The sequence below is a fragment of the Rhodococcus sp. IEGM 1351 genome (assembly GCF_030056875.1).
Lineage (GTDB): Bacteria > Actinomycetota > Actinomycetes > Mycobacteriales > Mycobacteriaceae > Rhodococcus_F > Rhodococcus_F opacus.
In genome coordinates this window covers 1-110,538 of sequence record NZ_JASHKU010000017.1, presented here as the reverse complement: position 1 = coordinate 110,538, position 110,538 = coordinate 1, and the positions used below count along the sequence as shown (strand labels likewise).

At 68.5% G+C, this 110,538-nt stretch carries 107 protein-coding genes; 56 read left to right on the top strand and 51 right to left on the bottom strand.

The features are described 5' to 3' along the window. Positions 1–57 precede the first annotated feature (57 nt). The 4 genes from QM806_RS27095 to QM806_RS27080 all read right to left on the bottom strand — a co-directional run bounded on the left by QM806_RS27095 (position 58) and on the right by QM806_RS27080 (position 3,895). Positions 58–1,326, bottom strand: a complete 1,269-nt coding sequence (locus tag QM806_RS27095) for an MFS transporter (RefSeq protein ID WP_283293363.1) — start codon at positions 1,324–1,326, stop codon at positions 58–60. A 34-nt stretch (positions 1,327–1,360) separates the two neighbouring features. After that, positions 1,361–1,804 (bottom strand): MarR family winged helix-turn-helix transcriptional regulator, encoded by a 444-nt coding sequence (locus QM806_RS27090; RefSeq protein ID WP_005571724.1) that lies wholly within the window; start codon positions 1,802–1,804, stop codon positions 1,361–1,363. A 91-nt stretch (positions 1,805–1,895) separates the two neighbouring features. Next, positions 1,896–2,351, bottom strand: a complete 456-nt coding sequence (locus tag QM806_RS27085; RefSeq protein WP_005571725.1) for an SRPBCC family protein — start codon at positions 2,349–2,351, stop codon at positions 1,896–1,898. Continuing rightward, positions 2,348–3,895 (bottom strand): flavin-containing monooxygenase, encoded by a 1,548-nt coding sequence (locus QM806_RS27080; RefSeq protein WP_283293362.1) that lies wholly within the window; start codon positions 3,893–3,895, stop codon positions 2,348–2,350. The genes QM806_RS27085 and QM806_RS27080 overlap by 4 nt, the downstream gene beginning before the upstream one ends. 85 nt (positions 3,896–3,980) lie before the next feature. Between QM806_RS27080 and QM806_RS27075 the strand changes: the two genes are divergently transcribed. Together QM806_RS27075 and QM806_RS27070 are read left to right on the top strand one after the other, a co-directional pair. Further along, positions 3,981–4,139, top strand: coding sequence for a hypothetical protein (locus tag QM806_RS27075; RefSeq protein ID WP_183102199.1), 159 nt, complete (start codon positions 3,981–3,983; stop codon positions 4,137–4,139). Between the two features lie 16 nt (positions 4,140–4,155). Continuing rightward, the gene (locus QM806_RS27070; RefSeq protein ID WP_005571728.1) at positions 4,156–4,650 is read left to right on the top strand and encodes a DnaJ family domain-containing protein; all 495 of its coding nucleotides are present in this window, start codon (positions 4,156–4,158) and stop codon (positions 4,648–4,650) included. Positions 4,651–4,654: 4 nt separating this feature from the next. On the opposite strand, the gene QM806_RS27065 is transcribed toward QM806_RS27070, so the two are convergent. After that, positions 4,655–5,923: a benzoate/H(+) symporter BenE family transporter gene (locus QM806_RS27065; RefSeq protein ID WP_169693141.1), complete on the bottom strand. Its 1,269-nt coding sequence runs from the start codon at positions 5,921–5,923 to the stop codon at positions 4,655–4,657. Between the two features lie 246 nt (positions 5,924–6,169). Here QM806_RS27065 and QM806_RS27060 point away from each other — a divergent pair, with 246 nt between their 5' ends. Next, on the top strand, positions 6,170–6,463 hold the full coding sequence (locus QM806_RS27060; protein WP_054248737.1) for a hypothetical protein: 294 nt from the start codon (positions 6,170–6,172) through the stop codon (positions 6,461–6,463). 4 nt (positions 6,464–6,467) lie between these two features. Here the strand turns inward: QM806_RS27060 and QM806_RS27055 are convergent, their stop codons facing one another. Next, on the bottom strand, positions 6,468–7,109 hold the full coding sequence (locus tag QM806_RS27055; protein WP_005571731.1) for a ScbR family autoregulator-binding transcription factor: 642 nt from the start codon (positions 7,107–7,109) through the stop codon (positions 6,468–6,470). A gap of 102 nt (positions 7,110–7,211) precedes the next feature. Between QM806_RS27055 and QM806_RS27050 the strand changes: the two genes are divergently transcribed. Then, positions 7,212–7,940 (top strand): lysoplasmalogenase family protein, encoded by a 729-nt coding sequence (locus QM806_RS27050; RefSeq protein ID WP_169693142.1) that lies wholly within the window; start codon positions 7,212–7,214, stop codon positions 7,938–7,940. Here the strand turns inward: QM806_RS27050 and QM806_RS27045 are convergent. Continuing rightward, positions 7,924–8,370 (bottom strand): hypothetical protein, encoded by a 447-nt coding sequence (locus QM806_RS27045; RefSeq protein WP_005238418.1) that lies wholly within the window; start codon positions 8,368–8,370, stop codon positions 7,924–7,926. The genes QM806_RS27050 and QM806_RS27045 overlap by 17 nt on opposite strands. 113 nt (positions 8,371–8,483) lie before the next feature. Here QM806_RS27045 and QM806_RS27040 point away from each other — a divergent pair, with 113 nt between their 5' ends. From QM806_RS27040 to QM806_RS27020, 5 genes are all read left to right on the top strand, one after another. Further along, the gene (locus tag QM806_RS27040) at positions 8,484–9,083 is read left to right on the top strand and encodes a hypothetical protein (RefSeq protein ID WP_054248736.1); all 600 of its coding nucleotides are present in this window, start codon (positions 8,484–8,486) and stop codon (positions 9,081–9,083) included. 4 nt (positions 9,084–9,087) lie between these two features. Continuing rightward, entirely contained in the window at positions 9,088–9,774 is a 687-nt protein-coding gene (locus tag QM806_RS27035; protein WP_005260054.1) for a TrmH family RNA methyltransferase, read from the top strand. Positions 9,775–9,808: 34 nt separating this feature from the next. Then, entirely contained in the window at positions 9,809–10,927 is a 1,119-nt protein-coding gene (locus QM806_RS27030) for a glycoside hydrolase family 76 protein (RefSeq protein ID WP_005571735.1), read from the top strand. 67 nt (positions 10,928–10,994) lie between these two features. Continuing rightward, positions 10,995–12,350, top strand: coding sequence for an LLM class flavin-dependent oxidoreductase (locus tag QM806_RS27025; protein ID WP_283293361.1), 1,356 nt, complete (start codon positions 10,995–10,997; stop codon positions 12,348–12,350). A 117-nt stretch (positions 12,351–12,467) separates the two neighbouring features. Further along, positions 12,468–13,604 carry a GTP-binding protein gene (locus QM806_RS27020; RefSeq protein ID WP_005570054.1) on the top strand — a complete coding sequence of 379 codons (1,137 nt, stop codon included), beginning with the start codon at positions 12,468–12,470 and terminating at the stop codon, positions 13,602–13,604. Here the strand turns inward: QM806_RS27020 and QM806_RS27015 are convergent. Together QM806_RS27015 and QM806_RS27010 are read right to left on the bottom strand one after the other, a co-directional pair. Further along, positions 13,601–14,266, bottom strand: a complete 666-nt coding sequence (locus QM806_RS27015) for a DedA family protein (protein ID WP_005260048.1) — start codon at positions 14,264–14,266, stop codon at positions 13,601–13,603. The genes QM806_RS27020 and QM806_RS27015 overlap by 4 nt on opposite strands. Positions 14,267–14,290: 24 nt before the next feature. Then, complete coding sequence (locus QM806_RS27010; RefSeq protein WP_005238431.1) at positions 14,291–15,022, bottom strand: VTT domain-containing protein; 732 nt, start codon at positions 15,020–15,022, stop codon at positions 14,291–14,293. 204 nt (positions 15,023–15,226) lie between these two features. On the opposite strand from QM806_RS27010, the gene fbaA reads away from it, so the two are divergent. After that, positions 15,227–16,261, top strand: a complete 1,035-nt coding sequence (fbaA, locus tag QM806_RS27005) for a class II fructose-bisphosphate aldolase (RefSeq protein WP_005260044.1) — start codon at positions 15,227–15,229, stop codon at positions 16,259–16,261. 59 nt (positions 16,262–16,320) lie between these two features. Here fbaA and QM806_RS27000 read toward each other — a convergent pair whose 3' ends face one another. Further along, positions 16,321–17,445, bottom strand: coding sequence for an Rv0361 family membrane protein (locus QM806_RS27000; protein ID WP_283293360.1), 1,125 nt, complete (start codon positions 17,443–17,445; stop codon positions 16,321–16,323). A 138-nt stretch (positions 17,446–17,583) separates the two neighbouring features. Between QM806_RS27000 and QM806_RS26995 the strand changes: the two genes are divergently transcribed. The 4 genes from QM806_RS26995 to QM806_RS26980 all read left to right on the top strand — a co-directional run bounded on the left by QM806_RS26995 (position 17,584) and on the right by QM806_RS26980 (position 20,611). After that, a complete protein-coding gene (locus tag QM806_RS26995) occupies positions 17,584–18,000 on the top strand; it encodes a DUF3151 domain-containing protein (RefSeq protein WP_005260038.1) in 417 nt (138 codons plus the stop codon). A 64-nt stretch (positions 18,001–18,064) separates the two neighbouring features. Further along, positions 18,065–19,132: an FUSC family protein gene (locus QM806_RS26990; RefSeq protein WP_005260036.1), complete on the top strand. Its 1,068-nt coding sequence runs from the start codon at positions 18,065–18,067 to the stop codon at positions 19,130–19,132. Between the two features lie 72 nt (positions 19,133–19,204). Further along, complete coding sequence (locus QM806_RS26985) at positions 19,205–20,131, top strand: cation diffusion facilitator family transporter (RefSeq protein ID WP_144285646.1); 927 nt, start codon at positions 19,205–19,207, stop codon at positions 20,129–20,131. Positions 20,132–20,200: 69 nt separating this feature from the next. Next, entirely contained in the window at positions 20,201–20,611 is a 411-nt protein-coding gene (locus QM806_RS26980) for a hypothetical protein (RefSeq protein ID WP_120659484.1), read from the top strand. A gap of 3 nt (positions 20,612–20,614) precedes the next feature. Here QM806_RS26980 and QM806_RS26975 read toward each other — a convergent pair whose 3' ends face one another. Further along, positions 20,615–21,076, bottom strand: a complete 462-nt coding sequence (locus QM806_RS26975; RefSeq protein ID WP_265147172.1) for a pyridoxamine 5'-phosphate oxidase family protein — start codon at positions 21,074–21,076, stop codon at positions 20,615–20,617. Positions 21,077–21,139: 63 nt separating this feature from the next. Between QM806_RS26975 and QM806_RS26970 the strand changes: the two genes are divergently transcribed. After that, the gene (locus QM806_RS26970; RefSeq protein ID WP_120659482.1) at positions 21,140–22,096 is read left to right on the top strand and encodes a helix-turn-helix transcriptional regulator; all 957 of its coding nucleotides are present in this window, start codon (positions 21,140–21,142) and stop codon (positions 22,094–22,096) included. A gap of 17 nt (positions 22,097–22,113) precedes the next feature. Here QM806_RS26970 and QM806_RS26965 read toward each other — a convergent pair whose 3' ends face one another. Both QM806_RS26965 and QM806_RS26960 read right to left on the bottom strand, forming a co-directional pair. Further along, the gene (locus QM806_RS26965) at positions 22,114–23,283 is read right to left on the bottom strand and encodes a thiolase family protein (protein WP_120659481.1); all 1,170 of its coding nucleotides are present in this window, start codon (positions 23,281–23,283) and stop codon (positions 22,114–22,116) included. A gap of 30 nt (positions 23,284–23,313) precedes the next feature. Next, a complete protein-coding gene (locus tag QM806_RS26960) occupies positions 23,314–24,720 on the bottom strand; it encodes an MFS transporter (protein ID WP_169693145.1) in 1,407 nt (468 codons plus the stop codon). A gap of 106 nt (positions 24,721–24,826) precedes the next feature. On the opposite strand from QM806_RS26960, the gene QM806_RS26955 reads away from it, so the two are divergent. Genes QM806_RS26955 through QM806_RS26940 form a run of 4 tightly spaced genes read left to right on the top strand, consistent with a single transcriptional unit; the run spans position 24,827 to position 27,014 of the window. Next, positions 24,827–25,426: a sulfite oxidase-like oxidoreductase gene (locus QM806_RS26955; protein ID WP_005574921.1), complete on the top strand. Its 600-nt coding sequence runs from the start codon at positions 24,827–24,829 to the stop codon at positions 25,424–25,426. Then, a complete protein-coding gene (locus QM806_RS26950; RefSeq protein ID WP_061045714.1) occupies positions 25,416–26,183 on the top strand; it encodes a ferredoxin reductase in 768 nt (255 codons plus the stop codon). The genes QM806_RS26955 and QM806_RS26950 overlap by 11 nt, the downstream gene beginning before the upstream one ends. A 19-nt stretch (positions 26,184–26,202) precedes the next feature. Then, positions 26,203–26,475: a DUF6510 family protein gene (locus QM806_RS26945; RefSeq protein WP_283293359.1), complete on the top strand. Its 273-nt coding sequence runs from the start codon at positions 26,203–26,205 to the stop codon at positions 26,473–26,475. Between the two features lie 41 nt (positions 26,476–26,516). Further along, positions 26,517–27,014, top strand: coding sequence for a winged helix-turn-helix transcriptional regulator (locus QM806_RS26940; protein ID WP_005574916.1), 498 nt, complete (start codon positions 26,517–26,519; stop codon positions 27,012–27,014). A 39-nt stretch (positions 27,015–27,053) separates the two neighbouring features. Here the strand turns inward: QM806_RS26940 and QM806_RS26935 are convergent, their stop codons facing one another. Continuing rightward, positions 27,054–27,827 carry a site-2 protease family protein gene (locus tag QM806_RS26935; protein WP_065489930.1) on the bottom strand — a complete coding sequence of 258 codons (774 nt, stop codon included), beginning with the start codon at positions 27,825–27,827 and terminating at the stop codon, positions 27,054–27,056. Next, positions 27,824–28,477, bottom strand: coding sequence for a hypothetical protein (locus tag QM806_RS26930; RefSeq protein ID WP_005574912.1), 654 nt, complete (start codon positions 28,475–28,477; stop codon positions 27,824–27,826). Before QM806_RS26930 ends, QM806_RS26935 begins: the two co-directional genes overlap by 4 nt. A gap of 218 nt (positions 28,478–28,695) precedes the next feature. On the opposite strand from QM806_RS26930, the gene QM806_RS26925 reads away from it, so the two are divergent. Next, positions 28,696–29,985, top strand: coding sequence for an adenylosuccinate synthase (locus QM806_RS26925; protein ID WP_005260012.1), 1,290 nt, complete (start codon positions 28,696–28,698; stop codon positions 29,983–29,985). 85 nt (positions 29,986–30,070) lie between these two features. Further along, positions 30,071–30,502 (top strand): racemase, encoded by a 432-nt coding sequence (locus QM806_RS26920; protein ID WP_240482941.1) that lies wholly within the window; start codon positions 30,071–30,073, stop codon positions 30,500–30,502. Here the strand turns inward: QM806_RS26920 and QM806_RS26915 are convergent. Continuing rightward, positions 30,438–31,031: a methylated-DNA--[protein]-cysteine S-methyltransferase gene (locus tag QM806_RS26915; RefSeq protein ID WP_240960719.1), complete on the bottom strand. Its 594-nt coding sequence runs from the start codon at positions 31,029–31,031 to the stop codon at positions 30,438–30,440. The genes QM806_RS26920 and QM806_RS26915 overlap by 65 nt on opposite strands. 32 nt (positions 31,032–31,063) lie before the next feature. Here QM806_RS26915 and QM806_RS26910 point away from each other — a divergent pair, with 32 nt between their 5' ends. Beyond that, a complete protein-coding gene (locus QM806_RS26910; protein ID WP_167117270.1) occupies positions 31,064–32,602 on the top strand; it encodes an alkaline phosphatase D family protein in 1,539 nt (512 codons plus the stop codon). On the opposite strand, the gene QM806_RS26905 is transcribed toward QM806_RS26910, so the two are convergent. Further along, positions 32,575–32,787 (bottom strand): hypothetical protein, encoded by a 213-nt coding sequence (locus tag QM806_RS26905; RefSeq protein ID WP_206032596.1) that lies wholly within the window; start codon positions 32,785–32,787, stop codon positions 32,575–32,577. The genes QM806_RS26910 and QM806_RS26905 overlap by 28 nt on opposite strands. Before the next feature lie 62 nt (positions 32,788–32,849). Here QM806_RS26905 and yczR point away from each other — a divergent pair, with 62 nt between their 5' ends. After that, on the top strand, positions 32,850–34,334 hold the full coding sequence (yczR, locus tag QM806_RS26900; protein WP_054247810.1) for a MocR-like transcription factor YczR: 1,485 nt from the start codon (positions 32,850–32,852) through the stop codon (positions 34,332–34,334). A 51-nt stretch (positions 34,335–34,385) separates the two neighbouring features. Here yczR and QM806_RS26895 read toward each other — a convergent pair whose 3' ends face one another. After that, entirely contained in the window at positions 34,386–35,483 is a 1,098-nt protein-coding gene (locus QM806_RS26895; protein WP_005238498.1) for a CaiB/BaiF CoA transferase family protein, read from the bottom strand. Positions 35,484–35,627: 144 nt separating this feature from the next. Between QM806_RS26895 and QM806_RS26890 the strand changes: the two genes are divergently transcribed. Then, a complete protein-coding gene (locus tag QM806_RS26890) occupies positions 35,628–36,005 on the top strand; it encodes a VOC family protein (RefSeq protein WP_005260002.1) in 378 nt (125 codons plus the stop codon). Between the two features lie 6 nt (positions 36,006–36,011). Here the strand turns inward: QM806_RS26890 and QM806_RS26885 are convergent, their stop codons facing one another. The 4 genes from QM806_RS26885 to QM806_RS26870 all read right to left on the bottom strand — a co-directional run bounded on the left by QM806_RS26885 (position 36,012) and on the right by QM806_RS26870 (position 41,533). Further along, a complete protein-coding gene (locus QM806_RS26885) occupies positions 36,012–36,917 on the bottom strand; it encodes an SDR family NAD(P)-dependent oxidoreductase (RefSeq protein WP_005259999.1) in 906 nt (301 codons plus the stop codon). 122 nt (positions 36,918–37,039) lie between these two features. Beyond that, on the bottom strand, positions 37,040–38,509 hold the full coding sequence (locus tag QM806_RS26880) for a carboxylesterase/lipase family protein (RefSeq protein WP_169693148.1): 1,470 nt from the start codon (positions 38,507–38,509) through the stop codon (positions 37,040–37,042). Next, on the bottom strand, positions 38,506–40,035 hold the full coding sequence (locus QM806_RS26875; protein WP_005574899.1) for a carboxylesterase/lipase family protein: 1,530 nt from the start codon (positions 40,033–40,035) through the stop codon (positions 38,506–38,508). Before QM806_RS26875 ends, QM806_RS26880 begins: the two co-directional genes overlap by 4 nt. A gap of 64 nt (positions 40,036–40,099) precedes the next feature. After that, positions 40,100–41,533: a dihydrolipoyl dehydrogenase family protein gene (locus QM806_RS26870; RefSeq protein ID WP_005574897.1), complete on the bottom strand. Its 1,434-nt coding sequence runs from the start codon at positions 41,531–41,533 to the stop codon at positions 40,100–40,102. An 88-nt stretch (positions 41,534–41,621) separates the two neighbouring features. Here QM806_RS26870 and QM806_RS26865 point away from each other — a divergent pair, with 88 nt between their 5' ends. Together QM806_RS26865 and QM806_RS26860 are read left to right on the top strand one after the other, a co-directional pair. Next, complete coding sequence (locus QM806_RS26865; protein ID WP_005574895.1) at positions 41,622–42,374, top strand: SDR family oxidoreductase; 753 nt, start codon at positions 41,622–41,624, stop codon at positions 42,372–42,374. Between the two features lie 9 nt (positions 42,375–42,383). Next, complete coding sequence (locus tag QM806_RS26860) at positions 42,384–43,748, top strand: NAD(P)/FAD-dependent oxidoreductase (RefSeq protein WP_005574893.1); 1,365 nt, start codon at positions 42,384–42,386, stop codon at positions 43,746–43,748. 2 nt (positions 43,749–43,750) lie between these two features. On the opposite strand, the gene QM806_RS26855 is transcribed toward QM806_RS26860, so the two are convergent. Then, entirely contained in the window at positions 43,751–45,010 is a 1,260-nt protein-coding gene (locus tag QM806_RS26855) for a non-ribosomal peptide synthetase family protein (RefSeq protein ID WP_081276690.1), read from the bottom strand. A gap of 104 nt (positions 45,011–45,114) precedes the next feature. On the opposite strand from QM806_RS26855, the gene QM806_RS26850 reads away from it, so the two are divergent. Continuing rightward, complete coding sequence (locus QM806_RS26850) at positions 45,115–45,894, top strand: FAD:protein FMN transferase (protein WP_037204797.1); 780 nt, start codon at positions 45,115–45,117, stop codon at positions 45,892–45,894. Between the two features lies 1 nt (position 45,895). On the opposite strand, the gene pgi is transcribed toward QM806_RS26850, so the two are convergent. Further along, complete coding sequence (pgi, locus tag QM806_RS26845) at positions 45,896–47,548, bottom strand: glucose-6-phosphate isomerase (protein ID WP_065489949.1); 1,653 nt, start codon at positions 47,546–47,548, stop codon at positions 45,896–45,898. A 69-nt stretch (positions 47,549–47,617) separates the two neighbouring features. On the opposite strand from pgi, the gene QM806_RS26840 reads away from it, so the two are divergent. Further along, positions 47,618–49,072, top strand: a complete 1,455-nt coding sequence (locus QM806_RS26840) for an NAD-dependent succinate-semialdehyde dehydrogenase (protein WP_169693149.1) — start codon at positions 47,618–47,620, stop codon at positions 49,070–49,072. Between the two features lie 38 nt (positions 49,073–49,110). Here the strand turns inward: QM806_RS26840 and QM806_RS26835 are convergent, their stop codons facing one another. Continuing rightward, positions 49,111–49,407: a chorismate mutase gene (locus QM806_RS26835; RefSeq protein ID WP_005238528.1), complete on the bottom strand. Its 297-nt coding sequence runs from the start codon at positions 49,405–49,407 to the stop codon at positions 49,111–49,113. A 273-nt stretch (positions 49,408–49,680) separates the two neighbouring features. Here QM806_RS26835 and pcrA point away from each other — a divergent pair, with 273 nt between their 5' ends. Then, positions 49,681–52,167, top strand: a complete 2,487-nt coding sequence (gene pcrA / locus QM806_RS26830) for a DNA helicase PcrA (protein ID WP_065489953.1) — start codon at positions 49,681–49,683, stop codon at positions 52,165–52,167. Between the two features lie 75 nt (positions 52,168–52,242). Here the strand turns inward: pcrA and QM806_RS26825 are convergent, their stop codons facing one another. After that, complete coding sequence (locus tag QM806_RS26825) at positions 52,243–53,304, bottom strand: M23 family metallopeptidase (protein WP_043788909.1); 1,062 nt, start codon at positions 53,302–53,304, stop codon at positions 52,243–52,245. A 230-nt stretch (positions 53,305–53,534) separates the two neighbouring features. Here QM806_RS26825 and QM806_RS26820 point away from each other — a divergent pair, with 230 nt between their 5' ends. The 3 genes from QM806_RS26820 (at position 53,535) to sucD (ending at position 57,768) form a co-directional block, all read left to right on the top strand. After that, the gene (locus QM806_RS26820; protein WP_169693150.1) at positions 53,535–55,487 is read left to right on the top strand and encodes a hypothetical protein; all 1,953 of its coding nucleotides are present in this window, start codon (positions 53,535–53,537) and stop codon (positions 55,485–55,487) included. 193 nt (positions 55,488–55,680) lie between these two features. Further along, positions 55,681–56,850 carry an ADP-forming succinate--CoA ligase subunit beta gene (gene sucC / locus QM806_RS26815; protein ID WP_005238541.1) on the top strand — a complete coding sequence of 390 codons (1,170 nt, stop codon included), beginning with the start codon at positions 55,681–55,683 and terminating at the stop codon, positions 56,848–56,850. A gap of 15 nt (positions 56,851–56,865) precedes the next feature. Beyond that, positions 56,866–57,768 carry a succinate--CoA ligase subunit alpha gene (gene sucD / locus QM806_RS26810; RefSeq protein ID WP_005238543.1) on the top strand — a complete coding sequence of 301 codons (903 nt, stop codon included), beginning with the start codon at positions 56,866–56,868 and terminating at the stop codon, positions 57,766–57,768. 60 nt (positions 57,769–57,828) lie between these two features. Here sucD and QM806_RS26805 read toward each other — a convergent pair whose 3' ends face one another. Beyond that, complete coding sequence (locus tag QM806_RS26805) at positions 57,829–58,455, bottom strand: IMPACT family protein (protein WP_005259975.1); 627 nt, start codon at positions 58,453–58,455, stop codon at positions 57,829–57,831. A 126-nt stretch (positions 58,456–58,581) separates the two neighbouring features. Here QM806_RS26805 and QM806_RS26800 point away from each other — a divergent pair, with 126 nt between their 5' ends. The 4 genes from QM806_RS26800 (at position 58,582) to purH (ending at position 63,583) form a co-directional block, all read left to right on the top strand. Further along, positions 58,582–59,664 carry a DUF5336 domain-containing protein gene (locus QM806_RS26800; protein WP_169693151.1) on the top strand — a complete coding sequence of 361 codons (1,083 nt, stop codon included), beginning with the start codon at positions 58,582–58,584 and terminating at the stop codon, positions 59,662–59,664. Positions 59,665–59,775: 111 nt separating this feature from the next. After that, complete coding sequence (locus QM806_RS26795) at positions 59,776–61,299, top strand: cell division protein PerM (RefSeq protein ID WP_120659474.1); 1,524 nt, start codon at positions 59,776–59,778, stop codon at positions 61,297–61,299. Positions 61,300–61,368: 69 nt separating this feature from the next. Continuing rightward, the gene (gene purN / locus QM806_RS26790; RefSeq protein WP_005259970.1) at positions 61,369–62,034 is read left to right on the top strand and encodes a phosphoribosylglycinamide formyltransferase; all 666 of its coding nucleotides are present in this window, start codon (positions 61,369–61,371) and stop codon (positions 62,032–62,034) included. Next, positions 62,027–63,583 carry a bifunctional phosphoribosylaminoimidazolecarboxamide formyltransferase/IMP cyclohydrolase gene (purH, locus tag QM806_RS26785; protein WP_005571818.1) on the top strand — a complete coding sequence of 519 codons (1,557 nt, stop codon included), beginning with the start codon at positions 62,027–62,029 and terminating at the stop codon, positions 63,581–63,583. Before purN ends, purH begins: the two co-directional genes overlap by 8 nt. Positions 63,584–63,638: 55 nt before the next feature. On the opposite strand, the gene QM806_RS26780 is transcribed toward purH, so the two are convergent. Then, positions 63,639–63,872: a hypothetical protein gene (locus QM806_RS26780; protein ID WP_005259967.1), complete on the bottom strand. Its 234-nt coding sequence runs from the start codon at positions 63,870–63,872 to the stop codon at positions 63,639–63,641. A 546-nt stretch (positions 63,873–64,418) separates the two neighbouring features. Between QM806_RS26780 and QM806_RS26775 the strand changes: the two genes are divergently transcribed. Beyond that, on the top strand, positions 64,419–65,513 hold the full coding sequence (locus QM806_RS26775) for an N-acetylmuramoyl-L-alanine amidase (protein WP_210460900.1): 1,095 nt from the start codon (positions 64,419–64,421) through the stop codon (positions 65,511–65,513). On the opposite strand, the gene QM806_RS26770 is transcribed toward QM806_RS26775, so the two are convergent. Beyond that, positions 65,514–66,479 carry an alpha/beta hydrolase family protein gene (locus QM806_RS26770; RefSeq protein WP_167117293.1) on the bottom strand — a complete coding sequence of 322 codons (966 nt, stop codon included), beginning with the start codon at positions 66,477–66,479 and terminating at the stop codon, positions 65,514–65,516. It lies immediately after the preceding gene. A 17-nt stretch (positions 66,480–66,496) separates the two neighbouring features. Continuing rightward, the gene (locus QM806_RS26765; protein ID WP_005259962.1) at positions 66,497–67,069 is read right to left on the bottom strand and encodes a DUF4126 domain-containing protein; all 573 of its coding nucleotides are present in this window, start codon (positions 67,067–67,069) and stop codon (positions 66,497–66,499) included. Positions 67,070–67,233: 164 nt separating this feature from the next. On the opposite strand from QM806_RS26765, the gene QM806_RS26760 reads away from it, so the two are divergent. Further along, complete coding sequence (locus tag QM806_RS26760) at positions 67,234–67,545, top strand: hypothetical protein (protein ID WP_005571823.1); 312 nt, start codon at positions 67,234–67,236, stop codon at positions 67,543–67,545. A gap of 8 nt (positions 67,546–67,553) precedes the next feature. Here the strand turns inward: QM806_RS26760 and QM806_RS26755 are convergent, their stop codons facing one another. Beyond that, positions 67,554–68,198, bottom strand: a complete 645-nt coding sequence (locus tag QM806_RS26755) for a winged helix-turn-helix transcriptional regulator (protein ID WP_133986341.1) — start codon at positions 68,196–68,198, stop codon at positions 67,554–67,556. A gap of 136 nt (positions 68,199–68,334) precedes the next feature. On the opposite strand from QM806_RS26755, the gene QM806_RS26750 reads away from it, so the two are divergent. The 4 genes from QM806_RS26750 to QM806_RS26735 all read left to right on the top strand — a co-directional run bounded on the left by QM806_RS26750 (position 68,335) and on the right by QM806_RS26735 (position 72,583). Further along, positions 68,335–68,748: a VOC family protein gene (locus QM806_RS26750; protein ID WP_005259955.1), complete on the top strand. Its 414-nt coding sequence runs from the start codon at positions 68,335–68,337 to the stop codon at positions 68,746–68,748. Next, positions 68,745–69,161 (top strand): DoxX family protein, encoded by a 417-nt coding sequence (locus QM806_RS26745; RefSeq protein ID WP_005571826.1) that lies wholly within the window; start codon positions 68,745–68,747, stop codon positions 69,159–69,161. The genes QM806_RS26750 and QM806_RS26745 overlap by 4 nt, the downstream gene beginning before the upstream one ends. 63 nt (positions 69,162–69,224) lie before the next feature. Beyond that, positions 69,225–70,610 carry an ATP-binding protein gene (locus tag QM806_RS26740; RefSeq protein WP_005238585.1) on the top strand — a complete coding sequence of 462 codons (1,386 nt, stop codon included), beginning with the start codon at positions 69,225–69,227 and terminating at the stop codon, positions 70,608–70,610. Then, on the top strand, positions 70,610–72,583 hold the full coding sequence (locus QM806_RS26735; RefSeq protein WP_005571827.1) for a vWA domain-containing protein: 1,974 nt from the start codon (positions 70,610–70,612) through the stop codon (positions 72,581–72,583). The genes QM806_RS26740 and QM806_RS26735 overlap by 1 nt, the downstream gene beginning before the upstream one ends. 64 nt (positions 72,584–72,647) lie before the next feature. Here the strand turns inward: QM806_RS26735 and QM806_RS26730 are convergent, their stop codons facing one another. Next, positions 72,648–73,670, bottom strand: a complete 1,023-nt coding sequence (locus QM806_RS26730; RefSeq protein WP_005571828.1) for an agmatine deiminase family protein — start codon at positions 73,668–73,670, stop codon at positions 72,648–72,650. Then, on the bottom strand, positions 73,670–74,650 hold the full coding sequence (locus QM806_RS26725) for a nitrilase-related carbon-nitrogen hydrolase (protein ID WP_133986342.1): 981 nt from the start codon (positions 74,648–74,650) through the stop codon (positions 73,670–73,672). The genes QM806_RS26730 and QM806_RS26725 overlap by 1 nt, the downstream gene beginning before the upstream one ends. A gap of 162 nt (positions 74,651–74,812) precedes the next feature. On the opposite strand from QM806_RS26725, the gene QM806_RS26720 reads away from it, so the two are divergent. After that, positions 74,813–75,424 carry a TetR/AcrR family transcriptional regulator gene (locus QM806_RS26720; RefSeq protein WP_133986343.1) on the top strand — a complete coding sequence of 204 codons (612 nt, stop codon included), beginning with the start codon at positions 74,813–74,815 and terminating at the stop codon, positions 75,422–75,424. Here the strand turns inward: QM806_RS26720 and QM806_RS26715 are convergent. From QM806_RS26715 to QM806_RS26680, 8 genes are all read right to left on the bottom strand, one after another. Continuing rightward, positions 75,384–76,964, bottom strand: coding sequence for an APC family permease (locus tag QM806_RS26715; RefSeq protein WP_065489963.1), 1,581 nt, complete (start codon positions 76,962–76,964; stop codon positions 75,384–75,386). The two genes, QM806_RS26720 and QM806_RS26715, sit on opposite strands and share 41 nt — an antisense overlap. Before the next feature lie 55 nt (positions 76,965–77,019). Then, a complete protein-coding gene (locus QM806_RS26710) occupies positions 77,020–77,910 on the bottom strand; it encodes a universal stress protein (RefSeq protein WP_005571844.1) in 891 nt (296 codons plus the stop codon). A 34-nt stretch (positions 77,911–77,944) separates the two neighbouring features. Further along, positions 77,945–79,399, bottom strand: coding sequence for an NAD-dependent succinate-semialdehyde dehydrogenase (locus QM806_RS26705; RefSeq protein ID WP_005259940.1), 1,455 nt, complete (start codon positions 79,397–79,399; stop codon positions 77,945–77,947). Beyond that, positions 79,392–81,353 (bottom strand): primary-amine oxidase, encoded by a 1,962-nt coding sequence (locus QM806_RS26700; RefSeq protein WP_133986344.1) that lies wholly within the window; start codon positions 81,351–81,353, stop codon positions 79,392–79,394. Before QM806_RS26700 ends, QM806_RS26705 begins: the two co-directional genes overlap by 8 nt. A gap of 82 nt (positions 81,354–81,435) precedes the next feature. Next, positions 81,436–82,776, bottom strand: a complete 1,341-nt coding sequence (gene gabT, locus QM806_RS26695; RefSeq protein ID WP_005238605.1) for a 4-aminobutyrate--2-oxoglutarate transaminase — start codon at positions 82,774–82,776, stop codon at positions 81,436–81,438. Between the two features lie 51 nt (positions 82,777–82,827). Further along, positions 82,828–84,258, bottom strand: a complete 1,431-nt coding sequence (locus QM806_RS26690) for a gamma-aminobutyraldehyde dehydrogenase (RefSeq protein WP_133986345.1) — start codon at positions 84,256–84,258, stop codon at positions 82,828–82,830. A gap of 185 nt (positions 84,259–84,443) precedes the next feature. Next, a complete protein-coding gene (locus QM806_RS26685; RefSeq protein ID WP_133986346.1) occupies positions 84,444–86,117 on the bottom strand; it encodes an amidohydrolase in 1,674 nt (557 codons plus the stop codon). Next, positions 86,117–87,547 (bottom strand): APC family permease, encoded by a 1,431-nt coding sequence (locus tag QM806_RS26680; protein ID WP_065489969.1) that lies wholly within the window; start codon positions 87,545–87,547, stop codon positions 86,117–86,119. Before QM806_RS26680 ends, QM806_RS26685 begins: the two co-directional genes overlap by 1 nt. Before the next feature lie 102 nt (positions 87,548–87,649). On the opposite strand from QM806_RS26680, the gene QM806_RS26675 reads away from it, so the two are divergent. Beyond that, positions 87,650–88,273: a TetR/AcrR family transcriptional regulator gene (locus tag QM806_RS26675; RefSeq protein WP_183102198.1), complete on the top strand. Its 624-nt coding sequence runs from the start codon at positions 87,650–87,652 to the stop codon at positions 88,271–88,273. An 18-nt stretch (positions 88,274–88,291) separates the two neighbouring features. Here the strand turns inward: QM806_RS26675 and QM806_RS26670 are convergent, their stop codons facing one another. After that, a complete protein-coding gene (locus QM806_RS26670) occupies positions 88,292–89,941 on the bottom strand; it encodes an amidohydrolase (protein ID WP_054246438.1) in 1,650 nt (549 codons plus the stop codon). 17 nt (positions 89,942–89,958) lie between these two features. After that, positions 89,959–91,197, bottom strand: coding sequence for an MFS transporter (locus QM806_RS26665; RefSeq protein ID WP_005563634.1), 1,239 nt, complete (start codon positions 91,195–91,197; stop codon positions 89,959–89,961). A 287-nt stretch (positions 91,198–91,484) separates the two neighbouring features. Here QM806_RS26665 and QM806_RS26660 point away from each other — a divergent pair, with 287 nt between their 5' ends. Further along, the gene (locus tag QM806_RS26660) at positions 91,485–93,011 is read left to right on the top strand and encodes a PucR family transcriptional regulator (RefSeq protein ID WP_005259923.1); all 1,527 of its coding nucleotides are present in this window, start codon (positions 91,485–91,487) and stop codon (positions 93,009–93,011) included. Positions 93,012–93,035: 24 nt separating this feature from the next. Here the strand turns inward: QM806_RS26660 and QM806_RS26655 are convergent, their stop codons facing one another. The 4 genes from QM806_RS26655 to QM806_RS26640 all read right to left on the bottom strand — a co-directional run bounded on the left by QM806_RS26655 (position 93,036) and on the right by QM806_RS26640 (position 99,454). Beyond that, positions 93,036–94,439 carry a flavin monoamine oxidase family protein gene (locus QM806_RS26655; protein ID WP_120661294.1) on the bottom strand — a complete coding sequence of 468 codons (1,404 nt, stop codon included), beginning with the start codon at positions 94,437–94,439 and terminating at the stop codon, positions 93,036–93,038. Positions 94,440–94,611: 172 nt separating this feature from the next. Next, a complete protein-coding gene (locus QM806_RS26650) occupies positions 94,612–97,794 on the bottom strand; it encodes an NAD-glutamate dehydrogenase domain-containing protein (RefSeq protein WP_133986347.1) in 3,183 nt (1,060 codons plus the stop codon). Positions 97,795–98,045: 251 nt separating this feature from the next. After that, positions 98,046–98,510 carry a hypothetical protein gene (locus QM806_RS26645; RefSeq protein WP_005259920.1) on the bottom strand — a complete coding sequence of 155 codons (465 nt, stop codon included), beginning with the start codon at positions 98,508–98,510 and terminating at the stop codon, positions 98,046–98,048. Positions 98,511–98,524: 14 nt separating this feature from the next. Then, on the bottom strand, positions 98,525–99,454 hold the full coding sequence (locus tag QM806_RS26640; RefSeq protein ID WP_005238627.1) for an AEC family transporter: 930 nt from the start codon (positions 99,452–99,454) through the stop codon (positions 98,525–98,527). Positions 99,455–99,595: 141 nt separating this feature from the next. Between QM806_RS26640 and QM806_RS26635 the strand changes: the two genes are divergently transcribed. From QM806_RS26635 to QM806_RS26625, 3 genes are all read left to right on the top strand, one after another. After that, entirely contained in the window at positions 99,596–100,648 is a 1,053-nt protein-coding gene (locus QM806_RS26635; protein ID WP_169694220.1) for a serine hydrolase domain-containing protein, read from the top strand. A 113-nt stretch (positions 100,649–100,761) separates the two neighbouring features. Then, positions 100,762–101,115 carry a DUF6153 family protein gene (locus tag QM806_RS26630; protein WP_005563640.1) on the top strand — a complete coding sequence of 118 codons (354 nt, stop codon included), beginning with the start codon at positions 100,762–100,764 and terminating at the stop codon, positions 101,113–101,115. Positions 101,116–101,185: 70 nt separating this feature from the next. Beyond that, positions 101,186–101,779, top strand: a complete 594-nt coding sequence (locus QM806_RS26625) for a DUF305 domain-containing protein (RefSeq protein WP_054246434.1) — start codon at positions 101,186–101,188, stop codon at positions 101,777–101,779. A 62-nt stretch (positions 101,780–101,841) separates the two neighbouring features. Here QM806_RS26625 and rpsR read toward each other — a convergent pair whose 3' ends face one another. The 4 genes from rpsR to rpmB are packed head-to-tail and all read right to left on the bottom strand — an operon-like array spanning position 101,842 to position 102,827. Further along, positions 101,842–102,096, bottom strand: a complete 255-nt coding sequence (rpsR, locus tag QM806_RS26620) for a 30S ribosomal protein S18 (RefSeq protein ID WP_005238639.1) — start codon at positions 102,094–102,096, stop codon at positions 101,842–101,844. A gap of 9 nt (positions 102,097–102,105) precedes the next feature. Beyond that, on the bottom strand, positions 102,106–102,411 hold the full coding sequence (rpsN, locus tag QM806_RS26615) for a 30S ribosomal protein S14 (protein ID WP_005259913.1): 306 nt from the start codon (positions 102,409–102,411) through the stop codon (positions 102,106–102,108). A 12-nt stretch (positions 102,412–102,423) separates the two neighbouring features. Further along, positions 102,424–102,591 (bottom strand): 50S ribosomal protein L33, encoded by a 168-nt coding sequence (gene rpmG, locus QM806_RS26610; RefSeq protein ID WP_005238642.1) that lies wholly within the window; start codon positions 102,589–102,591, stop codon positions 102,424–102,426. Beyond that, the gene (rpmB, locus tag QM806_RS26605) at positions 102,591–102,827 is read right to left on the bottom strand and encodes a 50S ribosomal protein L28 (RefSeq protein WP_005563644.1); all 237 of its coding nucleotides are present in this window, start codon (positions 102,825–102,827) and stop codon (positions 102,591–102,593) included. The genes rpmG and rpmB overlap by 1 nt, the downstream gene beginning before the upstream one ends. A gap of 87 nt (positions 102,828–102,914) precedes the next feature. Between rpmB and mrf the strand changes: the two genes are divergently transcribed. The 8 genes from mrf (at position 102,915) to QM806_RS26565 (ending at position 109,702) form a co-directional block, all read left to right on the top strand. After that, a complete protein-coding gene (mrf, locus tag QM806_RS26600) occupies positions 102,915–104,180 on the top strand; it encodes a ribosome hibernation factor-recruiting GTPase MRF (RefSeq protein WP_283293357.1) in 1,266 nt (421 codons plus the stop codon). Then, the gene (locus tag QM806_RS26595; protein ID WP_005570565.1) at positions 104,177–104,431 is read left to right on the top strand and encodes a type B 50S ribosomal protein L31; all 255 of its coding nucleotides are present in this window, start codon (positions 104,177–104,179) and stop codon (positions 104,429–104,431) included. Before mrf ends, QM806_RS26595 begins: the two co-directional genes overlap by 4 nt. Positions 104,432–104,495: 64 nt before the next feature. Beyond that, a complete protein-coding gene (gene rpmF / locus QM806_RS26590; RefSeq protein ID WP_005259908.1) occupies positions 104,496–104,669 on the top strand; it encodes a 50S ribosomal protein L32 in 174 nt (57 codons plus the stop codon). A gap of 24 nt (positions 104,670–104,693) precedes the next feature. Then, complete coding sequence (locus QM806_RS26585) at positions 104,694–105,302, top strand: trimeric intracellular cation channel family protein (RefSeq protein ID WP_005570563.1); 609 nt, start codon at positions 104,694–104,696, stop codon at positions 105,300–105,302. 68 nt (positions 105,303–105,370) lie between these two features. Further along, positions 105,371–106,057 carry a response regulator transcription factor gene (locus QM806_RS26580; protein ID WP_005238656.1) on the top strand — a complete coding sequence of 229 codons (687 nt, stop codon included), beginning with the start codon at positions 105,371–105,373 and terminating at the stop codon, positions 106,055–106,057. Next, positions 106,057–107,535: a sensor histidine kinase gene (locus QM806_RS26575; RefSeq protein ID WP_005570561.1), complete on the top strand. Its 1,479-nt coding sequence runs from the start codon at positions 106,057–106,059 to the stop codon at positions 107,533–107,535. Before QM806_RS26580 ends, QM806_RS26575 begins: the two co-directional genes overlap by 1 nt. A 122-nt stretch (positions 107,536–107,657) precedes the next feature. After that, complete coding sequence (locus QM806_RS26570) at positions 107,658–109,142, top strand: S1C family serine protease (protein ID WP_283293356.1); 1,485 nt, start codon at positions 107,658–107,660, stop codon at positions 109,140–109,142. After that, positions 109,142–109,702: a MogA/MoaB family molybdenum cofactor biosynthesis protein gene (locus tag QM806_RS26565; protein ID WP_005567398.1), complete on the top strand. Its 561-nt coding sequence runs from the start codon at positions 109,142–109,144 to the stop codon at positions 109,700–109,702. The genes QM806_RS26570 and QM806_RS26565 overlap by 1 nt, the downstream gene beginning before the upstream one ends. The last annotated feature ends 836 nt before the right edge of the window (positions 109,703–110,538 follow it).

The window sequence follows — 110,538 nt, the reverse complement described above, 5'->3', positions numbered from 1 at the left end:
CCAACATTGGCGTGGCTCTGTGTGCGGAGGCACACTTCGCCACTCACATGGGGGTGGTCAGTCGGCGTCGGCGGCCGTGACGGCCAATGCCTCCTCGACGCTGTGCGGTTCGGGATCGTGCTCGTCGACGTGGGCGAGGACCTTCCGTCCGGTCGCGAGCACGATGATCGCGGCGGCGGTGCACACGGCACCGACCCAGAACGGCATGTGGATGTGGCTCTCACCGAGCTTGCCCGCGACCCACGGTGCGGCGGCGCCGCCGACGAAGCGGACGAAGCTGTACGCCGCGGACGCCGTCGACCGCTCGACGGGCGCGGAGATCATCACGGTCTCGGTGATGAGCGTGTTGTTGACACCGAGGAAGAGTCCGGCGAGCACGACACCGACGACGAGCACGGTCTTGTTGTCGGTGAACGCGGCCATCATGGCGAGGTCGAGGGCGAACAGCGCGAGGGCCACCATCATCATCGGCAGCGTGCCGAAGCGTCGCTGCAGCCGTGGGGCGAGGAACACCGACGCGACGGCCAGCGCGAGACCCCATCCGAAGAAGATGAATCCGATCGAGTACGTGCCCATGTCGAGCGGGAACGGCGTGTACGCGAGCAGGGTGAAGAAGCCGTAGTTGTAGAGCAGCGCGGTGATCGCGACGGTGCGCAGACCGCGGTGGCGCAACGCGAGGAACGGCGCGGCGATCGATGTGCGGTGCTCCGGCTTGGGTGCGGCCGGCAGCATCACGACGATGAGGATGAACGCGACGGCCATCAGGGCTGCGACGCCGAAGAACGGTGCGCGCCAGCTGATGTTGCCGAGGACACCACCGACCAGCGGGCCGACGGCGATGCCGATGCCCAGCGCGGCCTCGTAGAGGATGATGGCCCGCGCGACGCCGCCGCTGGCCGCGCCGACGATGGCGGCGAGCGCGGTGGCGATGAACAGGGCGTTGCCCAGTCCCCAGCCGGCACGGAAGCCGACGATCTGGCCGATGGTGCCGGAGCTGCCTGCCAGCGCCGCGAACACGACGATGACGGCGAGGCCGGTGAGGAGGGTCTTCTTGGCGCCGATCCGGCTCGACACCACGCCGGTGATGAGCATCGCGACACCGGTGACCAGCATGTAGCTGGTGAACAGCAGCGACACCTGGGACGGCGTCGCGTCCAGTTGTTCGCCGATCGGCTTGAGGATGGGGTCGACGAGCCCGATGCCCATGAACGCGATGACGCTGGCGAAGGCGACGGCCCACACCGATTTCGGCTGGTGGAGGAGGCTCGGTGGCGCCTCGCTGGGTGTGCTGTTCGTGACGGTTGCGGTCGTGGTGCTCACGGCCACCTCCTTCGATGTACGTCGGGGTGTGGATGGGTTGTCAGGATGAGCGGGCCGACGACTTGACGATCGAACGCAGTTCCGACAGGCCCTGCGTCAGTCGTTCGAGTTGCTCGGGCTCGAGGTCCGCGAAGTGCGGGGCGAGTGCACCCGCGATCTCGTTGCGGGACACGGTCAGCCATTCGCGGCCCAGGTCCGTGATGGACACTCGGACGGCCCGGGCGTCTTCCGGATCGGGTCGGCGGGCAACGTATCCGCGATCGGCCAGCTTCTGGAGCAGGGCGGTCGCGGACGGTTGGGAGCAGCGGTCGATGCGGGCGAACTCGCTGATGCGTAGCTCGCCGTGGTCGTCGAGCAGGGCGAGGGCACGTGTCCACGGCCGGGGGTGGTCCTCGGATCCGAAGGAGCTCGCGAGCCTGGTGAATCGGTGAGAATTCGTGACCAAGTCGACGAGCAGGCTCTGCAGCCGCGTGTCGTCGTCCATGTCAAACATATTACCTAGGCTAACTAACGATGTAAACCCGACGAAGTACTTCACGGCCCGCATCCGCCCCGACGGGCGCGGGCCGCGAAGATCAGGACGAGTGCTTCGCGCTCTGCTCGACCTGGCGGCGCAGGGTGGCGTCGGTGTGGCGGATCGCCTGCGCGACGAACGGCTCGATGAGCTTGCCGAGCGCCTTACCTGCGAGGCCGCCGGGCAGGTCGTAGCGGAAGTCGACCGTCATGCGGGTCTCGGTTTCGCCGACCGCCTCGAACTGCCACCGCGAATGGGTGTACAGGCCGTCGATCGATTCCAGCTCGATCACCGAATTGCGTTCCCACCCGGTGACCTTCACCACGGAGTCGAGGGTCTTGGGGCCGACCTTCATCGCGGCGTCGTAGACCGCGCCGAGACCCTGGTCGTGGTCGCCGATCGGATCGAACTTCGTGATCCCGAACATCCAGGACGGGACGTGGCGGTAGTCGTCCACGTAGTCGAACGCGGCCGCGACCGGTGCGCAGGCGAGGGCAGTGTGATGGATCTCGATCATCGTGACTTTCCTGAGGGGTGGAGGGCGGGGGGCCGCGCTGTCCGGTACGGGCGGATGGCGTAGTTCTCGAGGTCGAACCGGGCGAGGCGACGGCGCAGGGAACCGGTGGACCAGGGCCACGCGGCGAAGTTCCTGCCGTCGGCGTCGAGGTAGTAGCTACTGCATCCGCCGTTGTTGAAGACGGTCGGCTCCAGGCCCTTCTGTACCGCGTCGTTGAACCGGCGGAACGGCCGATCGCGTACCTCGAGTACTTCGATGCCCTGCCGCTCCGCCTTGGTGAGTCCGTCGATCACGTAGTCGAGCTGGGTCTCGGCCAGTCCGAGAAACGAGTTGTACACCAGAATGTTCGGGCCGAGCATGATGTACGCGTTCGGTGCGCCGGGCGTCGTGGTGGCCAGGTAGGCCTCGGGGCTCTTCGACCACTTCTCCGACAGCAGTGTTCCGTCGCGTCCGCGGATCCGGTTCGCGATCGGTGGATGACTCACGTCGAAGCCGGTGCCGAAGATGATGACGTCGACCTCGCGGCGGGTGCCGTCGGCTCCGACGACCACGCGTCCGTCGACCTCGGCGAGGGCGTGCGGAATCAACTCGACGTTGCTCTTCGTCAGCGCCGGGAGATACGTGTTGGACAGCAGGAGGCGTTTGCATCCGAGCGTGAAGTTCGGTGTCAGGGCCGCGCGAAGTGCCGGGTCCGGTACCTGCCTGGCCAGCCAACGGGTGCCGATGGGGTTGAGGAGCCGGGCGGTCCGTTCGCGGCGCATCACCGAACTGAGCGTCCGCAGGATGACGTCGAGGAGCCGCCGGAACGCGCGTTGCACCGCGGGCACCCGCGCGAACACCCACTGGGCGATCCGGGGGAACGGAAAGTCCAGGCGCGGCACCACCCAGGCCGGGGTGCGCTGGAAGACGTACAACTCCTCGACGTCCGGCTGGATCTCGGGGATGAACTGCACCGCGGACGCGCCGGTGCCCACGACGGCGACCCTCTTCCCGGTGAGGTCGACGTCGTGGTTCCAGCGGGCCGAGTGGAAGGTGTCGCCGTCGAAGCCGTCGATTCCGGGTACGGCAGGAGTGCTCGGTTCGGTGATGGGGCCCGCCGCGAAGATCACGTGCTGGGCGACGATCGTGCCGCGGCTGGTGTCGAGGATCCAGCGTCGGCGCTCGTCGGACCAGGCGGCTTCGCGGAGTTCGGTCTGCATCGAGATCCTGGACTGCAGACCGAACGTGTCGACGGTGTCCTCGATGTAGGACAGCAGTTCCGGTTGCAGGGCGAAGTTGCTGCGCCACCGCGGATTGGGGTGGAAGGAGAACGAGTACACGGGGGCGGGGATGTCGACACCGCACCCGGGGTACGTGTTCTCGCGCCACACGCCCCCCACACGATCGGACTTCTCCAGCACGACGAAGTCCGTGATGCCCGCGCGTTCGAGCTTGACCGCTGCGGCGATCCCGGACAGTCCGGCGCCGACCACGACGACGCGCAGGTGCCGCTCCTCTCCGCTGCCGTCGGGTGCGGCGGCGTGCTGAGTGGTTGTCGCTGTCATGGCTTCTTCCCTGCGCGGATGGGGAACCGTCGTCGCCGGTCCAGTTAACTGAGACTCAGTGTCACAGTAAAACGAAGAATGCACATTGGCAAGCGAAGGCGCGGCCGGTGTCGGCTGGGAACTCGGGGTCATGGGGCTGTACCTGCACGCAAGCATCGCGTTCGGGACGCCGGAGGGTGCCGCGACCGCGGCCGGCGTTCGCACGACCGCGTTCTACACGGGAGCCGACACCGGGGCGGGCTGAACCGGGTCCTGGAAGAATGGCGTCCGTGACCGAGCGCAAACCTCCCGGGGTGAGCTTCGAGAGCTGGATCGACAAGCAGATCCGGCTGGCTCAGGAGCGCGGCGACTTCGACGATCTCCCCGGCTCGGGTAAACCGATTCCGGCAGGCGATGTCGACGACGAACTGTGGTGGGTGAAGAACTATCTCCGGCGCGAGAATCTGCCCACCGATTCGCTGCTCCCGACGCCGCTGCAGCTGCGGAAGGAGATCGAGCGGTTGCCCGACACGATCCGTGGGCTGCCGTCGGAGCAGTCGGTGCGGGACGTGGTGGCCCAGCTCAACCTGCAGATCGTCGCCTGGTTGCGGGCACCCTCCGGCCCACGGATCCCGGTCAGTCCGGTCGACGCGAACGAGGTCGTCGCGACCTGGCGGCAGCAGAACCGGCCGGCGCGGAAGCCGCCGGTGACGGCGACCCCGGAACCCGACGATCCGCCCCGGGCCGGCAGACGATGGTGGCGACGGAAACGGTGACGGATCATCCCTTCCGGAAATCACCCGATTCCATCACCCGGGACACGAGCAGTCCGGCGAGCAGCCCCCAGAACGCAGCCCCGACGTTGAGGAACTGCACGTTCGACACGGTCACGAGGAAGGTCACGAGCGCGCCGAGTGTGTGCCGGGAGCTGAACGCGGCGACGAACGAACCCTGCAGCGCGCGGAGCATCGCGAGTCCGCCGAGCGTCGCGACGAACGCGACCGGGGTGGCCAGCATCAGCTGAACGAACAGCGGCGCGAACAGGCCGACGACCATGGCGAGCAGCCCGCAGACGACGGCCGCCGTGTACTGCCTGGTGCGCTGCCCCGATACCACCAGCAGGGCGTTGGTCGGGCCCGTCAGGCACGTCGAGACGGCTCCGACGACGGAGGTGGCGAGGGACCAGGCCCCGCACAGCACGGTGCCGACGTTCATCGGCGGCTTGTGGCCGGCGGACGTCAGCACGGCCGCGCCCTGACCGTTCTGCACGACGATGACCGTGATGGCCAACGGCACGACCAGTTCGGTGATCGCCTGCCAGGTGAACTGCGGCGCCTGGAACATCGGTGCCGCGATCCACGATGTACTCGAACCGGTCGGGTGGAAGCGGCCGGTGACCGCGACCGCCGCCGCCCCGACGAGCAGTGCGCCGAGGATCGGCGGCATCCACCGGCCGAACGCGGCGCGGGACGCGAGGGCGACGAAGACGACGACCATCGGAACGGCGACGGCCGCATCGGTTCCCACGGCGTGGACCAGGTCGGTGCCGAACTTCAGGAAGACGCCGGCCACCATGGCCATGACGATCGGCATCGGGAGCATCGCCATGACCTGACGCACCCGCCCGGTCAGGCCGAGGGCGAGGATCAGGAGCCCGGTCACCAGAAACGCGCCGAGCACTTCCGGCCACGACAGGTGGGTGAGCGAGCCGCCGACGATGATCGTGCCGGGGATCGTCCAGAAGAACGCGAGCGGCTGGCGGTACAGCCAGCTGGCGAGGGCGGTCAGGATTCCGTTGAGGAAGAAGACACCGAAGATCCACGACGCCATCTGCTGGGGCGACAGTCCGCCCGCGGAGCCGGCGGCCAGGATCACGGCGACGGGACCCGTCGCGGAGAAGATCAGCCCGATCAGACCGTTGGCGGCGTAGGTCCCGCCGAGGTCGCCGATCAGGCGGCGCAGACCCGCCGGCGGCCACGGCGGGCTCTCGAAGCGAGGGGGGCGGGTCTGCACGTCTTCGCTGCGGGTCGGTTCCTCGGTGGTCGTCATGAGGCCTTCCTGCTCGGGCGATGCTCATACTGTACGCAGAGCGGTCATGGCTCTCGCAATGCGTACATTCCGGGTGTGGTCTGGATCGTAACCACTCGCGTCCCGGGGCTGCACGGCGGGCCGTCGAACCCTGGGTGGGGTGCTTTCCATCCCTGGGGTGAACGACACTCGGGCGCCATCGCGACAGACTCGAAGGCGTCGACCCGACACCACCCCGCACCGACGAACCATGCGAAGAAGGGCCACATGGCTGAACTCACCCGAATTCCCCGAGAGCGAGGCACCGTCTACGCGCGGCGCGCCGCGGTGGCAGCGGAACGCGAACCGCGATCCGCCGTCGAACGGACGTCGACGTTCCTGGCCTACGGCCTGCTCGCGTTGTTCGGCGGGCTCGGCATCTTCGGAACGATCTGCTCGGTCGATGCCATCCCGGACGGTGCGCGGATCGCCGTCGTCCAGACGGTGCCGACGCAGTCGCAGCCGCTCGATCTGCCGCATCCGGCGCCGGACACTCCCGAGCCCACTCCCGGCGGCGTCTGATTCGTCAGGATGCGACGTCGTCGCGCAGTGCCGCGAGTTCGAGTAGCCGGGGCAACATGTCCGGCGACGCGATCGAGGGCAGGAGCAACGCCCACATGTCGGCCAGGCGCTCGTACAGGTCGGAACGTCCGGTCAGCGCCTCGGACACCAACTGCATGCCGGTGAACGAACTGACCAGGAACCGGGCGAGTGCCGCGGGGTCGACGGTCGCGCGCAGTTCTCCTGCCTCCCGCGCCTTGCCTGCGAGTGCGACGAGGGTGTCGGTCCAGTCGATGTAGGGGTCGGTGGCCGGGCCGCGGGATGTACCGAGTTCCAGGGTGAGTCGCACACCCGCTCGCACGATGGGCTCGGTCAGCAACTGGCGCGCCATCTCCTTGGCGCACAACAGGATCGCTTCCATCGGTGACTGCGCCGTCGCGAGCACTCGCTGCGCCGCCAGCATCGCCATGGCGTGCTGTTCCTTGATCACCGCCCAGGCGAGCGCTTCCTTGGACTCGAAATGAAAGTACAAGGCGCCCTTGGTCACATCGGCATAGGAGAGGATTCCGCTCAGGCTCGCGCCGCCGTACCCGAGCTTCTCGAAGCTCAGTGCCGCACCCTCGAGTACCTGATGGCGGGTGGCTGCCGCGCGCGCCTGTTTTGCCATCACCTGTGCCTCACAATCGCGGATTATCCGTCGCGTCCACTCTCGAGTCAACCACTTTTCGGGCCGGTAACCTCGGCACGTCCGCAAGTGTGGGAGGAAGACGTGAAGTCGAAGAACAGCTGGGGTGTCGAGCATGCGGTGTTCGCCGGTGCGACGCTGGCCACCGTCGTCGGGGCCGTCACCGGGCGTGAACGGTTGCAGCAGGCCGCGAAACCGCTGATCGCACCCGCGCTCGCCGCCGGTGTCCTGCGGCGGCGTGCAGACACGGATCCGGCCGACGTCGCGCTCCTCCTCGCCGGTCTCGCGGCCGCGACCGTGGGTGACGTCTTCATGATCGATCCCGACGACGACGCCCGTCTCGTGCGCGGCGCGTCCTCGTTCGCCGTCATGCAGGTCGGCTATTCCGCGCTGTTGCTGCGCCGGGGCGCCCGGCCCACCGCGCCCGCATTGCTTCCCCGGCTCGCCGGTTGGGCAGGCGCGGCGGCACTGCTGCGCGGGCGGGCGAAGGAGGTCGCCGCGCCGTTGACCGCGTACGGGTCGCTGCTCGGCACCACGTCGACCCTGTCGGCCGATCCGTCTCTCGCACCCGGCGCGGACGTCGTCGCGAATGTGGCGGTGCCGGGAACCGACCGTCGCAGCTGGCTCGGTGCGGGCGGGATGCTGTTCACCGCCTCCGACGGTCTGATCGTGTTGCGGCGCTTGTTCATCCGGGGCGAGCGGGGGAGGGCTGTGGCGGAAGGCGTGGTCCTCGCCAGCTACGCGGCGGCCCAGTTGCTGCTCGTCGAGGGGATGCTCGCGCTCGGGCGTCGCCGGATCACGGGCAGAGCATGATGTGGTCCCGGTCCTTCGGGTCCACGAGGATGGTGATCGTCTCGCCGGGCAGGAAGCGTGTCGCGTTCTCCCGCCGCACCTCGTAGACGACGCGTCCGGCGTAACTCTCCGATCCGGGCACGGTCAGCCGGAGGTCCAGTTCGGTGAGCTCCCCGTTGTCGGGAGTGCGGCGCAGCGGAGTGACGTGCTCGATGCGGGCCCAGCCTTCGAGTCCGTGCCGTTCGAGTTGGCGGTCGGCGCGGCTGGGCCGTTCGGCCGCCATCATCCCGAATCCCAGCGCCGAACCGAAGGCGGCGACCAATCCCATGATCTGGTACGGGATGGTGGCCGGCGGGGTGTGCTCGATCAACCATCCCAGCCAGACGGCGAGGACGATGACGTAGCCGACCGTGACGAAGCAGACCGTCCGCACGATGCGCTGATGATTCATCGATTGCCTCCACCTCCAGATTAGCCCGTCCGGCCTCGCCGAAGCGGCCCCGCCGCCGCACTGCCGTTAGAGTGCAGTGTCGGCAGCAGGTAAGCATGTGTGGAGGTGGCCGTATGGCGTGGCGTCGGGTGTCGTTGGTGTGTCTGAGCATTGGCTCGGCCATGCTGCTCGCAGGGTGTGGTGGGTCTTCGGACGCGGTGGCTCCGCCGACGTCCACGACGACTGTCGCGGCTCCTGTGACCACCACCACGACCACGGTTCCGCCGACGACCACCACCACGACGATTGCGCCGCCGCCCACGACGACGGAAGCACCGACCACGACGCTCGTGGACGTCCCCTACGAGCACAACGAGTCGTACTTCTTCACGTCCCCGGACGGCGGGTTCCAATGCGGCATCATCAAGCTGCCGAACCGTACCGAGGCCGGATGCCAGGGGTCTACGAGCCCGGTGCCGCCGCGGCCGGCCGACTGCATGGTCGACTGGGGACACGGCATTCGCGTCGAGAACGACGGCGAGGCGTCGTTCATGTGCGCCGGTGGCCTCGTCTACACGTCGGGCGGCGACGAACCGGACGCGGCCCTGCCCGCCGGAGCGAAGCTGTCCAAGCTCGGTTACACGTGCAGCACCACGGCCACGGCCGTCACGTGCACCAACGACGAGACGTCGCACGGCTTCACCGTCGCTCCCGATTCGAACAAGACGTTCTGACATCGTGAGCGGAGTCGAGACCGGCCAGGTCGAAGTCGCCGAGGCGGGTCCCACCGAATGGGGGGACAACCCGAACGGCGTCGGTCCGTGGACCGAGGAACACGACACCCCGGTCCCTGCCGACCCGCGGTACGACCCCGAACTGCTGGCCGGCGGCGATCGCCGCAACGTGGTCGACGCCTACCGGTACTGGACGCGGGAAGCGATCGTCGCGGACATCGACAGCCGTCGCCACCCGCTGCACGTGGCCATCGAGAACTTCGGGCACGACGCCAACATCGGGACGGTGGTGCGCACCGCCAACGCGTTCGCCGCCGCCGCGGTCCACATCGTGGGACGTCGACGCTGGAACCGCCGCGGGGCCATGGTCACCGATCGGTACCAGCACGTCCTGCACCATTCGGACGTCGACGGCCTCGTCGAGTTCGCACGTGAGCGGGGTCTCACCATCGTGGCCGTCGACAACACGCCCGGATCCGTCCCGCTCGAGACGGCGAGTCTGCCCCGCGACTGCGTGCTCCTGTTCGGCCAGGAGGGGCCGGGAGTCACGGACCAGGCGAAAGAGGTTGCGGCGATGACGGTGTCGATCGCCCAGTTCGGTTCCACCCGCAGCATCAACGCGGGCGTCGCCGCGGGAATCGCCATGCACGCGTGGGTGCGTCAGCACGCCGACCTCGACCGCGCCTGGTAGCGGAACCCCCGGCGAATAGGCAAGATCAACTCTTATGCAGGACTCGTGGTCGGCGCGCGCGGACGCCGCTGAAGAAGCGGTGGTGAGCAGGCACCTTCGCCGGCTGTGGGCGCTCCCGGGCACCGCCCTGGGCGTCGTCGCCTGGCCGCCGGTCCGGCGCGAGCGACTGTTCCTCAGCTGGCACTACTGGTGGCAGGCACACCTGCTCGACTGCGCCGTGGACGCGCTCGAACGCGACCCCACGCCGCGCCGTCGCCGTCGCATCGTGAAACTGGCGCGCAGCCACCGTCTGCGGAACCTGTCGGGCTGGACCAACAACTATTACGACGACATGGCCTGGCTGGGGATCGCCCTCGAGCGCGCCCAGCGAATGCACTTCATAGACAACAGAAGTGCGGTGCAGGTGCTCGAATCCCAGTTGTTCGACGCCTGGGCGCCCGAAGCCGGAGGCGGCATCCCCTGGCGGAAGGGCTCGAACTTCTACAACGCGCCCGCCAACGGACCCGCCGGGATCATGCTGGCCCGCACCGGAAAGCTGTGGCGCGCCCAGGCCACGGCCGACTGGATCGACGACACGCTGCGGGACGTGCACACCAACCTGATCGTCGACGGCATCCACCCGGGCGGTGAAATCGAAAGGAACGTCTACTCGTACTGTCAGGGCGTCGTGCTCGGCCTCGAAACCGAACTCGCCGTGCGCCTCGGTTCGCCGCGGCACCGCAACCGGACCCATCGGCTGGTTGACGCCATCGACGAGCATCTCGCACCCCACGGCGTCATCGACGGCGGCGGTGGGGGAGACGGCGGCCTGTTCAACGGGATCCTCGCGCGGTATCTGGCGTTGACCGCGGTGATGCTGCCCTGGGAGTCGCCCGCCGACATCCGGGCCCGGGAGATCGCCGCCCAGCTCGTGCTGACCTCCGCGGAATCGGCCTGGGAGAACCGCCTGCAGATCGAGGGGCAGCCGCTGTTCGGCCACGACTGGACCAAGCAGGCGCAGCTGCCGGGGATGGGCGGGGGAATCGCCACGTTCACCGGGGGCACCGTGCGGTCGTCCGGGATCCCGGAACGCGACATGTCCGTCCAACTCGGCGGCTGGATGCTGATGGAGGCCGCGCACATGGTCTCCGCCGCGGGGTATCCGCGGCGATAGGGTGCGGTTCGAATCACGCGAAACTTAACCGTATCGCCCTCGATTCGGCGCTGTTAGACAGTACGTTATGTCAGATCAACAGCGGCAGCTGAGTCTCAATGCGTTCATCTACCCGGCCGGGCACCACGAGTCGGCGTGGCGCCACCCGCTCACGACGCCCGAGCGGCTGTACGACGTCTCCTACTTCCAGGACATCGCGCGGACCGCAGAGGCGGCGAAGCTGGACGCGATCTTCTTCGCCGACGGTCCGGCCCTGCGCAGCGACGTCGAGCACGGCGCCGCCGGAGCACTCGAACCCATCACGCTGCTGACCGCCATCGCGACCGCCACCGACCGGATCGGCCTGATCGCGACCGCGTCCACGACGTACTTCGAGCCCTACAATCTGGCGCGGCTGTTCGCGTCCCTCGACCACATCTCCCGTGGCCGGGCCGGCTGGAACATCGTGACCACCGGAACCGACCTGGCGGCCGCCAACTTCGGGCTGGCCGGCCACCCCGATCACGCCGACCGCTACGCGCGGGCGCGGGAGTTCGTCGACGCGACCGTCAAGCTGTGGGACAGCTGGGAAGACGACGCCATCCTGATCGACAGAACCGCAGGCATCTACGCGGACCCGTCGAAGATCCACGAGATCAACTACGTGGGGCGCCACCTCCGGGTGCGGGGACCGTTCAACGCGTCACGCTCCCCGCAGGGACACCCGGTGCTGGTGCAGGCGGGTGCGTCCAACGAGGGTCGCGCGTTCGCGGGCCAGTATGCCGAGGCCATCTTCACCGCGCACCAGCGGCTGTCCGACGGGCAGGCGTTCTACGCGGACGTCAAGCAGCGCGCGACGCAGTACGGTCGCAACCCCGATCACGTGAAGATCCTGCCCGGCATCAGCCCGTTCCTCGGCGACACCGAGGCCGAGGCCCGCGACCTGGAGCGGGAGTTCAACGAACTCACGTCGCCCGAGTACGGGCTCGCCCAGCTCGAGAGCCTCACGGGTTCGAGCGTGCGCCACCTCGATCTCGACGCCCCCGTGCCTGCTGGTCTGTTCGGGGACGCCGGCGACGTCACGGACAACCAGCAGAGTCGCCTGCAGGTGATTGCCGGGATCGTCGAGCGGGAGAACCCGACCCTGCGCGGATTGCTGCACCGTCTCGCCGGTGCGCGCGGGCACCGGGTCGTCGTCGGGACGCCGGTGCAGGTGGCCGACACCATCGAGGAATGGTTCACGCAGGGCGCGGCGGACGGTTTCAACGTCATGCCGCCGTACTACCCGGGCGGTCTCGAGGTGTTCGCGGAGAAGGTGGTCCCGATCCTGCAGGAGCGCGGGCTGTTCCGCACCGAGTACTCGGGCGCCACACTGCGCGACCACTTCGGTCTGCCCCGCCCCGAGAGCCAGTACGCGGACACGTCCGGCGCCGTCGCGCTGTAGGACGCGCACGCCGGCGTCCCGCTCGCGTCCGATGTCGCATCCGTTCAGTTCGAGTGGACGGATGTGACATCGGGAGCCCGGGGCCTCGGGCTTAATGAAAACAGTTATCATTTCGGGATGACTGTCACCCGGCCGCTCCCCGTCACCGTCCTGTCCGGCTTCCTCGGCGCGGGCAAGACCACCCTGCTCAACCACCTCCTCGCGAACCGGGACGGCAGGCGCGTCGCCGTCATCGTCAACGACATGAGCGATGTGAATATTGACGCAGCCCTCGTCGCCGGGCAGGGGCACCTGGACCGGACGCAGGAGAAACTCGTCGAGCTCACCAACGGCTGCATCTGCTGCACCCTGCGGGAAGACCTCGTCGAGGCCGTCGCGCGGCTGGCGCAGGAGGGCCGGTTCGACCACCTCGTCATCGAATCCACCGGCATCTCCGAGCCGATGCCCGTCGCCGCCACGTTCGACTGGGAGTTCGAGGACGGGTTCAGTCTCGGTTCGGTGGCCGCCCTCGACACGATGGTGACGGTCGTGGACGCATCGACGTTCCTCGGTGAGCTGGCCAACGGCGAGCGGCTCGACGACCGGAACCTCGAAGCCGGGGAGGGCGACGAGCGCAGCATCTCCGACCTGCTCGTCGACCAGGTGGAGTTCGCCGACGTCATCCTGCTGAACAAGACGGATCTGGTGAGCGAGGGCGCCGCCGGTGCCGTCGAGGCGACCGTGCGCAGGCTCAACCCCACCGCGACACTGCTGCGCACCACGCGCGGCGTCGTGGATCCCGGCGAGGTTCTCGGGACCGGCCTGTACAACCCGGACGTCGCGGCCGAGCTACCCGGCTGGGCCGAGGAACTGGCCGGGGGCCACATCCCGGAGACCGAGGAATACGGCATCCGCAGCGTCACCTACCGGGCGTCGCGGCCGTTCCACCCGGCCAGGCTCGAGCAGGCGCTGGGACGGTTCACCGGCCTGCTCCGGAGCAAGGGCTTCTGCTGGATCGCGAGCCGCCCCGACCTCGCCGCCGTCTGGTCGCAGGCCGGTCCGAACCTGGTGATCGAGCCGGCCCAGCTGTGGGCGTCCGCGGACGAGACACCGGGGCAGGAGATCGTGTTCATCGGTGTCCGCCTCGACCCCGACGGTCCGCGGCGCATCCTGGATCCGGCGCTTCTCACCGACGACGAGCTGGCGTCAGGGCCGGCGGCCTGGGTTCGGTTCGACGACCCGCTGCCCGCGTGGGACGCGGTGCATCGGCATTAGTCCAGAACTTCTTCGACGGCCACTTCTTCGGGCGGCCGCGCCATCTCCTGCCGGTAGTGCCACACCCCGAGCACGGTGCCGATCACCAGCAGCGCGACCATCCCGGCGAGCACGGCCGGCATCAGCCACGACACCCGGTCCAGGAAAGAGCCGAAGTAGAAGCCGATGAGCAGCAGGACGGGTGCCCAGAAGATGGCGCCGATGGTGCTGGCGATCGTGTACTTGGTGTGGTTCATCTTGGCCGCACCGGCGACCAGCGGGCACAGGGTGCGGACCCACGGAATCCAGCGGGCGATGAGGACCGCCCAGAAGCCGTGCTTCTCCAGCAGGACGTTGACCTTGTGCAGGTTGGTGTAGTTGAGATACTTCCCGCCCTTGCGGGCGAGGATGCGGTTGCCGGTGCGGTGACCGATGACGTAGCCCACCTGGTTTCCGCAGATGGCGGCGATCATCGCGCCGACCGACAACGCCCACACGTGGCCGGCGCCCGACGCATGGTTGGCCAGCACGATTCCGGCGGTGATCAGCATCGAGTCGCCGGGCAGGAACAGGCCCAGGATCACCGCGCACTCGATGAACACGAACGCGAGGACGACGATCCAGACCAGCGCTGGGCCGGCCGAGACGAGAGGCCCGAAGGTGCCTGCTGCCGTGGTGACCATCGTCAGTGCGCTACTCGATCGGCTTCAGGAGGTCGGATCGGTGGGTGTGGTGACCGGCTGCGCGTCCTCGGTCGTGGCGCCCGCGCTCTGCCGCGACTTCACGACGCGCTTGCCCACCTCGAGGATGATCGGAAGGACGGACACGAAGACGATCAGCAGGAAGATGATGTCGACGTTGTCGCGGATGAACTCGATCTGACCGAGCAGGTAGCCGAGCAGCGTGACGCCGGCGCCCCACAGGATGCCGCCCACGATGTTGTACGTCAGGAACAGCGAGTACTTCATCCGTGACGCGCCCGCGACGACCGGCGCGAACGTGCGCACGATCGGAACGAAGCGGGCCAGGATGATGGTGATCGGGCCGTGCTTCTCGAAGAAGGCGTGCGACTCGTCGATGTACTTCTTCTTGAAGAACCGCGCGTCGTCGTGCTTGAACAGGGCGGTACCGCCCTTGCTGCCGATGAAGAAGCCCACCTGGTCGCCGAGGATCGCGGCGATGGGGATCAGAACCAGTAGCGCCCAGATGGGGGCGAACGGTTCGATCTCCGTCGACTTCGACGCCGCGATGAGTCCCGCGGTGAAGAGAAGCGAGTCGCCGGGGAGCAGGGGGAACAGCAATCCCGACTCGATGAAGACGACCAGGAGAAGTCCGACGAGCACCCACGTGCCGAAGGAGTTGAGGAGGTTCACCGGGTCGAGGAATCCCGGCAACAACGCGAGGTTGGTCACGGAATCCGATGCTGCCTGCACAATCACGGCCCTCAGCGTACCGGCGTATTCCCCGACTGACGGAATACTGCAGGTCATGGAGTTTCGGCCGGGTCGTGGGCCTGCCGAAACGGGGTGCCGCGACAGCCACCGGGAGACGTACGCTACCGGTATTGCCATACTGCTAGGACCACATCGCGCGCTGCGCTGATCGCGCGCGCCGAAATCGACTCTTAATGGAGGACTGCCGCCGTGCCAATCGCGACTCCCGAGGTCTACGCCGAGATGCTTGGTCGGGCCAAGGAGCACTCCTTTGCCTTCCCCGCCATCAACTGCACTTCTTCCGAAACCATCAACGCCGCCATCAAGGGCTTCGCGGACGCCGGCAGTGACGGCATCATCCAGTTCTCGACCGGTGGCGCCGAGTTCGGTTCGGGCCTGGGCGTCAAGGACATGGTGACCGGCGCGGTCGCGCTCGCCGAGTTCGCGCACGTGATCGCTGCCAAGTACGACGTCACGATCGCCCTGCACACCGACCACTGCCCCAAGGACAAGCTCGACACGTTCGTCCGCCCGCTGCTGGAGATCTCGCGGCAGCGCGTCGAGGCGGGCCGCAACCCGCTGTTCCAGTCCCACATGTGGGACGGTTCGGCTGTCCCGATCGACGAGAACCTGGAGATCGCCAAGGAACTCCTCGCGAAGGCGAAGGCCGCCAACATCATCCTCGAGGTCGAGATCGGCGTCGTCGGTGGCGAAGAGGACGGCGTGGAAGCCGAGATCAACGACAAGCTGTACACCTCGCCCGAGGACTTCGAGAAGACCGTCGACGCCCTCGGCACCGGCGAGAACGGCAAGTACCTGCTGGCCGCGACGTTCGGCAACGTGCACGGCGTCTACAAGCCGGGCAACGTCAAGCTGCGTCCCGAGGTGCTCGAGACCGGCCAGAAGGTCGCCGCCGCCAAGCTGGGGCTGCCCGAGAGCTCGCAGCCGTTCGACTTCGTCTTCCACGGTGGATCGGGCTCGCTGAAGTCGGAGATCGAGGCTGCGCTGAACTACGGCGTCGTCAAGATGAACGTCGACACCGACACCCAGTACGCGTTCACCCGTCCGATCGTGGGCCACATGTTCAGCAACTACGACGGCGTGCTGAAGGTCGACGGCGAGGTCGGCAACAAGAAGGTCTACGACCCGCGCAGCTACCTGAAGAAGGCCGAGGCCGGCATGGCTGCCCGCGTCGTCGAGGCCTGCAACGACCTCAAGTCCGCGGGACGTTCCGTCTCGGGATAGGCGCTTCGCGCTCGTGCGCCTTTCCGGTAGCCACCGCTACCGGAAAGGCGCACAGTCGTTTATCGGGGGTCGCAGATCTTCCAGGTGCCGTCGACCTTCTCGAGGTTGAACGTGCGCCACGACTGCTCGCCGGGGTTGGCGGCGGTGTGGGCCTTCACCTGGGCGATGGCGGTGTCGCCGGTGATCTGCACGGCGTCGACGCCGCCGACCACGGGAATGTTCTGCTGCGTGACGGCGACCTGGTGGACCTCGGCGAAATCCTGATCCGAGAGGCCCTGGTAGTACTCGGCGAGGCTGCCGCAGGTGCTGGTGCGCAGCGTCGCCAGGTCGCCCTGGGTGAGTGCCGCGACGAACGTGTCGATCGTTCCCTGCACCTGGGCCTCGGGGGAGTTCTCGGCCTGGTTGTTGTTGTAGACGATCACACCGGCGACCGCGATGGCGGCGACGACGATGACGCCGGCGGCGATCGCGGCGAACAGCCACGCCTTGCCGTGCTTCTTCGTGGGCTGCTGCGCCGCGGGGACGCGCTGCGGCGCGCTCTGCTGGGGCGGCAGCACCCGCTGCGGTGCGGCCTTCGGCGGGGCGGGCGCCGGCCGCGGGGGAGCGGGCGGCGGGGCCACGGGCCGCGCGTTCTGAGGCTGGGCGGCGGCAGGTCGGGGCGGCGGCGGCGTCGCCGGGACTGCGGGTTTCGTCACGGGGATCGCGACCGTCTCGTCGTCCGACGACGGTGTCGCCTGCCCCTGCACCGTCGGGGTCTGCGTGGTCGGTGCGCGGTGCATCTTCACGGTCGCGGCGTCGCCCGATGCCGGCACGCTCTTCTGCGTCGGGATCGCGGTGGTGGCCGCCTCGGATGCCTTGTCCGCGGGTTTCGCGGCAGAGTCCGGGCCGGCCTGAGGTGTCTCGGCTCGTGGGCGTGGTGCCGGAGGCTTGGGCAGTTCGGGCTGCGGCTCGTCGGCCTTCTTCTCTGCCGCCTTCTCGGGGGCCTTCTTCTGCGGGGGCTTCGGCTCGGGTGACTTCGGTGCGGCGGGCTCTGCATCCGCCGCGGGCTGCGCGGTCTTCGCAGGCTTCGCGGTCGCGTCGGCGCCGCCGGTGCCCTTGCCGGCGGTGGTGCCTGCCGCTGCCGGTCCGGACGGTGTGTCCGCGGCCGGCTTCTGAGTCGATTCGTCTTTCTTCGGGTCCTGCACGCGCTGCCCCTCGGTCTGCAGAGAAATGAACGTTGGGGGCAGCCTAACGACATCGTGCGTCATCGGAGACCACGACAGGGCGCGTCGCGGACGCGGGCCGACGCAGTGACGGCACTGCGGCGGGGGCACAATAGGCGCATGACGTCTTTCGGTGACCTTCTCGGACCACAGCCCACGCTGCTCCCCGGGGACGACGAGGCCGAATCGGCCCTGTTGAACCACGAGGATCCGGCTTCCGTCGCAGCCGCCCATCCCACCGCCTCCATCGCATGGGCCTACCTGGCCGAGGCGGCCCTCCAGGCCGACGAGACCATCGCGGCGTACGCCTACGCGCGCACCGGGTACCACCGTGGACTGGACCAGTTGCGTCGCAACGGCTGGAAGGGTTTCGGCCCGGTTCCCTACAGCCACGAACCCAACCGCGGCTTCCTCCGGTGCGTCGCCGTGCTGGCGAAGGCGGCGAAGGCGATCGGCGAAACGGACGAGTACGCGCGGTGCCTCGATCTGCTCGAGGACTGCGATCCCCGAGCTGCCGAAGCGCTTGGCGTCGGTTAACGCCCTCAGCTCGGCGAAAGTCCGTGGCCGGGACGGGCTGAGGACTTCGGCCCAGCGACTGCGGGTGTCGGCACTGCCCATCCTGCAGTGCGCGATCGCTGCCGGCGCTGCCTGGTGGGTGGCGACGGTGGTGATCGGTCACCCGACGCCGTTCTTCGCGCCGATCGCCGCGGTGGTATCGCTGGGGCTGTCACTCGGCGCCCGCCTGCGCCGTTCCGTCGAGTTGGTGGCCGGTGTGACGATCGGGATCGGGGTCGGCGACCTCATCGTCTCCGTGATCGGGAGCGGTACCTGGCAGATCACCCTTGTCGTGATTCTGGCGATGTCCGCGGCCGTATTGCTGAACAGCGGACCGATCTTCTCGATGCAGGCGGGTAACTCCGCGGTGCTCGTGGCGACGTTGCTGCCACCCGGCGGCACCGCAGGTATCGACCGCATGGTGGACGCTCTGACCGGTGGCCTGGTGGGGATCGCCGTCGTCGCGCTGATTCCCACGCATCCCGTGGGGCGGGCGCGGAAGTACGCCGCGAACGTTCTCGGGACGGCGTCCGAAGTGATGCAGCTGGTGGCCGACGGTCTGGTGGCCAACGACGACAAGCCCATCGAGAAGGCCCTCCAAAAGGCGCGGGCAACGCAGGCGTCCATCGACACGCTGCGAACCCACCTCGCGGGCGGCCGCGAGATCAGCCGCATCTCGCCGCTGTACTGGAACACCCGCGGCCGGCTCGAACGACTCACCGCGGCCGCGGACCCACTCGACAATGCCTTGCGCAACATCCGGGTGCTCGCGCGGCGTTCGCTCACGCTGGTGCGTGACGACGAGATTCTCAACCCACGGCTCGTCGACCAGGTGGAGAAACTCGCCCACGCCTTGGAAACCCTCCGGCAGATGGCGCTCGCGGACCCCGGTCAGCAACCCGATCAGGCCGAGGCGGCGCGGGTGCTCCGTTCGGTGGCGTCGGGATTGAAACCGGAACTGGTGGAGAACGCGGGCCTGTCGGCCACGGTCGTCTTCGCGCAGATCCGGTCACTGACCGTCGACCTTCTGCAGGTCGCAGGGCTGAAGCGCATTTCGGCCATCGCCACCCTGCCGCCGACCGTGGAGAAGCCGGCCTATCGTCCCGAGCTCTGACCGCCCGAGCACGCTGTTGAACGTATGCGCATGTACGCATATGATCGGCAGAACTCGGGAGGAGGCTCACCCATGGGAGTCGGTCACGGCCATTCGCACGGCAACACGCAAGGCGGCGGTGAGGTAGGCCCGTCGCGGGGGCGGATCCGCCGCATGGTGATCGCTCTCGTCATCCTCCTCGCGTTCCTCGTTCTCGAGGTCGTCGTCGGTCTGACCGTCAACTCGCTGTCGCTGCTCGCCGACGCCGGGCACATGCTGACCGACGTCGTCGGAATGTCGATGGGTCTCGTCGCACTGCTCCTGGCACGCAAAGGCAGTGCCACCGCGGCCCGGACCTTCGGCTGGCACCGTGCCGAAGTGCTCACGGCCATGGCCAATGCCGCGATGCTGCTCGCCGTCGCGGTCTGGGTGTTCTACGAGGCGATCTCCCGCATCGGCGACGCCCCCGACCTTCCGGGCATGGCGCTGATCCTCACCGCATCCGTCGGACTGGCCGCGAACCTCGTGGTGATGCTGATGCTGCGCGCCGATTCCAAGGACAGCCTGGCAGTCCGCGGCGCATACCTCGAAGTGCTCGCGGACGCCGTCGGCAGCGTCGGCGTGCTCATCGCCGGCGGCGTCGTGCTGGCGTTCGACTGGACCTACGCCGACATCATCGTCGGTGTCCTCATCTCGCTGTGGGTGGTGCCGCGGGCGATGAAACTGGCGGCCGCGTCGCTGCGCATCCTCACGCAGGCATCTCCCGAGGACGTCGACGTCGAATCGGTGCAGGCCGACCTCGAAGCGCTGCCCGGGGTCACCGGTGTCCACGACCTCCACGTGTGGACGCTCACGACGGGAATGGACGTGGCCACCGTCCACCTGACCACGGACGCCGACTCGTCCGCCGTCCTCGAATCGGCGCGGACCGTCCTCGAGAGCCACCTGCTCTCCCACGCCACGGTGCAGGTGGAATCCACCGCCAACGGACGCCACTGCGCCGAGAACGTCACCTGGTAGGGGCCCTGTCTGTTTCGTCCGGTTACGCGGCGGGAAACCGTTGTGGGACGACTCACGGAAGGGAACCCCATGTCCACTCTCGCAGCGTTCGCACGACCCGTCGCCATTGCCGCACTCGGTGCGGCCGCCCTCTTCGCAGCACCGGCCGCCGCCTCCGCCGCGCCGTTCATGCCCGATCCGCTGGCGAACTGTAAGCCCGCCGCGACGCTCGATGTCGAAAAGGAAGGCAACCAGGTCGAGTGGGAGTTCGAGGGACCGGAAAAGGCCACGACCGACGCCCAGGTGACGTACCTCAACATCGGCGGCCAGGCGCCGACGCTCGGCACGTCCGGACCGTTGACGAACGGTGAGGGTGTCGAACGCGAACTGCCCGGCTTCACCGCCCATTTGATCCCCGGCGGAACCTACGATCCGGACGGTCCTGCCAAGAATGGCGAGGCAACCTGCCCCCTCGGCTTCGGATTCGCCGTCACGCAGTGACCGTCACTTGGTGAACCGGGTGACACCCGCACCCGGCCGCCACAGGTCGACGTACAGGTGGTCGCCGTCGACGGTGGTGAGCACCACCTCGTCGAGGCCGAGTTCGAAGACGTCCGCCTCGGGGATTTCGTCGGGGTAGTGCTCGAGGATCTGCTGTTTCCGCTCTCCGAGGATCTCGTCTGCGCGGCCGCTGATCTTGGCGTCGCCGCCGTCCATCGTGTGGTGACCGGGGTTGCTGTGGAGAGAGAATCGCGGATCGCGTTGCAGGTCCTGCACTTTGCGTGCACCGACCATCGAGCCGAGCAGTAGCGCGCCCTCGTAGGACTCGACCTCGGTGCCGCTCACTCTCGGGGCACCGTCCTTGCGGAGCGTCGCCAGCACGTGGTGCTTGTGCGCCTCGAAGCGTGCGGCGACAGCCTTGGCGAGGTCGGGTGCTTCTGTCTCGAACTGCGTCCAGTTGGTCATGCCGACCAGTGTGCTCTCCTATCCCTGACATCTACTGTCAGGGATTTTCACTAGAATCGGAGCATGCGTTCGAGTCGGCTCGTCGAGGTGATGCTCCGTCTGGAGGGCAGTCGCAGGGCCACCGCGCAGCAACTCGCGGACGAACTCGGGGTCTCGGTCCGCACCGTGTATCGCGACGTCACGGCGTTGTCGGCGGCCGGTGTGCCGGTGTGGACGGAGAGCGGACCCGGTGGCGGAATCCGGTTGCTCGACGGCTGGCAGTCGAAACTCGGCGGGATGACGGGCGAGGAGACGTCCGCGTTGATGTTGCTCGGTGTCCCGTCGATCGCCGACGATCTCGGTCTTCGCGACGTCACCGCTGCCGCGCAGTCGAAGCTGTTGGGGGCGTTGCCTGTCCCGCTGCGCGCCGGGGCTCAGCTGTGGCGGGATCGGCTCTACGTCGACGCCCCCGGCTGGTTCGACGGGCCACGCGACAACGGCGATCTCCCGGTGGTGGCGTCCGCGGTGCTCGAGGGTCGGCGTCTCGGTATCCGCTACCGGAAGGGGAGCCGTTCCGCGGCAAGAACTCTCGATCCCCTGGGTCTGGTGGCGAAGGCCGGTGTCTGGTATCTCGTTGCGCAGCATCGCGGACGGACGCTGTCGTACCGGGTGTCGCGGATCAGTGACGCGACCGTGCTGAATCAACCGGCGGTACGTCCCGAGAATTTCGATCTGGGTGCGTGGTGGACGGCGTCGGTGGCCGAATTCGATCGTGTCCTTCTGCGATTCCGGTGCCGCGTGCGGCTCTCGCCCGCGTCGTGGCGACGGCTGCCGCGGGTGGTGGGTGTGGAAGCCGCACGCGTCGAACCCGGCCCGCCGGATGACGCCGGCTGGGTGACCGTCGACCTGTCGCTCGAGGCCGAAGACGTGGCACTCGACCAGTTGACCGTTCTCGGCGGGGGAGTCGAAGTGCTCCAGCCGCCTTCGCTACGCGAATCGCTGCGTGCGGTGGGAGACGCGATCGCCCGTCGGAACGGCTGAGATGGACTACCTCCGCGTCACCGGAGTCGTTCGAGCACCGTGGCGTTGGCGAGTCCGCCGGCCTCGCACATGGTCTGCAGGCCGAACCGGGCCCCGCGCTGGTCCATCGCGTTCACCAGCGTGGTCATGAGCCGGGCGCCGCTGGCCCCCAGCGGATGTCCGAGCGCGATCGCGCCGCCGTGCACGTTGACGCGGTCCAGGTCGGCTCCGGTGTCCGCGGCCCAGGCCAGGACCACCGGCGCGAAGGCCTCGTTGACTTCGAACAGGTCGATGTCGGAGATGTCGAGGCCGCTGCGCTGCAGCACCTTGCGTGTCGCGGGGATGACCGCGGTGAGCATCATCAGCGGATCGTCGCCGACGACGGAGAAGCTGTGGAGCCGGGCCAGCGGCCGCAGTCCCAGGCGTCCCGCGATCTCACTCGTGGTGATCATGAGCGCCGCACTTCCGTCCGACAGGGGACTGCTGTTGCCCGCGGTGATCGACCAGTCGATCTGCGGGAACCTCTCCTCGTGGAAGTCACTGCGGAAGGCCGGTCGCAGGCCGGCGAGAGCGTCCAGCGTCGTGTCCGGCCGGATGGCCTCGTCGACGCTCAGCTCCGGCAGGACGGCGAGTTCCTTCGCGAAGTTCCCGGCACTCGTTGCCGCCGAGGCCTTCTGATGGCTGCGCAGGGCGAACTCGTCCAGCTGGGTGCGCGAGAGTCCCCACCGGGCGGCGATGAGTTCGGCGCTGATGCCCTGCGGGACGAGGCCGTCGGGGTAGCGGCGCTCGAAGCCGACACCCATCGATTCGCGTCCGATGCTGCTGGACCCCATGGGAACTCGGCCCATCGATTCGACTCCGGCGGCGACGACGATGTCGTAGGCGCCCGACATCACGCCCTGCGCGGCGAAGTGGACGGCCTGCTGGCTGCTGCCGCACTGCCGGTCGACGGTCGTGCCGGGCACGGATTCGGGGAATCCGGCGGCGAGAAGCGCACTGCGGGTGATGTTCTGGCTCTGGTCACCGACCTGGGTGACGGTGCCGCCGATGACGTCGTCGATCAGTGCGGGATCGATTCCCGTGCGCTCGACGAGGGTCGACAGGCTGTGGGCGAGAAGGTCGACGGGGTGCACTCCGTGCAGGGCGCCGGAGGGCTTGCCCTTGCCGATCGGCGTGCGGACGGCCTCGACGATGACGGCGTCTCTCATGATCGTTCCTTTCGGTGCTGTGAGTACTTATCAACCGCGGGCGGTTGACAAGTACTCACGGGGTGGATTCATCCGTGTGGCGGTGAGTGCGGCGACGACGGCGACCGCGGCCACCGCCGACCAGGCGAGTTGGAACGCGGAGTGGGTGTCTTCGTCACCGGCGGTCGTACCGAGGAGGGCGACGAGCATGCTCACGCCCAGCACGGTTCCGACCTGACGGCTCATGGTGACGACGGCGCTACCGGTGGCCGAGCGCGACTGCGGTAGTCCGGCGGTGGCGGACGACAGGATCGTCGGCAACGCCAGACCGACCCCGACACCGGCGATCATCCAGCCGGGCAGTAGTTCCGACGCGTACTGCGGTTCCATCCCGACGGACGAGAGAACGAGCACGGCGCCGGCCGCCCACAGGGCGCTGCCCGCCGCGGTGATCGCTCCGGCCGAGAACCTGCGGGACAGGAACTGGCCGACCACGGCGAACACCGGCACCATCAACGGGCCCGGCGCGATCGCGAGACCCGTCAGCAGCGCGGAGTACCCCCACACCTGCTGCAGCCACAGGATGTTCGCGAGCAGGCCGGCTGCGAAGGCGGCACTGAACGCGAGCGCCGTCACGTTCGACCAGGCGAACGTCCGCACCTTCAGCATGGCGGGTTCGATGAGCGGCTCGCGCTGCCTGCTGTTTCTCCACCAGAACAGTGCGACCGACGCGGCAGCGACGGTGAACGCGAGCGCGATTCGGGGGTCGCCCCAGCCCCAGTCGGGTCCCTGGACCAGCCCGAGTGCGAGGGCACCGATGCCGACGGTCAACAGGGCGGCGCCGAACAGGTCGAGGTTTGTGTCACGGGCGGCCGGGCGGAAGTCGGGGACCAACCGGACGGTGGCGATCAGGAAGGCGATACCGATGGGGACGTTGATCAGGAAGGCCCAGCGCCACGACGCCTCGACGAGCAGGCCACCCACCACGGGACCGAAGGCCGCGGCCGCGGCGCCCGACGCGGCCCAGATCCGGACCGCGCCCGCACGTGTGGCTTCGGGGACCGTGCTGATGAGCAGTCCCAGGCTGGCGGGGGTCAGGGCGGCGGCACCGACGGCCTGGAGCAGTCGGAAGGCGACGAGCAGCCACAGCGAGGGGCTCAGCGCGCATGCCGCGCTCGCCGCGGTGAACAGCGCCAGCCCGAGAAGGAATCCGCGCCGGCGGCCGACGCGGTCGGCCCAGCGTCCGAGCGGAACCAGGAGTGCGGCGAACACGATCGCATAGCCGCCCAGCACCCAGCTGAGGTCGCCGAGGCTGTAGCCGGGGTAGCTCGCCGCGATGTCGCCGAACGCGACGTTGACGACGAACAGATCGAGGCTGGCGACGAACGGCGCGCCGGAAAGGACGGTGAGGAGCGGGCCGAGCCGCACTTCCTCACGCACCTGACTATTGAGAGCCATAGTCAGCAATCTACACCTGACTATGGCCATGGCAAGTCAGGTGTGACGGACGCCTCGGATCGACGGTTTGCGCTGCAGAGATCCCGAGGCGGTCCTAACGTGAGGCATGGCAGTTCTGACCCCCGGATTCCACGGCAGACCTCGCAGCGAGCACTCTCTTCCGCCCGGGCAGTACGAGGTCGGCGATTTCCCGGTCCTCTCGGCAGGACCGACGCCCCGCGTCCCGACCGAGACGTGGACGCTGACCGTGACCGACGAGACCGGCCGGCGCCACGAGTGGTCGTGGGCCGAATTCATGAAGCTCCCGCAGGAGCGGCCGACGGTCGACCTCCACTGCGTCACACGTTGGTCGAAGTTCGGAACGTCGTGGAAGGGGGTCTCGCTCGACACCCTGTTCGCGGACGTCGAGACGTCCGCGGGATTCGTCCTCGCCGGATGCGACGGCGGCTACACCACGAACCTCCCCATCGCCGACATCCTCGGCGGCAAGGCGTGGATCGTGCACACCTACGAGGGGGCGCCCCTCGCGCCGGTGCACGGGGGTCCGGCCCGTCTGCTCGTGCCGCATCTCTACCTGTGGAAGTCCGCGAAGTGGGTTCGGTCGATTCAGCTCGTCACCCAGGACGTCCCGGGCTTCTGGGAGCAACTCGGATACCACGATCGCGGCGACCCGTGGCGGGAGCAGAGGTACCAGGGTGACCAGTGAACTTCTGGGCCGCGCCGTGCTCAGCTGGCGAGTGGCGGAACTCGTCGAGTCGTGGCCCGAGACGGCGAGTGCGCGGGCACTGGTCCTCGAGGTCCCGGACTGGCCGGGGCATCGCGCCGGGCAGCACGTCGATCTCCGCCTGACCGGTCCCGACGGATACACCACCGAACGGAGCTACTCGCTGGCGTCGCCGGCCGAGCGTTCACCGGGTGGGTGGCGATTGCAGTTGGTCGTCCAGCGGGTGGCGGACGGTGAGGTGTCTCCGTATCTGACCGATGTGTTCGCCGCGGGCAATCTGATCGAGGTGCGCGGACCGATCGGTGGCTGGTTCGTGTGGTCGCCGCGCGAGGGTGGCGGCGCGCCGGTGCTTCTCGTCGCGGGTGGGTCGGGGATCGTGCCGCTGATGTCGATGATTCGCGAGCGGCGGTTCCGGCACGACCGCACGCCGTTCCGGCTCGTGTATTCCCTTCGGACGCAGGCCGACGAATTGTTCGCGGACGAGCTGAACCGGCCCGGGAGCGGCGACGGGGGAGTCGAGACGTTCGTCCTCTGCACCCGTGAGGACTCGCCGCGGCGTCCGGCGGGTCGGATCACTGCCGCCGATCTCGCGGCATGGGGATGGCCGGCGGACTTCGCGCCGCGCTGCTTCGTCTGCGGGCCCACCGGATTCGTCGAGGAGGCGGCTCGCCTGCTGCTCTCGCTCGGGCATTCGCCGGACGACATCAAGACCGAGAGATTCGGTCCTTCGGGGCCGTGACCGGAGGAAGGAATTGTCGATGAGTGCGTTGCAGGGCAACGACTTCGAGGACGGGAACGTTCTCGGCGGGCCGTTCGCGGAGATCTTCGTTCACGACCTCACCGCGGCAACCGGGCAGTGCCGGTTCTGCGGTCTCGACGGACCGATGGCGGCGGTGCACGTCTATATGCGTGCGCCCGGTGTCGTCGTGCGGTGCCCGGGATGTCAGGAGGTGCTGCTGCGACTGGTGTCGACTCCGCGCGGGCTCGAGCTCGACGCCAGCGGGTTGTCGCACCTGTCCTGGAAACTGTGAGCGCTGACTATGGAATTTGCAAGTCAGCTATGCTGAGGTGCATGGACGCGGCACGGTTGGACGGCTTTCTGGCAGATCGCGACACCTGGCGGGCGACGCACTGCTCCATCGGCAAGGCGATGGACGTGATCGGCACGCGTTCGGCCGTCCTGATCCTGCGCGAGGCCTACTACGGCACCACGCGATTCGACGACTTCGCGAAACGGGTCGGCATCACCGAGGCAGTGGCGGCGTCCAGGCTGCGTGAACTAACGGCCGAGGGACTGTTCGAGCGGCAACCCTACAAGGAGCCCGGGCAGCGCACCCGCTACGAATACGTGCTCACCGAGAAGGGGCGCGACCTCCTGCCCGCCGTGCTCGCGCTGATGCAGTGGGGCGACAAGTACCTCCAGGGCAAGCACGGTGCGCCCATCGGGATGCGGGACGACGCGACCGGCGAACCCGTGCGCGTCGAGGTCCGCAGCCCCGACCGTGAGGTGCTGCTGGCGGAACTGCGGCTGACCCCCAACTTCACCGAAGAGGATGCGTCCCGCCCGTGAGTACTTCTCAACCGCCCGCGGTTAATAAGTACTCACGGGTCAGAGCCAGAAGCGCATCAGGTAGTTGCCGTACTGCGCGTAGATCTCCGGAACCCCGGACAGTTCGAACAGCCGGTAGATGACGTCGAAGAACACCACGTTGATCGACGGCACGAACAGCAGCGCCACGAGGATCAGCAGTCCGTACGGCTTGAACTGGTCGACGGACCTGCGGGTGCGGGGCGGCAGGAACGGCTCGAGCGCGGCGTACCCGTCGAGTCCGGGTACCGGCAGGAGATTGAGCACGGTGGCCATCACCTGCAGGAACGCGAGGAAACTCAGTCCCGTCCAGAATGCCTGGTGGTCGCCGCCCAGCCCGAACCAGCGGATCACCGCGAGGAGGACGATCGCGGACACCAGATTCACGGCGGGTCCGGCGAGCGACACCCGCGCCTGCACCTTCGGCGAGAACAGTCCGGTGCGCAGGTACACGGCGCCGCCGGGCAACCCGATCCCGCCGAGTGCGATGAACAGCACCGGCAGACCGATCGACAGCAGCGGGTGGCTGTACTTCACCGGGTTGAGCGTGAGATAGCCGCGCACCTCGACGTCGGTGTCGCCGTGCCGCCACGCCGTGAACGCGTGCGCGAACTCGTGCAGGCAGAGCGTCACCACCCATCCCGCGACCACGAGCAGGAACACCCCGACGTGGCCGAGGACGGACTCCAGTTCGGCGCGCCACGCGAGAACACCGCCGGCGACCGCCACGGCGACGACCAGAAGGAACACCGGACTGGGGCGTACCGCGGTGGTCCGCGCCCGGGGCAGGCTCATCGGACCAGCAACCACTCTTGGTCGTGACGGTAGAACGTCGAACGCTTGACTTCGCGCGGGTTCGGCACGCCGTCGCGGGTCAGCGCCGCGGCGGGCGACCCGAGCTGCACGGCGCGGCCCTCCACCCAGCGGCGGGGCAGCCAGCGCCTGCGAGGTTCGACCGACGCCCGCAGACCGGGCATCCGTGGGGTCGGGGTGACGTTCATGCTCGTCGTCGTCCCCGAGAACAACCGGGTGTCGTCGACGTAGGCCTCGCCGACGAGCGGCCCCCCGTCCGGACCCGTGACGGTGGCGCACCCGACGAGCGCGATGCCCGCGTCGTCGCGGATGAGGGGGACCGGCTTGGCCGTCCCCTTCAGCGCGGTGCGGGCGCCGCGGGCACCGGAGGACAGGTGGTAGGCGTCCGTCGCCTCCGAACGATGCTCCGCGACGTACGCGAGTTCGATGTGCAGGCGTTCGGTGCGCATCAACCGGGTCAGGGTGGCCGCGAAGGCGGCGTCGCTGCCCACCACGATCAGTCGCGGATCCACGACGACCTGAAGTTTGGAGAAGACCTCGTCGAAGTCGTCCTTGTCCGGGACGGCAGGTGCGCTCGAGGTCGAAATGGAGCCCAGAGGTAGGGGAAGCGGCACGTCGCCGCAAATGAGCACTACGGGGGTCAACGCCACTCCTCGCCCGGATGTCCCGCCGCGATTTCCGCAGCTTCCCTTTCGGATCATCCTAGTGGCACGCCCGAGATGGCCTCCCCAGCCGTACTGTGGGGTCTGTTCTCCGTGCCCTCGGCTAGACTGTTCCCCCGGCCACTGCCTACGAACGGCAGGACCACGCAGTCGGATACGACTGTACGTCGACCGTAGGAGACAACGTCATGCCGGCAATCGTCCTGATCGGCGCCCAGTGGGGCGACGAGGGCAAGGGCAAAGCTACCGATCTACTGGGCGGACGCCTGCAGTGGGTGGTGCGCTACCAGGGCGGTAACAACGCCGGACACACTGTGGTTCTTCCGAACGGCGACAAGTTCGCGCTGCATCTGATCCCGTCCGGAATCCTCACTCCGGGCGTCACGAACGTCATCGGCAACGGTGTCGTGGTGGACCCGGGAGTGCTGCTCACCGAACTCGCCGGACTCGACGAGCGGGGTGTGGACACCAGCCGCCTGCTGCTCTCGGCCGATGCGCACCTGATCATGCCGTACCACGTTGCCATCGACAAGGTCACCGAACGCTTCCTCGGGGCCAAGAAGATCGGCACCACCGGCCGCGGCATCGGGCCCTGCTACCAGGACAAACTCGCGCGTGTCGGCGTCCGCGTGCAGGACGTGCTGGACGAGAAGATCCTCACCCAGAAGGTCGAGGCGGCACTCGAGTTCAAGAACCAGGTGCTCGTCAAGATCTACAACCGCAAGGCCCTTGACCCGCAGCAGGTCGTCGACGAGGTGCTCGAGCAGGCAGACGGGTTCAAGCACCGGATCGCGGACACGCGCCTGCAGCTCAACGAGGCACTCGAGCGCGGCGAGACGGTGCTGCTGGAGGGTTCGCAGGGCACGCTCCTCGACGTCGACCACGGCACCTACCCCTACGTGACGTCGTCCAACCCGACGTCCGGTGGCGCAGCGGTCGGTTCGGGCATCGGACCCACCAAGATCACCACGGTGCTGGGCATCCTCAAGGCGTACACCACCCGCGTCGGCTCGGGCCCGTTCCCGACCGAACTCTTCGACCAGAACGGCGAATATCTCGCCAAGACCGGCGGCGAGGTGGGTGTCACCACCGGCCGCGCTCGTCGCACCGGATGGTTCGACGCCGTGATCGCCCGCTACGCAACGCGTGTCAACGGCATCACCGACTACTTCCTCACCAAGCTCGACGTGCTCAGCAGCCTCGACACCATCCCGATCTGCGTCGGCTACGACGTCGACGGCGTGCGGTACGACGAGATGCCCATGTCGCAGACCGACGTTCATCACGCGAAGCCGATCTACGAGGAAATGCCCGGTTGGTGGGAAGACATCTCCCATGCCCGGACGTTCGAGGAGCTCCCCAAGAACGCGCAGAACTATGTCCTGCGCCTCGAGGAACTGTCGGGTGCGTACATCTCCTGCATCGGTGTCGGCCCCGGCCGCGACGAGACCATCGTCCGCCGCGACGTGGTGCGGTAGTCCGCGCGCCTGTCGCCGAATGTGACATCGGTTCAGTTGAATTGAACCGATGCGACATTCGGCGATCCGCGATACATTCGAGCCGATGATCAGGACTGTCGAAGCGAGTACCCGGACGCCGGCCGGCCGGTGGTACGACAGCTTCCACGCAGCGGCCGCCGTCCTGGAGGCATTCGGGCACGACACGCCGGACACCGGTAGGTGTGTGGCGGTGGTGTCGACGGATCTGGGCGTCTGGGTGTTCGAGGGTGACCCGAGGTCGACGGTGGACGCGTTCGTCCACGCGGTGGAGCGGGCGATACTCGCCGGCGGGCAGGCGTTCGTGCTGGGATGCGCCAGGGTGACCGGTGCGGATCAGCGGGCCGTCCGGACCCTCCGGGTTCCGGGCGGCGACAGGATGGCGGCGGCCGCGGCGTTGGCGCGCGAACTCGTCGGCGACCCGCAGGCGCTGATCAGAACAGCACCGGGTCGTCGAAACCCGGAGTGTGCTCGAGGGCCAGCAGTTCGCGCTTGGTGAGGGTGCCGCCGCCGGCGGAGAAGCCGCCCACCTGCCCGCCGGCGGCGAGGACGCGATGGCACGGGATCACGATCGGCAGCGGGTTACGGCCGAGGGCCTGACCGACGGCCTGCGCGGCACCCGGCTTGCCGAGTTCCGCCGCGATGTCGCCGTAGGTGAGCGTGGTGCCCGGGTCGATTGCGCGGGTGAGGTCGTATACGGTGCAGTCGAATTCGGGGACTCCCTCGAAGTCGAGGTCGATCCACCGCAGATCGTCGAGTGCGCCGCCCAGATGTTCGCGTATTCCGTCGATGGCCCGCTGGACCGGTGCCGGCGGCTGGTGCTCCACCGCATCCGGGAAACAGTGTTCGAGACGCTGCCGGGTGGATTCGGGTGAACCTTCGGGCAATTGCACACCCACGATTCCGGCGGCCCGCCACGCGATGGCGCAGGTGCCGAGGGCCGTGTCGAACAGGGCGATTCCTGTGGTCACCAATCCAGTATGCCTCCCACATCTGACGTTCACCTTCCGTTGACCGCGGTTGGACATCCTCGAAGCTCGCCGACCGAGGAGATGTTTCCGTGTACCTGTCCCGCCGTGCCCTGCTCCGCTCCACCGCACTCGGGTTGCTGGCCGTGCCCGCCGCCGCGTGCTCCGATTCCGGTAGTGCGGGTCCGGCGCTGGTCCGTGAACGACCCACCCTGACGCACGGTGTCGCGGCGGGGGACGTGCGAGCCGACGGTGCGCTCGTCTGGGCGAGGTCCGACCGTCCCGCCACGATGATCGTGGAGACCTCGGCCACCGAGTCCTTCACCGACCCGATGCGGTTCGAGGGTGGACTGCTCACTCCGGACACGGACGGCACCGGACGGCTGCGGCTGACCGGACTACCCGCAGGGCAGCAGGTGCACTACCGGGTGACTCTCGAAGGCGACGACGGCGCCACCTCGGAGGCGGTGACGGGTGTCTTCCGCACCGCTCCGAGCGCCGCAGGGGACATCCGGTTGCAGTGGTCCGGGGACACGGCTGGTCAGGGGTACGGAATCAATCCGGACATCGGCGGAATGCGAATCTTCGACACGATGGCCGCGCGCGACCCGCACCTGTTCCTGCACTCGGGCGACGTCGTGTACGCCGACGGTCCGCTGAAGGAGTCCTTCACGCTGCCGGACGGACGCGTGTGGCGGAACACGGTCAGTGAGGCGAAGAGCGCGGTCGCGCAGACGCTGGACCAGTACCGCGGCCAGTACGCGTACAACCTCACCGACGACAACTACCGCAGGTTCAATTCCTCTGTGGCGCAGATCGTTCAATGGGACGATCACGAGACCGTCAACAACTGGTACCCCGGTGAGGTCCTCGATCTCGACACGTACACGGAGAAGAACGTGGACGTGCTGGCGCAGAGGGCATTCCAGGCGTACCACGAGTGGCTGCCGACGGAGCCGGCCGACGCGGTCGACGGTCGCGTCTACCGCAAGATCGGGTACGGGCCACTGCTCGACGTGTTCGTCCTCGACATGCGCACCTACAAGGACGCGAACGGGGTCAACACCGGTGCGGCCGGGCAGATTCTCGGTGCGGCCCAGAAGGACTGGCTGATCCGGGAACTCGGTGCGTCCACGGCGACGTGGAAGATCATCGCCAACGACCTCCCGCTCGGGGTGGTGGTCCCGGACGGCGACACCGCGTTCGAGGGCGTCGCGAACGGGGAGCCCGGTCAGCCGTCGGGCCGGGAATCCGAGATCGCCCAGGTGCTGTCGGCGATCAAGGCGGGGCGGATCACCGGGACGGTATGGCTCACTGCGGACGTGCACTACACCGCCGCGCACCGGTACTCTCCCGACCGCGCCGCGTACAAGGATTTCGACGAGTTCTGGGAGTTCGTCTCCGGTCCACTCAACTCGGGCGGCTTCGGTCCGAACGACCTCGACGCCACGTTCGGCCCCGAGGCCGTGTTCGTGCACGCGCCGCCCGCACCCAACTCGTCGCCGCTCGACGGATACCAGCACTTCGGTGAGGTGTTCATCGACGGGCAGACGTCGGAGTTGCGGGTGGACCTCCTCGACGCGGCCGGGACGGTGCTCTTCAGTCAGCTGCTGCCGCCGCCGGCGCGCTGATCGTCTGAACCAGGCCAGTCCGGATCTTCTGGACTGGTCGGCTGGTCGGTAAAGATTCCGCCGAGAGGGGCGCCGATCCGGAACTGCTCCAGGCGAAACACGCCCGTACCTCCCTCTTTGGGGCCGTAGTGCGCGACCGCTGCGGCCAGGAGAAGCATGCACGCGAGGGTGATCAGTGTCGTCATGGATTCGAGCTTCGCCAGAACTGGCTTTGAGTTGAATAGCCAAGAGGTTGATACTGGACTGCATGATGACTCGCGTACTCGGTGCACGCTCCCTGGCCAGGGACCTCGGCAACTGGCAGGACGACAGCAGCCGGCGGTCGGCCGCGCGGCCCGCCTACCGGGCGCTGGCCGACGGGATCCGCCTGCTCGTGCACGACGGCCGCATCCCGCTGGGGGTCGCGTTGCCGAGCGAGCGCGAACTGGCGTCGATGCTGGAGTTGAGCCGGACCACGATCACGTCATCGTATTCGGTGCTCCGGGACGAGGGGTATCTCATCAGCCGTCAGGGGTCGCGCAGCACTGTCGCGCTGCCGCTCGGGGCACGGCAGAACGGGCTGATGTTCCGGGCGCACCAGCCCGGTTCCGACAGTTCGGTGGTCGATCTCAGCTATGCCGCGATGGCCGCGCCCGCGGAGGCGGTCGAGCAGGCCTACGCCTATGCGTTGCAATCGCTTCCGCAGTTCCTGCCGACGCACGGAATGGAGCCGGTCGGGATCGGCGCGTTGCGGGACGTGATCGCCGCCCGCTACCGGGCACGAGGGCTGGAGACCTCGCCCGAGCAGATCATGGTCACCTCCGGTGCCCAGCATGCACTGCGGCTGCTCCTCAACGTGCTCACGGCGCCGGGGGAGCGGGTGCTGGTCGATCACCCCACGTACCCCAACGCGCTGGAGGCGATCCGCAGGGTCGGTGCGCGTCCGGTCCCGGTCCCGGTCCGTCCGGAGGGCGGGGCGTCCGGGGCGTGGGATCTCGACGGAATCCGCAGCGCCGCCCGGCAGACCGCGGCCCGGATGGCGTACCTGATCCCGGACTTCCACAACCCCACCGGACTGTGCCTCGACGGGTCCGGGCGGGCCGAATTGGCGCGGATCGCGCGCGACACCCGCATGACCCTGGTGGTGGACGAGACGATGGTCGACCTGTGGCTGGATGAGCCGTCCCCGGGGCCGGTCGCGGCGCACGGCAGGGGAGCCGCGAAGTCGGAGGTCGTGACGATCGGGTCGGCGGCGAAGTCGTTCTGGGGCGGGCTGCGCGTCGGCTGGATTCGCGCCGATCCGGCCCTGATCACCCGGCTCGCCGGGGCGCGGGCCGCGGTCGATCTGGGCACGCCGGTGATGGACCAGCTCGCGGCGGCGCATCTGCTCTCCGACGACGAACTCGTCCTCGCACGACGCCGGGCGGAGCTGCGGGAACAGCGGAGCGCGATGCTCGACGCTCTCGCCGACCGCCTGCCGGACTGGATCCCGACCATCGGTTCGGGAGGGATGTCGCTGTGGCTGCGCATGCCCGCGCCGGTGTCGACGGCGCTGGCCGCGACGGCCCCCAACTTCGGGGTGCTGCTGGCGGCGGGACCGCGCTTCGGTGTGGAGGGCGCGTTCGAGCGGTTCGTCCGGCTCCCGTACGCGCGGACGTCCGACGAGCTGCGCCGCGGTGTCGACTGCATCGCGGCAGCGTACGACACGCTGGCCGTCGACCGTGAGCTCGCGGAGCCGTCCCTCGTCGTCTGAGCCCGTGAGTGGCGAAGCGTGCCGGGACACGCTTCGCCACTCACGTGGGGATCAGGTCCAGACGGTGTCGATGTCGACGCCTTCGCGGGCAGGCGGGGTGGGTGCGCCGGCAGGGGTGCGGGAGAACCGCGGCGCCGGGGCGTGCTGGGTGACGCCGTCGAGGTCGATCAACGACCCGCGGGCGGCGATGTGCTCGTTGGACGGCGCCTCCGCGAACGTCAGCACGGGCGACACGCAGGCGTCGGTGCCGAGGAAGATGGCAGCCCACTCGTCGCGGGTCTTCGACAGGAACTTCTCGGCGAAGACCTTCTTCATCTGCGGCCACGCCGAGATGTCCATCTGCTGCGGCAGTTCGGCGGGGTCGAGTTCGAGGCCCTGCAACAGCAGGGCGTAGAACTGCGGCTCGATCGAGCCGACGGCCATGTACTTGCCGTCGGACGTCTCGTAGGTGTCGTAGAACGGCGCGCCGGTGTCGAGCAGGTTGACGCCGCGCTCGTCGGACCAGACGCCGCGACCGCGGAACGCCCACATCATGTGCGACAGGGCGAGTGCGCCGTCGACCATCGCCGCATCCACGACCTGGCCCTTGCCGGACGACTGGCGTTCGACCAGCGCCGACAGGATCCCGAAGATCAGGAACATCGAACCGCCGCCGAAGTCGCCGACCATGTTCAGCGGCGGCACGGGACGTTCACCCTTGCGGCCGATGGCGTGCAGGACACCGGTCAGCGAGATGTAGTTGATGTCGTGCCCGGCGGCGCTGGCCAGCGGACCCTCCTGGCCCCAGCCCGTCATCCGTCCGTACACGAGCCGCTCGTTGCGCCCGAGGCAGACGTCGGGGCCCAGGCCCATGCGCTCGGTGACCCCGGGGCGGAAGCCCTCGATCACGACGTCCGCGCGCTCGATCAGGCCGAGGACCTTCTCGACCTGCTCAGGGTCCTTCAGGTTGGCCTCGACGACGCGACGACCACGCTGGATCTGGTCGTACGGGCCGTCCGGCGGAATCACTCCGGGACGCTGGACGCACACCACGTCGGCGCCGAGATCGGCCAGGAGGGCGGCGGCGTGCGGGCCCGGTCCGAGGCCTGCGAATTCGACGACGCGAATGCCCGCGAGGGGGCCCTTCTTCTCTGTAACTGGAGCAGACACGCGAGTTCCTCATTCCGGTGCGAGACAACCTGTCGAATCGACGTTAACTTGCGGGTGCCCGGCCGTGTGCCCCGGGTCACCGGAGCCGCCCCGGGTGACCCCGCGCTCTTGCCTGCCTGCGGGTCCGCGGGGCACAGTTGATTCATGAGTCTTCAGGGTGAGCTCGTGAGTTTCGTGGCCAGCACCGATCTGGACGTCTCGGAGATGTTCTACGTGGAGACCCTGGGGCTGACTCTCGTCTCACGGGACGAGTTCGCGTTGGCCCTCGATTGCAACGGCTCCCTGCTCCGGGTCACGCTGGTGCAGGCGAAGGCCGACACCGGGTACACCGTGCTGGGGTGGAAGGTCGCCGACCTGAACAAGGTCGTCGAATCACTGCGCAGCAAGGGCATCGAGTTCACCGAGTACCCGGGGATGGATCAGGACGAGCATGCGGCCTGGCGCGCCCCGGACGGCATCCGCGTCGCGTGGTTCCGGGATCCGCACGACAACGTGCTGTCGCTGTTCGAGGATCCGAACTGACCGGCGTCAGGGGCGGGCCGCACCGCGGCCGGCGAGTAGTGCCTCGGTAGCGTCCCACAACCGCGCGGCGAGTTCGGCGTCACGTGCGTCCTTGCTCGGGTGAACAACCTTGCAACCCTTGACGTATTCGCCGGTGAACTTGCCGCTCTCCGTCGCGGTGGCGGTCCAGACCACCGTTTCCGCAGCCTTCGCGACGTCGGCCGTGAACGGGGTCAGGAGCGTCCCCACCACCTGGTGGCCGAACAGCAGACCCCGCCCGAGGGAGGTGCCGCGGACGAAGCCGGGGTCGGCGCAATTGACGACCAGCCTCGCGGGATCGGACCGGCGCGCCAACTCCCGCGTGAACAGGGTCAGGGCGAGTGTCGAGTTGTTGTACGCACGCTGGCCGTGGAACGTGTCCTTCGTGCCGTCGAGGTCGTCGAAGTCGAGGTGCCCGCCCCGATGTCCCGACGAGTTGACGTCCACGATGCGTGCCGGATGCCGGTACCCGGCGGCGTCGGCAGTCGACGCCGCAGCCATCGCCGGAGCCAGCGACGTCGCCAGCACGAACGGCGCGAGGTAGTTCACGGCGAACATCTCTTCGATGCCGTCGACCGTCAGCTGACGACGCCCCACGGCGATGCCGGCGTTGTTCACCAGCACGTCGATCCGCGGGAACCGGTGCAGCAGTTCCTCGGACAGCTTGCGGGCCCGATCGAGCGAGGACAGGTCGGCGAGCGCCGAATTCAGCCGGTCGCGATCGGCGCTCTCGGACAGTTCGGCGATCACCGCGTCGATCCTGTCCTGGTCCCGGCCGACCAGGACGACGGTGGCCCCGCGGCGTGCGAGTTGGCGGCAGGTCTCCAGGCCGAGCCCCGAGGTGGCACCGGTGACCACCATGGTGCGGCCTGCGAGATCGTTCGACTCGGTCATTCTCGCCTCCCGAATGCAGGTCTCTACGAGAGTAGGGCAACCGGGAGGGACGCACCGTGGAACGAACCGACGGCGCGGCCACGGGTGAGGCCGTTACGTATGCGGCTCGCCGCGGGTTCGGCCTAGCGTCGGTGTTCGTACCCCAGCCAAGCGCGTCGACGCTCGCCGAGCGGATCGTTCTCCACCCGGCTCGTGTCGTCGATGATGAGCGTCTCCCGGCGCTCCGGCGAGTACCGGGGCCATCCGGGTGCCGGGGTCCCGTGCCGGGCGAAGTGCAGCCAGTGCGACTGGACGGTGTCGGTGACGGCCCGCAGCCCGCGGCGGCCCCCGAGCGCGGTGAGCAGCCGCGCCCACGGCCCGGTCAATCCGAACACCGCGTACATCTCCGTGGCGTGGGTGGCGCCCAGCCCGAGGACACAGAGTAGCCGGGGTGCGAAGTCGTACCGGTAGCTGTAGGTCGGTGCGATGGTCGTGTGGCCCTGTGCGCACAGGACGGACGGTTCCCAGAACGTCACGTCGCCGCCGAGGTCCGCTGCCGCACGCCGACCGGGATAACCGGGGTAGGCGGCGATGGCCCGTTCCTTCACCGACGCGTCCACGTGCGAGAACATCTTGTCGATCCGGGTGGGATCGGTGGGCAGGATGTTCAGGAACCGGGGAAATACCCTGCCCTCGTGGCGGTTCGTGCCGATGATCAGCGGCACCGGGTGCCCGGAACCGGAAGCGAAACAGTCGAGCGGATGCGTGGGAAGGAAGAAGCCGTCGACGACGGGCGCGAACGCGCGGGTTCCCGGTTCCTCGTCGGCGCCCCGGTGCGCCAGTGTCGTCCCCGCCTCGACGAAGTCGGCCGGGTCGGCGGTCTCGAGCCACGTCGCGGCGTCGGCGAGCGGGACCCCGGCGATCTCGAGGAATTCGCGCGACCACCGCGCGGCCCGCTCGGGGTGATACGCGGACGCCACCGGAGGGCTTTCCGCGATGGCCCGTGCGAACAGTCCTTTCGCGGCGGGGGTGGTCATCAGTGTGGTGACGGCGTTGGCGCCCGCGGATTCGCCGAAGACGGTCACGTTGTCGGGGTCGCCGCCGAACTCGGCGATGTTGCGTTGCACCCATTCGAGTGCGGCCACCTGGTCGCGGAGTCCGAGGTTGGAGTCGAAAGGCCGTTCGGGGGTGGAGAACTGGGTGAAATCGAGGTATCCGAGCGAGCCGAGGCGGTAGTTGATCGACACGTACACGATGTCGCCGCGGCGGACCAGCGACTCACCGCTGTAGAGCGACGAGGACGAGGACCCGCCGGAGTAGGCGCCGCCGTGGATGAAGACCATCACGGGTCGCGGCGATCCGGATGCGGACCCGGGTGCGAGCACGTTCAGGGTGAGACAGTCCTCGTCGGTCTCACCACCCTGCGGTGCCGGGGACCCGAAGTGGAAGGCCCGCCGGACCCCCGACCACGGCTCGACCGGTTGCGGGGCCCGTAACCGCAGAGGCCCGACCGGGGGAGCGGCGTAGGGGATACCCCGCCAGGCAGTCAGGTCGTCGTCGATCCGGCGCCCTCCGACGGCGCCGGCATCGGTGTGGACCTCGAGAGCGTTCACAGGCCCTGCCCGTAGTAGCCCCGGTACCCCTCCCAGGCCAGCCTGCGCTCCCGGCGCGGATCGTCCTGGACGGTGGTGACGGTGTCGAACACGAGTGTTGCCCTCCTGTCGGTGTCGTACTTCGGCCATGCCGCCAACGGTGTTCCCTGCGAGGCGAAGTGCAGCCAGTGCCGCTGCACGGTGTCCGTCACGTCCTTCAGTCCGCGACGACCGCCCGGTAGGGTGAGGCCGCGGCCGATCAGGGTGTCGGCGATGTCGAACACCGCGAACAGCTCGAATCCGTGTGTGGCGTCCAGTCCGAGCCATTTCATGGCGCGCGGAGCGAAGTCGAAACGGTAGCTGAAGGTGGGGGCGAACGCGGAGTGGGCCTCGGCCAGTTCGATCGACGGCCTCCAGAACGTCAGATCGCCGCCCAGGTCGACGGCCGCGTCCGGCGCCGGGTAGCCGGGATACGCGGCGGTGACGCGGGCCTCGGCGCCCGGGTCGGTGAGGGCGAACATCCGCCCGATCCGGTCGGGGTCGGTCGGCAGCGCGTCCAGGAGTTTCGGGAACAGGGTGCCCTCACGGGCGTTGGTGCCGATGATCAGCGGAACCCGGTGCGCCGAGCCGTCGGCGAACGCGTCGAGCGGCGGCTTCGGCAGGAAGTCGCCGTCGATCACGGGGCCGAACGGGTGCAGTCCCGGCGTCTCCGACAGCACCTTCGCGCCGAGACGATTTCCGGCCCGGCCCAGTGCGCCGACCGGTGACGAGGTGAGCGCCTCCGCGGCGGTGTCGGGTTCGGCCCCGAGCAGCGTCACGTAGTCGGATGCCCACCGGGCGGCGCGGTCGGCGGTGGTGACGAGGCCGGGGGCGGAACTCTCCGAGATCGCCCGTGCGAAAAGGCCTTTCGCGGCGGGTGTGGTCATCAGTGTGGTGACGGCGTTGGCGCCCGCGGATTCGCCGAAGACGGTGACATTGTCGGGGTCGCCGCCGAATTCGGCGATGTTGCGTTGCACCCATTCGAGTGCGGCCACCTGGTCGCGGAGTCCGAGATTGGAGTCGAAAGGTCTTTCTGGGGTGGAGAATTGGGTGAAGTCGAGGTATCCGAGCGAGCCGAGGCGGTAGTTGATCGACACATACACGATGTCGCCGCGGCGGACCAGCGACTGGCCGCCGTAGAGCGCGGTGGCCGACATGCCCAGCGTGTACGCGCCGCCGTGGATGAACACCATCACCGGACGCGTCCCGGACGTGCCGGGCGTGGCCAGCACGTTGAGCGTCAGGCAGTTCTCGCTACTCGGCTGATACTTGCCCGGCCGGAGTGCGGTGAATTTCTTGTGCTGCACGGCGGCGTCGCCGAATTCGGTGGCGTCGAGTTCACCGGACCACGGCGTGACGGGCTGGGGTGCGCGCAACCGCAGCGGCCCGACCGGGGGAGCCGCGTAGGGAATTCCCCGCCACGCGACCAGGTCGCCGACGCGCCGGCCACGGACCACCCCTGCGGTCGTCCTCACCAGCGTGTCGGTCGTGAGAGTGTCAGACGCCATGCCGGAAACTATACGGAGACCGCCTGAGGGGGCATTCACCTCCGCCGACGGTCTTCCGTTCGGCTCAGCGCCGCGCCTCCAGCAGCCGCAGCCACACCTCGCTCACGGTCGGGTACGACGGGACCGCATGCCACAGCGTGTCGAGCGGCACCTTCCCGACCAGCGCGATGGTGGCGGCATGGATGAGTTCGCCGACGTCCGTGCCCGCGAACGTCGCTCCGACCAGGGTGTCGGTAGCCCGGTCGACCACAAGCTTGGCGTGACCGCTGAAATCGTCGCGGGCCAGTGACGAGCCGGCGACGGCGATGTCGACCTCCACGGTCTCGACGTCCACCCCGGCGTCGCGCGCCTCCTGCTCGGTGATCCCGACGGCCGAGACCTCGGGATCGGCGAACACCACCTGGGGAACCTGGCCGTGGTCGGCGGTCGCCCGGAATCGGGACCCCTCCAGCGCCCTGCCCTCGGCGCGGGCGGCGATCACGTCGCCGCAGACGCGGCCCTGGTACTTGCCCATGTGGGTGAGCAACGCGCGGCCGTTGGCGTCGCCGACGGCGTACAACCATTCGTCCGCCGTCGTCAGATGGTCGTCGGTGGTGAGGTATCCGTGGGAGTTCAGCAGTCGGGCGTCGAGGCCGACCGCCGACGTCGCCGGAGTGCGCCCGGTCGCGACGACGACCTCGTCGACGACGAGCGGATCCTGTCCCGCCACGTCCAGAGTCACCGGACCGCCGTGGATTCGGCCGATCCCCGTGTCCCGGGCGTCGGGCCGCTCGACGCCGCGAAGGTCCGCGCCGAACAGGAGTTGCGCACCCTTCTTCTCCAGCGAGCGGGCCACCCGCTCGCCGGCGAACGGCTCGTTCTTCGGGAGCAGGGCCCGGCCGCGCACCACCATCGTCAGTTCCTCGACACCGAGGTCCAGCAGCCACGTCGCGCTCTCACATGCCACGACGCCGCCGCCGATCACGGCGACCCGGCGCGGAACTTCTCTCAGGTTGGTGGCGTCCCGCGAGATCCACGGCAACGCCGCCCGAAGGCCGGGGGTGTCGGGGACCGCGGCGGTCGTCCCGGTGGCGACCACGACGGCGTGCCGGGCGCGCAGCTCGCGGGAATCGCCGACCGTCACCGTGCGGTCCCCGGTGATGCGTGCCGATCCGCGGATGACGTCGATTCCCTGCGAGTCGGCCCACATCACCTGCGACGAGTCGTCGTGGTTGCTGGTGAACGAGTCGCGTCGCGCCAGCACGGCGTCCACGTCGAGCGGACCGGCGGACACCCCGGGCATGTTGCGCGCGGCCCCGAGGACGTCACCCGGACGCAGCAGCGCCTTGCTGGGCATGCACGCCCAGTAGGAGCATTCCCCGCCGACGAGTTCGTGTTCGATCAGCGCCGCGGTGCGGTCGCTGCCCGCGATGGCGTAACTCGCCGCGTTCTCACCCGCGGGACCGCCTCCGATCACGATGACATCGAACTCTTCCGCGCCGCTCCCAGAGTCAGTCATACCTGTAACGGTAAGCCGGTCGGTGCTGGATGTCAGAGGTTCCGGCGGGCCTCTCGCGTTGTTACCCGCGGGTAGATAGTGTGGCGGAATGAGACGGCAGAAGATTCTGATCACCGGGGCCAGCTCGGGACTCGGCGAGGAGATGGCTCGTCGGTTCGCCGCCCAGGGACGGGACCTCGCGCTGTGCGCGCGACGCGTCGACCGGCTCGAGTCCGTGCGCGACGAGTTGCAGGCGGCGCATCCCGGGATCACCGTCGCCGTCCGCGAACTCGACGTCACCGACCACGACGCGGTGGTCCGGGTCTTCGGCGAACTGCGCGACGAGCTGGGCGGACTCGACCGCGTCGTCGTCAACGCCGGACTCGGCAAAGGGGCCCGGATCGGAACGGGCCGTGCCGACGCCAATCTCGCCACCGCCCGCACCAACTTCGTCGGTGCCCTGTCTCAGTGCGAGGCGGCGCTCGGGATCTTCCGCGAACAGAACTCCGGACACCTGGTGCTCGTGTCCTCGATCAGTGCCGATCGGGGTCTGCCCGGCCCGAAGGCGGCGTACTCGGCGAGCAAGGCGGGAGTGTCGGCCCTCGGCGAGGCGCTGACCGCGGAACTGGCGAAGAGTCCGATCGTGGTGACCACGCTGCTCCCCGGGTACATCGCCACCGACATGTCGGGCAGGGCCGGGGACAGTGCCAAGATGACGGCCAGTCTCGACGACGGCGTCGATGCGATGGTCGCGGCCATCGAGAAGGAGACGAACCGCGCTGCGCTGCCGGGAATCAAATGGCGAGGAATCGACCTCGCGTTGAGGTTCCTTCCTCATGCGTGGACATCCCGGTTCGTGTAGGACTGACCTATGACGACCGCCCAGGAATCCTCGTCCCTCGGCCTGCAGCGTTCGAGGCCCCGTGTCGTCATCGTCGGGGGAGGGTTCGGCGGGATCCACGCCGCCCGGCGGCTCCGCGACGTCGACGTGGACGTCACCCTGCTGGACCGGGGAACCAGCCACCTCTTCCAGCCGCTGCTCTACCAATGCGCGACGGGGTTGCTCTCCGAAGGGGAGATCAGCAGCCCGCTGCGGCACCTGCTGCGCGGCAACCGCAACGTGCACGTCGCCCTCGGGGAGGCGCACGCGGTCGATGCCGTCAGCAGGGTCCTGACCGCCAGTCGCTTCGACGGATCCACGTTCGACCTTCCCTACGACTACCTGATCGTCGCGGCGGGAATGCGTCAGGCATACCACGGGCACGACGAGTACATCCAGTGGGCGCCGGGGATGAAGACCCTCGACGACGCGCTCGCCATTCGCCGAAAGCTGATCTCCGCCTTCGAGATGGCCGAATCGCTGCCCACCGCGGAGGAGCGCAGGCCGTGGCTGACCTTCGCCGTCGCAGGCGGCGGACCCACCGGAGTCGAACTGGCGGGCCAGATCCGGGAACTCGCCGTGCACGCTCTCGCCCACGAGTTCCAGTCGATCGACCCCTGCGAGGCCCGGGTGCTGCTGTTCCACGGCGGCGACCGTGTTCTGCAGTCGTTCAACCGGAAACTGTCCGCGGCGGCGCAGAGGACCCTCGACAAGGTCGGCGTCGAAACGCATCTCGGTGTCCACGTCACCGACGTCTGCGAGACCAGCATCGAGACGACGGCCAAGAACGCGGCCCGCACCAAGAAGCGCTACGGGGCTCGCACGATCCTCTGGACCGCGGGCGTCGAGGCCGTGCCGTTCGCGGGAGCTCTCGCGAATGCGCTGGGCGTGAAGCAGATTCAGGGCGGACGCATCGCCGTCGAACCCGATCTCACCGTGCCCGGACACCCGAACGTCTGGGTGATCGGCGACCTGATGTCGCTGAACGAGCTTCCCGGCGTTGCCGAGGTCGCGATGCAGGGTGGCAGGCACGTCGGTGGATGCATCGCCCGCACGGTCGCGGGGGGAACGCCCGACCGCAAACCCTTCAAATACCGCGACCTGGGGAGCGCGGCCTACATCGCCCGCAGGCACGCGCTGCTCCAGGCCGGCCCGATCCGGATGTCCGGGTTCATGGGCTGGGTGTCGTGGGGTGTCATCCACATCGCGTTCCTCGCCGGGTACCGGAACCGGTTCGGCACCCTGCTCAACTGGGGCGTCACGCTGGCGTCGCGGACGCGCCGGGAGCGGGCGATCACCTACGGCGATCCGCAGTCGGCGCGTCAGCCCTACGCCGAACCCGCGTCCGAGTCCTGACGTCACCAGCTCCGTGCGTCGAGATCGTGGCGGGCGAGGACGTTCGCCGCTCGCTCCCGGAGCGCGGCGTGGTCCGGACTGTCCAGCGACTCGAGCGCGAGGGTGTAGCTGCCGCCGAATCGGCTGAGATAGGCGGAGAGCCGGGTGCGGCTGGTCACGACACCCGGATGCACGGCTCGGGTGGCGATGCCGGTGGCGCGGTGACCGCCGATCGAGACGAGCGCCTCGGGTAGCGGTCCGATGTTGGAACACAGCACGTCCCGTTCGCCGGGGTTGCCCGTGAGGGCATGCGCCACCCGGTCGGGGACCAGTTGCAGCATCTCCTCCGGGAACCCGGCCGGACTCGTCATCGCGGGCGCGGAGAACGCCGCGCGGCTCGCAGCCCGCACGTCCGCGACGGTGTCCTGCGGGCCGACGTCCACCTCGACCATGGCGACGGAGTTCGCGGTGCCCGACGAGGTGGCCGCGCCCCGCAGGTCCATCGGCACACTGATCGTGAGCGGCCGGGATTCGCCGTCCCGCCGCGCCAACTCGGCCACCACGGCCAGGAACAGGCTGTTCGGGGTTCCGCCTGCCCGCTCCGCGGCGGCATCCCACCGTTCGGCGTCCACGTCCAGCACCGCCGACACAGGTGAGTGGCAAAGTGTGCCGGGCGACGCTTTGCCACTCACGTGCAAGAAGCGCCGGAGTTCCGCGCGCCGGGTCCCGCTCACCACGAGGCCGGCGACCGCACGCGCGGTTCCCTCCGTCACGCGGCGGGCGAGCCGGGTGGCGTCCCACATGTCGGCGACAGCGCCGTCCGCACCGCCCGGAGTCGACGGGGGCAGGCCCTGCAGCGCCGCGGCGATGGCTGTCGCCAGTCCGCGCGCATCCGCGAGCACGTGCGAACACACCAGCGACAGCACCGTGCCCCCGTCAGCGGGTCGTGCGCACGCCAGACGCCAGCCGGGACCCCGCTCGGGGTCGACCGACAAAGAGCCCTGCTCGTCCGCCCACGCAAGGACCGTCCCGGCCTCGATCTCCGCGTATTCGACGGGGAAGGCGCCGGTGCTCGGCTCGAACCGGGGCCGCGCGCCGGGAATTCGCGGACGCACCACGCGCCTGCCGAGCGGTCCGCGAGCGAACTCTGCGCTCAGGGAATCGAGGGTCGAGGCATTCACGTGCCCGTCGGTACGCCACAGTCCCTGCATCACGATCGGCGTTCCCCACCCCCGATGGGTGCGCAGGAACATCTCGTCGACGACGCTCAATCGGGCGCTCACCAGCGAAGTGTACGACCGGTCGTGGTGAACCGCGGACGCCGGCCTCTGGACAGCCGGCGCATACTGGAAGTGCAGCGCTGCACAGACCGCACACGGAGAACACCATGGTTAGCGTCGAGAAATGGAGGGTGTGGGGTTCGGTCGTGGAAGTCGACGTCACCGAAGGTGCCGCGCTTCCCGAGGCCGCAGCGCTGATCGCGGCCGTCATCGACGAGGCCGAATCGGTCTGCGACATCCACCGCGGCGACGCCGAGATCCACGCCGTCAACCTCTCGCAGGGCGCGCCGGTGAAGGTCAGCCGGCGGATGTCCGCACTGCTGCGTTCGGCGCTCTGGGCCGCGCGGATGACCGACGGGGTCGTGAACCCGCTCGCCACCGAATCGCCCGACGAGGACCTGATCCCCACCGTGCACCCGGAACCGAGCTTCCTCGACGTCCAGATCGACGACGACGTCGTGTTCGCGCCGTGGGGCGCCTCGTTCGACATCACCGACACCGCCAAGGCCGACACGGTGGACCGGGCGGCGGAACTGGTCGCCCGCCAACTCGAGTGCGGGGCCGCCGTGCGTATCGGCGACGTCATCGCGACGGCCGGGCACTGTCCCGCCGGCGGCTGGCAGATTCCGGTGCCCGGCGACGGCGAGGTCGAACTGGTGAACGGGACTGCGATGGCGACGGCGTTCGCGCCCCCGGCTGCCGAACCGCCCACCGCCACCGAGTGGGAGACGGTGACGGTGATCGCCGACGACGCACTCTGGGCGTACGCGGCCAGCATCGCCGCCCTCGCCCGCGGTATCGGTGCGATCCGCTGGATCGAACAGCACGAGCTGCGGGCCCGGCTGGTGGACCGGTCGGGCCGGGTCTACACCACGGAGAGCTGGTGAATCACGCCCGTCCGCGCTGACGGCGGTACCAGCGCACCAGGCTGTCCGTCGACGAATCGCTTTGCGCGGCCGGTTCATCCGCGGCGGTGAGCACCGGCTGCAGCTCCACAGCCTGCGTCTTGCCGAGCTCGACACCCCACTGGTCGAACGAGTCGATGCCCCACACGACGCCCTCGACGAACACCTGGTGCTCGTACAGTGCGATCAGCTGCCCGATCACCGACGGGGTGAGCTTGGGCGCGAGAATCGTGGTGGACGGCCGGTTGCCGGGCATGACCTTGTGCGGCACCAGATTCTCCGGCGTCCCCTCGGCCGCGATCTCCTCGGCCGTCTTGCCGAACGCCAGGACCTTCGTCTGGGCGAAGAAGTTGCTCATCAGCAGGTCGTGCATGCTGCCGGTGCCGTCCGCGGTGGGCAGGTCGTCCGTCGGTTCGCCGAAACCGATGAAATCGGAGGGGACGAGCCGGGTGCCCTGGTGCAGGAGCTGGTAGAAGGCATGCTGCCCGTTGGTGCCGGGTTCGCCCCAGAAGATCTCGCCGGTGGACGTGGGGACGGGGGAGCCGTCGGCGCGCACCGACTTGCCGTTCGATTCCATCGTCAACTGCTGAAGATAGGCCGGGAACCGCACGAGGTCGTTGGAATACGGCAGCACGGCACGGGATTCGGCGCCGAAGAAGTTCGAGTACCAGAGTCCGATCAGGCCGAGCAGGACCGGCGCGTTCTCCTCGAGCGGCGCCGTGCGGAAGTGTTCGTCCACGGCGTGGAAGCCGGCGAGGAACTCCGCGAACCGCTCCTTGCCGATCGCCGCCATCACCGACAGCCCGATGGCGGAATCGACCGAGTACCGGCCACCCACCCAATCCCAGAATCCGAACATGTTGGCCGTGTCGATACCGAACTCCGCCACCCGATCCGCGTGCGTCGAGACGGCGACGAAATGCTTTGCGACCGCTTCGTTTCCGAGGCCGAGACCGCCGAGCAGCCAGCGTCGCGCGGCGGTGGCGTTGGTGAGCGTCTCGAGCGTCGAGAACGTCTTGGACGCCACGATGAACAGCGTGGTGGCCGGGTCGAGGCCCTGCAGGCTGCGCACCAGGTCGGCGGGGTCGACGTTGGAGATGAACCGGACGCTGATGCCGGCGTCGGCGTAGTGCCGCAGCGCGCGGTACACCATCACCGGACCCAGATCCGATCCGCCGATGCCGATGTTGACGACGGTCTTGATTCTCTCGCCCGTCGCGCCGCGCCATTCACCGGAGCGCACCCGATCCGTGAAGTCGCCCATGCGGTCGAGGACGTCGTGGACGTCGGCCACGACGTCCTGCCCGTCGACGACGAGAGACGCGTCGGCGGGCAGCCTTAGCGCGGTGTGGAGGACGGCGCGGTCCTCGGAAGTGTTGATGTGCTCGCCCGCGAACATCGCGTCCCGGCGTGCCTCCAGGTCGGCGCTGCGCGCCAGTTCGAGGAGCAACCCGATGGTGTCGCGGTCGATGCGGTGCTTGCTGTAGTCGATGTACAGGTCGCCCGCCGAGACGGTGAGTTCCTGCCCGCGTGCCGGGTCCTTCTCGAAGAGTTCTCGAAGATGGACGGACTGAATTTGAGCGTGATGATCACGCAATTTCTGCCAGGCAGCGGTTCCGGTGATGTCTGAGCTCACGAGATTTGAGCTTAATGCCCGCGCGTCGAAACTTCCGTGCGAACTTCGGTGCGGCGCATGATGGACGTCATGGATGCTGTCGAACTCATGCGAACCGTTCCCACAACCCTCTTCCTCGGCGGCGAGAAGCGTGACGCCGAGAACGGCGCCACGTTCACCGTTTTCGACCCGGCCACCGGTGACGCCCTGACCGAGGTTGCGGACGCCAGCCCTGCCGACGCGATGAAAGCGCTCGACGCCGCGGTGGCGGTGCAGCGGGAGTGGGCGGCGACCCCGGCACGTGAGCGGGGGGAACTGCTCCGCGCGGTGTTCGAGAAGATCACGGCCCGGGCCGACGACTTCGTGCTGCTGATGACGCTGGAGATGGGCAAGGCGCTGCCGGAGAGCGCGGCGGAGGTCAAGTACGGCGCCGAGTTCTTCCGGTGGTTCAGCGAGGAGGCCGTGCGTATCGCCGGCCGATACACACCGGCGCCCGCGGGGAACGGACGCATCCTGGTGACCAAGCAGCCCGTCGGACCGTGTCTGGCGATCACACCGTGGAACTTCCCGCTCGCGATGGGCACGCGCAAGATCGGACCCGCACTGGCCGCCGGCTGCACGATGATCGTCAAACCCGCCTCCGAGACGCCGTTGACGATGCTCCTGCTCGCCGAGGTGATGGCCGACGCGGGGCTCCCGAAGGGCGTGCTGTCTGTGCTGCCGACGTCGAAGTCGGGGGAGGTGACCGGTCCGCTGCTCGACGACCCCCGGCTGCGGAAGCTCACGTTTACGGGCTCGACCGGGGTGGGGCGGATGCTCGTCGAGAAATCGGCGAAGGGACTGCTGCGCACGTCCATGGAACTCGGCGGGAACGCGCCCTTCGTCGTCTTCGACGACGCCGACGTGGACAAGGCGGTGGCCGGCGCCGTCCTCGCCAAGATGCGCAACGGCGGCGAGGCCTGCACCGCGGCCAATCGCTTCCACGTCGCGAACAGTGTGCGGGAGGAGTTCACCGCGAAGCTCGTCGACAAGCTGTCCTCGTACACACTCGGACCCGGCACGGATCCCGACACGACGCTCGGCCCGCTGATCAACGCGGACCAACTCGAGAAGGTCGGGGAACTGGTGCAGGACGCCGTCGGTGCCGGCGCCCGGGTGCGGCTCGGCGGGGTCGCCCCGGAAGGTCCCGGTTACTTCTACCCGGCGACCGTGCTGGACGAGATCCCCGCGCAGGCGCGGATCCTGAAGGAAGAGGTGTTCGGACCGGTGGTCGCGATCGCCGGGTTCGACACCGAGGAGGAGGGGATCGCCGCGGCCAACGACACGGAGTTCGGCCTGGCGTCGTACATCTTCACCCGCGATCTGGACCGTGCACTCCGGGTGGCCGACGCTCTCGAATCGGGCATGGTCGGCATCAACCGCGGGGTCATCTCGGACACCGCTGCCCCCTTCGGCGGCGTCAAAGCGTCAGGCTTCGGGCGCGAAGGGGGCAGTGAAGGCATCGAGGAGTACCTGGAGACCAAGTACGTGGCGCTCGAGCCGTAACGACCGCCGTCGGGGGGCGGGCAGGCCGTTTCGGGAAATCAGTGACCGAGGCGGCCGCGCCCGAGGCGCAGCAGCAGCATGGCGAGTGTGTGGCCTTCCTGGCCGAGCTCGTTGAACCGCTCGAGCACCTTCATCTCACGGCTGTGGACGAGGCGGGGACCGCCGGACGCCATCCGCGTGCGCCCGATGAGCTGCGAGACCTCTGCACGGCGCTTGATAGCGGCGAGAATCTCGGCGTCGAGCTTGTCGATCTCCTGGCGGAGAACCTCGATCTCGGCCTCGCTGGTGGGCACAGCGGTTTCCTTGGCGGCTGATGCGACGGTCTGAGTGCTCATTGGTTCGTCTCCCTCTTGTCAGAACTTGGATCGTTGTTTCGGCTCGAGTCGTTACCGATCCAGGCTCGTTTGACGAAAAAAGCCCCGGATCCGGTGCGGACCTCGGGGCTCGTGAGCTGTTCAGTTCACGGGCACCGGAGGCCGGTACCCGTAAAAAAATCGCCACAGGGGGCGCGACGGCGGACTGAACATGTGTACCAGTTTGCCATGGCGGTACCGCGCAGGCCAAGCGGCTGTGACGCTGTCGGTACACGCCGGTAAGTTTGATAGTTGATGAACACTATCTCCGGCACCGCTTCTCCTCTGAGCACCACGTCGCCTTCACACGCCGCCGCACCGGCGCGCGCAGGGTCGGACGTGCTCCTCCAGGGCCTCAACCCACCGCAACGGGAAGCGGTCGTGCACGCCGGGTCTCCGCTGTTGATCGTCGCGGGTGCGGGCTCGGGCAAAACGGCTGTGCTCACCCGCCGTATCGCATATCTGCTGGCCGAGCGGGGGGTGATGCCCGGTCAGATCCTGGCCATCACGTTCACCAACAAGGCTGCCGCGGAGATGCGGGAACGCGTCGCCCACCTCGTAGGCCCCAGGGCCAACAGCATGTGGGTGTCCACGTTCCACTCCAGCTGCGTGCGGATCCTGCGAGCCCAGGCGGCGCTGCTCCCCGGCCTCAACTCGAACTTCTCCATCTACGACGCGGACGATTCGCGGCGGCTCCTGACGATGATCGCCAAGGATCTGAACATCGACACCAAGCGCTATTCGGCGCGGCTGCTCGCCACCCACATCTCGAATCTCAAGAACGAGCTCGTCGACCCGGAGCAGGCGAGCGCCGACGCCGACAAGGATCCGGCGGAACTGCCGCGGCTGATCGCCAAGGTGTACGGGCACTACCAGCAGCGGTTGCGTTCGGCGAACGCGCTGGACTTCGACGACCTGATCGGCGAGACGGTCGCGATGCTGCAGGCGTTCCCCCAGGTGGCCGAGTACTACCGGCGGCGGTTCCGCCACGTGCTGGTCGACGAGTACCAGGACACGAACCACGCCCAGTACATGCTGGTGCGTGAACTGGTCGGCGGCACCGCCGACGGCGAGGACGCGGACCACCGGGTCGCCCCGGCCGAGCTGTGCGTGGTGGGTGACGCGGATCAGTCGATCTACGCGTTCCGCGGCGCCACGATCCGCAATATCGAGGAGTTCGAGCGCGACTACCCGGACGCCCGCACCATCCTGCTGGAGCAGAACTACCGCTCCACTCAGAACATTCTGTCGGCGGCCAACTCGGTGATCTCGAAGAACACCGGCCGGCGTGAGAAGCGGCTGTGGACCGATTCGGGCGAGGGTGAGCTCATCACCGGCTACGTCGCGGACAACGAGCACGACGAGGCGTCGTTCGTGGCGTCCGAGATCGACAAGCTCGTCGATTCCGGCGACGCCAAGTTCGGTGACGTCGCCGTGTTCTACCGCACCAACAACTCGTCGCGTGCCCTCGAAGAGATCTTCATCCGGCTCGGCGTTCCGTACAAGGTCGTCGGCGGAGTGCGGTTCTACGAGCGCAAGGAGGTGCGCGACATCGTCGCGTATCTCCGTGTCCTCGCGAACGAGGACGACACCGTCAGCCTGCGCCGGATCCTCAACACGCCCCGCCGCGGCATCGGCGACCGCGCCGAGGCCTGTGTGGCCGTCCACTCCGAGCAACGGGGCATCAGCTTCGCGGAGGCGCTGCGGGACGGCGGTGAGGGTCGCGTACCGCTGCTGAACACCCGTTCCCAGAAGGCCATCGCGTCGTTCCTCGAGCTCATGGACGGACTGCGGGTGATGCTCCCGCCGGAGACCACTGTGGATGACGTCGTCCCCGACCAGCTCGGCGACATCGGCGACGTCGTCGAGGCGGTCCTGGAGCGGACGGGCTACCGCGCCGAGCTCGCGGCGAGCAGTGACCCTCAGGACGGGGCGCGTCTCGACAACCTCAACGAACTCGTGAGCGTGGCGCGTGAGTTCAGCTCCGACGCGCGGAACGCGGCGGGCCTCGTGGAACCGCCGGAGGACGGCGACGTCGACGCCCGGGACGGTGAACCCGATCCCGGTTCCCTCGCCGCGTTCCTCGAACGGGTGTCCCTGGTCGCGGACTCCGATCAGCTGCCCGACAACGACGAGGGCGTCGTCACGCTGATGACCCTGCACACCGCGAAGGGGCTCGAGTTCCCCGTCGTCTTCGTCACCGGGTGGGAAGACGGTCAGTTCCCGCACATGCGGGCGCTCGGCGACCCCACGGAACTGTCGGAGGAGCGCCGGCTCGCGTACGTCGGCATCACCCGTGCCCGGCAGCGGCTGTATCTGACACGGGCCGTCATGCGGTCGGCGTGGGGCCAGCCCATCCAGAACCCGGAGTCGCGGTTCCTGCAGGAGATCCCGTCGGATCTCGTGCACTGGCGCCGTGAGGACCCGGGCACCGGTATCGGTTCCGGTGGTGCGATCGGCGGTGGCCGTGCGCGTGGATCGGGATACGGCGGTCAGGGCTTCGGCGGCGGTTCCGGTTACGGCGGCGGGTCGGCAGGCACGCCGAGCTTCGGCGCCGCCCGTTCCCGCAACAACAACCTGGTGCTCACGGTCGGCGACCGTGTCAGTCACGACAAGTACGGCCTCGGCACGGTCCTCGAGACCAAGGGCGCCGGCCCGACCGCGACGGTCACCATCGATTTCGGCAGCGCGGGCAAGGTCCGGCTGATGCTGATCGGTGGCGTTCCGATGGTCAAGCTGTAGCGACGACGAAACGACTGCGGCGCATGCAATGCATGCGCCACAGTCGTGTGTTCGGGTGGAGCCGAAGGGTTTCGGTCAGTCCATCTCGGTGCCGAGACTGATGCCGCGGGAGGCCAGCCAGGGGAGGGGATCGATCTTGTTCTCGCCGGCGAGGTGGACCTCGAAGTGCAGGTGCGGGCCGGTGGAGAAGCCGCGGTTGCCGACGGTGGCGATCTGGTCGCCCGCCATGACCTTCTGGCCGACGGTGACGGTGGAGGTGTTGATGTGGCCGTAGACGGTGATGGTGCCGTCGGCGTGCTTGAGGCGGACCCACATGCCGAACCCGGAAGCAGGACCCGAGTCGATGACCTCGCCGTCGGCGACGGCCACGATGGGGGTGCCGATGGGGGCGGCGATGTCGACGCCCGCGTGCAGCGTGCCCCAGCGGCTTCCGAAGTTGGAGGTGAAGGTTCCCACGGCGGGGAGGACGAACAGGGGGCGGCGGGCAGCGGCTTCGCGGGCGGCGCGCTCTTCGCTGAAACGCTGTCCCTTGGCGAGAAGGTTGCTGAACTGTGACAGGTCGGTCGGGTTCGCGATGTTGAGGACCTGCGGGGCGTTCGACTCGGACGCGGCGGTGTCGGCGACCGTGGAGAACTGCGCGGCCTGCGGCTCGGCGGTGGTTCCGATGGTGCTCGACTCGTCACTGGCGAGGGCGACCTCGGAGTGGTCGGAGGAGCTGGACGATCCGCTGGTGACGGCGGCCTGGCCTGCGGCGACTACGGCGCCCGCTGCGACTGCGAGGACTGCGGCGCGACCTTTGAGAGCTGAGGGGGGAGTCGGGATGCGGTGGGCTCCGCGGCGGGAGTGGGAGGGTGCGCCCTCGAAGGACTCGGAACCGCTGCGGGGGGTGAAGCCGGGAATCTCGGACTCGGTGTCGACGGTCTCGAAGCCGTTGCCGGCGTCGACGCTGTCGGGGGTGGAGCGTGTGGACTGCGAATTGCGGAAGAGCATGCGTGAAATCTCAGAACTATCGGTCTCGGGATAACGCTCGACCGACCTCGAGGGGTACGTGGGCGCGACTTCGTCGTTGTGACCCCGCAACTCGTCATCGTGGTGACTCACAAAACGGCTGGCCGTGAACTGGCTGCGATGGTGCATACGCCCGTCCCCCTCCTGCTCGTGACCTGCCTGTGACTTGGACCCTGGCGACGGTAACGAAACGGTTGCGATGCGCGCAACCTGTAACGCGGAGGAACGGCTACATGTGACGGGCATCACAAACTGAGCTGGGGAAACGTCGAACCCACTTTTCGTCTCGGTTCAATCTCGCCCCTGAATGCGCGTGTCACAACGCGGGGGAGGCAGTGGGTTAGCGCTAGCGTCGGCCTGTGGCGTCATCAACTCGATCTCCGGACGGGCGTAGGGCCGAGCCCGAACGTATTCCCTCGTCCGGCGGCACCGGTCGGACGGCCGTCGAGGAGCCCGATCCCGCCCGTGCGCGCCGGGGGTGCGTGCTCGCGGTCGTCCTGGGTCTCGTCGGGGGTGTGGGAGTGGCCTCGGCGCCCGTGCTGCACGCCGTCCGTTCGGCCGACGGGGTGGCCGCGCCGTCGGCGATCGGCGCAGCCGCGCTGTGGGCTGCGGTCTTCGCCGTCGCGGCACCCGTTCTCGCCGTCCTCGCGCTTGTCGCCCGGCGCACTGCGGTGGCGGGTGCGCTGCTGGCCGGTGCCGGTGCGGTGTCCCTCGGCGCTGCCGTGCTCGACACACAGCTGTGGACGGACGCCATCGACGCTAATCGACTCGAACTGTTCCGGCCCGAGACGGCGGCCGAGCTCGCCGCCGGGCCCGGCGCGTACGCCGCCCTCGCCGGACACCTGCTGATCGCCTTCGCCGGCCTCCTCGGCATGGTCGCGGTCCACCGGGAATCGCTGATGGACGGTTACGGCGACGCCCGCAGCTCCGAACAGGTCGGACGGGCGACGGGCGCCCGTGTCGGATTCCTGCCGTCCGCGGTCGCGGTGGTCGCCGCCGTCGTGCTCGTCGGCGCGCTGTTCGCGCCCGCCTTCGTATCCGAGGATCCGGTCATCCTCGTCCCGACGGTCGTGGAGTCGGATCTGGCTGCGTCCGCGGGCGCCGGGGTCCTGGCGGCGGCCGTTCTGATCGTGGTCGCCTCCGCACTGGCGTCCATCTCGCCGCCCGTGGCGTCCGGTGCGCTCGTCGGGGCAGGTCTGGCCGCGCTCGGCGTGGTCGGGACGCGCCTGGTGGCCGGACTCGCCGCGGGCGAACGGATCCAGCCCGGGCCCGGCGCGGTGTGGGGGACCGTCGGCGCCGGTGTCCTCGTACTCGTCGGTGTCTGCATCCCGATGGTCGACCGGGCTCGCGACACCAGGATCCTGAAGACGCTCGCCACACCCTCGTCGTCCGCGCCTGCTCAGGGCGGCCAGGCGAAGAAGGGGGCCGTCACCCCGTCCGCGAAGGGCGTCGCCAAGGCGGCGCTGCGAGCCGAGGCCGCCGCGGCCCGCGCTCGGATCGCCCGCTGGCACGTCGCCGCCGGGACCACCGGAATCGTCACCGCCGTGCTGGCCGCCGCCGGTGCCCTGCTCCCCGTCCTCGACATCCCGGCCGACGCCGTGCGCCCCGACATCTACGCCACCCGGGTCGTGCTCGTGGCCGCCCTCGTGCTCGTCGTCGGCTGCGTCTGGCTGCTGCTGTCGGAGTTCGCCTCCACCGTCCGGCCCGCGGTCGGAGTGCTGTGGGTGACGATCCCGTTCTCCGTCGCCTCGGTGTCGCAGTCCGTCGTGCTCGCCACCGACGTCCCCGGAATCGGCGCCGGAATCGGTGCCGCGCTGCTGTGGTGTGCGGCCGTCACCGCCGGCGTTACCGGCGTGCTGACGTGGTTCGCCGGTTCGGCGGAACGCGAGGAGATCGACACGTCCGAGGAGCCGTCCACCTCGATCGCGGTCCTCGCGGTCGGGGGTCTCGGGGCGGTCGCCGCGTTCGTCGGACTGGGACTGCCGCTCTTCCACGGGACCGATGCACGCGGCGACGACTACGCGCCCGCGTCGTTCGCGGAGTTCCCGTGGAACCTCGACGTGTGGGGGCGCGTCCTACTGGGCGTCGCGGTGGTCCTCGCAGTGATCGTCGCCTCACGTGCCCGCCCGGCCCGGGCGGTGGCACTCCTGCTCGGTTCGGCCGTTGTGGTGGGGGTATACCTCCTGTCGTGGCCGCTCACCGCGGCCCGGGTGACCGATCCCTCAATGGGGGCCGGTGTCGTCCCGACAACCGTGGGCATAGTGTTGATTGCGGCTGCCGCGGCCCTCACGACACGCAGCAGAAATCGGTGAGGTCCGCCCCGTCGACCGCGGTGAGGCTCGCCTCAGTACTTCTGGTGAGGCTCGCCTCAATGCGTGTTATCGCGTGATGTGGACCACATAGCAGACACGCGGCCGCAGACCGGGCCCGGCAACTGGTTAAAGTCCAAAACAGACCCGCTCCTACCCCTCGAGCGGGTGTCAACGCAGACGAGACGGTGAGCAGATGGATCTCTTCGAATACCAGGCGAAGGAACTCTTCGCCAAGCACGAGGTGCCGACTTCGGCTGGGCGTGTTACCGACACGGTCGCCGGCGCACGCGAGATTGCCGAAGAAATCGGCAAGCCCGTGATGGTCAAGGCGCAGGTCAAGGTCGGAGGCCGCGGCAAGGCCGGTGGCGTCAAGTACTCCGCCGACGCCGATGCCGCCCAGGCCAACGCCGAGGCGATCCTGGGCCTCGACATCAAGGGTCATGTCGTCAAGAAGCTGCTGGTCGCAGAGGCGAGTGACATCGCCGAGGAGTACTACATCTCCTTCCTGCTCGACCGCACCAACCGCACCTACCTGGCCATGTGCTCGGTCGAGGGTGGCGTCGAGATCGAGGTCACTGCCGAGGAGAACCCCGACGCTCTCGCGAAGATCCCCGTGGACGCCGTCAAGGGTGTCGACCTCGCGTTCGCGCGCAGCATCGCCGAGGCAGGAAAGCTGCCCGCCGAGGTGCTCGACGCAGCGGCCGTGACGATCCAGAAGCTGTGGGAGGTCTTCATCAACGAAGACGCTCTCCTCGTCGAGGTCAACCCGCTCGTCCGCACGCCGGACGACCAGATCCTCGCACTCGACGGCAAGGTCACGCTCGACGAGAACGCTGCGTTCCGTCAGCCCGGCCACGAGGCGTTCGAGGACAAGGACGCCACGGACCCGCTCGAGCTCAAGGCCAAGGAAAACGACCTCAACTACGTCAAGCTCGACGGTGAGGTCGGCATCATCGGTAACGGCGCCGGCCTGGTCATGTCGACCCTGGACGTCGTCGCGTACGCCGGTGAGAAGCACGGTGGCGTGAAGCCGGCCAACTTCCTCGACATCGGTGGCGGCGCCTCCGCAGAGGTCATGGCGAACGGCCTGGACGTCATCCTGAACGACGCGCAGGTCAAGAGCGTGTTCGTGAACGTTTTCGGTGGCATCACCGCGTGTGACGCGGTCGCCAACGGCATCGTCGGCGCCCTGAAGACGCTCGGTGACGAGGCCAACAAGCCGCTGGTCGTCCGACTGGACGGCAACAACGTCGAAGAGGGTCGTCGTATCCTCGCCGAGGCCGCCCACCCGCTGGTCACGGTCGTCGGAACCATGGACGAGGCCGCCGACAAGGCTGCCGAGCTGGCCTTCGCCGCAAAGTAAAGGGACTCAAAAAACATGGCTATCTTCCTGACCAAGGACTCCAAGGTCATCGTCCAGGGCATCACCGGCGGCGAGGGCACGAAGCACACCGCGCTGATGCTCAAGGCCGGCACCCAGGTCGTCGGCGGTGTCAACGCCCGTAAGGCCGGCACCACCGTCACCCACGACGGCGGCGTCGAGCTGCCCGTCTTCGGCACCGTCGCCGAGGCCATCGAGAAGACCGGCGCGGACGTCTCCATCGCGTTCGTTCCCCCGGCCTTCGCCAAGGACGCCATCGTCGAGGCCATCGACGCGGAGATCCCGCTGCTCGTGGTCATCACCGAGGGCATCCCGGTGCAGGACTCGGCGTACGCCTGGGCGTACAACGTCTCCAAGGGCAACAAGACCCGCATCATCGGACCCAACTGTCCCGGCATCATCACCCCCGGCGAGTCGCTGGTCGGCATCACCCCGGCCAACATCGCGGGCACCGGCCCGATCGGTCTCGTGTCCAAGTCCGGCACGCTGACCTACCAGATGATGTTCGAGCTGCGTGACTTCGGCTTCTCCACCGCCATCGGCATCGGCGGCGACCCGGTCATCGGCACCACCCACATCGACGCCATCGAGGCGTTCGAGAAGGACCCCGAGACCAAGGTCATCGTGATGATCGGTGAGATCGGTGGCGACGCCGAGGAGCGTGCCGCCGACTACATCAAGGCGAACGTCACGAAGCCGGTCGTCGGCTACGTCGCGGGCTTCACCGCTCCCGAGGGCAAGACCATGGGCCACGCAGGCGCCATCGTCTCCGGTTCCTCGGGCACCGCGCAGGCCAAGAAGGACGCCCTCGAGGCTGCCGGCGTGAAGGTCGGCAAGACGCCGTCCGAGACCGCTGCGCTCGCTCGCGAGATCCTGCAGAGCCTGACCGTCCAGGCCTAGGCGCTCCGCGCCCGTGCGCCTTTTTGGTAGCTCCCGCTACCGGAAAGGCGCACGGGCCGTTCAGGCATCGACCCACATCTCCCCGGCCGGATCGAGTGTCCCCGTCCCCGACGTGACGGCAGCGACCAGATCGGCCAACTCCGCCGAGTCCCGCGCCGCGAGGGTGAGGACCGCGGATTCCCCGTATGTCGTGTCCACCACGACGACGCCCCGCCCACGCAACTCCGACTCGACGCGTCCCGCCTCGGCGTGGCCGACGGCGAGGGTGTGCAGGTGGCGAAGTTCCCTCCGCACGAGGGGTGCGGCATCGACCGCTGTGGCCACCGCGCCGGAGTAGGCGCGCACCAGTCCGCCCGCGCCCAGCTTGATTCCCCCGAAGTACCGTGTCACGACCACCGTGACGTCGACGAGATCACGGGCCTTGAGTACCTGCAGCATCGGAATGCCCGCGGTGCCACCGGGTTCGCCGTCGTCGCTCGCGCGCTCGACCCGGTCGCTGGGGCCGTTTCCGATGATGTACGCCGAACAGTGATGTCGCGCATCGGGATACGCCCGCCGCCGATCCTGGACGAAGGCCTGCGCCGCCTCGGCGTCCTCGACGCGCCGCAGCGCGGCGATGAAACGTGAGTGCTTCACCTCCGTCTCCAGGGTGAGATCGGCGGTGTGGGGAGCGAGGGTGTACGGCACCGAACCATTGTCTCCTGCGCTGTTCCCGGCGCCGCGGGCCGCGAGTGACGGCAGTGACCGACGGGTATACGTAGGCTAGCGTCGGAAGAGCGCACGCAGACGACCACTTGTCGACTAGGAGAAGTCATGACGTTCACGCCCGGAGGACCGAGTTACGGTCCGCCCGCGCAACCGACTGCAGGGGGAGAACCGAAAGGCCTGGGCTTCTTCCTTCTGATCGGTGTCGCAGTTCTCGGTGTCCTCAACCTACTGCTCGGGTTCGCCCCGTACGCCACGTTGGCGCGAGAGTCCGTGAACTCGTTCGAAGCCAACACGGACGGGCTCGGCCTCCTGTTCCTCGGTGGTCTCCTCGCGGCAGTCTCGCTCCTTCCGAAGCAGTCCTACGCGGGCGCGGCAGCAGCGGCGTCCGTCGCGGGCTGGGTTGTCGCGTTGTTCGTTTTCCTCAACGTCGACGCGGATTCGGGTTGGGGCGCAATCCTGATCCTCGTTCTCGGATTCATCCAGTCGGCCGTGGCCGTCGCGGCCACGCTGTTCGACATCGGACTCCTGAAGCAGCCGGCGCCCAAGCCGGCCGCAGCCGCGGGCTTCGGTCAGCCCGGTCAGCCCGGTCAGCCCGGTCAGGCGCCGCAGGGTTACGGCCAGGGCGCCCCGCAGGGCTACGGGCAGGGCCCGCAGCAGTCGTACGGACAGCCGCCCCAGGGCTACGGTCAGAGCGCCCCGCAGGGCTACGGGCAGAGTCAGTCGCAGCCCGGCTACGGCCAGCAGAACCAGCCCGGCTACGGCCAGCAGGGTTACGGCCAGCAGGGTCAGCCCTCGCAGAGCCAGACCGGCTACGGTCAGGGCTACGGGCAGCCCCAGCAGCCGGGTTACGGAGCCGCGGCGGGTGCCGGGTCCGCGTCGTACGACGCCCCGACCGCCGCCTACCAGCAGCCGCAGTACCAGGGGTACTCGCAGCCGTCGAGCCCGTCGCAGTCCACCGGAACGCCCAGCTCGCAGTACCCGGCCGGCACCAGTTACGGTTCCGCGCAGCACGCGGCGCCCGCGTACGGCTCGCAGTCCGAGTCGTCCCCCGTGGAGCGCACGCTCGAGTACGGCGAGCAGCCTTCCACCGAGGCGAAGTCGGCAGACTCGGCCGAGAAGTCCGAATCGGAGGGCTACAGCGCGCCGACCCAGGCGTTCGACACGCGCGCCGACAGGGACGACAAGTAGCGGCCCAACCAGCAGGTGGCCTCTGACCCAACGTGGTCGGAGGCCACTTCTGTGCGGCGCGCCTGACCGCCGCCGCGGCGTCGGAGTGCCACTCTCGAGGGGATGAGTTCTTTGGTTGATCGTGCGCAGCGCGTCGCACAGGGTGCACGACGGCGAGCCGTCGGTGATGACGAGCGGCAAGTCCCGCGACAGCGACCCGTGCCCGACGCCGACGAGATGCGGGCGCTGCTCGCGGTCGCGTTCCGGCCCGCGGGCGTCACCGTCGTCCTGTTGTCCGCACTCATCGTCGTCACGCTGGTGGCGGCGAACAGCGACCTCACCGGAACGTTCGGTGCCATCGCGGCGTCGTGGCTGGCGATTCACCAGGTGCCGTTGACGATCGACGGCACGTCACTCGGTGTCCTCCCTCTGATCCCGACAGCCGGGATGATGTGGGTCGTCGCCCGCGGATGCGCCGCTGTGGTGCACCCGGCGTCCTCGCGGCGGCACGCTCTGCAGGTGATCGGCGCTGCGGTGGCCGGACCGCTGGTCGTGACGGCCATCAGCCTCGCCGTCATCGCGGACGCGTCGGCGGTCATCCCGTTGTCCTCCCCGAACGCGCTCGCCGCGTTCGGGTGGGTGCTGTTCGTGCACCTGCTTGCATCGGCGATCGGTGTGACGGTCGCGATGCGGCCGACGCTCGGTGCGCAGGTTCCGTCGTGGGTCCGGGACGCGGTGCGGCCGGGACTGCGCGCGTTGACGGCGATTCTCGGTGCCGGCGCGGTCATGGTCACGATCTCGCTGCTGATGGAGTGGTCGACGGTCGGCTCGCTGCTCGAACGCGGCGACGGCGTCGTCGGAATGCTCGGACTGACGATCCTGTCGGTGCTGTACCTGCCGAACGTCGTGGTGGGTGCCGCGGCCGCGGTCATCGGAGGGACTGCGCAGATCGGGGACGTCTCGGTCAGCGTGTTCGGGAACGTCGGTGGTTCGCTGCCGCCGTTGCCGCTGCTCGGCGCCGTTCCCGACGGGGTGTCGGGTGGTGCCTGGCCCGCGCTGCTGGTGATTCCGTTGCTGATCGGTGTGATGCTCGGACGCGACTGCGGGCGTCGCGTCGCCGGGCAGGAAGCGCTGTTCACCGTGCTGACCGCCGCCGCGGGGGTGGGCGTGGTGACGGCGGTGCTCGGCCTCGTGTCCGGCGGCAGACTCGGCGCATTCGGAACGGTCGAGCTGCACTGGTGGGCGTTCGGACTGCTCACGTTCGCGTGGCTCGGACTCGCGGGCGCGGTGACAGCGGTGGTCGTGGCCTGGCATCGGAGCCGGGGCGCCGTGGACGAGGACGACGCCGACACCGAGGACGAGGAGCCGCATCTTCCCGGCGCGGAGGAGGTTCCGGCGATCGCCGCCCCGATCACCGAGGAACCGGTGGTCGCCGAACACGTCGCGCCGAGTCGGGTGATCGAAGCCGAACTCGTCGACGAGACCGAAGCGCCGGCAGCGCCGGTTGCACCGCAGGACACCGGCGCCGAGGCCGAGGTCGTGGTGGACGCAGAGGTCGAGGAAGACACGCCGACGGACGAACCCGAGGGGGCCGCAGACGCCGCCGAGAGCCCGGAAGCCGACCTGCCCCGAGGGCCCGCAACCCCCAGCGACTAGGCTCTTGGTCGGTCGACGATGCGACCGCCCCCATTTTTTGCCCGTCTTTCGATTCACCCGGCCTTTCGATTGTTCAGGAGTAGTGCGCTGACTTCCTCGCGTGACCACCTGAGGCCCACGACCGGTTCGCCGGCGCGGATCGTCGTACTCGCCTCCGGTGCGGGAACCCTCCTGAGGTCGCTGATCGAAGCAACACACACGGACGGGTATCCCGCCGAGATCGTCGCCGTCGGCGTCGACCGCGACTGTGATGCGACCTCCCACGCGAACGCGGCGGACATTCCCCACTTCCGGGTGAGCCTGCGCGACCACGCCGACCGTGCCGCCTGGGACGTCGCGCTGACCGAGGCCGTCGCGTCCCACCAGCCGTCGCTCGTCGTGTCGGCGGGTTTCATGAAGATCCTCGGTCCCGCCTTCCTGGAGCGCTTCGGCGGTCGCATCATCAACACGCATCCCGCGTTGCTGCCCGCATTCCCCGGCGCGCACGCGGTCCCGGATGCCCTGGCCTACGGCGTGAAGGTGTCGGGATCGACCGTCCACCTCGTGGACGCCGGTGTCGACACCGGCCCGATCCTGGCGCAGGAACCCGTGCCTGTGCTCGACGGCGACGACGAGTCGACCCTGCACGAGCGCATCAAGACTGTGGAGCGACGGTTGTTGGCGGACGTCATCGCCGCTGTCGCCACCCGTGGAGTTGTTTCCGATGGACGAAAGGCCGTGATCCCCAGTGAGTGAACGCAAGGCAGTACGCCGAGCGCTCGTCAGCGTCTACGACAAGACCGGTCTGGTCGAACTGGCTACGGGCCTGCACAAGGCAGGCGTCGAGCTGGTGTCGACAGGGTCGACTGCAGCGAAGATCGCCGACGCCGGCATCCCGGTCACCCCCGTCGAGGCGCTGACGGGCTTCCCCGAATGCCTCGAGGGCCGGGTCAAGACGCTGCACCCGCGGGTGCACGCCGGCGTCCTCGCCGACACCCGGAAGCCGGAGCACCTCGCGCAGCTCGAGGAACTCGGCATCGAGGCGTTCCAGCTGGTGGTCGTGAACCTGTACCCGTTCACGCAGACCGTCGCATCGGGTGCGACCCCCGACGAGTGCGTCGAGCAGATCGACATCGGCGGACCGTCCATGGTGCGTGCCGCCGCGAAGAACCACCCGTCGGTCGCGGTCGTGGTGGATCCCGCCCGCTACGACGACGTGCTCACCGCGGTCGCCGACGGCGGTTTCACGCTGCCCGAGCGCACCGCCCTCGCTGCGCAGGCGTTCCAGCACACCGCGTCGTACGACGTCGCGGTCGCCAGCTGGATGACGTCCACGCTGGTCGAACCGGGTGACTCCCAGTTCCCCGAGTGGGCAGGCGCCACCTGGGACCGCTCGGCTGTCCTGCGGTACGGCGAGAACCCCCACCAGGCCGCGGCCCTCTACGTGAACCCCGCCGCCCCGGCCGGTCTGGCTCAGGCGGAACAGTTGCACGGCAAGGAAATGTCGTACAACAACTACACCGACGGCGACGCCGCCTGGCGCGCGGCGTTCGACTTCAGCGAGCCGGCTGTCGCGATCATCAAGCACGCGAACCCATGTGGCATCGCGGTCGGAGCCGACATCGCCGAGGCACACCGCAAGGCGCACGCCTGCGACCCGGTCAGCGCATACGGCGGAGTCATCGCCGCGAACCGCGAGATCACCGTCGAGATGGCCGAGCAGGTTGCCGAGATCTTCACCGAGGTGATCATCGCCCCGTCCTACGCGGACGGTGCGCTCGGAGTGCTGCAACGCAAGAAGAACATCCGCGTCCTCCTCGCCGAGGCACCGACCGCGACGGGTATCGAACTGCGTCCCGTGTCCGGTGGAGCGCTCCTGCAGGAGCGCGACGTGCTCGACGCCGAGGGTGACGACCCGGCCAACTGGACGCTGGCCGTCGGCGACGCCGCCGACGAACAGACCTTGAAGGATCTCGAGTTCGCGTGGCGCGCGTGCCGATCGGTGAAGTCCAACGCGATCCTGCTCGCTTCCGACGGCGCGTCGGTCGGCGTCGGCATGGGCCAGGTCAATCGCGTCGACTCGGCGCACCTCGCGGTGCAGCGGGCCGGTGACCGGGTGGTCGGGTCGGTGGGCGCGTCGGACGCGTTCTTCCCGTTCCCCGACGGACTGCAGGTGCTCGCGAACGCCGGCGTCAAGGCGGTCGTGCAGCCGGGTGGTTCCGTCCGCGACAACGAGGTGATCGATGCGGCCAAGGAAGCCGGCGTCACCATGTACCTGACGGGCGCGCGGCACTTCGCGCACTAGCGTTCGGCAACTCTCGAACGGGCCTTGGCATCATGCCGGGGCCCGTTCTGCGTCGTCAGGCGGCTGCGGCCCCGTGTGCTCGGGCCGTGCCCTGGAGTTCGCGCGGCGAACCGGTGATGACCACGCGGGCGGCGCCGCGGCTGCGGACCTCGCTGATCAGCTCACCCAGGCCGGCCTCGTGGGCGGCATCGCAGTGCGACAGGTCGAGGGTGACGGCGTACCCGGTGAGGTCGTCCGGCAGGTCGAGATACGGGGGAGAGGTGGACAGCTGGTTGATGCGAAGTTTCATGGGGTGCTCCTGAAAGTGAAAGGTAAAAGAAAAGGCACCCGAGGGGTTTGCCCTGGGTGCCCGAGAATGACGTGGTGTGAGTCTCAACATTCTCGGGGTGCGCCGAACTTGGTGATGTGCTTGTCGGCGGAGCAGCGACGCCATGCGGGTACGGATGCGAAGAGCGCGTGAAGCTGCATCATGTCCGTACCTTTCTGCGTGTCGTTGCTGGTTGGTAGATGACCGTACAGCACCGGTTGAGGGTTTGCACTTCCATTATCCGGCCGCTGCGCCGAAATGCAGGGTTGAGCAGCGGCTCTTGGCCCAGAGTTGCCGTCCCGTTCACCTCCGCGCACGGATTCGTATGAAGCACCGGCGATTGCGTCGGCGTGTGGCTGATCGGTGCGCATCTGTCGAATCCCACACTTTGGTCACAGCTTGCTTTCGATCCGGCCTCGAGCTGCCCGCACGTACGGTGCAGCTGATTCACTCGGGGCTGATGTGACTCGAGTGGCACCTGTGGAAGGAGAGTGGCGCCCGGACTGCGACGGTGCGCCCATTCCCGTTATGAACCGATTTGCGATCAAGGCCGGCCTCGGCGCCTGCGTCCTGGGTGCGTCCGTGCTCATCCCTGCTCAGGCTTCGGCAGAACCCGCGGCGACGGCGACCGGCACCGAACTGTCCGGGATGACGGTGTTCCTCGACCCCGGACATCAGGGTTCGAGCGAGGGCCACGACCTCGCGCAGCAGGTGAACGACGGCCGGGGCAACACGAAGGACTGCCAGACCAGTGGCATGACGTCGCTGGGCGGGGTGCCCGAGCACACGATCAACTGGAACGTTTCCCAGCTGGTGAAGAGCAGCCTCGAGAGTCTCGGCGCGAAGGTCGTCCTGAGCCGTCAGGACGACACCGGCTGGGGCGGATGCGTCGACGAAAGAGCGCGTGCGGCAAGCGAATCGAATGCCGACGTCGCGGTGAGCATTCACGCGGACTCGACGGCGCAGGGCGAGGACGCGAGCAAGCACGGGTTCCACATGATCATCCCGTCGCTGCCCATTCCCGACGAGAAGGCGGACGCGGCGCAGTCCGGTGGCGGCCTCGAGGCGTCGAAGATGATGCGCGACGCCTACAAGTCGGACGGATTCGTTCCCGCCAACTACGCCGGCGTGAACGACGGCCTCCAGACCCGCGCCGATGTAGCCGGGCCCGCGCTGACTCAGGTGCCGCTGGTGTTCGTCGAGATGGGCAACGGTTCCAACAAGGAAGACTCCGCCCAGCTGGAGAGCACCGACGGCCAGTTGAAGCACGCGATCACCATCACGACGGGCATCGTCACCTACCTGCTGACGGGGTCCCAGTCGGCGCCGGCCGAGGAACTCGCGGCAGCACCGGCGGCCACCACGACGACGCCCGAGGCGAGCGAGGACAGCGCGTCGTCGACCACCACCACGATGCCGAAGGCGACCACCCCGAAGGCCACCCCGCAGTCGACGGCCCCGGAGTCGGCGGAGTTCTCCGAGTTGATGGAGATGCTCGCGCCGCTGCTCGAGGTCGAGGGCCTCGACGGGCTCGAGGATCTCGTCAACGACAAGAACCTGGGGCTCGTGTCCGAACTGGCGAGCACACTGATGGCCGTGATCACCGGAGCCGGCGGGAACTGATCACAGAGCGGCGATCCACCTGCTGAACGGGTCGGTGAACTCCGCCGAGTAGGGGAGCGGTTCCACGTAATCCGGTCCGGTGGACGGACGGTCGCCGACGTCCTTGAGGACGTGATTGGCGTTCGTCATCCGCACCGGCGTCAGCGCGGTGTGCGCGAGGGCGTCGTTCAGGCCGTCGACGTCCGCGAGCTGTACCTGGATGTCCTTGGCGGAGCAGCTGGTGAGGACGGGGAACCCGGCGGGCAGCCGGCCGGCCAGTGCGCGCGGGTCGAGAGCGTCCTCCTCCGCGAGGGCCTTCGCGTTGGCATGGACCAGCCCGGCGTTCTGCAACGGTTCCGGAAGGTCGTCGGGGATCGTGCCCGACGTGCGGAGCGATTCGACGGTGTCCGCGAGCGCGAGCCGGAGTTCGTCGGCGAGTTCCACCGGCAGCTGGCCGGTGCCGACGACGGCGTCGAGCTGACCGTGGATCTGTGTGGTGAGCAGGTCGAGGAGCCGGACACTCAGCGGTTCGAGCAGTCCGACGGCGCGCACCCGCGACTCGTCTTCCGCGGTGGCGAGCGCGAGGGCGACGAGTCCGCCGTCGCTGTGACCGATGACGATAAGCTTCGACGGGTCGACCCCGGGTTGGGCGGCCAGGAAGTCGAGGCCCGCGGACGCGGCGTCGACGAAGGTGGTGAATCCGAGACCCCCGACTTCTTCCACCTCGTAGGGGCCGAGGGCGGTCTCGCCGCTGCCGATCTTGTCGTAGCGCAGGCTGGAGATGCCGTGCTGTTCGAGCACGTCGGCGAGATGGCGGAGCGTTCCGATGTCACCGGGGAGCAGGGCGCTGTCGCCGTTGCGGTCGGTGGGACCACTGCCGGCGAGCAGCAGCGCGGCGGGTGCCGACCCGTTCGCGTGGTCGGGGGTGCGCAGGCTGCCGTAGTACGTGACGGCACCGCTGTCGAACGTGATCTCGGTGTCAGGCATGGGGACTGTCTACCAGTTCACGTCGCGCGCAGTCGCCGCACCCGTTGCACCCCTCGCCACGCGAACCACAGCAGGAATGCGAGTAGCGGGATGACGAGCAGCGGAAGCAGCAGGGCGATCAGGGATGTGACGAACGAGACCACGTCTTCGATCACCGACACCACGGGATTGGCCAGTCCGCCGGTGGAGGCGGTGCTCACCGCCCGGGTCCCGGTCTGCGCGGTGCTGAACGCCAGAGCGGTGGGCGCGCCGATGACGATTCCGGCGATCGCGGCGGTCGACGGGTCCACGTCCGCGAAGGCCGCCCAGGTCGCGATGACACCCGCCGCGGGACCGGTGACGTTGCCGATCACGGACAGCGCGTTGTCGACGAACGGGATGAGATCGGCGGTCAGTTCCACCGCTGTCGCGATCGACAGCGCGACCAGCGCCCCGGTCGAACCGAGCCACCGCATCGACTCGTTCAGGGTGATCCCGAGCACCTCGAAGTGCACCGCGGCGCTGAGCATCAGCAACGGCAGGAACGTGCGCAGTCCCGACGCGGCGGCGAGGCCGAGGCCGAGCAGTCCGGGCAGAACCCACGTCTCCATGCACGGAGTGTAGAAGCTCGGCTATCACGGCAGGCGGGCATCGCGGCCGAGATCTCAGAGAAGCATCACAGAACTCACACAATCGGCGATTAGCGTCTGCATCACCAGTTGTTCCAACGGATTACGTCCGAGAACAGCCCCCGACTCCAGGAAGGTGCCGCACCATGAACGTCGTACAGCTGACCACCGGTGATGTCGTCGCCGCCATGTTCTCCCTCGACTTCGTCGACGGCGGATTCCGCCGGGAGGCCGTCGAGCGGATTCACCGGGGAGCGATCGACGAGTGGGTGTCCGCGCTCACCGGGTCGGGTCTGTTCTCGAACCGCGCGGTCGCGGACGTGGTCCGGGCATGGCGCGACGATCCGCGAGTCCTGCTCGATTCCCTTCTGGCGGAGGCTGATCCGGTGACACTCGAGCGCTACCGCTCCGCGTGGTACGAGTTGGACGCCCTGGTCTCGTATGGTGTCGCCGCGTAGGCGCACTCTCAGGGAATGCTGAAGACGTCGGCGAACGTGGCGAGCAGCGCCGGATCGCCGGTGACGGACACGCTGCCGACGGCGATGGCGTCCTCCGGGGTGATCTCGCGTGCCATCAGTGCCTTCACCGCCGGCCCGGTCTCGATCACGAGGTCGGGCTGGTCGGCTGCGCTCTCCACGACCTCGAGTGCGCCGCGGTCGATGCGGGCGGACAGCACGATCGGCCCGAGCCGCAATTCGTAGGTGAGTGTGACGTCCCGTGCGGCGTCGGGGTGGAACGTCGATCGCAGCGCCATCACCATCGAGTCGACGGTCACGGCATCGTCCGGGTCGGGTTCGCCGAGGGTGCGGGCGCCCCACCGGCCCAGCGACTTCACGGCGTCCTCGAGGGCGTTGCCGTAGTCGGTCAGTTCGTAGACCACCGCGTTCGACGGCCGGGGCAGCGCGCGGCGCGCGATCACGTCGGCGTCCTCGAGTTCCTTCAGGCGCGCCGACAGGATGTTGGACGGGATGCCCGGCAAACCCTGCTTGAGATCCGTATATCGCCGCGGTCCGACCAGGAGATCTCGGACGATGAGCAGTGCCCAGCGTTGTCCCACGATGTCCAGGGCATGCGCGAGTCCGCAGTACTGCCCGTAAGTCTGCCGTGCCATGGTTTCAACTATAGACCGAAGTTGCCTATTGACATCAATAGGTTTCTTTTTGCAACATTGATACGTGATCTGCTCCACAAGGTCGCACGGCTCGTCACCCGAAAACACTCAGCTCCACCGACGGAAAGAGAATTCGATGTCGACCATGATCTTCGTGAACCTCCCCGTGAAGGACCTCGGCAAATCGACGGCCTTCTACGAGGCGCTCGGCTACCGGAAGAACCCCCAGTTCTCGGACGAGAACGCGTCGTCGATCGTCGTCAGCGAGCAGATCCACGTCATGCTGCTGACGGAGAAGTTCTTCTCCACCTTCACCAAGAAGGCCGTCGCGGACGCCACCACGACCACCGAATCCATCATCTGCATCTCCGCGGACAGCCGGGAGGCCGTCGACGCGCTGGCCGACAAGGCGCTCGCGTCGGGCGGATCCTTCTCCAACGATCCGATGGACGAGGGATTCATGTACGGCCGCAGCTTCCAGGACCCGGACGGTCACCTCTGGGAGGTCATGTGGATGGATGTCGATGCAGCGCAGGGGCAGGAGTCGTGAGCACCGCGACCACACCCGTGATGGCGGAGTCGGGAACCGCACGCACGGTGGGCTGGGTTCTCAGCGGACTCGTCGGCGCCTTCCTCCTCTTCGACGCGGTCGGCAAGCTCCTGAAGATCGGACCGGTGGAGGACTCGGCCGCCGAACTGGGATTGCCGATGCACATCATCGTGCCGATCGGAGTGGTGCTGCTCCTCTGCACGGTGCTCTACCTGGTGCCGCGAACGGCCCCGCTGGGGGCGGTGCTGCTGACCGGCTACCTCGGTGGGGCGGTACTCACCAACTGGCGCGTCGAGAAGCCGTTGTTCAGCACGGTGCTGTTCGCGGTGTACGTCGGAATCGCAGTCTGGGCGGGGCTGTACCTGCGCGACCGCAAGGTCCGCGAACTGCTCCCGCTGCGCCGCGAGGACTGACCCGGGCGGGTCGGCGCGCGTTAACCGCGTGCCGATTCGCTCGAATCCTCGTAGCGTGGAGTGGTGACGTCATCGGAACACAGACCTTCCACCGTCGGCGAGCTCCGCGAGTCGGGCCACATTCAACGCACCGTCAAGGAAGAGATCCGCGAGAATCTGCTCGCGGCCCTACGCGACGGCCGTGATCCGTGGCCCGGCATCGTCGGTTTCGAGGAGACGGTGGAACCACAGCTCGAACGGGCTCTCATCGCCGGTCACGACGTGGTGTTGCTCGGCGAACGTGGTCAGGGCAAGACCCGCCTCCTCCGCACCCTCAATCTGCTCCTCGACGAATGGACCCCGGTGATCGCCGGTTCCGAACTCGGGGAGCATCCCTATGAGCCCATCACCCCGGCGTCCATCCGCCGGGCGCAGGAACTGGGCGACAGCCTCCCCGTCGCATGGCGGCACCGCAGCGAGCGGTATTCCGAGAAACTCGCGACCCCCGACACGTCGGTGGCGGACCTCGTCGGCGACGTGGATCCGGTCAAGGTCGCGGAGGGCCGGAGTCTCGGCGACCCGGAAACCATTCACTTCGGGCTCGTTCCCCGTGCGCACCGGGGCATCGTCGCCATCAACGAACTGCCCGACCTCGCCGAGCGAATCCAGGTGTCGCTGCTCAATGTCATGGAGGAACGCGACATCCAGGTCCGCGGGTACACGCTCCGGCTCCCGCTGGACGTCCTGATGGTGGCCAGCGCGAACCCGGAGGACTACACGAACCGCGGTCGCATCATCACCCCGCTGAAGGACCGGTTCGGCGCCGAGATCCGGACGCACTACCCGACCCGGCTCGACGACGAAGTCGCGGTCATCCTCCAGGAAGCGCACCTCACCGCGGAGGTGCCCGAGTACCTCCTCGAGATCCTGGCCCGGTTCACCCGTCTGCTCCGCGAGTCAACGTCGGTCGATCAGCGATCGGGTGTGTCCGCCCGCTTCGCGGTGGCAGGCGCCGAAACCGTCAGTGCCGCTGCGGTGCATCGCGGCGCCGTGCTCGGTGAAGCCGACCCGGTCGCGCGGCCGGTCGACCTGGAGACCGTCGTCGACGTCCTGCGGGGCAAGGTGGAATTCGAATCCGGCGAGGAAGGGCGCGAGATCGAGGTCCTCGAGCACCTGCTCCGGCGGGCGACGGCCGACACCGTCCGCACCCGGCTCGGCGGCATCGACCTGGCGGAACTCGTGGACGCGGTCGAACAGGGCGACCCGGTGGTGACCGGTGAACGGATCACGGCGAAGGCACTGCTGAACGAGCTGCCCGAACTCGAGGTCCTCGACGAGCTGGCCGAGCGTCTGGGCGCGGAGTCCGACGGCGAGCGGGCCGCGGCCGCCGAGTTCGCCCTCGAAGGCCTGTACCTGGCGCGGCGGATCTCGAAGAACCCGGACATCAACGGGCAGACGGTGTATTCGTAATGTCCCGCAAGGCGGAGCGCGGACCGCACAACGCGCGGTACGGGCCGTACGAGGGCGGTGATCCGCTGGCGCCGCCGGTGGACCTGCGTGAGGCCCTGGCCGCGATCGGCGACGACGTGTTCGCCGGCACGTCGCCGCGGCAGGCGTTGCGCGAGATGCTCCGTCGCGGCAACCGGGACATGCGCGGCCTGGACGAGCTTGCGGCCGAGGCCAATCGGCGTCGCCGTGAACTGCTGAAGCGGAACAACCTGAACGGCACACTCGAAGAGGTCCGGGAACTCCTCGACCGCGCGGTGCTCGAGGAACGCAAGACACTGGCCCGCGCGCTCGACGACGACGCCCGATTCTCGGAGATGCGCCTCGAGGAACTGTCGTCGTCCACCGCGCAGGCCGTGCAGGAACTCGCCGACTACGACTGGCGCAGTTCGGAAGCACGCGAGGACTACGAGAAGATCCGGGACCTCCTCGGCCGCGAAATGCTGGACCAGCGGTTCGCCGGCATGAAACAGGCCCTCGAGGGTGCCACGGAAGAAGACCGCGAACGCATCCGGGAGATGCTCGCCGACCTCAACGACCTGCTCGACAAGCATTCGCGCGGCGAGGACACGCAGGAACAGTTCGACGAGTTCATGGACAAGCACGGGGAGTACTTCCCCGAGAACCCGCAAAACGTCGAGGAACTGCTCGATTCGCTGGCGCAGCGGGCGGCGGCGGCGCAGCGCCTGCGGAATTCGCTGTCGCAGGAGCAGCGCGACGAACTGGATGCGCTGGCGCAGCAGGCGTTCGGCGATCCGTCGCTGATCGGACAGCTGGACCGCCTCGACCAGCACCTGCAGGCCGCGCGCCCGGGCGAGGATTGGCAGGGCGCGCAGCGGTTCCGCGGGGACGACGGCATGGGCCTGGGCGAGGGCACCGGGGCGTTGCAGGACATCGCGGAACTCGAGTCGCTCGCCGAGCAACTGTCGCAGCAGTACGCGGGCGCACAACTCGACGACATCGACGCGGAGACTCTGGCCCGGCAACTGGGCGACGAGGCGGCGGCCGACGCGCAGACCCTCGCCGAACTCGAGAAGGCCCTGCGAGACCAGGGCTTCCTCGACCGCGGGGCGGACGGCCAGTGGCGCCTGTCGCCCAAGGCGATGCGCCAACTCGGTCAGACGGCTCTGCGGGACGTGGCGCAGCAGCTGTCTTCGCGTGGCGGGCAACGGGAGACGCGCCGCGCCGGGTCGATGGGGGAGCCGACGGGCGCGTCCCGCGAGTGGGCGTTCGGCGACACCGAGCCGTGGGACGTCACACGCACGATCACCAACGCCGTGCTGCGGGCGGCATCCGATCCGGTCGAGCGCGGTCGCGTCCCGGTCCGATTGTCGGTGGCGGACGTGGAGGTGATGGAGACCGAGCAGCGGTCGCAGGCGGCGGTCGCGTTGCTGGTCGACACGTCGTTCTCGATGGTGATGGAGGGCCGGTGGGTGCCGATGAAACGCACCGCCCTCGCCCTGAACCACTTGGTGAGCACCCGGTTCCGCAGCGACGAACTGCAGCTCATCTCGTTCGGCAGGCACGCGCAGGTGCTGACGCCGGCGGAACTGGCCGGCCTGGACGGCGCGTGGGACCAGGGCACCAATCTGCACCACGCGCTGCTGCTGGCGGCCCGGCATCTGCGCCGGCACCCCAACGCCCAGCCGGTGGTCCTGATCGTCACCGACGGTGAGCCGACTGCCCACCTCGAGCCGGACGGCTTCGCGTACTTCGACTACCCGCCGAGCGCCCGGACCCTCGGTCTGACGGTCCGGGAACTCGACACCCTTGCCCGCCTCGGCGCTCACGTCACGTTCTTCCGGCTCGGTGAGGATCCCGGTCTCGCGCGGGTGGTGGACCGGATGGCCGAGCGGGTCGGCGGACGCGTCGTGGCGCCCGGGCTGGACGGTCTCGGCGCCGCCGTCGTCAGCGACTACATGCGTCGCCGCCGCTAGGTGCGGCTCCGCCACCCGTGAGTACTTATTAACCGCCCGCGGTTAACAAGTACTCACGGGCGCGTCAGCGCACAGCGGGCTGGTGCTGGGTGATGCAGTGAATTCCGCCGCCGCGCGCGAAGAGCGGGCGGGCGTCGACCGACACGACCGTGCGGCCGGGGTAGGCGGCCGACAGGATCGCGACCGCTTCCTCGTCCGCGGGATCGTCGAAGCTGCACGCGATGACGCCGCCGTTGACGACGAAATGGTTGATGTAGCTGTAGTCGACGAAACCCTCCTCGTCGCGCAGGACTGTCGGCGCGGGGACGGTGATGATCTCCCACGACTCACCGCGGGCGTCGGTGGTCTGCTTCAGCACGTCGATGACGGCCTTGCTGACCTCGAAGTCGGGGTGTTCGGGGTTGCGCTGGTCGTGCACCAGGACGACGCCCGGTGACGGGATGGCGGCGACGATGTCGACGTGCCCGCGTGTGCCGTACGTGTCCTGGTCCCGGGTCAGTCCGCGCGGCAGCCAGATGACCTTCGTGGCACCGATCGTCCGGGCGAGCTCGGCCTCGATGTCGGCTTTCGACAGTTCCGGGTTACGGCCGGGGTCGAGTTGCACGGTCTCGGTCACCAGCACGGTGCCGAGGCCGTCGACCTGGATGCCGCCGCCCTCGTTGACGATGGGCGAGTCGACGAGCTCGGCCCCCGACCGCTCGACCACCAGTGCGCCGATCTTCGAGTCCTTGTCCCACTGGGCCCAGTCCTGGCCGCCCCAGCCGTTGAAGATCCAGTCGACGCCGCCGAGGCGTCCGTCCTCGGACAGTACGAATGTGGGTCCGATGTCGCGCATCCAGGCGTCGTTCAGCGGCGCCGCGACGATGTCGATGTCCGCGGACAGGTACTCCTCGGCCGCCGACACCTGTCCGGGGTCGACGACGACAGTGACGGGCTCGAACCGGGACACCGCGTGCGCCACCTCGGCCCACGTGGTGCGGGCCTCGTGGTGTTCCTCGGGGGTGTCGCCCAGGGAGTAGCCCTCACTGGGGTAGGCCATCCAGGTGCGTTCGTGCAGTTCGCCTTCCGCGGGCATGCGCCAGGTCATCAGGCCCTCCCGAACGGGGAGGCGTGATCGACCGGCTCGGTGAGGACGCCGTAGGTGTCGGGGCGCCGGGTGGCCAGGAACGGGAACAGGGCCAGCCAGTCTTCGCGCTGCTGGAGGTCGAGGTCGGCGACCAGGACCGCGGATTCGTCGCGCGGGGCCTGCGCGAGGATCCGGCCGTAGGGGTCGGAGATGAACGACGAGCCGTAGAACGTGATGAGGCCTTCGCTGCCGTGGCGGTTGGGCACCACCATGAACGTGCCGTTCGCGATGCCGTTGCCGACGATCACCTGCTGCCACAGCGGCTGGGTGTCGAACTGCGGGTGGTCGGGCTCGGAGCCGATCGCGGTGGGGTACACCAGGATCTCGGCGCCGCCGAGCGAGTACGCGCGGGCGACCTCGGGGAACCACTCGTCCCAGCACGTCGGCAGTCCGAGCTTCGCCCCGCCGAGTGCCTCGGCGGTGTGGACGGGGTACGGATCGGTTGCGGGACCGCCGCGGAAGTAGGTGTCCTCGTAGTAGCCGGCGGTGACGGGGATGTGCAGCTTGCGGGTGCGGGCGAGCAGTTCACCGGAGGGGGCGACGAGGATGGCCGTGTTGAACCCGAGCCCGTCCTCGTACTGCACACCGTCCTCGGAGTCGTTCCGCTCGTACAGCGACGAGTGGACGAGGACGCCGTGTTCGGCGGCGGCCTTGGCGGCGAACGTGAACGTGGGGCCGGTGAGGAGGTCCTCGGCGGTCCGTCCCGGGTTGTCGCCACCCGGCGTCGACGCGGGGTAGCGGCTCAGTGTGAGTTCGGGGAGGAACACCACGCGCGCCCCGAGTTTCGCTGCCGCGGCGATGCCCTCGTCGAGTTCGGCCCGCAGGTCCTGATCGTTCTCGTGCCAGCGGTGCTGGACGAGACCGACACGGAGCGGGGTGCGTCCCGTCTCGCGTGTCCTCGACAGGGACTCGGGAGGGGTGAGGGCGGTAATCGTCAACATTGTGTTTCCTCGGATGTTCGGTTCGGCGAGCGCCTAAAACGAATTGGATTCGTTAAGTATGGTGGGTGAATGCTCGGCGATCAAGGGGTGGGGCGTGACGAATTCGATTCCTTCGGTATCCACCCTGGTCGCCGGTGACACACACCGACCAGGAGGGCACCCATGCCACGGCCATCACAGCGACTGCTGTCGCCGGAGATCATCACCGAAGCTGCCATGCGCATGGTGGACCTCTCCGGTGACTTCACGATGCCGGGTCTCGCCGAACGGCTGAAGGTGCGGCCCTCCTCGCTGTACAACCACGTGTCCGGGAGGGCGGAGATCATCGAACTGATGCGTGCCCGCATGATGGCGGGCATCGTGGTGGCGGACCCCGACGGCAAGTGGAGCGAGACGGTGGCCGGCCTCGCGCGCGAGTATCGGCGCAATTACGCCGAGCATCCTCGGCTGATTCCTCTGTTCACCGCGCACACAGTGCAGTCCGGTGTGGCATTCGGGCTGTACAACGCGCTGGCGCAGGCATTCTCGGACGGCGGCTTCACGCCCGAAGAGATTCTGCACGCCATCACGACGGTCGACAGCTTCGTGCTCGGGTCGGCGCTGGACCTCGCCGCACCCGAAGTGGTCTGGGCGACGGCGCCGGAGGCGAACGAGGCCATGCTGGCCGCCCTGGCCACGTCCGGGCCGAACCCCGGACGGGCGGATGCAGCATTCGAGTTCGGGCTGCGGACGCTTATCGCGGGCTTGGTGGCGCAGGCTCCGTTCGAGCCGTGAGATCGCCCTCGTCCCGCAACGCCGACGTGTCGCGGTTGAGGGTCTCGCCGCGGAAGAAGGCGGGATTGCGGACGCGCATGACCATCATCAGCACGGCGCCGAGCAGGAGGATGCCGAAGCCGAGGAAGAAGACGAGGCCGATTCCGCCGATGGACGCACCGCTCGCGTTCTCCGGGTCCATGCTCTCGTCGATCGAGATGACGAACACGGCGAACAGCATCAGCCCGCCGAGCAGCGGGAACGCGAACCGGAAGACGGCGTTGCGCACGCTCGTGAACAACCGGCCCCGGAAATACCAGACGCAGGCGAACGCGGTGATGCCGTAGTACCAGCAGATCATGATGCCCAGCGCGGCGATCGTGTCGAGCAGCGTGCGCTCCGACAGGAACGTGACGACGGTGTAGAAGACCGCGGTCACGACACCGGCGACGACGGTCGCGTAGGACGGCACCAGGAATCGCGGCGACACCTCGGCGAGCTTCTTCGGGAACGCGCCGTAGGCGCCCATGGCCAGCATCGTGCGCGCGGCGGGTAGGAACGTGGTCTGCAGGCTCGCGACCGAGGAGACGAACACGGCGAGGAACAGCAGCATGCCGCCCCAGTTGCCGAGAACCGGATCGGCGAGGGCGCCGAAGACGTTCTCGGAGTTGTCCGGGTTGCCGAGGCCGAGACCGTCCTCGCCGACGCCCGCATACATCATCGCCGCGACCGACACGAGCAGGTAGGTCAGCAGAATCGTCGCGACGCACAGCAGGCCGGCGCGACCGGGGGTCTTCTTCGGGTTCTTCGACTCCTCGCCCAGTGTCAGGCAGGTGTCCCAGCCCCAGAACGCGAAGATCGAACCCGTCAGGCCGATCACGAACGCACCGAGGGCCAGTCCCGTGAACGGGTTGAACCAGCTCAGGTCGAACGAGAGCCCGGCGGGGGCGGACCCGTTGCCGACGTGAACCAGTGCCACCACCGCGAAGGCGATGAGCAGGACCATCTGGAAGCCGACCAGCGCGAACTGCAGCTTCTCACTGGTGGTGATGCCGCGACTGGCGATCCACGTGGCGAGCGCGATGAAGAGCAGTGTGGTGCCCACATTCACGAATTTGTTGCCCGGCAGATCCGCGATGCTCGGGGCGTCGAAGAGTTTCGCGATGAACAGATAGAAGAACTGCACGGCGATCGCCGCGAGGTTCGAGAGCACGATGATCGTGGCGATCACCATGCCCCAGCCGCACATCCAGCCGACGTACGGACCGAATGCCTTGGTCGACCACGTGAACGACGCACCGCAGTCGGGTGATTCGGAGTTGAGCTCACGGTAGGCGTACGCCGTGAGGAACATGGGAATGAAGCCGGCGATGAAGATGGCGGGCATCTTCAACCCGACGGCCGCGACGATCAGCCCGATGCTGGCCGTCAGCGTGTAACCCGGTGCCACGGAGGAGATTCCGAGGATCGCTCCGGAGAAGGTCCCGACCGCACCGGTGGCCAGCCCCTTGGCGCTCACGGCGCCGTCGGCCGACGCCGGCGCGCCTTCGCTGTTCGTCATGTCTGAACCTCCGGTCGGGAACGAGCGTGGATCCGGGGCGGGTGTCGCGGACGGTTTACTCACTGTTTTCGAACTCCTGCTTGGGGACGACCACCATGGGCACCGGCAGGACGCGGAGCATCTTGGCCGCGGTGGATCCCAGGAACAGTCGATGAGGTTGGGCGAGCCGGCTGGAGCCGACCATCACGAGGTCGCCGTCCTGCCAGTCGAGTGTGCGGACCGCCGATTCCACGGAGGATCCGTCGGCGATCGTGACGGACACGGGAAAGTCTTCGGGAAGAGCGGATTTCGCCACTTCGAGGGTGCTCTGCGCGTGGGCGACGGCCCGGTCGCGGATGTCGTCGGGGGTGTCCCGGTGATCGCGGAGGTCGTTCTGCGGGTCGAGTGCGACGAGGGAGACTAGGCGGAGCGGGGTCTGCATCCGCTCGCACGTCCGCACCGCCGTCCGCAGCAGCACATCCGCCCCGGTCCGGGTCCCGAGCGCGCAGGTGACCTCGCGGATTTTCTTCGCGGAGGAATGCCGATAGCCGCGGGGCGCGAGGGCCAGCGGAACGTGCGCCGAGTGCAGCAGTTCCGTCGACACGGAGCCGACGGAGTGCCGCCCCAGCAGGCCGTCTCCGGCGGCGCCGACGACGATTGCCTGCGCCCCCAGCCGGGACACCTCGTCGATGAGACCCTGCGCGAACGAATCGTGGAAGCTCAGGTGGACGTCCACGTCGATGTCGCTCGGCACCGACGACTTCGCCTCGTCCAGCCAGCGCTGGGCACGGGAGGCGAGGATGTCGTCGTAGCCGGTCTCTGCCGGAACTCTCGCCGGGACCGTCCGGTCCGGCGGGAGCACCATGCAGATGTCGAGCTGTGCGCCGAGACTGCGGGCGAGCTGCGCCCCGAGGGCAAGACCGTCCTCCCCGCTGGGGGTGGCGAGATATCCAACGACCAAACGCATGGTGACGGTTCCGATCTGTCTCGGGGCGGGTGGTTTACGCGAAGCCGACGTACTTGGTCTCGAGGTACTCCTCGATGCCTTCGGTGCCGCCTTCGCTGCCGAGGCCGGACTGCTTGACTCCACCGAACGGTGCGGCGACGTCGGAGATCACTCCCCGGTTGACGCCGACCATGCCGCTCTCGAGCTTGTCGGCGACGCGGAACGCACGGTCGACGTTCTGTGTGTAGATGTATGCGGCGAGACCGTATTCGGTGTCGTTGGCGGCGGCGACGCCCTCGGCCTCGGTGTCGAAACCGGTGATCGCGGCGACGGGTCCGAAGATCTCCTCGCGGACGATGCGCGCGTTGGCGGGCACCTCGTCGAGGACGGTGGGCTGGAAGAAGTAGCCGGGACCGTCGACGGACTTGCCGCCGGTGCGGACCCGGGCGCCCGCGGCGACGGCGTCGTCGACGAGGGACGCCACGTTGCGGCGCTGCTTCTCGTTGACGAGGGGGCCGACGTTGGTGCCGTCCTCGCTGCCCGGTCCGACGGTGAGTGCGGCGATCCGGTCGGTGAGCTTGGTGGTGAATTCCTCGCGCACCGAGTTGGCCACGATCAGGCGGTTGGCGGCGGTGCAGGCCTCGCCGCCGTTGCGCATCTTCGCGGCCATCGCGCCCTCGACCGCGGCGTCGATGTCGGCGTCGTCGAAGACCACGAACGGGGCGTTACCGCCGAGTTCCATCGAGGTGCGCAGCACCTGCTGGGCGGACTGCTCGATGAGGATCTTGCCGACCCGGGTGGATCCGGTGAACGTCACCTTCCGCAGCCGCGGATCCGCGAGCAGCGGTTCGGTGACGGCGGCGGCGTTCGACGCGGGCAGCACCGACAGCACACCGGCGGGCAGGCCTGCCTCGGCGAAGATCTCGGCGAGCAGCAGCATGGTGAGCGGGGTGTCCTCGGCGGGCTTGACGATGATCGTGCAGCCGGCGGCGAGCGCGGGGCCGATCTTGCGGGTGCCCATCGCGAGCGGGAAGTTCCACGGCGTGACGGCCAGGGTGGGTCCGACCGGAACCTTGGTGACCATGATCCGTCCGCTGCCGGACGGTGACGTGGTGTAGCGGCCCTGGATGCGGACGGCTTCCTCGCTGAACCAGCGCAGGAACTCGGCGCCGTAGTTCACCTCGCCGCGGCTTTCCGGCAGGGCCTTGCCCATCTCCATCGTCATCAGCAGCGCGAGGTCGTCGGTGCGCTCGATGACCTTCTCCCACGCCGAGCGCAGGATGATCGACCGCTGCCGCGGCGCGGTCGCCGCCCATTCCTCCTGGACCGCCGCGGCGGAGTCCAGTGCGCGCATCGCGTCCTTGCCACCGGCATCGGCGACGTCGGCGATCAGGGTTCCGGTGGCCGGGTCGTAGACCGGGAACGTGCCGCCGTCGATCGGGTCGGTCTGGGCGCCGTCGATCCACAGACCGGTGGGCAGGGTGGCGCGGAGCCGTTCGAAATCAGTCATCGGAGTCCTCGTGGTGGGAATGGTGGTGATCGCACGCCTCCGGGGTGGGGGCGACGTCGAGGGCGGGGTTGCGGTCGAAGAATCCGACCGGCTTCAGCCAGAAGGACACGGTGTCCGCAGGCATGATCGGCCAGTCCTCCGGCCGGGGAATGTGGTGGATACCGAACGTGTACCAGAGCACCACGTCGGTGTTCTCGATCGGGCGGTCGGCCGCGGTCCAGGCGGGAAGTCCGTCATCGACCTTGCTCTGGTTCACGAATTCCCCGGCAGGCCAGCGCTCGTCGGGTGAGTTGGGCGTCACCCAGACGGTGTGGCCGATCGCACCGGTGCGCTGGAAGATCGGCGACGCCGGGTCGAACATCGACGGGATTGCGCCGCCGGGAACGAGCTTGTAGGCGGGGGCGGTGCCGAGCCCGGTGGTCGTGTTGTCGTTGACCACCTTCCACGCCCGCTGGCTCTGCCAGTCGAAGTCCTGTCGGCCCTCGAGTTCGGTGCGCAGCGGGGTGTTCTTCTGGCGCAGCGCGAGACCCAGAGGGTTGTCCGGGCCCATCGGCACCACTTCGGTCTCGGTCGCGTACACCGTGTTCTCGGTGCCGTCCACGTCGAGATCGAGGCGGGCGACCAGGAAGTGCTGGTGGAACGGCGCGTACGTGCGGTTGTCGACGAGCGTCCCGCTGGGGTGCTCCCCGCCTTCCGGGAAGTGGCTGACCACCATGATCCCGGTGGCGCGGACCTCGCATTCGATGTTGCCGTCCTGGTAGAACCGCCAGTAGACGAGATATTCGTAGTTCGCGACCGTCACGTGTGTCGACACCGTCAGCCGCCGCATGCGGCGCACCTCGGCGCCCGCATCGTGGTCGACGTGCTTCCAGAGGACGGCGTTGTCCTCCTCGTGGATACAGATCGCGTTCTCGATCGTGAACGGCACACCGTGGCTGTCGTGGAGTACGGCGTCGAGATACCGGATCTCGCCCAGGCAGTCGCAGCCCAGGGTGAGTGAGGTGGTCATGAACCCGATGCCCCACTCGCCGATGTCGAAGGCGGTGCGGCGGTAGTGATCGGTGCTGGTGTCGCGATACGGCACCGCCATTTCCGCGAACGACATCCGGTTCGCGATCGAGCGCACCCGGCCGTTGTCGTTGTAGGTCACCGCGTGCAGGGTCATGCCCTCGCGGTAGTTGAACCCCACCCGCAGTGACCAGTTCTGCCACTCGAGCTTGTTGCCCTCGAGCGTGAACGACGGTCCCTCCGGCTGGACGATGTCCAACGGCTTCAACGGCGGCCGCGTGCTCGCGTCGCGGATCCGTTCCGGGATGTGCCGGGGCACGTACTCGCCCATGACCTCAGGACGTTCGACGCTGAACGTGTCCTCGATCTCGAGCAGTTCCATCTTGTTGACGTCGATCACACAGTGGAAACCGTTGACCGGGCCCGCATACGGGTTGGCGCCCTCGGCCGCCCGGACCCAGGTGTCCGACCAGCCGAGCCGGCGCCCCTTGTACTTCTCCGGGGTCACCGCGTCGCCGTACGTCCACACGTCCATGAACACCAGGCTCATGTCCGTGACCCCCCGCTTCGCGAGCGCCGCGATCACGTCCGGGTGCCCGCGGAGGAAGGCGTCCGCCTCTTCCCATTCGTCCACCGTGAAATTCGCCTGGACGTCCGGGATGTGCTCCCAGGAGACCACGTTGTCTCCCGTGAGCGAGACGAGCGCCTTGTAGGTGTCTCCGCTGTTGCGGTCGAAGCACACGACGACGGCCCGGCGGTCCGGGACGGTACCCGACGCGTCGAACTCCGACACCTCGGCCTTGCCCGGCTCGGCCAGTTCGATCGACGCGAACCGCCAGCCGTCCCCGACCCCGTGTTCCCGGGCGAGAACGGCCGCGGCCTGCGCGAATTCGTCCGCCCCCAACGGGTCCAGAGGATGGAACGTGCCGGTGGTCGTCCGGGTCATGGTGTCTCCTCTGGTCGTTGGGGTGGGCAGTTCGTGCTCGTGCGCCTTTTCGGTTGCGGTGACTACCGAAAAGGCGCACGGGTCAGACGAGCGAGCGCACGATCTGCTCGATGACGGTCAGGGCGTCGTCGAGCAGGTCGTCGCTGATCACCAGCGGCGGAAGCAGTCGGATGACGTTTCCGTAGGTACCGCACGTCAGCAGAATGACACCTTGTTCGAGCGCATGTGCGGCAATCGCCTTCGTCAGTTCGGCGTCCGGCTCGTCGGTGCCGGGCTTGACGAACTCCATCGCGAGCATCGCGCCGCGTCCACGCACGTCACCGATGACGCCGACGTCGGCGGCCAGTGCCTTCAGCCGCGGCAGGGCCAGGTCGCCGATGTGCTGTGCGCGAGCGGGCAGGTCGAACTTCCGCATGCTGTCGATCGCGGCGAGCGCGGCGGCACACGCGACGGGGTTGCCGCCGTACGTGCCACCCAGACCGCCGGGGTGCACCTTGTCGAGGAGTTCGGCGCGGCCCGTGATCGCGGACAGCGGCATGCCGCCCGCCATGCCCTTGGCCATCGTGATGATGTCCGGGACGATCTCCTCGTGCTCGCACGCGAACCAGGCGCCGGTGCGGGAGAACCCGGTCTGCACCTCGTCGGCGATGAACACGACGCCGTTGGCGCGGGCCCAGTTCACCAGGGTGGGGAGGAATCCCTCGGCGGGAACGATGAATCCGCCCTCGCCCTGGATCGGCTCGATGATGATCGCCGCGAGTGAATCGGCGCCGATCTGCTTCTCCATCTGGCTGATGGCGCGCTGGGCGGCCTGCTCACCGGTCAGTCCGTCCTGGTCCCGGTAGGGGTAGGACATGGGGAGCCGGTACACCTCGGGCGCGAACGGACCGAAGTGGGCCTTGTAGGGCATCGACTTGGCGGTGAGGGCCATCGTCAGGTTCGTACGACCGTGGTAGGCGTGGTCGAACGCGACGACGGCGTCGCGGCCGGTGGCGAGGCGAGCAACCTTGATCGCGTTCTCCACGGCCTCCGCGCCCGAGTTGAACAGGACGGTGCGCTTCTCGTGGTCGCCGGGGGTGAGGGCGGCGAGCTCCTCCGCCACGCGGACGTAGCCCTCGTACGGGGTGACCATGAAACAGGTGTGGGTGAAGTGCCCGACCTGCTCCCGAACCGCCTCGGCGACGGCCGGATCGGACGCGCCCACGCTGGTGACCGCGATGCCCGAGCCGAGGTCGATCAGGGAGTTGCCGTCGACGTCGACGACCACACCACCGTCGGCATCCGCCGCGTACACGGGGACGCTGGAGCCGACGCCCGCGGCCACGGTGGCGCGGCGACGTGCGGTGAGGGCCGCCGACTTCGGGCCGGGGAGCTCGGTGACCAGGGCGCGCTTCTGCGGCAGCCGGTACTGGATGTCGTTCATGTTGGTGCAGTCCTCAGGGTCGTGACGTGGATGGGTATGGGGTGGGCGACGTCAGTCGTGGGAACTCATGACGTGCTTGATGCGGGTGTAGTCCTCGACGCCGTAGCCGGAGAGGTCCTTGCCGTAGCCGGAGTACTTGAATCCGCCGTGCGGCATCTCGGCGACGAGCGGGATGTGGCAGTTGATCCATACGGCGCCGAAATCGAGTGCGGCCGAGAGGCGTTGCGTGACGCCGTGATCGTTGGTCCACACACTCGACGCCAGACCGTACCGGACGTCGTTGGCGAGGGTGACGGCCTCCTTCTCATCGGAGAAGCTCTGCACGGTGAGGATGGGGCCGAACGTCTCCTCCTGCACGATGTCGTCGCGCTGGTCGACGCCGGTGATCACGGTGGGTTCGAAGAAGAATCCTTGCTCTCCCGAACGCTTTCCGCCGGTGACGATCTTGGCCGAGGTGGGGAGCGAGGCGATCTTGGAACTGACCGCGTTGAAGTGGTTGATGTTGTTGAGCGGGCCGTAGAACGCGTCCGGGTCGTCCGGCAGACCGGGCACGAGCGTCTCGGCCTTGCGGACGAGGGCGTCGACGAGCTGGTCGTGGATGGACTCGTGGACGAGGACGCGGGTGGCGGCGGTGCAGTCCTGGCCACCGTTGAAGAAGGCTGCCTCGGCGATGCCGCTCGCGGTCTTCTCGATGTCGACGTCACCGAAGACGATGGCGGGGGCCTTGCCGCCCAATTCGAGGTGCGCGCGCTTGAGCTGGCGTGCGGCGGAGACGGCGACGGCGATACCGGCGCGCACGGATCCGGTGATCGACACCAGTCCGAGGGCCGGGTTCTCGACGAGGGTCGCGCCGGTCTCGCCGTTGCCGAGGACGACGTTGAAGACGCCGTCCGGCAGGATCCCCTTGGTCAGCCGGGCCAGGACGAGCGTGCTGTTCGGGGTGGTGTCGCTCGGCTTGAGCACGATCGTGTTGCCTGCCGCGAGCGCGGGGCCGATCTTCCACAGCGCCATCATGAACGGGTAGTTCCACGGGGTGACCTGACCGACGACACCGATCGGCTCGCGGCGCACGTAGGACGTGAAGCCGTCCATGTACTCGCCGGCGGCCTTGCCTTCGAGCATCCGGGCCGCGCCCGCGAAGAAGCGGAGCTGATCGGCGCCCACCTTGATCTCTTCGTCGGCGATGACCTGCTTGGGCTGCCCGGTGTTGCGGCACTCCGCCTCGACGAGTTCGTCGCTGTGCGCCTCGATCGCGTCGGCGAGCTTCAGCAACGCGGTCTGCCGCACGCTCGGGGTGGTCTTGCCCCACGAGACGAAGGCCCGCTCGGCTGCCTCGACGGCGGCGTCCACGTCGGCCTTGGTGGAGACGGGCGCACGCCCGACGACGCTCTCGTCCACGGGGTTGATCAAGTCCAGCGTCTCCGTCGCGGATGAGGCGACGAACTCACCGTTGATGTAGTTCTCGAGTACGTCGATCGACATTCGTACCGGTTCCTCTCGTGGGGTCGAAACTCGTGGTTCGGAACGGACCGTCGGTCGAACAGTCCGACCGGGGTCCGGAGTTGCAGAGCATCTGAAAACAAGTGTGCGCTGCCTCACAAGCCAGGGGCAGCTGACAAAATGGTGAAAGACGCGCCCCCCGCCGCGCCGAGTTGTCCAATCCGGAGTCACCCGTGCGAGCAGGTGTGGCCGGCCGCGCCGGAGCCGGCGAACGGCACGTCCGCAACGGCGCTCGCGGAGGCGGCGTCGTACACGATCGCGCCGCCGACGAGGGTGAGGTCGGCCCGCTGGTCCAGCAGTTGCCCGGGCTCGAGCGTGTAGAGGTCCGCCGACCAGACGACCAGGTCGGCGCGGGCACCCGGACGGATCACTCCGAGCTCGTCCTCGGCGTGCCACGCCCACGCGCCACCCCGGGTGTATGCCCGCAACGCCGAATCCAGGTCCATCCGCTCGCGCGGAGTCCAGTCGGTCCGGCCGTCCAGACCCGAGCGGGTGAGGGCGGAGTACAGGCCGACGAGCGGATCCATCTCCCCGACCTGCCAGTCGCTCGAGAACGCCAGCGCCGCCCCCGACTCGGCGAGCGAACGGAAACGCCACGCCCGGTCCCACCGGTCCTCGCCGACGTTCTCCATCCACGTTCCGGCGACGAGGTCGGGGGAGCAGTGCCGCGGCTGCATCGCCGCGACCACGCCGAGCTCCCGGAAGCGGGGAAGGTCCTCGGGATGGAGGCATTCGACATGGACGATGCCGTGCCGCCGGTCGACCGTGCCGTTCGCGCGGCCGGCGTGCTCGATCGAGTCGAGCGCCAGCCGGATACCCCAGTCGCCGGTCGCGTGGGTGTGCGTCTGGAAGCCGAGGCGGTCGAGTTCGGTGAGCATCGCGGTGAACTCCTGCGGCGGCAGGCTCGGCGCGCCGCGGTGCCCCGGCCGGTTCGCGTAGTCCGACAGCATGGCCGCGGTGTGCGGTTCGATCACGTCGTCGGCGTACAGCTTGACCGGCCCGAGCCGGAGCATGTCGTCGACGGGTGCGCCGTCGACGGCCTCCCGCAGGTCCCGGCGGAACGCGGCGTCGGCGCCGACCGGGTGGAACAGGGCGGTGATCACCCGCGTGTTCATCCGCCCCTCGGCGCGCGCCCGGTACATCAGATCGAGTTCGGCCAGCGGGACCTGCGGTTCGACGACGGTGGTGATACCGCTCGCGGTCGCCATCTCCAGGCTCGACGTGATGCGCCGATAGCGGCGGTCGGGGGAGTACATCGGGATGTCGCGTTGCAGACCGGCCAGACCGGCCCGCGTCATCGCGCTGGTGTAGAAGTCCGTGACCCAGCCGGTGGGGACGCCGTCGTCGTCGAATTCCGGCCGTCCCCAGGGGATCTGGGTGCCGCGGTCGATTCCGAGCACACGCAGTGCGGCGTCGTTCAGCCACACCGAGTGCTGGTCGTAGGTGGTGATGAAGACCGGACGGTCCGTGAGGCCGCGTAGGTCGGCGGCGTTCGGGCGGCGCCCGGTCACCACGGAGTAGACGGCGTTCTCGGCGCAGATCCAGTCGAGGTCGGGGCGGGTGGCCGCGTGCGCGCCGATCCGTCGCCGGACCTCGGTGAGGTCGGGTGCGCCTTCGAGGCTCACGGCATCGGGATCGAATCCGAGGAGAAGGTGGTTGTGGCTGTCGATGATCCCGGGGGTGAGCAGTCGCCCTCGCAGGTCGATGGTGCGCCGGGCGGCGGGGGCGTCCTCGGTGGTCCCGACGTACCGGATGTGGCCGTCCGCGATGCCGACGGCCTCGGCCCGGCCGGTGGTGTCGAACGTCCGCACGACGCCGTTGGTCAGAAGCAGGTCGAGCATCAGCAGTTCTCCTCGGGGGCGGCGTTCAGCAACAGCAGGTGGGTGTTCTTGCGCGGTCGCAGGTACAGGGCGAAGTAGACGAAGCCGGCGGTGACGAGTCCGAGGGAGATGCCGAGGCTGAGCCACTGCTCCGGGTCGAGCAGCGTGACGACGAAGACGAGGCCGAGCGCGGCGATGCAGATTCCCGGGGCCAGCGGCCACAACGGCATGCGGTAGCCGGTTCGGGTGGTGCCGCCGCGACGGTGGTTGATCGCGGCCAGCGCGATGAACAGGTACGTGAACGTCAGGGTCGACCCGGTGGCGGTGAGCAGGACGTCCAGCGGGACGAAGCACGCGGCGAACGCGATGGCGCCCATCACGACGGTGGCGAGGACGGGGACGCGGCCCTTGGTGCTGACGGTCTGCAGCGGCGCGGCGACGGTCTCGGGGAGGGCGCGATCGCGTGCGGCGGCGTAGAGAAGCCGGCCCGCCTGCAGCGTGATCGCGATGATCGCGTTGATCACGGCGAGGGCGATCGAGAGCAGGACCACCATGGCGACGGCGTGACCGGCGCGTTCGGTGAGGAATGCCTCGACGGGAAGGCTGGAACCGAAGAGTTCGGTCTGCGAGCGGGCGCCCACCAGGATCGCGATGAGCGGGACGAGTTCGGTGGCGACGGTGATGACGGCGCTCCAGATCACTGCCTTCGCGATCGAGCGGGCGGCGTTCTTGGTCTCCTCGGCGAAGTAGACGGCGCCGCCGTAGCCGTTGTACGCGAAGATTCCCTGGGTGACGGCCAGCATCAGTCCGGAGATCGCCAGTGGTGCGAGGTTGCCGGTGCTCGGATCGAGAACCTCCGGGCTGAGGAGGCTGGTCAGTGGCCGTTCCATGTGGACGAAACCGAGGACGGTGAGCAGAGCCAGCGCCGCCATCTCGACGCCCAGGAAGACCCCGGTGAGCCATGCGTTGGTGCGGATGTCGAAACATGCGGTCACGGTGGTGATCACGACCACGACGAGCGCGGTCTGCTGCGGCGACAGGCCGTGGATCGCGACGCCCAGGTAGTCGGCCACTCCGAGGGCGAAGACGGCGATGATCAGCGGCAGGGAGATGAGGCTGATGAAGAACGTGGCGACGCCGAAGGCCGGTCCGAGTGCCCGCGACACGAGTGAGTAGTCGCCGCCGGCAACGGGATACGCGGACGCGAGTTCGGCGTAGCAGAAGGCGATGAGGATGCTCACGATGCCGGCGATGAGGAATGCCCAGAACACGCCGGTGCCGAACAGGGCGAGCGCCGAACCACCGAGGATGAAGACGCTCGACGCCGGCGAGATCGACGACAGGGTGATCAGGATGTTTCCGCCGACGCCGATGCTCCGGGAGAGCGAGGCCTCGTAGGTGCCGGGTGCGGCGGGGGGAGTGGCGGTGGGTGGCCGGGCGGTCTGGTCCATGAGCTGTCCGTTCGGGGAGGGGGAGGGGCGAAATAGTTTTTTGACAGGTCCGTCAAACAACTGGGCCGAGTGTCACAGATCACGTCGGCTAGTGTCAACGGCATGGCGCGACCGAACACTCAGAAGCAGCGGCGTTCCGAGCTCATCGAGGCGACACTCCAGGCGGGATCCGCGCACGGGCTCAGGTCGCTGTCCCTGACCGATGTCGCGAAGCGCGCGGGCCTGACGCGCGGCGCGCTGCTCTACTACTTCGACGATCTGGATTCGCTTCTCGTCGAGGCCCACCGGGCGGGCACCGAGCGCTACTGCGACCTGCGCGACGAGGCGGTGGCCGCGCAGTCGTCGTACGCCGCCAAGCTGCGGACGGCCATCGACGCCGGGCTGCCGAGCGGTCCCGACGACACCCTGATGCGGCTGTTGTACGAATTCGACTTCATGACAGGCACTTCGGCGCTGCACGACGAACTTGTCCAGAAGATGTATCTGCGTCAGTTCGCGACGTACCGCGCCATCCTCGGCGACGGGCACGCGGCGGGGGAGTTCACCGTGCGCGGCGACATCGACCAGGCGGCAATGAATCTGGTGGCCCTCGAGGACGCCTACGGGCTGCACATCGTCGGGGGAAACAGTCTCATCACCGTCGATGCCGCGCGCACGGCGATGCTGGGGTTCTGTGAGCAGATCGGCTGCGGCGTCACGGAAGACGCCGCAGCCGAACGGGACTGACCGGGCCGGCTGCGTCGGCTACGCCGGGTGGCTGCCTGCCACCTCCGCTTCGTGGCGCACCGAGCCGGCCACCACGGTCAGCTGCACCCGCGCGGTGAGGAGGGAATCGGCGCCGGCGGTGAACGGATCACCGTCGAGGACCACGAAGTCGGCGGCCTTGCCCGTGACGAGTTGACCGGTGAGGTCGTCCCAGCGGCACGAGTAGGCGGCGTCGCGGGTGGCGTGCGCGAGCGCGTCGGCCATCGGCAGTGCGTACTCGGGCAGGTTGGGTGCGAGCGCCGGATCGATCGCGGACTTGCGCGTCGTCGCGATGTACATGTTGGGCAGCGGGGGATGCGGCGCCGTGGGGGCGTCGGACCCCAGCGCGAGGACAGCGCCCGCGGCGGTCATCTCGGGCCACGGGAACGCCCGCTCGACCCGATGGTCGCCCAGCATCGCCCGCCAGTTGTCCTGGATCGCCGGATCGGCATGGACCGGCTGCATCGACGCGACGACGCCGAGGCGCGCAAGCCGCTGCACGTTGTCCTTCGTGATCGTCTCCAGGTGCTCCATCCGGTGCCGACGCGGTCGAATCCCGTTGGCGGCGATCGCCTTTTCGAGCGCGGCGAGCGCGATCTCCGACGCCTCGTCGCCGATCGCGTGCAGCGCCACCTGTAGGCCGGCGGCATCCGCTGCGACGACCACCGGTGCCAGCGAGGCGAGATCCCAGATCGGTTCGGCGTTCGTGCCGTCCGAGTACGGCTCCTTCATCGCCGCGGTGCAGCTGTCGATGACGCCGTCGATGATGATCTTGATCCCGGCCATCCGCAGCCACGGACCCTGCAGTCGCCGGTGGTGCTCCACCGCCTCGTGCACCTGGCGGACGTTGTCCTCGTCCGAATCGGTTCGTTCGATCAGCCAGTGCCCGGCCACCCGGAGCGGCAGCGTCTCCCCGCCGGCGGCCAGTGCGCGTTCGAGCGCCTCGAGTTCGTCCGCGCCGAGCGCCATGTCGACCGCTCCGGTGACGCCGTCCGCGAGATACTGCTCGAACGCCGCCGCGAGGGCGACATCCCGCTCGGTGTCGCTGACCAGCTTCGCGAGGGCGGGCCACACGATCTGGGTCACCGCCGTCTCGTAGAGCATGCCGGTGGCCTCGCCGGTGACGGGGTCGCGCTCGATCCGGCCGCCGATCGGGTCGGGAGTGTCCGCGTCGATGCCGAGTTCGCGGAGCGCGGCCGTGTTCACCCACGCCGAGTGCACATCGTTGGAATCGAGGTACACGGGACGGTCGGCCTCGGCCGCGTCGATCATCTGCCGGGTCGGCGGGTGCCCGTCGAGTGCCGAAAACAGCCAGCTGCGTCCCAGGAGCCGGGGTGCGTCCGGGTTCTCGGCGGCGAATCGGCGGATGCGGTCCTGGATGTCGTTCAGATCGGCGGCGCTCTGCAGGTCCACCTTCTGGAGGGCCTGGCCCATCATCAGCAGGTGGGTGTGGGCGTCGATGAAGCCGGGCAGGACGAAGGCCCCGCCGAGTTCGACGACGCGGGCGTCGCCGGACAGCGTGTCGGCGGTCGCGGTGTCGCCGACGTAGGTGAGGCGATCGCCCTCGACGATCATCGACTCGGCCCAGGCGGGTTCGGCGGCGGTGAAGATCCGGCCGCCGCGGTAGTGGGTCGTCGTGTCGGTGTTCATGGTGTTCTCTCTTTCCGTCAGACGACGACCGAAGTGGTGTACCGGGCAGTGGGGTCCTGTCCGGGTGACGCGGAGGCCCGCTCGGTGCGCGTCGACAGGCGGGCGATCGACACGATCGGGACGAGCAGGACGAGGCTGATGCCCGCCAGGACGAAGCCGAACGCGACGTAGCCGACTGCGCCGGTCACGAGGGTGCCGAAGAGCGGGGCGAATGCGGACCCCACCAGATACGTCCCGAGGAGCGGGGCGGACCAGCGGCCGGATGGGTCCAGCGCGGCCGCGATGGCCACCACGTAGATGAAGGCCGCGGCGTACACCGTGTTCCAGGCGATGATGAGCACCAGATACGTCGTCGAATCGGTGGCCAGGCACGAGCCCAGTTTGAGGGCCGCGCCGAGCACGAGGAGGACGGCGGTGGGGACGGTGCGTCCGAGGCGTGACCCGAGCGCGGTCAGGACGAGGGCGGCGCCGATGCCGCCCGCGGTGGAGAGGCTGAGGGCCAGACCCATCTGCTGTTCCGTCAGGGCGGCGTGTTCGGCGCCCATGATGCCGGACACCGCCCACAACGAGTCCTCGCCGATCGCCCAGATCGCGAAGAGCACGAGCAGGGTGAAGCCGGCAACGGCCAGTTTCCTCTCGGTGACGCCCTCGGGCAACGGGGTTGGTGTGTGCGCGGTGCTCGCCGAGTCGTCCTCGACGGCGGGGGCGGACGGCAACCAGCTGATCGTGAAGACCGTCGCCAGCGCCAGTACCGCGACGATCCCGAAGGCATTGGTCATGTGCAGGCCGAGGATCGGGATCAGTGCCAGTATTCCGGTGACCGCGGTGCGGTTGACGAGCCCGTTGATCCCGGACACCCGGTTCGGATTGTTCAGCGCGGCCAGAGCCGCCCCGCCGACCGCGACCGCGCCACCGGCACCGATCCCGCCGACGATGATCGCGACGCACGCGATCGGGGCCGAGTGGACGGTGGCGGCGACGGCGAATCCCGCGGCCATCACGACGAGGCTGACGCGGCCGAGCAGGTGGCGCGAGCGCCCCGCCGCCCACCGGGTCGTTGCGAGGCAGACGAGTGCGGTGGCCAGCAGGGAGCCGGTGAGGACGGCGCCGGCGACGGTCTGGGTGATGCCGAGATCGTCCACCATCGCGATGATCATGAGCGGGATCAGATTGGCCGTGATGTAGCCGACGACGAAGACGCTGAACGTGGCGATACCTCGGCCGAGTGTCAGTGGGACGCGGACGGCGGTGGTCACGTGGGATTCCTGGGGTGGGTCAACGACAACTCCGTGTCTCGGGTGGCGCCCGCGTGAGACGTGGGTCACTTAGCGAATGGGATTCGTTAAGTATGCGGAGGGCGCGTCCCGTACGCAAGGGGTCAAACGAACTCAATTCGTTAATGTTGGGTTTCGGCGTTGCCCGAGGGTCGACGTCTGACACAATGGAGTAGTCGTCCGTGCTCCGCTGGCCAATTTGTCCAGCGCTATCCCGATCCCGACCGGTCAGGGTGGCACGGACCCGACCGCAATGCGCAGGAGCCGACATGACCGTTCCCGTTCGCTGGATGTTGTCCCAGCCGGACCTGGCTCTCGAGCTGAAGGGTGGCGCCGCCGGTCTCGGCAACGAGATCACATTCGCCCACACCACCGAACTGCAGGACCCCTTCCGGTGGCTCTCCGGCGGAGAATTACTCCTCACCACCGGCATCCGGCTTCCGCTGACCGCCGCCGACCGGGCCCGATACCTGCGCGGCCTCGGTGAAGCCGGGGTGGCGGCGGTCGGGTTCGGCACCGGTCTCTCGCATCCGGAGGTCCCCGAGGACCTCGTGGCCGTCGCCGACGAGATCGGGCTGCCGCTGCTCGAGGTGCCGTTGCCGACACCCTTCGCGGCCGTGGTCAAGCGGGTCATGAACCGACTCGCGGAGCAGGAGTACGAGGCGGTGCTGCGCGCGTCCCGGGCCCAACCGCGGATGACCCGCGCCGTCATCCAGGGCGGCACCGGCGCCACCGTGCGCGAGCTGGCCGTCGCAACGTCGGCCACCGTCCTGCTCCTCGACCTGTCCGGCCGGGTGCTGGAGTCCCATCCGGCGCAGCCGGCGGAGGATGTGATCGGGGAACTGCGGGAAGTGCTGGAGGCGGGCACCGGCGGGGCATCGAGCAGCGTGTCGCTGGCACGGTCGGGCGCGTCGATCACCGTGCAGCAGATCAGCGTCGGCAGCACACCGCACGGGCACCTCGCCGTGATCAGCCCCACCGCGCTCAGCCACGTCGACCAGATTCTGCTCGGTCACGCGAACTCGTTGCTCGCGCTGGATTTCGAGAAGCCGGTGCGGCTCCGGACCGCACAGAACCGGCTCAACTCGCACGCCCTCGGCCTGCTGCTCACCGAGGACCGCGATCTCGCGCCCGCCTGGTCGCAGATCCGGCACGCCGCAGACGCGGACGGGATGGTCCGTGGACTCACGGTCGTGGCCGAGACACCGGCGCTCGCGGAACGGGTGGAGTCGGCGGTCGCGGTCGCCATGAACAAGGCCGGGCGGCAACTCTTCTCGCGCCGTCACGACACGCGGGTCACCGTTCTGCTGCGGGGCACCGACGACGTGGACTTCGCGCGGGCGATGCTACGCGGACTGTCCGGGCCGGCGCGGAAGGCGATCCGTGCGGGGCTGAGCGGGAAGCGGGAGGTCGCCGGTCTGGTGGCGGCCATCGAACAGTCCCAGCTCGCCGCGTCGGCCGCCGAGGCCGGGGCCGAGCCGTTGGAGTTCGCGGCGCTGACCGGTAGCGCGCTGCTCGCCTTCAGCTCGACGCGGGAGGTGCTGAACTCCCTGGCGGACACGATGATCGCGCCGATCGACGACTACGACCGCACCAACGGAACGGAACTGCTGGGATCGCTGCGGGCGTTCCTCGAGGCGAACGGGCACTGGGAGTCGGCGGCCGCGGCGATGGGCGTGCACCGGCACACCCTGCGCAGCCGCATGGCGCGGATCGAGTCGTTGATCGACTGCAGGCTGGACGTGGCGCGGGTGCGCGCCGAACTGCTGCTCGCGATCATCGCCCGGCAGTCGTGACTGCCGGGCGATGATCGGACGGGATTACTTCCCGAGGCGGGCGACGATGTCCGCGGCGGTGCGCTGACCCATCCGCACGGCGCCGTCCACGTGCTGGTAGCCCTCGGCGGCGATGTCCGAGCAGGAGAAGTGGAACGGTCCGACCGGCGTCCGCGTGTCCTTGCCGTACCGGTGCAGGCCGCCGAGGTCGAAGCTCGCGGCGTACGCGCCCCGGGTCCATTCCTCGGAGCCCCAGTCGGACTCGTAGTAGACGACCGGCTCGGCGGCCTTCGGTCCGAGGTAGCGGGCGAGCGAACCGAGGATGGTGGCCCGACGCTCCTCTTCACTCAGTTCGAACATGGCGTCGGCCTTCTCGTCCGACACGAACGCGACGAGGGTTCCCCGGCTGTCCTCGTAGTTGGTGTTGTCGTACACCTCCTGGACGACCTCGGACGCGCCGAATCCGGTGCCGGCGAGACCGTCTTCACGCCAGAACGGGGTCTCGTACACGGCGTGCACCTTGATGACGAGTCCCAGCGACTGGTGCTGGTGCATCTGGTGCTGGCGGCGCGGCAGCGGCGGGTCGTAGGAGATGCGGGAGTACAGGTTCGGCGGGACGGCGAGCACGACGCGGGACGCCTCCACGCGAATGTCCCCGTCCGCCAGCACGACTGCACCGTCCTCGCTCCACTGGACGGTGCGCACCGGCGCGTTCAGGAAGACGTCGTCGCCGAGGGCGGCCGCCATCCGGATCGACACCTGCTGCATGCCGCCGATGACGCGCTTGTCGAGGATGAAGTCCTCGTCCACCAGGTGCGAGAACGATCCGGCGGACGCGGCCATGAGCACGGCCTGCAGCGCGGAGAACGAGTGTGCGGGCTTGGTCAGCATGCCGCCTGCGATGAACAGGCCGATGTTGTCGCGGGCCTCGGCGTCGTCGGACTGCTCGATCAGCCAGTGCTTGAACGAGATCGTGTCCAGTTCGCGGGCCAGCGGGTGCGCCCAGGGCTCCTCGGCGCCGACCTGCGCGGCGAGGTCGTCGAGGATCTGGATCAGCCGGTCCATCTCCTTACGGGTCGTCTCGTCGACGGGGAAGGATTCGCCGGTGTAGCGGGTGCGTTCGCCGGCGGCGGAGATGTAGACGGACTCACCCTCGCGGTACCGGTCGAACGTCTCGAGTCCGAGTTCGTCGAGCAGGGAGATGAGCGTCGTCTGGTCGGGGGAGACCCACTGGCCGCCGATCTCCAGCATCGCGCCGTCGATGGTGTCGGTCCAGGTCCGGCCACCCACGCGGTCGCGCGCCTCCAGGACCGCGACGGACAGCCCCGCCTTGCGCAGCGCGGTGGCTGCGGCCAGGCCGGACGGGCCGGCGCCGACGATGGCGACATCACGTTGGAGAGTAGGCACTTTCGAGCTCCTTTGGTTGAAGTGCTGACGGGTTCGTGAAATGTGGTTCGGTAGGGCATGTCTCCCAATCCCCGTTTCGGCGCTCCTGGCGCCCAATCGCCGCCCTGCTGCGTTGTCGTCGGCGCCGATACAACAGCGGTATCGGCTTCTCCTCCGCCTTGCCGGACGACGATTGTTTCGCCAGGTGCATCCGAGAGAGATTGGGAGACACGCCCTAACAGCGGGTGAGCGCGAGTGACAGTTCGGCATCGATGACGCAGATGCTCGAGTTGTCCACGCGGTCGTGGCTCCGCAGCTCGCCGAGCATCTGTGCCAGGCGGTCCGCGGCGGTGGTGTGTTCGGTCAGCCAGGCGGCGACGGCGTCGGCGGCGGACGTCGCGGGCGAGGCGTCGCGCAACACCAGTCCGATCAGGCCGTGCCAGTGCTCCTGCAGGTTGTCGACGAGGACGGCTCCCGCCATGGCCTCCCAGTAGGCGGTCCCGGTCTCGCCGACGGAGAACCGTTCCGACAGCCAGTCGAGGCCCACCACCCGGCCGAATTCGCGGTACGTCTCGGCGACCTGGGTGATCGGCAGGTCGAGCGACTGCGCGGTGGTCTCCAGGGCGAAGCCCTGCGCCAGGATCCGCAGCGTGCCCAGGTCCTGGGCGGGCACACCGGTGAGGCGCGGCAGTGCGGCGGCGAGTTCCTGGACCGGCTTCGCGAAGCGCTCGATCAGCGCCTGCGCATCCGTGCCGGCGGTGCGATGCCGCAGCAGCCACGACGTGGTGCGCTCGATCAGGTCCTGGATGCCGAAGTGCAGGTTCAGCCGGGTCCGGTGGGATGCGCCGGGCAGGGTGAGGACCTCGTTCCACAGGCGGTCGATGTCGAACACCTGCCGCACCACCGCGTACGCGACGGTGATCTCGGGGGTGCCGACGCCGAGCCGCTCCTCGAGGCGGTGGATCAGGCCGGGGCCGACACGGTCGATCATGTCGCCGGCCACGATGACGGCCACGATCTCCCGGGCGAGCCGGTGACCGCTGATCTGCTGGGGGACGCGTTCGCGGATGGATGCCGGGAAGTAGTCGGCGAGAACACCGTCGAACACGGCATCGTCGAGCACGGGGGAGGCGAGCAGTTCGGTGACGACGAGGTTCTTCGACTGTGCGAGCAGAACCGCGATCTCCGGCCGGACCAGTCCCTGGCCCGCGCGGTGCCGCGCCGACAGTTCCGCCGCCGACGGCAGGACCTCCGCGGACCGGCTGATCCCGGCGTCCCGCTCGAGGTTCTCGATCAGCCGCTCGTGGCGTCCGAGCAGGAACGGTGCGTGGACCTCGGCGAGGCTGATGGCGAGGGTCTGGGAGGCGGCGTCGGCGAGCACCGATTCGCCGATCTCGTCCTGGACGCGGGCGAGCAGCGTGTTCCGTTCCTCGGCGGGGAGTTCGCCGGCCGCCACGGCCGCGTCCAGCGCGACCTTCAGGTTCACTTCCCGATCCGACGTGGCGACCCCGGTGGCGTTGTCGATGAAGTCGGCATTGATCCGGCCGCCGTTCAGCGCGTACTCGATGCGGGCGCGCTGCGTGAGGCCGAGGTTGCCGCCCTCACCGATCACCGCGGCGCGCACATCGCTCGCCGCCACCCGGACGGCGTCGTTGGCCGGGTCGGCGGCGTCGGCGTGCCCCTCGGCGGAAGCCTTGACGTACGTTCCGATTCCGCCGTTCCACAGCAGATCCACGTCCGCGGTCAGCAGCGCCTTCACCACCTCGTGGGGCGGGAGTTCGGTGGCGGTGACGCCGAGGCGTTCACGCACCTGCGGCGACAGCGGGATCTTCTTCGCCGTCCGCGGCCACACGCCGCCGCCCGCCGACACGAGGCTCCGGTCGTAGTCGTCCCAGCTGCTGCCGGGCACGGACGCGAGGCGCTCGCGCTCCCGGTAGGACGCCTCGGAATCCGGTTCGGGATCGAGGAAGATGTGCCGGTGGTCGAACGCGCCGACCAACCGGATGGCGCGGCTGAGCAGCATCCCGTTGCCGAACACGTCGCCGGACATGTCGCCGATGCCGACCACCGTGAACGCGTCGGTGTCGACGTTCTTGCCCATCTCGGCGAAATGCCTGCGGACGGAGACCCATCCGCCGCGCGCCGTGATGCCCATCGCCTTGTGGTCGTAGCCGGCGGAGCCGCCGGACGCGAACGCGTCGCCTAGCCAGAAGCCGCGACGCGTCGCGATGCTGTTGGCCAGGTCGGAGAATCGGGCCGTGCCCTTGTCGGCGGCCACCACCAGATAGGGGTCGGCGTCGTCGTAGATCACCGTGTCGCGGGGGTGGACCACCTCGCCGTCGACGATGTCGTCGGTGACGTCGAGCAGTCCGTCGATGAAACTCGTGTATGCCGCGCGGACCGCGTCGGGCGTCGTCTCGGTGCGCACCACGAACGCGCCCTTCGCGCCCATCGGAACGATCAGCGAGTTCTTCACGTGCTGTGTCTTCATCAGACCCAGAACCTCGGTGCGGAAATCGTCCTTGCGGTCCGACCACCGCAGGCCGCCGCGCGAGACCGGACCGCTGCGGACGTGGCTGCCCTCGACGATCGGCGAGTGCACGAAAATCTCGCGGTACGGGGTCACGGCCGCGGACAGCGACAGCAGCGACGGGTCGATCTTGAACGCGGCGGGGGCGGCGCTGATCGTGCGGTCGTGCTGGAACCAGTTGGTGCGCAGCACCGCCGACGTGAACGACAGCAGGCCGCGGAGCAGACGGTCCTCGTCCAGCGTCGCGGTGCGGTCGATCGCGTCGAGCAGCACGCGCTCCGCGTCCGCGACGGCGCTGTCCCGGTCGGGGCCGGTGACGGCGGGATCGAAACGGGCGGTGAACAGGTCGCGGAATCCGCGCACGAAATCACTGTGCCGCAACAGGATCGCCACGATGTTGGGTTCCGACAGTCCCAGCCCCACCTGACGGAGGTAGCGGCAAGCCGCCCGGACCAGGACGGCGTCCGTCCACGTCAGGTTCGCCGCGGCGACGAGGCGGGTGAATCCGTCGACCTCCAGATGTCCGGCGGCCGCGGCCTCGAACGCGTCGGACAGCAGGCCCGGAGTTTCGGCGTCCCAGGCGAAGTCGCCGGTGCTGAAGTCGAACCGATGGACCAGCGGGCTGCCGGGCTCACCCGCGGGCAGCTGTTCGTGGGACGCGACCCGCAACCCGAGGTCCGCGAACAGTGCGACCAACTCGGCGAGCAACGGGGTGCCCTGCGGCCAGACCATGACGGCGGCCGGCTCGGGCAGTGCATCCGCGGTGTCGACGAATCGCAGCCGCGGAGTGGTCCCTCCGGACGCCAGGACCGCGCTCGACACGGCGGCCTCGTCCTGGCGTGGACGGGGTGTGTCGGTCGTGCTCGGAATGACACCGGTATAGCTCATCGTGTGGCTCCTGACCCCTGATCTGGCAAACGCGTGACTTGGGAACCAGTGTGTCGAGAAGAGACGCACGCCACATCCGACGAAGTGGAGCGTCGTGCGGCGACGGACGCGACGTTTCGGAGCCGTGAGTATTTGTTAACCGCGGGCGGTTAACAAGTACTCACGGCCAGACGAGAACGCGGACAGTGTGACAGACGGCCTGGGGGAGAGCAGTGGCAACGCAGACGTTGAGGAACCAGTGCTTCACCAGGTCATCCGTTGATGACCCGGCGATCGCCGAGCGGTGCCTGCAAGGGGACTTCGAGGGTGCCGAACACGGCGACGAGAATGCACATCTTGTCGGCGGCCTCCGGGAGGGTGCCGGTGCGCAGCGAGATCGTGACGGTGGTGTCGGTCTCGGTGACGGTCGCGTCGGCGCCGTAGCACTCCGGGGTTCCGGTGACGAAGTGGATCGCCACCTTGTTGCCGTCCGCGCGGGACCACGACTCGAACGGCGTCGGATTCGCCCGGACGATGTCAGGGCGCGACTCGAAGACGGTGCCGAACTCGTCGCCGGGCACTTCGGAGGGAATCGGCATACCCGACGACGGATTGGTCGGGCTGGGATCCACTGCGGACGCGATCTCCGGGGGAATCGTCGGTTCGTCGGTGCTCGAACCGGACCCGCATCCGGCGAGGGCGAGGCAGGCCAGCACTGCGAGGGCGATTACGCGCATATGCCACGGTAACCTCATCCCGCGAGCAGGCCGGAGACCAGCGCAATCCCCGGAATCGCAGCCAACGTGGTGACGAAAGCCGTGTCTCGCGCCAGCACCGTTCCCACCCCGTACCGGCTGGCGTAGACGAAGACGTTCTGGGCCGTGGGCAGCGTCGCCACCACCACGATGGCGAACAGTTCGTGGCCGTCGAGCCCGAGCAGATAGCGCGCCATCAGGTAGGCCAGCACCGGTTGCACCACGATCTTGAGCACCGACGCCAGCGCGACGTCGCGTCGCGGGCTCGTCCCCTTCTCGAGCACCCGCACCCCGTACAGCGAGATGCCGAACGCGAGCAGCGCACCCGGCACCGACGCGCCACCCATGAGCCGGAACGGCTGCATCAGAGCTTCCGGGGGTGTCCAGCCGAGGAGTGCGATCAGCAGTCCCGCGGCACCCGCCACGACGATCGGGTTCTTGAACGGCGCGGTGATCGTGTCGAGCCGCGACGCGCCGCGCCGGAGCGTGGTGACGTCCAGGATGGTGAGGGCGATGGGGGAGTACGCGATGATCTGGAACAGCAGCAGCGGCGCCACGAACGACGCGTCCCCCAGCACGAACACCGCGATGGGAATGCCGAGATTCGCGGAGTTCACGTACGACGCCGACAGAGCGCCGATCGTCAGTTCCGGAAGGGACCTGCGTAGCCACACTCTCGCGACGACCATGTACAGTGCGCCGACCGTCAATGCCGTGACAGCCGCGACGGCCAGAGTGGGCGAGAAGATCACGGAGAGGTCGGACGATGCGAGCGAATCGAACAGCAGCGCCGGTGTGGCGACGAAGAACACCAGCCTGCCCAGGACGGTTTCGCCCTCCGCGCCCAGCGTCCCGCGACGGCCGAGCAGGTAGCCGATCGCGATGATGACGAATATGACGGTGAATCCCGCAACCACTCCCGACACGCTGCGGGGCACCTCCTCGACAGGTAAGCCTCCTGTCGGCAAACCTTCCGAAGTCTAGTGCTCGGCGTTCGGGTGGGTGACAATAGCGTCCGGTCGGGGAGATCGTCTGTGCGCGCGTTCCGCCGCGCTCGAGGAGTCGCAATGCTGCGTCGAACGACCGTCCTCTGTGCGCTGTTCTGCGCGTGGACCCTCGCCTGGGGTGCCGCCCCCGTGGCGTCGGCGCTGGCCCCGCCGTCGAGCGGCGATCCGCAACTGATCGCGCTCACCGGGCAGGTCCTCGGGCGCAGCTACCGCGAGAACGCGAGCGTCGCGTACATCGACGCGTCCGGTACCCGGTTCGCGAATTTCGGGGCCACCGAGGGTACCGACTTCGAGATCGGTTCCGTCACCAAGACGTTCACCGCGGAACTGTTCGTCGACGCCGTCGCCCGGGGTGAGGTGCGCGAGGACACGAAGGTCGGAGATGTGCTGCCGTTGCAGGGCGCACCGGTCGGCGACGTGACGCTACTCGAGCTGGCGTCCCACACGTCCGGGCTGGCGCAGTTCCCGATGAGCACCGACACCGTGGTGGCCGTCGGGCACTGGGTGGTCGCGTCCAACCCGTTCACGTACGACGGGGACACCCTGCTGCAGCAACTGCAGTCGGCGCCCCTCACGACCCGCGGCACGTACTCGTACTCGACCGTCGGCTTCGCGCTGCTCGGCCAGGCGCTGGCCGCGGCAGCGCACACGGACTACCCGTCGCTGCTCCGCGAGCGCATGCTCGTCCCCCTCGGACTGTCGCAGTCGTGGATGCCGCTCACCGCCGCCGACCTGCCGCCGAACGTCACCCGCGGATTCGACGTCCTGCACCGGTCGCAGGACCCGTGGCCGCTGGACGCCTACGCCCCGGCCGGCGGGTTGCGGTCCACCGCGAACGACATGTCGACGTACGTCCGGGCGCTCCTCGACGGGACGGTCCCCGGCGCCGCGGCCATGGACCCGCGGTGGATCGGCGACAACTACCGCGCGCTGACGTGGTCGATCGTCCCGTTCGAAGGTCGCGACTACACGCTGCACGGCGGCGCGACCGGTGGTTTCCAGTGCACGGTCGTGCTCGACCGGGAGAACGACCGCGGACTCGTCATCCTCACCGACACCATCGGCGGACTCGAGCAGCAGGGTCTGGAGATCCTCGCCCACACTCCCATGTGAGTGTTTTCGCGTCCCGGGGCACACATTGTCACGCACGTGTCCAGGTACCCCCGCTGGGTATGTCCGGTTACAGTGGTCGTGTGGAGACGGCAACCGGGCGGAGGCGCACATTCGTGGCGCGTGCCGCGCTGCTGATCGCCGTCGCCGCCGGGGTGCTCCTCATGCACAGCCTGATCGCGCCGACCGCGATCGCCGCGGCACACGAGCAGCCCTCGGTCACCGCGTCCCACTCCGAAGACCCCCACGGTTGCGGGGACGGCTGCGAGCAACCCCATGTCACCGGACATCAGTGTGCCGGTGTGATCGTGGTGATCGCCGCGCTGACGTCGGTGATGTTGCTGTGGTGGCATTCCGTGGATCCCGCCGCGCGACGGTCGCGGGTGAGCGCCGACCGTGTGCGGTCGGGGCGCGGACCACCACCGTGGACGGTGCTGTCGTTGGCGGAACTCTCGATTCTGCGGGTGTGACAGGGAGCCCGGGGCGTGTGCCCCGGCGGATCCGACTGTCATTTCCCGAATCGATCTCGAGGAGTTCCTCATGCGTACCACCATCACTGCCCTGATCGCCGCCGCGGCAGGCGCGGCTCTCGTCCTGACCGGCTGCGGCACCGACTCGGCAGGCACCTCGTCGACGTCCGGCGCCTCGACGTCCGCGGTCGAATCGCAGGCGCAGTTCAACGACGCCGATGTCGTGTTCCTGGAAGGGATGTACCCGCATCACGCGCAGGCGGTGCAGATGGCCGACATGGTCGCCGGCCACACCGACAACGCCGACGTGGTCGCTCTCGCTGCCGCGATCAAGGCGGCGCAGCAACCCGAGATGGACCGGATGACCACCTGGCTCCAGCAGTGGGGGCAACCGGTTCCGACGCCCGACATGTCCGGCATGCATGGCATGAACCACGGTGCCGGCATGATGTCGGCCGATCAGATGGACGCCCTGACGGCACTGTCGGGCACGGAGTTCGACCGGCAATGGCTGACCATGATGATCGAGCACCACGAGGGCGCGATCGACATGGCGAACACCGAACTGGCCGACGGTGAGAACCCGGAGGCCAGGCAGATGGCCACCGACATCGTGACCGCCCAGCAGAAGGAGATCGCCGACATGCAGGCCGCGCTCGGCTGACCGGAATGACGAAAAGGCCGCGTAATCCGAGGATTACGCGGCCTTTTCGGTGCCTACGTGAGTTACCGGCTCGTGAAGGGCAGCAGAGCCATCTCGCGAGCGTTCTTGACGGCGACGGCAACCTGACGCTGCTGCTGCGGGGTCAGGCCCGTGACGCGGCGGCTACGGATCTTGCCGCGGTCCGAGATGAACGTGCGGAGGAGGTTGATGTCCTTGTAATCGACGTACTCGATCTTGGCCGCGAACAACGGGTTCTTCTTGGGCTTGCGGCCCTCGACGGGACGCGGCTTCTTCGACGGTGCTCTCTTGACTGCCATCTGTTTCCTTTACCAGCTCGACTTGTGGACGCCTGGCAGCTCCCCGCGGTGCGCCATCTCGCGAACACGCACGCGAGAGAGCCCGAACTTCCTCAGGTGGCCGCGCGGACGTCCATCCGCAGCGTCTCGATTGCGCAATCGTACCGGACTCGCGTCGCGGGGTAGACGCTGCAGTGCCGCCCGGGCCTCCGCGCGCTCGTCTTCGCTGCTCGACGGACGGCGGATGGTCTCCTTCAGCTCCGCGCGGCGCTCCGCCCAGCGTGCCACGACGATCTTGCGCTGCTCGTTCTTCGCGATCTTCGACTTCTTGGCCATGTGCGGTGTCTTCTACTTCTCTTCTCGGAAATCGACGTGCTTCCGCACGACCGGGTCGTACTTCTTCATCACCAGACGATCGGGGTCGTTGCGGCGGTTCTTGCGTGTCACGTACGTGTATCCGGTACCTGCCGTCGACTTCAGCTTCACGATCGGGCGGATCTCGTTGCGGGCGGCCATCAGATCTTCTCCCCACGGGCGCGGATCCGGGCGACGACGGCCTCGATACCGTCGCGGTCGATGGTCTTGATGCCCTTGGTGGAGAGCGTGAGGGTCACCCGCCTGTCCTCACTGGGCAGGAGATACGTCTTCTTCTGGATGTTCGGATCCCAGCGCCGGTTGGTGCGCTTGTGGGAGTGCGACACGGACTTGCCGAATCCTGGCTGGCGTCCGGTCACCTGGCAGTGGGCCGACATGGGCGTTCCTCCCTGTACCCCTCGCAAGAGGTTATGACAATCATTTTCGACAATGGCGAGATTCCAATGTAGCGTTCCGTCCACGTAATGACAATCGTTATCGAAAGGGTGCTCGTGAGTGAGATACTCGACGGCCGGACGCCGCTGATCCTGGTTTCCGGCTGGAACGGCCCCACCGAGGACACGGCGCGGTCGCTGCTCCGCGACGGCACCGTCGTCGTGCATCACGACCTCGACCTCGTGCACGAGGGCGTCGTGCGCCGCACCGTCACCACGCTGGAGTCGGGGGCGCCGCGCGAGCGCCTCGGCATCCTCGAACTGGCGCACGGCTGCATCTCCTGCACGCTGCGCGAGGACCTTCTCCCGCTGCTCCGCCGCCTGCACACCCGCAGTTCGGTGCAGCGCATCGTCCTGCACCTCGACCGCCGGCTCGAACCCGAGGCGGTGTGCTGGGCGGTCGAGCACGTGGCGGTGTCCGGTGTGGTGGGCCAGATCGACGGCCCGGCATCGCGGGACGTGCGCGTCGACGGCGTCGTCACCTGCGTCGACGCGGGATCGTGGCTGACCGACGCCACCGGCGACGAAGCACTCGACGACGACCGCACCGTCGCGCAGGTAGCGGTCGGGCAGGTGGACTTCGCCGACGCCCTGGTGGTGTCGGGCAGTGCCGGCGACGGCTGGCACCAGGCCCGGCTCCACGCCGTCCTGGCCCGGCTGGCACCCGGCGCGCCGATCATCTGGGACGGGGACGCGCCCGACGTCGAACGCCTGCTCCGCGACATCCCGGCCGGCGCCCGGCGCGGTGAGCCGTCCCACGCCCACTCACCGCTGCTGCGCGGGCAGCCGCCGCTGTCCCACGACTGCGGCGTCATGCTCGTCGAGTTCACCGCCACCCGGCCGTTCCATCCGGAACGACTGCACGAGGCCGTCGACGTCCTCCTCGACGGGGTCGTCACGTCTCGCGGCCGCGTCTGGGTTGCGACGCAGCCGGACGAGGCACTGTGGCTCGAGTCTGCCGGTGGGGGCCTGCGGGTGGCCAGTGCCGACCGCTGGCTGGCCGCGATGACCCCGGAGGAACAGGAACAGGTCGGGGTCGCGCGCCGCGCGATGGCCGCGCTGTGCTGGGACGAGCGCTTCGGCGACCGGCACACGTCGATGGTGGTGCTGGTGCATGCGGCCGACCCCACCGAGATCGACCGCACGCTGCAGTGGGCGCTCGTCACCGACGACGAACTCGCGGACGAAGCCACCTGGCAGTCGTGGCCCGACCCGTTCGGGCAGTTCCACGAAGACCCCTGCGAGAGCAGCGAATCACCCTACGCAGAACCCGAATCGAGAGAGGGACACGAATGAAGGCGAACATCCACCCCGACTACCACCCCGTGGTGTTCCAGGACGCGAGCACCGGAACCACGTTTCTCACGCGGTCGACGGTGACCAGCGACCGCACCGCCCTCTGGGCGGACGGCAACACCTATCCGCTGGTGGTCGTGGATGTGACCAGCGAGTCGCACCCGTTCTGGACCGGCGCGCAGCGCGTGATGGACACCGCGGGCCGCGTCGAGAAGTTCGAACGCCGCTACGGAGTGCGCAAGCGCCCGTGAGTACTTATTAACCGCGGGCGGTTAATAAGTACTCACGGGTCGACGACGAAGGAGGAGACACACCATGGCAGTACCGAAACGCAGAATGTCGCGGTCCAATACGCGCAGCCGCAGATCGCAGTGGAAGGCCCAGGCACCCGACCTCGTCGAGGTGACGGTGGGCGGCGCGACGCATCGCGTGCCGCGCCGGCTGGTGAAGGCCGTGAAGCTGGGATTGGTGGACCCGGCCGGGAAGTGACGCTCCCCGTGCGAACCTTGGCGGGTGCTGCTGTACATCCTGGAACTGGTGGGCATCGCGGTGTTCGCGGCGTCGGGCGCCCTGGTGGGGGTGACGAAGCGCCTCGACATCTTCGGTGTGTGCGTGGTCGGTGTCTTCACCGCTCTCGGTGGCGGCATCGTCCGCGACGTCCTGCTGGGCATCCAACCGCCGACGTCGCTGGGTAGCTGGCCGAACCTCGGCACGTCGTTCGGCATGTCGTTGCTGGTGTTCTTCCTGCACTCGACTGTCGGGCGACTCCGCCGGGAGATCCTGGTGCTCGACGCTCTGGGCATGGGCCTGTTCGCGAGCACGGGCGCCGTGATCGCGCTCGACCACGGGGCGAGTCCACTCGCGTCGTGTCTGATCGGCGGGACGGCGGCGATCGGCGGCGGGATCCTGCGCGACGTGCTGGTGAACGAGGTCCCGTTGCTGCTGCAGCGGGACTTCTACGCGGTTCCGGCGCTGCTCGGTTCGGCGCTGGTGGTCGTGGTGAGCGAGTGGGGTTTGGGCACCGACGTGGCGCTGGTGGTGGGAACCGTGTTCGCGTCGGCGCTCCGGGTGCTGGCGCTGTGGCGGAACTGGGGTCTGCCGGGTCCGCGGGTCCTCGAGTGATCGCCGCCAGGGCATGTCGATGATCCCTTCTCAGACATATCTCAGTTGATCGGGCCAAACTGTCGGGTATGCGCATTTTGGTGGTCGACGACGATCGCGCCGTGAGGGAGTCCTTACGGCGGTCCCTCAGCTTCAACGGGTACTCGGTGGAACTGGCCGTCGACGGTATCGATGCTCTCGAGAAGGTGGCGAACGCGCGCCCCGACGCGCTCGTGCTCGATGTGATGATGCCGCGCCTGGACGGTCTCGAGGTGTGCCGACGGCTGCGGAGTACCGGCGACGACCTGCCGATCCTCGTCCTCACTGCGCGCGACTCCGTGTCGGAGCGGGTGTCGGGACTGGACGCCGGAGCCGACGACTACCTGCCGAAACCCTTCGCCCTGGAGGAGTTGCTGGCCCGGCTGCGCGCACTGCTGCGCCGCGCTGCGCCGGAGCCGGGCATCGACTCGGAGAAGATGACGTTCGAGGACCTCACGCTCGACCCGGTCACCCGCGAGGTGACGCGTGGCGAGCGGTCCATCAGCCTCACCCGCACCGAGTTCTCGCTCCTCGAGATGCTGATGGCCAACCCGCGCCGGGTGCTGACCCGCGGCCGCATCCTCGAGGAGGTGTGGGGTTACGACTTCCCGACGTCCGGCAACGCGCTGGAGGTCTACGTCGGGTATCTGCGCCGCAAGACGGAGGCGGACGGCGAGACCCGCCTGCTGCACACCGTCCGCGGAGTCGGCTACGTGCTGCGGGAGACTCCTCCGTGATGGCAGTTCCGTTCCACAAGACCGCCGACAAGTCGGGGTCGGCGAAGCACAACTCGCACCACGTTTCCCGGCACCCCACTGGCCCGATCCCGTTACCGCCCGAGATGCGACCTCCGATGCCGTTGACGCGGTCGGTGTCGTTGCGGTGGCGGGTGACGTTGCTCGCCGCGTCCGTGGTGGCCATCGCGGTTGCCGTCATGGCGATCGCGGCGTACGCCGTGGTCTCGCGGGCGCTGTACGCGGATGTCGACAACCAGTTGCGCACCCGCGCGTCGGCGCTCATCGACAGCAATCTCGTGACGTTCGATCCGCGCTACATCGCGGGCGCGACGCTGTACACGACGGACATCAGTGTGGCGCTGATCTTCCCGGACCTCGACACGTACACTCCGCCGGGGTCGAGTGTCCCCATCGGTGAACCCGAACTGTCCGTGGCCCGCGGCGAGCGCGACACGTCGTTGCGTACGGCGGACAATCAGCGGGTGCTGGCCGAGCGCACCCAGGACGGCAGCACCCTGGTGATCGCGCAGCGCTTGGCGCCGACGGGCGCCGTGCTCGACCGGCTCGCCTGGGTGCTGTTCATCGTCGGCGGGTGCGGAGTGGTCCTCGCGGCCGCCGCCGGAACGACGGTGGGGCGCACCGGTCTGCGTCCGATCGCCCGGCTCACTGCCGCCACGGAACGGGTGGCTCGGACCGACGACCTGACGCCCATGCCGGTGACGGGCAACGACGAACTCGCCCGGCTCACCGAGAGTTTCAACACGATGCTGAGGGCGCTCGCGGAATCGCGGGAGCGGCAGAGCCGGCTCGTCGCCGACGCCGGACACGAACTGCGGACGCCGCTCACGTCGTTGCGCACCAACATGGAGTTGCTGATCGCGTCGAGTCGTCCTGGCGCACCGCACATTCCGGACGAGGACATGGCCGAACTGCGCACCGACGTGGTGGCGCAGATCGAGGAACTCTCGCAGCTGGTGGGCGACCTCGTCGATCTCGCCCGCGAGGACGCACCGGAGACCGTTTTCGAGAGAGTCGATCTCAGCGAAGTGGTGGATCGCAGTCTCGAGCGGGCACGCCGCCGGCGCAACGAGATCGACTTCACCGCCGTCACCGTTCCCTGGTTCGTCTACGGCGACCACGCGGGACTGTCGCGGGCGGTGCTCAACGTGCTCGACAACGCGGCCAAGTGGAGTCCCACCGGTGAGCAGGTGCGTGTGGCGATGAAGCCGGCAGGCGACGGACTTCTCGAGCTGACGGTCGACGACGCGGGCCCGGGCATTCCGGAGGAGGATCGGGAGCTCGTGTTCGACCGCTTCTACCGGTCGACGGCGTCGCGCTCGATGCCCGGCTCCGGGCTGGGTCTGGCGATCGTCAGGCAGGTGGTGGTCAAGCACGGCGGCACGATCGCCGTCGACGTCTCCGAACGGGGCGGTGCGCTCATCCGGATCGTCCTTCCGGGTGAGCCCGGAGCGGAATAGTCTCAGGGTCTCGGCTTACTCAAAGGCCGGTCTCAGGACCTTCTCAGTCCCACCGGGCACTCTCGTAGACAGAGACGGTGCGACTGCCCCTGCGGGCGGTCGCGGGAGATGGAAGTGATGCGATGACCGAAGATCGAAACAGTCACGACGGCAACAGCCGCGACAATGCGGGTGGTGACCCGGGCGCGCGCCCCGATCAGCCTGCCCACCCGCAGGCGGCGCCGGGTCACCACCCGACCGAGCAGTTTCCGGCCGCACCGCAGCACCCCACGGGCGGTCCGATGGGTCAGCAGGCCTACGGCGCCGGGTACCCCCAGGGCAACCCCTACGGTGTGCCGCACCAGCCCACACAGCAGTTCGGGCAGCCTCAGCACGGCGCTCCGGGACACCCGGGTGCCCAGCACGCGGCCGGGCAGCACGGGGCGCCTCAGGGCCCGTTCCCCGGCCTTCAGGGCCCCGGACAGGCCGGGGAGGGATCGACGGCGACCGCGACCAAGCGTCCCGCCCGCACCGCCATCGTGGTGGGCGCTGTGGCGCTCGCTCTCGTGAGCGGGGGTATCGGTGGCGTCGTGGGCTCCCTGGCAACCGAACGGAACGGCAGCGGCGCCGCGGTGACCAACTCCCTCGACGCCCCCAAAAACAACACCGCGACCCCGGCCGCGAACGCACCGGCAGGTTCGGTGCAGGCGGTCGCGAACAAGGTGGTCCCGAGCGTCGTCCAGATCGAGGTGGCGACGGCAGGCGGTTCCGGTGGAGAAGGATCCGGCATCGTCATCTCGTCCGACGGCATGATCCTCACCAACAATCACGTGGCAGGAGCGGCCGCGAAGGGCGGCAAGCTGACCGTCGCCTTCTCGGACGGCAGCACGGCGGACGCCAAGCTGGTCGGCGCCGACCCGGTGTCCGATCTCGCGGTCATCAAGGTGGACGGCAAGACCGATCTCACTCCGATCGAGCTGGGAACGTCCGGCAACGTCCAGGTCGGGCAACAGGTCGTTGCGATCGGGTCGCCCCTCGGCCTGGCCGGGACCGTCACCGAGGGCATCATCTCGGCGCTCAATCGCCCGGTGTCCACCAGTGGTGAGTCCGGCAACCAGAACACCGTCATCGACGCCCTCCAGACGGACGCGGCGATCAACCCGGGCAACTCGGGCGGCGCCCTCGTCAACATGGACGGCCAGCTGGTCGGCATCAACACCGCCATCGCGAGTATCGGCGGTTCGGGTGCGGGCGAGCAGAGCGGATCCATCGGGCTCGGCTTCGCGATCCCGGTCGACCAGGCTCGGCGCATCGCGGACGAGCTGGTCAAGACCGGCAAGGCCACCCAGGCCGTCATCGGGATCCAGGTCCCGTCGCAGGACGCCGCCAACGGTGCCACCGTCGTCGAGGTCACGTCGGGCAGCCCGGCGGAGAAGGCGGGAATTCCGAAGGGGTCGGTGATCACCAAGGTCGACGACCGCGTCATCACCAGTGGCGACGCGCTCATCGCCGCCATCCGCTCACACGCACCGGGAGACAATGTGTCCATCACCTACACCGACGGGAACGGATCCAATTCCAAGACCGTCGACGTCACGCTCGGAACCGCCGAACAGGGTGGCCGCTGATGAACACGGGGATTCTCGGGCAGGTCGAGTCCGTTCTGAACGGGGCCACTACGGTAGGGACCATGGACATCGAAGCCTCGCTGGCCGGCCGCGCGCTGGTGGTAATCGTCGACGACCGCACCGCTCACGGTGACGGCAAGGACTCCATTGGGCCTCTGGTGACAGAACTGCTGAACGAGGCCGGCTTCATCGTCGACGCCATCGTGGCGGTGGCGGCCGACGAGGTGGAGATCCGCAACGCGCTCAACACTGCCGTCATCGGCGGCGTCGACCTCGTCGTCTCCGTCGGCGGCACCGGCGTGTCGCCGCGTGACGTCGCCCCCGACGTCACGGCCGAGGTCCTCGACCGCGAGATTCCGGGAATCTCGGAGGCCCTCCGGTCTTCGGGTCTCGCCGCCGGTTCGCTGGACGCGGGCCTCTCCCGCGGGCTCGCCGGAGTGTCCGGCAGCACACTCGTGGTAAACCTCGCTTCCTCCCGCGCCGCGGTCCGGGACGGCATGGCCACCCTGACGCCGCTCGCGGCGCACGTGATTTCCGAATTGTCCGGTCTGGAAGGCTGAGACGATTTCTCGTTCCGACGAGCCGGACTCGCCAAGCGAGACCGACGAGCAGGCAGTTCCGAGCCGGGCCCCGATCGACAGGGCCCGGCTCGAACGCATCTTCGGGGACGTCTTCCCCGACACCACCGCGGACGAACGCGAACCTGGGGAAGGGCCTGCCGCCGCTGCCGGCGACGAATGGCTGCGCCGTCAGCGCCCCCCACATCACGGGTAGTTACCTTCGAAAGCCTCACCTTAAGCGAATCGTGATCTGCGGTTCCGCTCTGCGATCAGCGTGAGTATTTGTGCTGTCGCCCGAGTGAATTTCCCCGGGCGCGACCCCGTATCCAGGATTCTCACAGTCACCACATTTCGGTCAGAACAGACATCCTTCGAGCTCGTGAACCGAATGTAAACGTTACCGAACTTAACGTGAACGGCCAGTGAACCTGCTGGTCAAAGAGGTGGCGAGTAGTCGGAATTCTCTCGCAAATCCCACACGTTGGACACGTTTCGGACTGTGGCATACATCACGATTCTGTTTCGGCAGGAATTAATTGCTTAGGCAACCACCTGCCGGTTACTGTCCTCGGCGAGTCAGTACTGGAGATGGAGGGCAGGGTCGATGTGCCGTTGCCCAGTCGGAACTCTGACGCTTCGTCAGTGATTTCGTCTTCAGCGCGGTTATCGAGCTGTGATCATCCGTAGTTCACTCTGCGGACATCACAGCTCTGGATACTGCGCTGGGCCCGACATGGACCACTCCTCAGTCTCGAAGGTCGTGACTGGGAACCAGCAGAATCCTGATGAGGGGAACGAATGAGCGAGAACCGAAAGACCGGCCTGCGCCGTGGAGC

Coding starts and splice junctions, on each gene's coding strand:
- rpmG (WP_005238642.1), bottom strand. CDS start 102,591: ATGGCCGCCCGCAACGAGATCCGCCCGATCGTGAAGCTGAAGTCGACG.
- QM806_RS27045 (WP_005238418.1), bottom strand. CDS start 8,370: ATGAATCATCAGCGCATCGTGCGGACGGTCTGCTTCGTCACGGTCGGC.
- gabT (WP_005238605.1), bottom strand. CDS start 82,776: ATGAACGACATCCAGTACCGGCTGCCGCAGAAGCGCGCCCTGGTCACC.
- QM806_RS26840 (WP_169693149.1), top strand. CDS start 47,618: ATGGATGCTGTCGAACTCATGCGAACCGTTCCCACAACCCTCTTCCTC.
- QM806_RS27070 (WP_005571728.1), top strand. CDS start 4,156: ATGGCGTCCGTGACCGAGCGCAAACCTCCCGGGGTGAGCTTCGAGAGC.
- QM806_RS26680 (WP_065489969.1), bottom strand. CDS start 87,547: ATGGACCAGACCGCCCGGCCACCCACCGCCACTCCCCCCGCCGCACCC.
- QM806_RS26980 (WP_120659484.1), top strand. CDS start 20,201: ATGTCCACTCTCGCAGCGTTCGCACGACCCGTCGCCATTGCCGCACTC.
- QM806_RS26945 (WP_283293359.1), top strand. CDS start 26,203: ATGAGTGCGTTGCAGGGCAACGACTTCGAGGACGGGAACGTTCTCGGC.
- QM806_RS26870 (WP_005574897.1), bottom strand. CDS start 41,533: ATGACTGACTCTGGGAGCGGCGCGGAAGAGTTCGATGTCATCGTGATC.
- QM806_RS27065 (WP_169693141.1), bottom strand. CDS start 5,923: ATGACGACCACCGAGGAACCGACCCGCAGCGAAGACGTGCAGACCCGC.
- QM806_RS27020 (WP_005570054.1), top strand. CDS start 12,468: ATGACTGTCACCCGGCCGCTCCCCGTCACCGTCCTGTCCGGCTTCCTC.
- QM806_RS26645 (WP_005259920.1), bottom strand. CDS start 98,510: ATGCGCGTAATCGCCCTCGCAGTGCTGGCCTGCCTCGCCCTCGCCGGA.
- QM806_RS26965 (WP_120659481.1), bottom strand. CDS start 23,283: ATGAGAGACGCCGTCATCGTCGAGGCCGTCCGCACGCCGATCGGCAAG.
- QM806_RS26970 (WP_120659482.1), top strand. CDS start 21,140: ATGCGTTCGAGTCGGCTCGTCGAGGTGATGCTCCGTCTGGAGGGCAGT.
- QM806_RS26955 (WP_005574921.1), top strand. CDS start 24,827: ATGGCAGTTCTGACCCCCGGATTCCACGGCAGACCTCGCAGCGAGCAC.
- QM806_RS26720 (WP_133986343.1), top strand. CDS start 74,813: ATGCCACGGCCATCACAGCGACTGCTGTCGCCGGAGATCATCACCGAA.
- QM806_RS26925 (WP_005260012.1), top strand. CDS start 28,696: ATGCCGGCAATCGTCCTGATCGGCGCCCAGTGGGGCGACGAGGGCAAG.
- QM806_RS27090 (WP_005571724.1), bottom strand. CDS start 1,804: ATGGACGACGACACGCGGCTGCAGAGCCTGCTCGTCGACTTGGTCACG.
- rpsR (WP_005238639.1), bottom strand. CDS start 102,096: ATGGCAGTCAAGAGAGCACCGTCGAAGAAGCCGCGTCCCGTCGAGGGC.
- QM806_RS26800 (WP_169693151.1), top strand. CDS start 58,582: ATGACGTTCACGCCCGGAGGACCGAGTTACGGTCCGCCCGCGCAACCG.
- QM806_RS26660 (WP_005259923.1), top strand. CDS start 91,485: ATGACCGTTCCCGTTCGCTGGATGTTGTCCCAGCCGGACCTGGCTCTC.
- QM806_RS27015 (WP_005260048.1), bottom strand. CDS start 14,266: ATGGTCACCACGGCAGCAGGCACCTTCGGGCCTCTCGTCTCGGCCGGC.
- QM806_RS26575 (WP_005570561.1), top strand. CDS start 106,057: ATGGCAGTTCCGTTCCACAAGACCGCCGACAAGTCGGGGTCGGCGAAG.
- QM806_RS26625 (WP_054246434.1), top strand. CDS start 101,186: ATGCGTACCACCATCACTGCCCTGATCGCCGCCGCGGCAGGCGCGGCT.
- QM806_RS26850 (WP_037204797.1), top strand. CDS start 45,115: ATGGTTAGCGTCGAGAAATGGAGGGTGTGGGGTTCGGTCGTGGAAGTC.
- QM806_RS26595 (WP_005570565.1), top strand. CDS start 104,177: ATGAAGGCGAACATCCACCCCGACTACCACCCCGTGGTGTTCCAGGAC.
- QM806_RS26700 (WP_133986344.1), bottom strand. CDS start 81,353: ATGACCCGGACGACCACCGGCACGTTCCATCCTCTGGACCCGTTGGGG.
- QM806_RS26825 (WP_043788909.1), bottom strand. CDS start 53,304: ATGCACCATCGCAGCCAGTTCACGGCCAGCCGTTTTGTGAGTCACCAC.
- QM806_RS26710 (WP_005571844.1), bottom strand. CDS start 77,910: ATGCGTTTGGTCGTTGGATATCTCGCCACCCCCAGCGGGGAGGACGGT.
- QM806_RS26750 (WP_005259955.1), top strand. CDS start 68,335: ATGTCGACCATGATCTTCGTGAACCTCCCCGTGAAGGACCTCGGCAAA.
- QM806_RS26765 (WP_005259962.1), bottom strand. CDS start 67,069: ATGGAGACGTGGGTTCTGCCCGGACTGCTCGGCCTCGGCCTCGCCGCC.
- QM806_RS27080 (WP_283293362.1), bottom strand. CDS start 3,895: ATGACAGCGACAACCACTCAGCACGCCGCCGCACCCGACGGCAGCGGA.
- QM806_RS26975 (WP_265147172.1), bottom strand. CDS start 21,076: ATGACCAACTGGACGCAGTTCGAGACAGAAGCACCCGACCTCGCCAAG.
- QM806_RS26675 (WP_183102198.1), top strand. CDS start 87,650: ATGGCGCGACCGAACACTCAGAAGCAGCGGCGTTCCGAGCTCATCGAG.
- QM806_RS26685 (WP_133986346.1), bottom strand. CDS start 86,117: ATGCTCGACCTGCTTCTGACCAACGGCGTCGTGCGGACGTTCGACACC.
- QM806_RS26725 (WP_133986342.1), bottom strand. CDS start 74,650: ATGTTGACGATTACCGCCCTCACCCCTCCCGAGTCCCTGTCGAGGACA.
- QM806_RS27030 (WP_005571735.1), top strand. CDS start 9,809: ATGCAGGACTCGTGGTCGGCGCGCGCGGACGCCGCTGAAGAAGCGGTG.
- QM806_RS26755 (WP_133986341.1), bottom strand. CDS start 68,198: ATGGCACGGCAGACTTACGGGCAGTACTGCGGACTCGCGCATGCCCTG.
- QM806_RS26670 (WP_054246438.1), bottom strand. CDS start 89,941: ATGAACACCGACACGACGACCCACTACCGCGGCGGCCGGATCTTCACC.
- QM806_RS26775 (WP_210460900.1), top strand. CDS start 64,419: ATGAACCGATTTGCGATCAAGGCCGGCCTCGGCGCCTGCGTCCTGGGT.
- QM806_RS26635 (WP_169694220.1), top strand. CDS start 99,596: ATGCTGCGTCGAACGACCGTCCTCTGTGCGCTGTTCTGCGCGTGGACC.
- QM806_RS26860 (WP_005574893.1), top strand. CDS start 42,384: ATGACGACCGCCCAGGAATCCTCGTCCCTCGGCCTGCAGCGTTCGAGG.
- QM806_RS26835 (WP_005238528.1), bottom strand. CDS start 49,407: ATGAGCACTCAGACCGTCGCATCAGCCGCCAAGGAAACCGCTGTGCCC.
- QM806_RS26570 (WP_283293356.1), top strand. CDS start 107,658: ATGACCGAAGATCGAAACAGTCACGACGGCAACAGCCGCGACAATGCG.
- QM806_RS26650 (WP_133986347.1), bottom strand. CDS start 97,794: ATGAGCTATACCGGTGTCATTCCGAGCACGACCGACACACCCCGTCCA.
- sucD (WP_005238543.1), top strand. CDS start 56,866: ATGGCTATCTTCCTGACCAAGGACTCCAAGGTCATCGTCCAGGGCATC.
- QM806_RS26985 (WP_144285646.1), top strand. CDS start 19,205: ATGGGAGTCGGTCACGGCCATTCGCACGGCAACACGCAAGGCGGCGGT.
- pcrA (WP_065489953.1), top strand. CDS start 49,681: ATGAACACTATCTCCGGCACCGCTTCTCCTCTGAGCACCACGTCGCCT.
- QM806_RS26715 (WP_065489963.1), bottom strand. CDS start 76,964: ATGACGAACAGCGAAGGCGCGCCGGCGTCGGCCGACGGCGCCGTGAGC.
- QM806_RS26735 (WP_005571827.1), top strand. CDS start 70,610: ATGTCCCGCAAGGCGGAGCGCGGACCGCACAACGCGCGGTACGGGCCG.
- QM806_RS26995 (WP_005260038.1), top strand. CDS start 17,584: ATGACGTCTTTCGGTGACCTTCTCGGACCACAGCCCACGCTGCTCCCC.
- QM806_RS26705 (WP_005259940.1), bottom strand. CDS start 79,399: ATGACTGATTTCGAACGGCTCCGCGCCACCCTGCCCACCGGTCTGTGG.
- QM806_RS26780 (WP_005259967.1), bottom strand. CDS start 63,872: ATGAAACTTCGCATCAACCAGCTGTCCACCTCTCCCCCGTATCTCGAC.
- QM806_RS26920 (WP_240482941.1), top strand. CDS start 30,071: ATGATCAGGACTGTCGAAGCGAGTACCCGGACGCCGGCCGGCCGGTGG.
- QM806_RS26890 (WP_005260002.1), top strand. CDS start 35,628: ATGAGTCTTCAGGGTGAGCTCGTGAGTTTCGTGGCCAGCACCGATCTG.
- QM806_RS26960 (WP_169693145.1), bottom strand. CDS start 24,720: ATGGCTCTCAATAGTCAGGTGCGTGAGGAAGTGCGGCTCGGCCCGCTC.
- QM806_RS26760 (WP_005571823.1), top strand. CDS start 67,234: ATGAACGTCGTACAGCTGACCACCGGTGATGTCGTCGCCGCCATGTTC.
- rpsN (WP_005259913.1), bottom strand. CDS start 102,411: ATGGCCAAGAAGTCGAAGATCGCGAAGAACGAGCAGCGCAAGATCGTC.
- QM806_RS27055 (WP_005571731.1), bottom strand. CDS start 7,109: ATGGCAAAACAGGCGCGCGCGGCAGCCACCCGCCATCAGGTACTCGAG.
- QM806_RS26915 (WP_240960719.1), bottom strand. CDS start 31,031: ATGTCCAACCGCGGTCAACGGAAGGTGAACGTCAGATGTGGGAGGCAT.
- QM806_RS27085 (WP_005571725.1), bottom strand. CDS start 2,351: ATGATCGAGATCCATCACACTGCCCTCGCCTGCGCACCGGTCGCGGCC.
- QM806_RS26730 (WP_005571828.1), bottom strand. CDS start 73,670: ATGACCTGGCGCATGCCCGCGGAAGGCGAACTGCACGAACGCACCTGG.
- QM806_RS26690 (WP_133986345.1), bottom strand. CDS start 84,258: ATGTCGATCGACGTACTCGAGAACTACATCAACGGTGAGTTCGTCGCC.
- rpmB (WP_005563644.1), bottom strand. CDS start 102,827: ATGTCGGCCCACTGCCAGGTGACCGGACGCCAGCCAGGATTCGGCAAG.
- QM806_RS27025 (WP_283293361.1), top strand. CDS start 10,995: ATGTCAGATCAACAGCGGCAGCTGAGTCTCAATGCGTTCATCTACCCG.
- QM806_RS26935 (WP_065489930.1), bottom strand. CDS start 27,827: ATGAGCCTGCCCCGGGCGCGGACCACCGCGGTACGCCCCAGTCCGGTG.
- QM806_RS27040 (WP_054248736.1), top strand. CDS start 8,484: ATGGCGTGGCGTCGGGTGTCGTTGGTGTGTCTGAGCATTGGCTCGGCC.
- QM806_RS26865 (WP_005574895.1), top strand. CDS start 41,622: ATGAGACGGCAGAAGATTCTGATCACCGGGGCCAGCTCGGGACTCGGC.
- yczR (WP_054247810.1), top strand. CDS start 32,850: ATGATGACTCGCGTACTCGGTGCACGCTCCCTGGCCAGGGACCTCGGC.
- sucC (WP_005238541.1), top strand. CDS start 55,681: ATGGATCTCTTCGAATACCAGGCGAAGGAACTCTTCGCCAAGCACGAG.
- QM806_RS26885 (WP_005259999.1), bottom strand. CDS start 36,917: ATGACCGAGTCGAACGATCTCGCAGGCCGCACCATGGTGGTCACCGGT.
- QM806_RS26875 (WP_005574899.1), bottom strand. CDS start 40,035: ATGGCGTCTGACACTCTCACGACCGACACGCTGGTGAGGACGACCGCA.
- QM806_RS27060 (WP_054248737.1), top strand. CDS start 6,170: ATGGCTGAACTCACCCGAATTCCCCGAGAGCGAGGCACCGTCTACGCG.
- rpmF (WP_005259908.1), top strand. CDS start 104,496: ATGGCAGTACCGAAACGCAGAATGTCGCGGTCCAATACGCGCAGCCGC.
- QM806_RS26770 (WP_167117293.1), bottom strand. CDS start 66,479: ATGCCTGACACCGAGATCACGTTCGACAGCGGTGCCGTCACGTACTAC.
- QM806_RS26565 (WP_005567398.1), top strand. CDS start 109,142: ATGAACACGGGGATTCTCGGGCAGGTCGAGTCCGTTCTGAACGGGGCC.
- mrf (WP_283293357.1), top strand. CDS start 102,915: ATGACAATCGTTATCGAAAGGGTGCTCGTGAGTGAGATACTCGACGGC.
- QM806_RS26940 (WP_005574916.1), top strand. CDS start 26,517: ATGGACGCGGCACGGTTGGACGGCTTTCTGGCAGATCGCGACACCTGG.
- QM806_RS26580 (WP_005238656.1), top strand. CDS start 105,371: ATGCGCATTTTGGTGGTCGACGACGATCGCGCCGTGAGGGAGTCCTTA.
- QM806_RS26905 (WP_206032596.1), bottom strand. CDS start 32,787: ATGACGACACTGATCACCCTCGCGTGCATGCTTCTCCTGGCCGCAGCG.